The following is a 111480-nucleotide window of genomic DNA, read 5'->3' on the forward strand; positions in this document are numbered from 1 at the left end:
GATCGCTGGGATTCGCGCCGCTCAGCATGAGCACGTCGATGCCGTCGCCGCGGATACGGTGCACCGCCTGCCGGAACCGCTCGGCCACCCGCTCCTCGGGCATGCGCGGCCGGAGCATGTCGTTGCCGCCGCCGTTGAAGCTGATCGCCTCCGGTCGCAGCGCGACGGCAGCTTCGAGCTGCTCGTCGACGATCGGGCCGAGCTTGCGACCGCGGATCGCGAGGTTCGCGTAGCCGATCGGCTCGCGAGCCGCGAGGGCGAGGCCCATCGCCACGAAGTCGGCCCAACCCCGCGTCGAGCCGTCGGGGAGCTCGTCGCCGACTCCCTCGGTGAAGCTGTCGCCGATGGCGACGTACGAGTGGAACATGCTCCCACGCTAGCGTGACGATGCCGCCGGTCGAGGGGCGCGCCGACGGCACGCCTCTCGAGCCCCACCCGCGGCGGATCTCGATACGCGTCGCGCCGCGCGCGGCGCTACTCGATCGGCGAGGCGTGCGCCTGGTGCTCGTGCTCGAGCTCGCAGTCCGCCCCGGGGTAGAGGAGCGTCTCGTGGCCGTCGTCGAACCTCACGAGGAACGGCGGACTGCCATTCTCCCCGCGCACCTCGAGGATCTCACCGTGTCGATCGGCTTGGCCGACCTGCTTGCCATGGATGACGAGGCGTTCGCCGACGTTCGCGTGCATCGCGTCCTCCTCCCGCTCGTTCCAGCGTACGCCGGGCGCTCGGCGCGCGGAAGGTGGGGCACGACCTTCCGCCGTCGCGCCGGCGAGGCTAGGGTGATCGAGTGGGTCGCGTGACCCACTCGATCACCGACGGCGGGTCGGGGCATCCGCCAGCGACGACAGCGAGATACAGATGGCCGACGCGCTCTCCGACCTTCCCGCCTTCCCGCCGGGTTTCCGCTGGGGCGCCGCGACCGCCGCGTTCCAGACCGAGGGTTCGACGGATGCCGACGGCCGAGGTCCGTCCATCTGGGACACCTATTCGCACACCCCCGGTCGCATCCTCGACGGCGCGACCGCCGACGTCGCCGCCGACAGCTACCGTCGGTACCGCGACGACGTCGCGCTCCTGGCCGACCTCGGCGTCACCGAGTACCGCTTCTCCATCTCGTGGACGCGGGTGCAGCCGACGGGCGCCGGGCCGGCGAACGCGCCGGGCCTCGACCACTACGAGCGCGTCGTCGAGGCGCTGCTCGCCGCGGGCATCGCGCCGCTGCCGACCCTCTTCCACTGGGACCTGCCGCAGCCGCTCGAGGACGGCGGCGGCTGGCTCGCCCGCGACACCGCGGCGTGCTTCGCCGACTACGTGGCCCTCGTGCTCGAGCGTCTCGGCGACCGGGTGCCCCGCTGGATCACGTTGAACGAACCTGCCATGACGACCATCCAGGGATACGCCCTCGGCACGCAGGCACCCGGGCGGGCGCTCATGATGGGCGCGCTGCCCACCGCGCACCATCAGCTGCTCGCACACGGACTGGCGGTCGCCGCGATCCGGGCCGCGGGAGACGCCGACGTCGGCATCACGAACAACCACACCCTGGTGGTGCCGGCGACGGATGCCCCGGCCGACCGTTTCGCCGCATCGGCGTTCGACGTGGTCTACAACCGCATCTTCGCCGACCCCGTGCTCACGGGAGCGTATCCCGACCTCAGCGGGTTCGGGCTCGACGCCTTTCCCGGGTTGCAGTCCGGCGACCTCGAGACGATCTCGGCGCCCCTCGACTTCTACGGCGTGAACTTCTACAACCCGACGCGTGTGGCCGCGGCATCCGCCGGCTCGGAGTTCGCCGCGGCCGGCCTGCCCTTCGAGCCGGTCGACTTCGACGGCGTGCGGGTGACGGGGTTCGGCTGGCCGATCGTGCCGTCGGCGTTCGCCGACGTGCTCGTGGGCCTGCAGGACGACTACGGCGACCGCCTGCCGCCCATCATGGTCACCGAGAACGGCGCCTCGTTCCCCGACGAGGTCGTGTCGGGTGGGGTGCACGACGTCGAGCGGATCGCATACCTCGACGCGCACCTCCGGGCGCTTCGCCACGCGATCGAGTTCGGGGTGGACGTGCGTGGCTACTTCGTCTGGTCGCTCATCGACAACTTCGAGTGGGCGGAGGGGTACACGCAGCGCTTCGGACTCGTGCACGTCGACTTCGAGACGGGCGCGCGCACCCGCAAGGACTCGTTCGCGTGGTACCGGGAGCTCATCGCGCGCGATCGCGCCGCGCACTGACGTCGGGTTGCCACCTCGTCGGCGTCAGCGGGCGCTCGCGTCGGCCAAGCGGTTCATGGCGATGCGGTTCATGGCGATGAAGAGCCGCTGCTTCCGGGTGTTCTGGAAGGCGGCGCACCGCCACGTGTCGTCGTCGCGCACCATCACGAAGGTCTGCACCTTGTCGTGCGGAATGCTTGGACGACGGGCCTGCTCGCCGACCTCGAGTCGGGCGAGCTCGCGTGGCCCGCCGACTTCGGCGACCTGCCGATACCCGGAGCTTCCTGAACGAGCGCCCACCGGACGCCACGCCGACGACCCTCAGTCCACGGCGAGCAGCGCCGCCCACAGGTCGGCGCGCGCGTGGAACCCCGAGAGGTCGCGACCGAGGAGCCGCTCGGCGAGCGCGACCCGGCTCCGCACGGTGTGCCGGTGCACGCCGAGGGCCTGCGCGGTCGCGTCGAACTGGCCGCCGTGCTCGAGCCAGGCCCGCGTCGTCACGAGCAGGGCCGTGCCGTGCGACGCGTCGTGCTCGGTGAGGGGCGCGAGCGTGGCCAGCGCCACGGGACGTGCATTCGTGCGGGCGAGGAACGCGAGCACGCCCTGCCGGCTGATCTCGTCGAACGCGACCACGCCCGACCCCGTCTCTCGCGCGCGCTCGAGCGCCCGCATGGCCTGCTCGTGCGCCACCGCCACCGCGTCCGCGCCGACCGCATCGGAGACACCGACGGGCAGCTCGAACTCGGTGGCGACCTCGTCGGCGAGGGCGGCGTCCGCCTCCTCGAGCACGAGGACCACGGTGTCCTCGTCGCGGCCGAAGAAGAGCCGTCCGCCGCGCTCCTCGACGCGGAGCTCGAGCAGCTCGGTGAGCCGGTCGACGTGCAGGGCGGGGGCATCCGTCACCGCGACCCGCAGCGGCGCGGCCGGGAGCGGTCCCCACATCTCCGTGGCCACCCGCTCGGCCAGCGCGGTGTCGCCCGCGAGCAGGCCGCGCAGGAGCCCGGTGCGCAGGTGTCCGCGGGCACGGTCGAGGTCGCGGTTCTGCTCGAGGGCGAGGCCGGCGAGGGCGATCACCGAGGTGACCACCTCGCGCCCGGCCGCGTCGAGTTCGGCGGAGTCGCCGATGGCGAGCACGCCGCGCAGCGCCCCGCCGCTGCCGAGGGTCTGCAGGGTGACGCGGTGCGGCGTGCCGACCGACTCGCCCGCGACGAGCGTGCGGCTGGCGCGCTGCCCGCGGCGCAGCATCGAGCGCGCCTCGCCCACGACCTCGCCGAGGGCGGGCTGGCCGAGCCCGTCGGCGGGCGCTTCGCGGTCGAGCGAGCCCGACGCGTCGATGAGCCCGACCCACGCCCCGATGCGGTGTGAGAGCTCGGCGAGCGTCGCCGACAGTCCGTCGGGCCGGATCGCGGCGAGCGAGATCGCGCGCTGCGCGGCGAGCGCCCAGGCCTGGCGGGCATACACGTCCTCGGCGAGCAGGTCCGCCACGAGCCGCGCGATGGCGATGAACGGCACCCGGTACGGCACCTCGAAGAGGGGGAGCCCCTGCGAGGTGCACGCCGCGACGAGCGCCTCTGGCGTGCCGGCGCGGATCACCTCGGTGCCGAATCCGAGGGCGGCGACCCCGCGCTCGCGGAGCCGCCGCACGTAGTCGTCGGCGAACGCGGCGTCGGCGTCGCCCTCGCCGAACTGGGTGCCGGTCGTGAGCAGCACGTGACCGGCGTCGAGCCAGGGTGCCGGATCGGCGAGGTCGGAGCTGTGCGCCCAGACGACCGGGGCGGCGAGCGCGGCGGGCGGCAGTCCCGACGCGGGCGTGAGCAGCGTGAGGGCGAGCTCGTGGCGGTCGAGCAGGGTCTGCACGGTCGGCTGCACTGGTGCTCCTCGATCCGCGGCGGTGTACGCGATGTCCAACGGGATGCACCTGAGTGTACACGCGGGCGCTGGGGCATCCGTCGGGCCCGACCTAGCATTGGCGGCATCCGCCACCGTCGTCACCTCGCATCGGAGCAGCCCCATGACCCTCGTCGACACCCCGGCCGTCGTCGCCGGAGGACCGGCGCTCGCCCAGGAGCGCCGCCTCGTCACCGCCATCCCCGGCCCGCGCTCGCAGGAGCTCATGGCGCGCAAGGCCGAGGCCGTCGCCGCGGGCGTCGGCACCACCATTCCCGTCTCCGTGGTCGCAGCAGGCGGCGGGGTCGTCGTCGACGCCGACGGCAACTCGCTCATCGACCTCGGCTCGGGCATCGCCGTCACCGGGGTCGGCAACGCGAACCCCCGCGTGGTCGAGGCCGTCACCGCGCAGCTCAACGCCTTCACGCACACGTGCTTCACCGTGGCGCCGTACGACGGCTACGTCGACGTCGCCGAGAAGCTCAACGCGCTCACCCCGGGCGACCACGTCAAGCGCTCGGCGCTCTTCAACTCGGGAGCAGAGGCCGTCGAGAACGCCGTGAAGATCGCCCGCCACTACACGAAGAAGCAGGCCGTCGTCGCGTTCGACCACGCCTATCACGGCCGCACGAACCTCACCATGGGGCTCACCGCGAAGAACATCCCGTACAAGAGCGGCTTCGGCCCGTTCGCCTCCGAGGTGTACCGGGCCCCCCTCAGCTACCCCTACCGTGACGGGGGCCTCTCGGGCGCCGAGGCGGCGGCCAGCGCCATCACGCAGATCGAGAAGCAGGTCGGTGCCGAGAACCTCGCCGCCATCATCATCGAGCCCATCCAGGGCGAAGGCGGCTTCATCGTGCCCGCTCAGGGCTTCCTTCCGGCGCTCGTCGAATGGGCACGCGCGAACGACGTCGTGTTCATCGCCGACGAGGTGCAGACCGGCTTCGGCCGCACCGGCGCATGGTTCGCGAGCGACCACGAGGGCATCGTGCCCGACCTCGTCGTCACGGCGAAGGGCATCGCGGGCGGGCTGCCGATCTCGGCGGTCACCGGCCGCGCCGAGATCATGGACTCCGCCATGGCCGGCGGCCTCGGCGGCACCTACGGCGGCAACCCGCTCGCCTGCGCCGCAGCCCTCGCCGCGATCGAGTCGTACGAGGAGGACGGCCTCATCGAGCGCGCCCGCGAGATCGGCGCCGTGCTCCTCGGCCGCCTCAACGCGCTCCGCACCGCCGACGCCCGCATCGGCGACGTGCGCGGCCGCGGCGCGATGGTGGCGATCGAGCTCGTGGACCCGGCCACCGGGGCGCCCGACGCAGCCCTCACGTCGAAGGTCGCGGCGCACGCCCACGCCAACGGCGTGATCGTGCTCACCTGCGGCACGTACGGCAACGTCATCCGCTTCCTCCCCCCGCTCACCATCTCCGACGAACTGCTCATCGACGGCCTCTCGGTCGTCGCGGAAGGACTGAAGAACGCATGACCGACGTGCTCGCGGCGACGACGTTGCCGACCGCAACGGATGCTGCGCCAGGCTCGGCCCACACCGTCGACACCCACATCGCCACGCCGCTCACCGACGCCCGCGCCCAGCTGGCTGAGGCGATCGGACTCCTCGGCTACGAGACCGGCCTGCACCAGATGCTCGCGACCCCGCGCCGCGAGCTCACCGTCGCCGTGCCGCTGCGCCTCGACTCTGGTGAGAGCCGGCTCTACGTCGGCCACCGCGTGCAGCACAACTTCTCTCGCGGCCCGGCCAAGGGCGGCCTGCGCTACGCGCCGAACGTCAACCTCGACGAGGTGCGCGCGCTCGCGATGTGGATGACCTGGAAGTGCGCCCTGCTCGACGTGCCGTACGGCGGCGCGAAGGGCGGACTCGCGATCGATCCCCGCGAGCACTCCATGGCCGAGCTCGAGCGCGTGACCCGTCGCTACACGAGCGAGATCCTGCCGATCATCGGCCCGGAGCGCGACATCCCCGCGCCCGACATCGGCACCGACGAGCAGACGATGGCCTGGATCATGGACACCTACTCCGTGAACTCCGGGTACACGGTGCCCGGCATCGTGACCGGCAAGCCCATCTCGCTCGGCGGTTCGCAGGGGCGGGCGAGCGCGACCAGCCGTGGGGTGACCCACATCGCGCTCGCCGCGCTCCGGCACGCGGGACTCGACCCCGCCCGGTCGACGGCCGCAGTGCAGGGCTTCGGCAAGGTCGGCGCGGATGCCGCACGCTTCCTGTCCGAGGCGGGCGTCACGGTCACCGCAGTGAGCGACCAGTACGGCGCAGTGCTCAACGTCGCCGGACTCGACATCGAGGCGCTCACCGACCACGTGCGCGCCACCGGCACCGTCGTCGGCTTCGCGGGCGCTGAGGCGCTCGACGGCGCCGAGCTGCTCATCCAGGACGTCGACCTCCTCGTGCCCGCCGCCGTCGAGGGCGTGCTGCACGACGGCAACGCGCCCGACGTGCTCGCGAGCGTCATCGTCGAGGGCGCGAACGGCCCCACCACGCCTGCGGCCGACCGCATCCTGCGGGAGCGCGGCGTCCTCGTGGTGCCCGACATCCTCGCCAACGCAGGCGGCGTCATCGTCTCGTACTTCGAGTGGGTGCAGGCCAACCAGGCCTACTGGTGGCGCGCCGACGAGGTCGAGTCCAGACTGGAAGAGCGGATGTTGAGCGCCTGGCAGCACGTGCTCGGGTACGCCCAGGCCCGCGGCCTCTCGCTCCGCACCGCGGCCACCGCCCTGGCGGTCGAGCGCGTCGCCGAAGCCCACCGCCTGCGCGGTCTCTACCCCTGATCGGAACCACTCACACCGTCCGGCCTCACACGAAACGGAACACGTCACCATGACCGACACCCTGCAGAACACCACTGAGTCCGCACTCCTCGGCCGCGTCGCCGACGGACTCCTCATCGGCGGCGAGTGGGTCCCGGCCGAGGGCGGCAGGACCTTGGCCGTGTCCGACCCGTCGACCGGTCGCACGATCAAGGAGATCGCGGATGCCTCGCCCGCCGACGGCATCCGCGCACTCGACGCCGCCGTGGCCGCCCAGGAGGGGTGGGCCGCGACCGCACCGCGCGAGCGCGGGGAGCTGCTGCGCCGCGCGTTCGACCTGCTCCAGGCCCGCAAGGAGGACTTCGCCCTCCTGATGACGCTCGAGATGGGGAAGCCGCTCCAAGAGGCGCGCGGCGAGGTCGCCTACGGCGGCGAGTTCCTGCGCTGGTTCGGTGAGGAGGCCGTGCGCATCTCGGGACGCTACGGGCTGAACCCCGAGGGCACGGGCCGCATGATCGTGTCGCAGCGTCCCGTCGGCCCGTCGTTCCTCATCACGCCATGGAACTTCCCGCTCGCGATGGCGACGCGCAAGATCGCGCCGGCGCTCGCCGCGGGCTGCACGGTCGTGATCAAACCGCCGGCGCTCACGCCCCTCACCACGATCGCCTTCGCGCAGCTGCTCGAGGAGGCCGGCCTGCCGAAGGGTGTCGTGAACGTGATCCCCACGAGCACCTCGTCGAAGGTGTCGGCCCCGATCATCGCCGACCCGCGCCTGCGCAAGCTCTCGTTCACCGGGTCCACCGAGGTCGGCCGCGCCCTCATGCAGCAGGCCGCGCAGGGCATCCTCCGCACCAGCATGGAGCTCGGCGGCAACGCGCCGTTCGTCATCTTCGAGGATGCCGACCTCGACAGGGCGGTCGACGGCGCGATGATCGCGAAGTTCCGCAACATCGGGCAGGCGTGCACCGCCGCGAACCGGTTCCTCGTGCACGAGGCGGTCGCCGACGAGTTCGCCAAGCGCGTCGCGGAGCGCGTGCGGGCCATGAAGGTCGGGCGCGGCACCGAGGAGGGCGTGAACATCGGACCGCTCATCGACGCCAAGGCGGTCGCCTCGACCGACGACCTCGTGCAGGACGCGGTGGGCCGCGGCGCCACGGTGCTCACGGGCGGCACCCGCATCGACGGTGACGGCACGTTCTACGCGCCCACCGTGCTGGCGGGCGTCGCGGTCGGCAGCCGGATGCTCCGCGAGGAGATCTTCGGCCCGGTGCTCGGCATCACCACGTTCGCCGACGAAGACGAGGCCGTGCGCCTCGCGAACGCCACCGAGTACGGGCTCGTCTCGTACGTGTTCACCCAGGACCTCGCGCGCGGCCACCGCATGATCGAGCGCCTCGCGACGGGCATGATGGGCCTCAACACGGGTCTCGTCTCGAACGCGGCCGCGCCGTTCGGCGGCGTCAAGCAGTCGGGCATCGGCCGCGAGGGCGGACTCGAGGGCATCCACGAGTACCTCGACACCAAGTACACGCTCATCCCCGTGAGCTGACCGACACGAGCGGATGCCGCAGCCGACACGCCGCGGCATCCGCCCCTCTGCTGTTCAGAATTCAGGAAACGCCGCGGCATCCGCTCACTCGCGGCTTTTCGCAATTCAGGAGCGGTTGCCGGGGTCGGAGCCGGACGCCACGCGTTCTACCCTCTGACGGAACGGCACCGCCCCAAGACTCCTGAATTCTGCACGGGGCACTGCCACAGTGTTCCTGAATCCTGCAAGACGAACGAAAGACAAGAGACATGGAACGCATCGACTGCGACGTCGTGATCGTGGGTGCCGGGGCATCCGGCCTCACCGCCGCCACCCGACTGAAGGACGCCGGCCGCTCGGTCGTGGTGCTCGAGGCGCGCGACCGCGTCGGCGGACGGCTCTGGACCGACGACGTCGACGGCGCCATGCTCGAGATCGGCGGCCAGTGGGTCTCGCCCGACCAGGACGCGCTCATCGAGACGCTCGACGCGCTCGGCCTCGAGACCTACCCGCGGTATCGCGAGGGCGTGAACATCTACATCGGCCCCGACGGCGAGCTCAAGAAGTTCGAGGGCGAGATCTTCCCCGTTCCGCCGGCCACTGAGCACGAGATCGTCACCCTCATCGACAAGCTCGACGCACTCGTCGCCGAGATCGACCCCGACCGCCCCTGGGATCACCCGCAGGCGAAGGACCTCGACGAGATCTCGTTCTCACGCTGGCTCGAGACGCAGACCGACGACGAGGAGGCGCGCGAGAACATCGGCATGTTCATCGCGGGCGCCATGCTCACCAAGCCCGCGCACGCGTTCTCCGCCCTGCAGGCGCTGCTGATGGCGGCATCCGCAGGCTCGTTCTCGAACCTCGTCGACGCCGACTTCATCCTCGACCGCCGCGTCGTCGGCGGCCTGCAGCAGGTGCCGCTGCTCCTCGCCGAGCGGCTCGGCGGTGGGGTGCGCCCCGGCCAGGCGGTGCGCACGCTGCGCTGGCACCCGGATGCCTCGGAGCGGGGCGTCGTCGCGGTGACCGACGACGTCGAGGTGCACGCGAAGCACGTGGTGCTCGCGGTGCCGCCGATCCTCATCAGCCGCATCTCCTACGACCCACCGCTGCCGCGCCGGCAGCAGCAGCTGCACCAGCACCTCTCGATGGGCCTCGTCATCAAGGTGCACGCCGTCTACGAGACGCCGTTCTGGCGCGAAGCCGGCCTCTCGGGCACCGCGTTCAGCCCCTACGAGCTCGTGCACGAGGCCTACGACAACACCAACCACGAGGATCCGCGCGGCACGCTCGTGGGCTTCGTCGCCGACGAGGAGGCGGACGGCGTCTTCTCGCTGAGCGCCGAGGACCGCAAGGAGCGGATCCTCGAGTCGCTCTCGCACTACTACGGCGAGCAGGCGCTGCATCCGGTCGTCTACTACGAGAGCGACTGGGGCTCGGAGGAGTGGACCCGTGGCGCCTACGCGGCGAGCTTCGACATGGGCGGCCTCGCGCGCTACGGCGCAGACCTGCGCACGCCCGTGGGGCCCATCCACTTCTCGTGCAGCGACATGGCCGGCAAGGGCTACCAGCACGTGGACGGCGCCATCCGCGTCGGTCGCGAGGTCGCCGACGAGATCCTCGCCGCGTCGTGAACCCGTGACGGATGCCGCAGCCCGCCGCATGGCGTGACCCGGTTCTTCACGCCGGGTGACGCGACGGGCGGCTCTGAGGCCGACCCGATTCCCGAGTCGGTCGGTGACGGCGAAACGTCGCAGATGCGGGGTCGTACCCTGCATCCGCGACGTTTCGATGGACGAGGTCGTCAGGCGACGTCTCGATGGGACGAGGTCGTCAGGCGACAGCGCGCGCCGCGTCGACGTCCTCCTCAACCCGCTCGAGGTGTGGCCCGGGGTGCTTCGTAGGCCGTGACGCCCGCCACCACGGTGCGCACCACGCGTGCCTCGAGCAGGACCGCCTCGCCTGCGGCGAACGGGTCGCGGTCGAGCACCGCGAAGTCCGCGGCGAACCCTTCCGCGAGCCTGCCGCGCACGTGCTCCTCGCGGCAGGATGCCGCCGCGTCGTGGGTGGCGTGCACGATCGCGTCGGCGAGCGGCACCGCGTACTCGGGGTGGTTCGCTGGGAACGACCCGTCGAGCGCCGAGCGCCGGGTGCTGGCCACGTAGAGGTTGGGCAGGGCCTCGTGCGGGGCGGTCGGGGCATCCGTCGAGAACGCCAGCAGCGCACCCGCGTCGGTGAACTCGGTCCACGGGAACCCGCGGTCGGCCCGCTCGTCGCCGAGCATCGCGGCCCAGTTCGACCAGATCGCCGGGTCGGCGTGCACGGGCTGCATCGAGGCGGTGACCCCGAGCCGCGCGAGGCGAACGACGTCGTCGGCGGCGACGGACTCGAGGTGCTCGATGCGGTGCCGCCGGTCGCGGTCGCCGTTCACGGCATGCGCGTGCTCGAGCGCGTCGAGTGCGATCCCGCTCGCGCGGTCGCCGATCGCGTGCATCGCGACCTGGAGGCCCGCGGCATCCGCTGCCGCGACGACCGGCTTCAGCGCATCGAGCGGCCAGATCGGCTCGGCGTTCGATCCGTCGGCATACGGATGCCGCATCGCGGCCGTGCACGCGTCGATGACGCCGTCGAGCACGAGCTTGATGCCGGCGACGCGCAGCCACGGCGAGTCGACGTCGCGCGCGAGGTCGGCGGTACGCGCGACCTGCGCGAGGTTGGCGGCATCGTCGCCCGTGTTGGCGACGAACCAGTGCGCCACCACGCGGATCGGCAGCCTGCCGCCGCGGCGGTCGGCCGCACGCCGGAACGCCGCGAGCCCGAGCTCGTCGAACGCCATGTCGACGACGCCGGTCACTCCCGAGGCGAGGTAGGCCTCGATGGTGCGCTCGACCGCGACGTCGCGGTCGGCGTCGGTCGACTGCGCGGCGAGCTGCTCCCACACGAACTGCTGGGCTGCGGTCTCGTAGAGCATGCCATCGGGCTCACCGTCGGCGTCGCGTCCGATGCGCCCGCCGAGCGGGTCTGGCGTGTCGCGCGTGATGCCGAGCTCGGCGAGCGCCGCCGTGTTGACCCAGCACGAGTGGTAGTCGTTCGCGTCGAGGTACACGGGGATGTCGGCGACGACCGCGTCGATCATGCCGGCGGTCGGAGCGCCTGGCAGCGAGTCGAACAGCCAGCCACGGCCGAGCAGCCGCGGGGCGTCGGGGTCGTCGTCTCGCGCGGCGCGCAGCCGGGCCTGGATCTCCTCGAGCGTGCGGGCGTCGGTGAGTCCGACGCGGCCGAGCGCCTCGCCCATCATCACGAGGTGGGTGTGCGCATCCGTGAAGCCGGGGAGCACGACCCTTCCGTCGAGGTCGACGACCGCGGCATCCGGGCCTGCGGCCTCGCGCGCGCCGTCCGTGTCGCCGACGAAGGCGATCCTGTCGCCTTCTACGACGATCGACTCGGCCCAGGCGGGCTCGTGGGCGGTGAAGATGCGGCCGTCGCGGTAGAGCGTTCGCCTCACGCGGCGACCTCCTCGGCGACCGTGGCGGCCGGCGCCTCGGTGCGCTGCAGGCGGCTCGAGATGCGCGCGACGAGGAAGGCGGGCACGGCCAGCACGAAGCTCGCGACGCCGAGCACGACGGTGAAACCCTGGTAGCCGAACGCCCCCACGAGCGCCGCGCCGATCACCGGAGTGAGGCTCGAGCCCACGAGGTAGACCGCGAACAGCGGACCCGACCAGCGTCCGTCGGCGTCGAGGCCGGCTGAGGTGGCCACGAAGTACATGAACGCGATCGCGTAGACGGTGTTCCACGCGATGAACACGACGATGAACGCGGTCGGCTCGGTGACGAAGCCCTCGACGATCTTGAGGGCGCCGCCGACGACCAGGAGGATCGCGAGCGGCACGGCACGGCCGAGTCGGTCGCCGACGATCATGAGCAGGATGGCGCCCACGAGGCCGCCCGCGGTCGCGCCGCTGAGGGCGATGCCGAGGCCTTCCGGCGTGAGCGCGGCCTGGTCGGCGCCCATGACGCCGGCCATCGCCCACAGCGAGTCCTCGCTCGCGGCCCACAGGGCGAAGGTGACGAGGAGCACGAACCCTGCGATGGTCTCCGCCCGGCGCGGGCGGCTCGCGATGACGGATGCCCCGACCTCGGCGGCCGGGACCGCGACGTGATCGACGGCGGGTGCCGATGGCAGCCACACCGACGCGAACAGCACGGCGAGCGAGAAGAGCGCGAGGGTGCCGAACACGTTCAGCGGGGCGAGCCCGAGGAGCGGGATGATCGCGAGGATGACCGTGACGACCGCGCGGTTGGCGAGGCCGCCGAAGCCCGCGACGCGGTCGGGGTTGACGAACGCCGCGATGGCGGCGCCGGAGGACGACACGGCGCCACCGGCGCCGAGGCCGCCCACGAGGAGTCCGGCCACGACGACCCATGGCGTGGGCACGAGGGCTGCCGCGCCGAAGCCGACCGCGGCGGCCACGAGTCCGACGCGGGCGACGAGCAGGCGCCGCGGGCCGGCGCACAGCTTCGCGGTGGCGAGGCCGGTCAGGGCGGTGAGCAGCAGCGCCCCAGTGACGATCCAGCTCGCCGTCGCCACGTCGGCGCCGAGGGCGGACTGGACGGCGATGATCAGGTACGGCGAGAGGTTCACGCCGAGGTAGCCGGCGATGCCGATCCCGAACGTGGCGACGGCGGTCGGCAGCCGCAGCGGGATGCGGACGGATGGAAGTGATTGGGACACTGGGACCTCCGGGTTCGGCACGACGGTGTGCGCGAGTTAAACGAATGGTATTCGTTTATTATCCATACAGGAGGCCTCGGGGGGAAGAGGGAATTTCCGAACCCGTAGGCTGACGTGGACGAAGGAGGCGCCGATGCCCAGGCCGAGGACCCCGCTGCTGTCGACCGAGCGGATCGCGGACGCGGCGATGGAGCTCGTCGACGAGGGTGCGCCGTTCGGCGTCAACGCGATCGCGCGCCGGCTCGGCGTGACGCCGTCGTCGCTCTACAACCACGTCGCCGGGCGCGACGAGATCATCGAGCTCATGCGGGGCCGGCTCGCCGAGCGCTACATGCCCGTGTCGCCCACCGGAACCTGGGACGAGGTCGTCGAGGCCATGCTCCGCGCCGAACGGCGGATGTACGCCGCGCATCCGTTCCTCATCCCGCTCATCGTCGGCAAGACGATCACCGACCCTTCGGTCATCGCGAGCTACGACCGGCTCGCCACCGTGCTCGCCGAGGCGGGCTTCCCTGAGGAGGAAGTGCTCGAGGTCGTCGCGATCATCGACGCGTACTCGATCGGATTCGGCCTCGACCTCGCGTCGCCCGACGACGTCTGGCTGCCCGAGACGCCCACCGAGACACTCGGCCGGCTCGTCGAGGCGGGTCCCCGCGGCGCGAGGCGCAGCGACCAGGCGTTCGAGTCCGGGCTCGAGATGCTCCTCGACGGGCTGCGCCTGCGGCTCGCCCGCTACGAGCTCGACTGACTCGACCGAGCACCCTTCCGTCCGCGGCATCCGCCCCGTCGCACGCGGCGGATGCAGGAAGAATCGCCGATGCGCGCCCAGCAGGTTCCGCGACATGCCGATCATCAGGTGAGACTTCCTGCAGTTGCAGGACGACCGAGCAGCGGGGGAGCTCGCGGACACGCTGAGCGGGACGCGGGCTCCGCCCGCTCCTCGAACGCGGGTTCTAGACTGTCGGGGTGCCAGTGAACCCCAAGCTGCAGGGGTGGGTCTTCCCGCCCACCGAGCCCTACCTCGTCGGCCGCGAGAAGGTGCGCGAGTTCGCTCGCGCCGTCTTCGCGACGAACCCCATCAACTTCGATCCCGCGGCGGCGAAGGCCGCCGGCTACGACGACGTCGTCGCTCCGCCCACCTTCGCGATCGTCATGCAAGAGCACACGCTCGCACAGTTGCTCGCCGAGCCCGACGCGGGCATCGACTTCTCGCGGGTCGTGCACGGTGACCAGCGATTCACGTCGAGCCGCCCCATCGTCGCGGGCGACCTGCTCACCGCCACGCTGACCGTGCCGAGCGTGAAGACGCTCGGAGGGCACTCGATCGTCACGGCCGAGTCGTCGATCACGGATGCCACGGGCGCCCACGTCGTGACCGCGATCTCTGCGCTCGTCGTACGAGGGGAGGACTGATGCCCGGCACGCCGGCCTTCGACGGCCTCACCGTGGGCGACATCGTCGCCGAGCAGTCGTTCCCGCTCACGCGGGACTCCCTTGTGCGGTACGCGGGCGCGTCGGGCGACTTCAATCCGATCCACTACCGCGACGACGTCGCCCAGTCGGTGGGCCTCCCGGGCGTGCTCGCGCACGGCATGCTCACGATGGGATTCGCCGTGCAGCCCGTCGTCGACTGGGTCGGCGACCCAGGTCGCGTCGTCGACTACCAGGTGCGCTTCACGCGACCCGTCGTCGTCGATCCGCAAATCGGCGCGGTCGTCTCGGTCGTGGCCAAGGTCGGCCAGCTCGACGCCGAGGCCCGCGCGGCGCGTATCGACCTCACCGTCAAGGTCGGCGAGGAGACGGTGCTCGGCAAGGCGCAGGCGCGGGTCTCACTCGGCTGATGACGAGCGACATCCCGTTCTCCGAACTCACCACGCTCAAGGTCGGCGGGCCGGCCGGGGAGCTCGTGACCGCGACGACGCAGCGCGACCTCGTCGACCTCGCCGTCGAGGTGTGGACGAACGGCGATCCGTGGCTCGCGCTCGGCGGCGGCTCCAACCTGCTCGTCGGCGACGAGGGCTTCGACGGCACCGTGATCCGGGTCGCGACGAAGGGCATCGAGATCCTGCCGGTCGAGCCTCCTCACCCCGCGCATCGGGTGCGGCTCCGGGTGCAGGCCGGCGAGACGTGGGACGACCTCGTCGCGTGGGCCGTCGAGCGAGGGTACTCGGGCTTCGAGGCGCTCTCGGGCATCCCCGGATCGGTGGGCGCCGCGCCCGTGCAGAACATCGGGGCGTACGGCCAGGAACTCGAGGCGACGCTCATCGCGATCGAGTTCCTCGATGAGGGAGCGGATGCCCCCCGCCGCATGACCGCCGACGAGCTCGGCCTCGGCTACCGCACCTCGGTGCTGAAGCGGGGCCTGCGCGGCATCGTCGTCTCGGTCGAGTTCGACCTGTACGACACCGACCTCGAGCGCGCCGTGCTCGGCGAGGCGCTCGGCCTGCCGATCGCCTACGCGCAGCTCGCCGACGCCCTCCACGTGAACCTCGGCGACCGGGTGTCGATCTCGCTGGTGCGCGAGAGCGTGCTCGGCCTGCGCGCATCGAAGGGCATGGTGCTCGACGCCGCCGACCCCGACTCGGTGAGCGCCGGCTCGTTCTTCACGAACCCGATCGTCTCCGAGCGAGTCGCGCGCACGCTGCCGGGCGATGCGCCGCGCTGGTACCTCGGCGAGGAGACCGCAGACGAGGTCACCCTGCTCGCAGGCGGGGTCGACGACTCGCCGCTCGACCAGTTCCTCGCGCACCAGGCGTCGATCGCGGCGGTCGACACGAGCACGGATGCCCCGCCCGCCAGTCCGCTCGTGAAGCTCTCGGCCGCGTGGCTCATCGAGCGCGCGGGCATCCGGCGCGGGTTCGCCCTTCCCGGATCGCGCGCCGCCGTGTCGTCGAAGCACACGCTCGCACTGACGAACCGCGGCGGGGCGTCGGCCGAGGAGATCGCGCAGCTCGCCCGTTTCGTGCAGAGCCGCGTTCAGGCCGAGTTCGGCATCGTGCTGCACCCCGAGCCGGTGCTCGTGGGCATCGAGCTGTAGCCGGTTCCCGCGTGGTGTCGCCGTTGACACCATCGTGACGTCAAAGTGCTTGACATGACACCAGGATGGTGTCACCATGGTGTCATGGATCTCACGCAGTATGTCAACGACCTCCGTCGCCAGCTGGAAGTCGCCGCCGAGGCCGGCGGTGACGAGGCCCGGCAGCTCGCCGAGCGCCTCACCGCCCCTCTCGACTCGGCGAGCCGACTCGTGCTGCTCGAGGCGCTGTCCGATGCCGCCGGTGAGATCACCCGAGAGCTCGCACCGGGCTCTGTGGAACTGCGGCTCCGCGGGCGCGATCCCGAGTTCGTCGTCACGCAGGCCGCCGCCCCGGCCTTCGAAGAGGTCGCCGTGCATTCGGTGCCGGCCTCGCCCGTTCCGCCTGCCCCCATCGAGCTCGACGAGGGCAGCACCTCCCGGACCACGCTTCGCCTTCCCGACCATCTGAAGGTCCGGGTCGAGGAGGCCGCGGCGCGCGACGGCATCTCGGTCAACGCCTGGCTCGTGCGCGCCGTGGGCGACGCGCTCGAGCCGAAGGGCCGGCGTGCCGCAGCCCGTGACTCCCCGACAGGGCAGCACTTCACCGGCTGGGTGCGCTGACCGCGCACCGCCCACCACTCATTCGTCGCGGCCACCGGCCCGATGCCACGCACCACCGAAGGAGTCCACCATGCCTGTTTTCGCGACCCCTGAACCGATCTCGGTCACGCTTGACCTCGCAGCCGCCAACGTCCGGTTCATCGCGAGCGACCGCGCCGACACCGTCGTCGAAGTGCGTCCGAGCCGCCCCTCGAAGCCGGCCGACGTCAAGGCGGCCGAACAGGCCGAAGTGGAGTACACCGACGGCGGGCTTCGCGTGCACACGTCGAAGGGCCGGCTGTATTACGCGTGGTTCGCCGCGGGCGAGTCCGTCGACATCACGATCGAACTGCCGACCGGCTCGGCGGTGCGCGGCGAGATCAGCTACGGCAACGTCCGCACCGAAGGCCGCCTCGGCTGGTGCGCCGTGAAGACCGGCGCCGGCGAGATCACGATCGACGAGGCCGGCCCGATCGAACTGCGCACCGGAGCGGGAGATGTCTCCGTTGCGACGGCGACCGGCCACTCCGACATCGAGACGAGGGCGGGCGGTGTCCGCATCCGGCAGGTCGACGGCAGCGCCGCGATCAAGAACTCGTACGGCGATACGACGATCGGCGCGGTGACGGGCGAGCTTCGGGTGAAGGGCGCCTACGGCTCCATCTGGGTCGACCTGGCCCTCGGTCCGGTCGACGTGAAGACCGCCCACGGCAGCGTTCGACTCGACGAGGTCGTTCGCGGCGAGGTGCACCTCGAGAGCTCCTACGGGGCGCTCGAGGTCGGCATCCGCCGGGGCACCGCCGCCTGGCTCGACGTGGCCACGCAGCACGGGCGCGTGCTCAACTCCCTTGGCGCCCAAGAAGGCCCCGGAGCATCCGATGAAACCGCTGAGGTGCGCGCCCGGAGCTCCTGGGGCGACATCGTCATCCGCCGTTCGAACGAACAGAAGACCAAGAACAGGAGCAACTCATGAATCACGAGAGGAGAGAACACGACATGGATATCAAGGTGACGACCACCGAACGGGACCGCGAGCCTGCGATCCGCATGCAGAGCATCGAGAAGTCCTACAAGGATCTGCATGTCCTGCGCGGCGTGGACTTCGAAGTGGCGGCGGGCAGCATCTTCGCCCTTCTCGGCTCGAACGGGGCGGGGAAGACCACGATCGTGAGAATGCTGTCCACCCTGCTCAAGCAGGACGCCGGCACAGCCAGCGTCAACGGGTTCGACGTCGCAACGCAACCTACGAAGGTGCGAGAGTCCATCAGCCTGACCGGGCAGTTCGCTGCGGTCGATGAGATCCTCACCGGTCGGGAGAACCTGGTGCTGGTTGCCAAGTTGCGGCACCTGCACGATCCCGGCCGGATCGCGGAGGACCTTCTCGCCCGCTTCGACCTCGCCGATGCAGGTTCGCGGAAGGTGTCCACGTACTCCGGGGGCATGCGCCGTCGCCTGGACATCGCGATGAGCCTGATCGGGCAGCCGAAGGTGATCTTCCTCGATGAGCCGACCACGGGCCTGGACCCCGAGGGCCGCCTCGAGGTGTGGCAGGTCGTCAAGGAGCTCGCCACCCGGGGCACCACCGTGCTGCTCACCACCCAGCACCTCGAAGAGGCCGAGCAGCTCGCGGATCGGATCGCCATCCTGCACCAGGGGCACATCATCGCGAACGGCACCCTCGCCGAGCTGAAGCAACTCCTGCCCCCGGCGCAGGTCGAGTACGTCGAGAAGCAGCCGAGCCTGGAGGAAGTCTTCCTCCAACTTGTGGGCAACGACGACAAGAACGACGACAAGGCACAGACACGGAAGGACCAGTCATGAGCACCCACTTCTTCGCAGACACCGCCCTGTTGACGGGCCGGTCCATGCGGCACATCCTCCGCAGCCCGGACACGATCATCACGACCGCGATCACGCCGATCGCCATCATGCTGATGTTCGTCTACGTGTTGGGCGGCGCGATCCAGACCGGCACCGACAACTACGTCACCTACCTGCTGCCCGGGATCCTGCTGATCGCGATCGCGTCGGGCATCGCATACACCGCTTTCCGGTTGTTCCTCGACCTGCAGAGCGGCATCTTCGAGCGATTCCACTCCATGCCGATCGCACGATCGTCCGTGCTGTGGGCGCATGTCCTGACCTCGCTGGTCGCCAACGGGATCACGCTCGTGATCATCGTGGGGGTCGCGCTCCTGATGGGGTTCCGCACCTCGGCAGACCTCCTGGCGTGGCTCGCCGTCGCCGGGATCCTGGCGTTGTTCACCCTGGCACTGACCTGGCTCGCCGTCATCGCCGGCCTTTCAGCGAAGTCCGTTGACGGTGCCAGCGGATTCTCCTACGTGCTGATCTTCCTGCCGTTCATCAGTTCGGCGTTCGTCCCCACGGACACCATGCCGGGTCCGGTGCGCGTGTTCGCTGAGAACCAGCCGGTCACCTCGATCGTCAACACGATCCAGGACCTGTTCGCAGGACAACCGGTCGGCAGCGACATCTGGATCGCGCTCGCCTGGTGCGTCGGCATCCTCGTCATCGCCTACGTCATCGCCATGGCGGTCTACCGGCGCAAGATCGCCTGAGAACGCAGCGGACGAGCTCGTCGAACCGGCCGGGCAGCCCTCAGCGGCTGCCCGGCCGATCGTCTGCCGGGGCGCTGTGACGGCGCTCAGCGCGCCGCATGCTCCTCGATGAGCCCGTCGCGAACCTTCCGGCGCAGCACCTTGCCGATCAGCGATCGGGGCAGCTCGTCGACCTGCGAGATCCGCTTCGGCACCTTGTAGGCGGCGAGGCCTTCGCGACTGAAGTCGCGAAGGGCCTCCGCGTCGAATACCGCGCCATCGCGGAGTTCGACGACTGCCGCGACATCCTCGCCGCCCGTCGGCCGAGGGAGGCCGACGACGGCGGCGCCCCGCACATCGGGGTGGTTGAGCAGCACGCCCTCCACCTCGGAAGGGGAGACCTTGAAGCCACCGGTGATGATGAGCTCCTTCAGCCGGTCGACGACGGTGACGAAGCCGTCGGCGACGTGCACGATGTCGCCCGTGCGGAGCCACCCGCCCGCCAGCAGCGACTCGGCCGTCTCGGCGGGGCGGCGCCAGTAGCCCTGAAACACCTGCGGACCGCGGATGAGCAGCTCACCCCGCTCGCCCATGGGGCGGTCCTCCGTCGGATGCTCCGGATCGACGACGCGGATCTCGGTGCTCGGGAACGGCACTCCCACCGTGCCGGGACGGCGCGTCGGCCCCATGGGGTTGCCGAGGGCGAGCGGCGAGGATTCGGTCATCCCGTATCCCTCGACGAGGAGGCCGCCGGTCACTGTCTCCCACCGGTCCGCAATCGCCGTCGGCAGGCTCATCGCCCCGGAGATCGAGAAGCGGATGCCGCGGAGGGCTGCCGCGCCGCGCTGTTCCGCGGCTCGCGACAGCCGGTCGTAGATCGGCGGCACCGCCGGAAGGAACGTCGGCGGCGAATGCTTCGCTGCCTCGAACACGAGGTCGACGTCGAACGTCGGGAAGAGGACGAGCCGGGCGCCGAGGCCCATCGCGATGGTGAGGCAGAGGGTCATCCCGTAGGCGTGGAAGAGCGGGAGTACGGCGTAGAACACCTCCCGGCCCTCGCGGAGACCCGGCACCCACGCGCGGCCCTGCATGGCATTCGCCCGCAGGTTCCGGTGGCTGAGCATCGCGCCCTTCGGCACTCCGGTCGTGCCACTCGTGTACTGCAGGAGCGCCGTGTCTCCGAGCGCCGGCCTCGGGTGGCGCTTCGCGAGCGGGCGACCGCCCGCCATCCGATCAAAGTCGAGGATGCCGCGGGCGGTCGGCCGGCCCGTGAGTGCGGCGCGCGACGCGCGGGCGCTCGGAAGCGGCAGGCGCAGCGCCATCCGCTTCCCGAGGGGGAGGGCTCGCGTCGGGTCGACGGCAACGATGTGCGCGGGCCGGATGTCGCCAGGGAAGTCGGCGATCGTGTCGGCCACCGAGTCCCAGACGATCGCGATCCGTGCCCCGTGGTCCTCGAACTGGTGGCGGAGCTCGCGCGGAGTGTAGAGCGGGTTGTGCTCGACGACGATCGCCCCGAGCCGCAGCACCGCGTAGAACGCGACGACGTGCTGCGGAAAGTTCGGCAGCACGATCGCGACCCGGTCGCCCGCGCCGACGCCGAGCCGTCGCAGTCCCTCGGCGGCCCTCGCGATCTGCACGCCGAGTTCGCGGTAGCTCGTCTCGGCGCCGAAGAACTCGAGGGCGGTGCGTTTTCCGAAGCGGGCGACGGCGTCATCGATCATGTCGACGAGGGTCTGGGTGGGCTCGTCGATCTCGTGGGGCACGCCCTCGGCGTAGTGCACGAACCATGGTCGCGTCGCATACGGATTCACCGCATCACCCTTCATCGGGTGGCGTGCGCGACCGCGGGACGATACACGTCGAGCGCCCCCGGTTCGATCGTAATCGCCGTGCGATAGCCTCGGTTCCCGTGCGCCGCGGCGGCCGCCGCAGCCGTGGCCGTCGCCACCTCGCCGTCGTGCGCGAATCCGGGCGGCTGGTCCTCCCTCGGCTTCACGATGACCTCGAGCGAAGTCGTCGTGAACGACTCGATGCGTCGGGGGACCATGCCGAGGCCGCGCAGGATCCCGCTGGTACGGCGGCCGAAGGCGAGCGAGGCCACGGCCCTCGCGCGCGTATCGGCGTGCAGCACGCGCACGTCGAGCACGCCTCCGTCGAGGCGCCGCCGCCCCAGCGGTGCAGCGATATCGGGGTCGTTCGCGCCCACCCCGACGAAGAGCGTCCACACGTTGGCCCGCCGCCCCCCGATGACGATCGTCACCGGCTCGGAGTCGCGCAGCACGCGGGCCGCCATGAGGCCCGCGAGCCACTTGCCCCAGCGCCGTTCGTGTCGCTCTCGTTCGGTGACGAACTCCGGGTAGACGCCGACGGACGCCGTGTTGAGCACGGTGATCGGGTCGTCGTCGTCGAAGCTGAGCTCCGCGACGTCCACGCGCACGCCCTCGCCGCGCTGCAGCGCATCGACGGCGGCACTGGCGGGTGACGCGCCCGCCGCTTTCGCGAAGTGGTTGAACGTGCCGCTGGGAACGACGAGGAGCGGCAGCCCGGCCAGCCGCGCTTCATGTGCGACCGCGGCGACGGAGCCGTCGCCCCCGCAGACCCCGAGGATCGGGGGTGGATCGGCGCGGGCGAGCGCCACGCGCACGGCTTCGCCGGGATCCCCGCCTTCCAAGAGGTGGAGCTCCGCGCGCGGCAGGCGTTCGGCGAGCATGCGCGCCGGGTCCGGGCGCACCACGCTGGTGCCCGAGGAACGGTTCACGACGATGAAGGCGCCCTCGCCGTCGGGAGACGCAGGAAGCCGGCGGTCCGCGCCGCCGCGCGCCGCGGTCTCGTCGCGTGGACGCGGGGGGACGAGCCGGCCGCCGAGCAGGGCGACGCCCGTGCCGAGCGCGAGCCCGCCGATCACGTCGGAGAGCCAATGCGCGCCGGTGTGCAGCCGGGAGTAGGCCACCCCGAGCGCGAGCGGTGCGATGGCTGCGCCGGTCTTGGGCGATTCGATGCCCACGCCCGTGACGAACGCAGCGGCGCTCGCCGAGTGACCCGAGGGGAACGACGGCGTGTGCGGCTGCTTCGCCAGCCGGCGGCCGACCGGCACGTCGGCGAGGAGCGGGCGTTGGCCGCCGAACAGCTGCTTGCCGATGACGTTCGCGAGCAGGCTGGCCACGAGCAGGGAGGCGATCCCGCGCACCGCCGCACGCGGCTTTCCGGTCACGGCGACCACGCCGGCGATCGTCGACCAGAGCACGCCGTCATCGGCGAATCCCGAGAGCCACCTCCAGAACCGGTCGACGCCGGGGCCGGTTCGGCGCCGGTGGCCGGCACGGGCGGCCGCGGCATCCCCTCGCCGCACCCACCGGGGCATGATCGCCCGGCGGCGTGCTGCAACTCGAAGGCTGCTGAGAGCACCCACCCGGCCAGCGTACGGGCTCGCGCACTCCGGTGTCGAGATACGTGAAACGCGGCAGAACGGTCCGGTGGCGTCAGAGCAGACGGTACGCTGCTCACGCGTCGCGGCGGATCCACCGGAACGTGAGACGGCTCACGATGAGGCCGATCACGAGCCACGCCACGAGGAAGAACGCGACCCACCCGAGCTCCCATTCGCCGTTCTGCTCGAGCACCTTGAACGCGTCGGGCAGGAACACCGAGCGCATGCCCTGCGCCATCCACTTCAGCGGGAACACGCTCGCGAGGTTCTGCATCCACTCGGGAAGGATGTTGAAGCGCAGGTACACGCCCGAGATGAACTGGAGCACGAGCACGATCGGGATGACGACCGCGGTCGCGCTCCTGCCCGAGCGGGGGATCGCCGAGAGGGCGATGCCGAGGAGCGCCGACGTCGCGACCCCGAGCACGAAGATCCAGGCGAAGGTGAGCCACGCCTCCGCGGTCGACGGCATCGCGATGCCGAACAGCGTCGCCGAGACGAGCAGCAGGAGCGCGGCCTGCAGCGAGGCCGTCACGAAGACCTGGCCGATCTTGCCGAGGAAGTACGACACCGGCGAGAGCGGCGTGCCGCCGAGCCGCTTCAGGGTGCCGTCGCCCTTCTCGGTGGCGATGTCGACGGCGAGGTTCTGCACGCCCGACAGCAGCATGCCGGCGGCGAGCATGCCAGGCAGGTAGTAGGCGCCGACCGAGATCCCGTCGCGGCCGGGCGCGACCTGGATGTCGCCTGCGGCGCTGAACGCCGCCGTGAAGATGCCGAGCATGATGATCGGGAACAGGAAGGTGAAGAACACGGTGTCGGGAGACCGGAAGTACCCTTTCACCTCGTAGCCGATGCGGGTCGCGCCGATCGGGACCATGCCCGGACGGGTGGGTGTGCGCCCCGATGCGGGTGCGATGCCGGTGCTCATGCGAGCGCCTCCTCGTCGTCGCGCGCGTCGGCTCCCGCTTCGCGCACCAGTTGCAGGTAGATGTCCTCGAGGCTCGGCCGGATGACCTCGAGCCCGTCCGGCTCGCCGCCGAGGTCGGCGACGACGGAGGCCACGAGTTCGGCCGGTCGCTCTGTCCGCACCTCGTGCCGGGCGCCGTCGGGGCCCCGCCACCGCACGATCGGCACCCGCGCGTCGGCGCCGCCCAGGGTGCCCACGGGTCCCACGTCGACGAGCCGTCCGCTGAGGATGATGCCCGCGCGGTCGCCGAGCTGGGCGGCCTCGTCGAGGTAGTGGGTGGTGAGCAGGATCGTGGTCCCCTCGGCCTTGAGCGTCCGGACGAGTGACCAGAACTCGCGTCGCGCCTCGGGGTCGAAGCCCGTCGTCGGTTCGTCGAGGAAGAGCAGCTCGGGCCGGCCGACGATGCCGAGTGCCACGTCGAGGCGGCGGCGCTGGCCGCCCGAGAGCTTCGAGATGCGGGTGCGGGCCTTCGCCTCGAGGCCGACGGCGGCGATCACCTCGTCGATGTCCCGCGGCGACGGGTAGAACCGCGCGAAGTGCGCCAGCTGCTCGCGCACGGTGTAGACGCCCGACTCCGTCGCCGACTGCAGCACGATGCCGAGCCGCGCCTTCCAGTCCAGCCCCCCGTGCGCCGGATCGACGCCGAGCACGCTCACGTCGCCCGCCGTGCGGTGGCGGTACCCCTCGAGGATCTCCACCACCGTGGTCTTGCCCGCCCCGTTCGGGCCGAGCAGGGCGAAGGTCTCACCGCGGGCGATGTCGAGGTCGATGCCGTCGACGGCCGTGAGTCGCCCATACACCTTGCGGAGCCCGCGGATCCGCACCGCGGCATCCGTGCCAGTCGTGTCCATACCCTGAGCCTGCCGCTTCCGAGCCTCGTCCGGCAGCCCCCGACCGTTCGATTCGGGCATCCACCGGTCGGTGGATGCCACCTTCCGCGGGTTGAGGAGCCGCCGACGGAGGCGTCTCGAAACCCGCTGTCGGCGTCCGGGTCTCGAGACGGCGCTTCGCGCCTCCTCAGCCCGCGGGAAGCTCGGCCAGCCGGCGCTCGAGGAACCGCTGCTCCGGCCCGGTCGGCGCGAGCCGGATCGCGTCGCGATACCGCGCCGCCGACTCGAGCATCCGTCCGTTGCGCCGCAGCAGGTCGGCTTGGGCGGCCGCGAGCAGATGGTAGCCGTCGAGCCGGCCGGATGCCTCGAGCCGGTCGAGCTCCGCGAGCGCCAGGTCGGTGTCGCCCGCGAGCCCGTGGGCGACGGCGCGGTTGAGCTCGACGACCGGCGACGGCGACACTGCCTCCAGCGCGTCGTAGCACTCCACGATCGCGCGCCAGTCGGTCTCGTCGGCGGTGCGCGCGCGGCCGTGCGCCGCCTGGATCTCTGCCTGCAGTCGATACGGGCCGATCGGGCCCGGCGGGGGCTTATCGAGCAGCGCGAGCCCCTCGCCCACCTCGGCGGCGTTCCACCGGGAGCGGTCCTGCTCGTCGAGCGGCACGAGCTCGCCCTCGGCGTCGACGCGCGCGGCCGACCTCGCGTGCTGCAGGAGCAGCAGGGCGAGCAGGGCCCGCGCCTCATCGGCATCGGGCAGCAGCTCCACGACGAGCCGGGCGAGCCGGATCGCCTCCTCCTGCAGGTCGAGCCGCAGCAGCCGGTCGCCCGAGCTCGCCAGGTACCCCTCGTTGTGCACGAGCATGAGCACGGCGAGCACGCCGCCGAGCCGCTCGGGCAGCTCCGCGGCCGACGGAACGCGGTACGGGATCGCGGCGTGGCGGATCTTGCGCTTGGCCCGCACGAGCCGCTGCGCCATCGTGGCCTCGGGCACGAAGAACGCGTGGGCGATCTCGGCCGTGTCGAGGCCGCCGACCGTGCGCAGCGTGAGCGCCACGCGCGCCTCGACCGGCAGCGCGGGGTGCGCGCAGGTGAAGACGAGCCGCAGCCGGTCGTCCCACTCGGGCTCCGCCGCCACGATCTCGGCCGGATCTGTGGGTACCCCGCCCGTCAGTTCGTCCATCGCCATCCACTCCCTGACCTTGCCGACCTCAACACCGCGTCGTCGCAGCACGTCGAGCGCGCGGTGGCGCGCCACCGTCGTGAGCCATGCGCCGGGATTGCGCGGCACGCCCTCGATCACCCAACGGCGTGCCGCGCGCTCGAAGGCGTCGGCCGCGGCCTCCTCGGCCACGTCCCAGTCGCCCGTCGACCGGATGAGCGTCGCGACGATGCGCGTCCACTCCTCGCGATACACGCGGGCGACTGCCTTGCTCGCCTCGCTCGCGGCGCGGCCCCCGGTCATCGACCGCTCACCGGCTCGGCGCCCCGCTCACGCCCCCACCGCGGGCTCGCGTCGGCGGCCGCGATCGCCGGCCTCGCGTTCCTCTCGTGCCACCGGGTCCTCCTCGAGATCGAGCGGCCACATCGGCCGCAGCTCGATGCGCCCGAACCGGGCCATCGGATGGCGTGAAGCGATCTCGATCGCCTCGTCGAGGTCGCGGCAGTCGAGCACGTCGAATCCCGCGATCCACTCCTTGGACTCCGTGAACGGGCCGTCGGTCACGAGCAGCTCGCCGCCGCGCACGCGCACCAGCGTCGCGTCCTCCAACGGTCGCAGCCGTTCGCCGAGGACATGCACGCCACGCGCCTCGACGTCGGCGATCCATTCGGCGATGCCGTCCTCCTCGGGCACGAACGGCTCGGCCTCGGGGTCGGTCGCCACGAACATCATGTATCGCATCAGGTCTCCTCAGATCACGGGGTTGGGGAAGTCGAGCGGCACCGTCGGGTAGAGCGCAACGTGCCCGGTGCGCGCTCGCGGATGCGCCGAGGCGACCTCGACCGCCTCGTCGAGCGTGGCGGCCTCGAGGATGTCGTAACCGGCCACCCACTCCTTCGTCTCGCTGAGGGGCGCGTCCGACAGCAGCACGTCGCCGGCGCGCACGCGCACGACGGTCGCGTCGGTCGGCGGGCTCAGCCGGTTGCCTCGGATCCGCACGCCTCGGGCGTGGGCGTCGGCAACCCAGGCCTCGAAGTCGGCGGCCTCGGGCTCCCAGGCCTCGCCGTCGGCATCCTCGTCGGTGATGAGCATGAGGTATTCCATTGGGTATCCTCCCTGTGTCACACGGTATGCATGCACGACGAACAGGGGAAGCCCGTTTCGACACCTCATCGACGAATCGCTCGAACCTCCCCGACGGGTTTCCGACCGGATGCCGCGCCACGGCGTAACCCGACGAGGCGGAACGGCCGCCCGCGGCGGTCAGTGCGGCAGCACGAGCGAGACGCCGAGCGCGACCATCACGACCGCGATCACGCCGTCGAGCACGCGCCATGCGCGCGGGCTCGCGAGCGCGCCGCCGAGGAGCCTCGCGCCGTACGCGAGGCCGAAGAACCAGACGATGCTGGCCGCCCCGGCGCCGACCGCGAACGCCCAGCGGCCGTCGCCGTGCGTGCTCGCGACCGAGCCCAGCAGGAACACCGTGTCGAGGTACACGTGCGGGTTCAGCCAGGTGAGCGCGAGGCAGGTGAGCACGGCCGAGAGCAGGGCGGTGCGCGGCGCCGCGAGGGTGGCGGTCGCGGTTCCGGATGCCTCGGGGCCGCCGGATGCCGCGGGTGTCCCGGCCCCGGCATCCGACCGCCTCGCGGCATCCGTGCCGCCAGCCGCCACGAGCGCCGCGCCGCTCGGCCGGATCGCGCGCCGTGCCGCGATGAGCCCGTATCCGACGAGGAACGCGGCACCCGCCCATCGCACGACGTCGACGAGCCACGGCACCGCCTCGAGCACCGCGCCGACGCCAGAGACGCCGACGATGATGAGCGCGAGGTCGCTCGCCGCGCAGATCGCGGCCACCGCGAACACGTGCTCGCGTCGGATGCCCTGCCGCAACACGAAGAGGTTCTGCGCGCCGATGGCGACGATGAGCGAGAGGCCGAGGCCGAGGCCGGCGAGCAGGGAGGAGACGGGCACGGGATCGACGCTAGGCGACCACGATCCTGCAGTCCAACTCAAGATTCTTCAGCAGCATTAGCATGGCTTCAGATGGAGATTCCGCTCGACCTCGCCCGCACGCTCGCCGTCGTCATCGACGAAGGCACCTTCGACGCGGCCGCGCGGCGGCTCCGTCTCACGCCCTCCGCGGTCTCGCAGCGGGTCAAGGCGCTCGAACAGCAGCTCGGCCGCGTGCTGGTCGTGCGCTCCAAGCCGGCCCGAGCGACGGACGCCGGAGCCGTGGTCGTGCGCCTCGCGCGCCAGCTGGCCCTGCTCGAACACGACGCGCTCGCCGGCTTCGGGTTCGACGCGACTCCCGACCGCCCCATCTCGGTCGCGCTCGCCGTGAACGCGGACTCGCTCGGCACGTGGTTCCTGCCGGCGCTCGCACGCGTGGCGGAGCGGCATCCGGTGGTCTTCGACCTGCACCGCGACGACCAGGACTTCACCGCGGGCCTGCTCGAGTCGGGAACCGTGATGGGCGCCGTCACCTCTCAGGCGACGCCGGTCGCCGGATGCCTCGTGCGCCCCCTCGGGGTGATGCGCTATCGCGCGGTGGCGACCCCCGCGTTCGCGAAGCGGTGGTCGCTCGAGTCGGCACCCGAATCGCTCGCCGCCGCGCCCCTCGTCGACTTCGACCGCCGTGACGACCTCCAGCGCGACTTCCTGCGGGACCGGGGAATCGACCCTGAGCTCCCGCCGCGTCACTACGTTCCCGCCTCGAACGACTTCGCGACCGCGATCAAGCTCGGGCTCGGCTGGGGCATGCTCCCCGGGTTCCAGTCCGACGCCGAGCTCGAGCGCGGCGAGCTGGTGATGCTCGGCGGCACGCCGATCGACGTTCCGCTCCACTGGCAGCAGTGGAACCTCCGCTCGCCACTGCTCGATGCCATCGCCGACGAGCTCGGCGCCGAGGCACGACGGGGGCTCAGGCCCGAATAGCTCAGGCCCGAATAGCTCAGGCCTCTTCGATCCTGAAGCCGATCTTGATCGTGACCTGGTAGTGGGCGATGGCGCCGTCTTCGACCTCACCGCGCACGGAGACGACCTCGAACCAGTCCATGTGGCGGATGGTGGCCGCCGCGCGGGCGATGCCGTTGCTGATCGCGGTGTCGATGCCATCGGGCGAGGTGCCGACGATCTCGGTGACGCGATAGGTGTGGTTGCTCATCGTGTGCTCCCTCCGCGGGGACCCCGGTGTGCCCGCTGCTGCCGAGGGTACCCCTGGCGGAGCGCCCCGTGAGCCGCGTTCACGATCACGGGTGCGCGCGCCGCGGCATCGGGAGCCGACGTCAGGCGAACAGGCGCTGCAGGCGCTGGATGCCCTCGAGCAGCGGGGCGTCGCCGAGGGCGTAGCTGAAGCGCAGGTAGCCGCTCGGGCCGAACGCCTCGCCGGGCACCGCGGCGACCTCGGCCTGCTCGAGCATGAGGTCGGCGAGCTCCAATGACGTGGCGGGCGTGACGCCTCCCCACTCCCGGCCGAGCAGCCCCGAGACATCGGGGTACACGTAGAAGGCGCCCTCCGGCACCGGGACGGTGACGCCCTCGATCTTCGAGAGCTCCGCCACGATCGTCCGACGGCGGCGATCGAACGCTCGGCGCATCTCCTCGACGGCGTCCTGCGGTCCGTTGAGGGCGGCGATCGCCGCGCGCTGGGAGATGTTCGACACGTTCGACGTGAGGTGCGACTGCAGGTTCGCGGCGCCCTTGATCACGTCAGCGGGCCCGACCATCCAGCCGAGTCGCCAGCCCGTCATGGCATAGGTCTTGGCGACGCCGTTCACGAGGATCGTCTGGTTCGCGAGCTCGGGCACCGCCTCGACGACGGACACTGCGCGGGGCGGCACGCCCTCGGGGTCGTCGGCGTATGTGAGGTTCTGGTAGATCTCGTCGGTGATGACCCAGATGCCGTGCTCCAGTGCCCACTCGCCGATGGCCCGCACCTGCTCGGGCGCGTAGACGGCACCCGTCGGGTTCGACGGCGACACGAAGAGCAGCACCTTGGTGCGCTCGGAGCGCGCGGCCTCGAGCTGGTCGACCGTGACGAGGTAGCCCTGGTCGGCGCCCGCGAAGACATCGACCTGACGCCCGCCGGCGAGCTTGATGACCTCGGGGTACGTGGTCCAGTACGGGGTGGGCACGAGCACCTCGTCGGCCTCGTCGAGGAGCACCTGGAACGCCTGGTACACGGCGTGCTTGCCGCCGTTCGTGACGACGACCTGGCCGGCGCCGACCTCGAGCCCGGAGTCGCGCAGCGTCTTCGCCGCCACGGCCTCGCGCAGCTCGGGCAGGCCTGCGGCTGGCGTGTAGCGGTAGTTCCTCGGGTCGCGCGTCGCTGCGAGCGCGGCCTCGACGATGTGCTCGGGCGTCGCGAAGTCGGGCTCGCCCGCCGCGTATGAGATGACCGGGCGCCCCTCGGCCTGGAGCGCCTTCGCCTTCGCATCGACCTTGAGCGTCGCGGACTCGGCGATGGCGGCGATACGGGCGGAGAGGCGGGCGTGTTCGGTCACGTGCCCAGCCTACGGTGCGGGGTGCGACTGCTGCCCGAGATTTTCCCGGGACGACCGTCCCACTCGCGGTGCTCGCGGTGCCGGGCGCGACGCTGCTCCTCCGTCAGAGGTTGTGCCCGATGTCCCAGAGCCGGTCGGGTCGACCGTCGATCGCCTCGGAGACCGCCAGGGCCTGATCGTCGGAGAGCGACGCGACGTAGTCGACGACGCCACGGCCGACCCCGAGCCGCGTGACCTGGCCCACAGCCGGGATCGGCATCCCTTCGGGCCTCGCAGCACGGACCCGCGCGTAGCCGTCGGTGGCGATCTCGACGAGCTCCTTCAGCCGTTGGGGCACGCGGGCACGGTCCACGTCGTCGGTCACCCAGGCGGTGAGGCCCATCACCGCGCGCGTCAGCACGCGGCTCAACCCGCGCTGGTACATCACGACGTCGGCTCGGTCGAGGATGAAGTGGCGGTGGACGAACTTCAGCACCTCCACCTCGTGCCAGGCGAGCCGGTCGAGGGTGACCGGGCCGGTGCGTGCCTCGCCGGCCGGAGCCGGGACGACCGAGGTCTGCAGGTGGCTGATCCAGCGGTTCGTGAACGACGAGAGCGCTCGTTCCGAGGCGATCGAACCGTCGAACGGGATCGCGAGGAGGCCGTCGACGAGGTCGTCGGCGACGACGTCCACGGCTTCGGCGAACGCATCGTCGGCGGCGACCCAGGCATCGCTGCGGTGGAGCTTGCGCCGCAGGCCCTCCAGGGCTGAGCCGGGCGGGGCGGAGCGGAGCGCGAGCGCCTGGTCGTCGAGGCCGCGGAGCTCGCCGGATCCCTCGATCCAGCCCCGGAACTCCCGCGCCACCGCGCCATGACTGAGCAGGCCCGCACGGTAGAAGTCGTCGACATCGTGGATCGAGTACGCGATGTCGTCCGCGATGTCCATGACCGAGCACTCGAGCGACTGCACCAGCGGCGGGAGTCCGCGGCGGGCCTCGACGAGGTCGACGGCGTCGAGGTCGTACGCGGAGAACTTCACGATGTCCACGCCGCCGTCGGCGCGGCGCATCCCGCGGGGCAGCGGACCGCCGCCCAAGGCGCGGGCATCGACGAAGCGGGTCCACGGGTACTTCGCGATCGCGGCCCGAACGGCGGCCGTGAGGTTGAGCCCGTGCGGGGCGGCCTCCGTCACATCCAGCGTGGCGATGATCCGGTAGGTCTGCGCGTTGCCCTCGAAGCCGTCCGCGAGGCCGAGGGTCTCGCGGGCGAGCCGGTCGAGGACGCGCTCGCCGACATGACCGAACGGCGGGTGCCCGAGATCGTGTGCGCTCGCCGCCGCCTGCACGACCACCGCGTCGCACCCGTGCTCGACGGCGAGCGAGTACGCCGGTGATGCGGCATCCGTCAATCCGACCGCGATCGCGCGCGACACCGCCGTCACCTTGATGGAATGGGTGAGCCGGTTGTGGATCAGCGGGCCCGCGTCGGGCTGAGCGATCACCTGCGTGACCGCGGACAGGCGCGAGAAGTACGGCGAGAAGCGGATCCGCTCGAGGTCGAGCCGGAACTGCGAATGCTCGCCGGTGACCTCCACGCTGCTTCGCGGCTCGGCGACGCGTCGCGCCGCCCGCTCTGCCATCATCGGGGCCCTCCGCTCGTCCGGTCGCACGCGACGGATGCCGCGCCGGGGGCTGCTTCCCAATCTAGGCCGACGTCGTCGGCGCGCAACGACATCCGCACACGCATGAGCCGCGGCATCCGCTCGTCGGAGGGGATGCCGCGGCTCAGGTGCCGCGTCTCAGCGCGCGCTGGTCTTCAGCTCGCGGCCGTGCACCGTGAGCGCATAGATGATCAGGACGTCGAGCGTGAGCACGATCAGCGACCACCACGGCTGCGTCGGGATCGTGAACAGCTGCCCGATGCCGTTGATGGCGACGAGGATCACCGCCACGACGCGGGCCCACGTGGCGCCCGAGAAGAGCGCGCCGGCCACGAGGATCAACAGGATGCCCGTGATCAGGTGCCACCAGCCCCACCCGGTGACGTCGAAGACGATGAGCCCACCCTCGACCTGGGCGAAGTAGGCGCTCCCGGGTGCGAGCAGCGCGGTCAGGCCGTGCAATCCACTGAACACGCCCGCGATGAGCAGGACGATGCCGGCGAACCAGCCCCATCCGACCCAGCCGGTCACCTCGGTGTCACTCATGGAACCGCTCCCTTCCTCGGTGGATGCGCCGGGCACTCGCGGCGGCGCGGTGGTGCTGCGGAAACGTTAGGGCAGCGGCCGGCGCCGCGGCATCACGCGGATCAGGTGAAGTTGACGACCACGGATGCCGCGTGCCGGCGTGTCTCAGGCCCGAGCGGCCTTCAACTCCCGCCCGTGCACCGTGAGCGCGTAGATCACGAGCACGTCGAGCGCGAGCACGATCAGCGACCACCACGGCTGCACCGGGATCAGGGCGAGGTGGCCGATGCCGTTGATCGCCGCGAGGATGATCGCCAGCACGCGCGCCCACGTGGCGCCGGTGAAGAGCGCGAGGCCGGCGAGGATCAGCACGGCGCCGAACACGATGTGCCACCAGCCCCATGACGACACGTCGAACAGCACCAGCTGCCCCTCGGTGACGACGAAGTACGAGCTGTTCGGCATGAATACGGCGATGAAGCCGTAGAAGAGGTCGATCGCACCGGCGATGATCAGGACGATGCCGGCGAACCAGCCCCATCCGACCCAGCCGGTCACCTGCGTGTCACTCATTTGGCACCGCTCCCTTGCTCTCGGCGAAACGCCGCACGTGGATCGCGTCGGCGCGAGGTGCTGGCCGTCACGCTAGCGGGGCTGAGGCGGGCGCCATGGGTCCTTCGTCCCGACGCGCGTGCGCGGCATCCGCTCGGCTTTACTCTGCCTCCGGCGTCGCATACACTTGCTGAGGTTGTTGAAGTCAGCCAAGCTTGTCTGCGCCTATTTTCGGGCTTACCTCCCAGAAGAACGTGGTGGACTTGTGCTGTCCGAAACTCCCGTGGAATACGCCGGAGCCCCGGTCGTTCCATAGGGCGGTGGCTCAATTGGTAGAGCAGCGGTCTCCAAAACCGCAGGTTGCAGGTTCGAGTCCTGTCCGCCCTGCGAGCCGGCAGTGAATGCCGGCCCACGAAAGGTGTACGAGGTGGCACGGAAGATCATCGACGAACCCAGCGAGGATGTCGTCGCCAACGCGAAGCGCGATCGCGCGGCGCGGCGGAACCCCTTCGCAAGGATCGCCCTGTTCATCCGGCAGGTCATCGCCGAACTGAAGAAGGTCGTCACCCCCACCCGCAGGGAGCTCGTCAGCTTCACGGTCGTGGTGCTCGTCTTCGTCATCATCATGATGGCGCTCGTGTGGGGCCTCGACCAGATATTCGGCTGGGTCGTACTGTACGTCTTCGGAACGCCGGCTACCTGATCGGGCCGTTCGGCCCGAACATCCGGCCGCCCGAGGGCGGAACGAACAGAAGGAATTGAGAAGTGTCGAAGACTGAGCGCGACGACGTCGACTGGGCCACGGCTGCAGAGCAGGCCGCGGAGGACGACGAGGCCCAGGAGGGCAGCTCGCTCGAGCACGACGAGGCGTCGGTCGAGCCGGCCGAGCACCGTGCGGTGCACATCGTCGACGACGAGGGGAACGACATCGACCTCGACGCCGTGCTCGACGCGATGGCCGAGGCGGCCGACCCCGAGGCCGACGCCGTGATCGACGACGCGCTCGACATCGACTCGGAGGACGAGGCGCTCGCCGCAGCCGAGGCCACCCAGGAGGAGGCCGAGGACATCGTCGACCCGTACGAGGAGTTCCGCAGCGAACTGCGCTTCCTCCCCGGCAAGTGGTACGTCATCCACTCCTACGCCGGCTTCGAGCGTCGCGTGAAGGCGAACGTCGAGCAGCGCCGCGAGTCGATGGCCATGGCCGACTACATCTTCCAGGTCGAGGTGCCGATGGAAGACGTCGTCGAGATCAAGAACGGCCAGCGCAAGATGGTCACCCGCGTGCGCATCCCCGGCTACGTGCTCGTGCGCATGGACCTCAACGAGGAGAGCTGGTCGGTCATCCGCCACACTCCGGGGGTCACCGGCTTCGTCGGCAACGCGCACAACCCCACCCCGCTGCGCTTCGAGGAGGCCTTCGGCATGCTGAAGAGCCTCGTCGAGATCAAGGACGTCGCGCCCGCCAAGGGTGCGAAGGCCGGTGCGGCCGCCGGCGCGGCCCGCGCCATCCCCGCCGAGGTCGACTTCGAGGTCGGCGAGACCATCACCATCAAGGACGGCTCGTTCGCCGGCCTTCCCGGCACGATCAGCGAGATCAAGCCCGAGAGCGGCAAGCTCACGGTGCTCGTCTCGCTCTTCGAGCGCGAGACCCCGGTCGAGCTCAGCTTCGACCAGGTCACCAAGCTCTAGTACTCACAACCACGACGCGGCGGCCCTCCGGTATCATCGGAGGGTTGTGCTGCGTCAGACAGAGCTGATTCAACACACGGACCACCGCCTCCCGGAATGGCCGGGAACGCGGGAGAGTGCCCAGGTCCCTGGGCGTTCGATCAGAAAGAGAGAAATCATGGCACCGAAGAAGAAGGTCACTGGTCTGATCAAGCTTCAGATCAAGGCCGGCGCCGCGAACCCGGCCCCGCCCATCGGCCCGGCCCTGGGTCAGCACGGCGTGAACATCATGGAGTTCTGCAAGGCCTACAACGCGCAGACCGAGTCGCAGCGCGGCAACGTGATCCCCGTCGAGATCACCGTCTACGATGACCGCTCGTTCACCTTCATCCTGAAGACCCCGCCCGCCGCCGAGCTCATCAAGAAGGCCGCCGGCGTCGCCAAGGGCTCTGGCGTCCCGCACACCGACAAGGTCGGCAAGCTGACCCAGTCGCAGGTGCGCGAGATCGCCGAGGCGAAGATGGTCGACCTCAACGCGAACGACCTCGACGCCGCCTCGAAGATCATCGCGGGCACCGCCCGTTCGATGGGCATCACGGTCGAGTAAGGACCTTCCGCTGGTTGAGGAGGCCGTAGGCGTCTCGAGACCGGCGGAGTGGATGCCGCGGCATCCGCTCACCACAGAACTCTCATTCGTGGCAGCGCCCGCCAGGCGCAGATGACCACACTCTCTCAAGGAGAATCAACATGGCACAGAAGTCCAAGGCCTACCGGGCCGCGGTCGAGAAGATCGAGACCGGCAAGTTCTACACCCCGACCGACGCCGTCGCCCTCGCGAAGGAGACCGGCTCGGCGAAGTTCGACTCGACCGTCGAGGTCGCGCTGAAGCTCGGCGTCGACCCCCGCAAGGCCGACCAGATGGTGCGCGGCACCGTCATCCTCCCGCACGGCACCGGCAAGACCGCCCGCGTCATCGTGTTCGCGACCGGTCCCGCGGCCGAGGCCGCGATCGCGGCGGGCGCCGACGAGGTCGGCGGCGCCGAGCTCATCGAGAAGGTCGCCGGCGGCTACACGTCGTTCGACGCCGCCGTCGCCACGCCCGAGCTCATGGGCCAGGTCGGCCGTCTCGGCAAGGTGCTCGGCCCCCGCGGCCTCATGCCGAACCCCAAGACCGGCACCGTGACCCCGAACCCCGCCAAGGCGGTCGAGGAGATCAAGGGCGGCAAGATCGAGTTCCGCGTCGACAAGCACGCCAACGTGCACTTCGTCGTCGGCAAGGCGTCGTTCTCGCTGGAGCAGCTCGACGACAACCTGAAGACCGCTCTCGAAGAGGTCGTGCGTCTCAAGCCGTCGAGCGCCAAGGGCCGCTACATCCAGAAGGGCGCCGTGTCGACCACGTTCGGCCCCGGCATCCCGCTGGACGTCAACGCGATCTGATTCGCTGTCTTGCGAAGGGCCCGCCGGTTCGCCGGCGGGCCCTTCGTCGTCGCAGCGACCGGGTGTTCTGGAACTGACAGCGTCAGAGGCACGACGATGCAGCGCGTCTTCCCATGACACGCAAGCCAGGTCACGCAAGCGCCGAGGCGCCCAGCCCGGCGCAGATCAGCTCTGCGAGTGCCGGAAGGTCCGTCGCCGTGTCGTCGGTGGGGGAGTCCTTGTGGTCGGCCAGCGGCCGAATCGTCAGGATCGCCACCCAGGCCGCGGCTGCGGCGTGGAGCGTACGAGCGGCGATGGGCCTGAGCACGCTCCCGCTGAGCACGCGCTCGACGATGGCCTGCACCCGACCGCGATGCTCGTGCAGCTTGGCCCTCACCTCGGGGTGCGTGCGCTGCTCGCGCCAGATGATCACCCGAAGCACGGCTGAGTCCTCCTCGATCTCGGAGAGCTTCGTCGCCAGATTCAGGAGAGCGCGAGCGGGGTCGCCCGGCTCGATGAGCGCGTTCGGGTCGATGGGTCCGGTGTCGAGCCTCTCCGCCACGAGCGCGCAGAGAAGGTCGGACTTCGTGGGGAAGTAATAGAACAGCAGCCCTTTGGGCACCGCTGCCAGCTTCGCGATGCTCGAGGTCGGCGTGGCATCGAAGCCGCGCTGGGCGAACAGCAGCTCGGCCGCGTCGAGAATGCGCACGCGGGCTCCGGGAGTCTCCGTCAAGACGAACTCCGGACGGTTGGAGAGGACGGCAGGGGTGCCTGCCGTCCCCGAATCGGCACGGTCAGTGCGTGATCGCGTCGTGGTGCGCCTTCATGCTCGGCCTGACGGCGAGCGCGGCGACGACTACGGCGATCGCTCCGCAGATCCACGACATCCACGCGGCACCGAATGTCGTGGTGTCCACGTATCCGCCGACCCACGGCGAGATGATCAACAGCAGGCCCAGAGCGCCCTGGACGTACTCCATCGCGACCATGCCTGGGAACGCGAGGTTCACGACGCCCGAAATCACGAGCAGCACGCCGAGCGTGACCATGATCGCGACGGATGCTCCCATGGGTGCCAGGAACAGCGTCGACAGTGCCACGGCGAGACCGGCGGCGATCGCCACCCAGTCTTCCCATCGTGTCCATTGCTTCATAGAAACCAGCCTCCTCGGGGTCGGTGGCCCCGTATGGGGTTAATTCACACGGTAGAACTGATTGACCGCCCGGTCAAGATGTTTGTCGCGGCACTCCGTGGGCGAGGAAGGGCCCCACCGGTCCGCCGGCGAGGCCCGTCGCAGGTCGACGCTGCTGTGGTCAGTCCTTGCTGATCGCCCAGGTGCCGTCGGCGAGTTCCTTGCCGGGGTGCTGGATGTTGAGGTACACCGTGTTCGGGTCCTTGCCGAAGTAGACGCCGGACGTCTCTGCGGTCTGGTCCTTCAGCGACGCGAAGAGCTCGACCGTGTCGGCGCGCCCGTCGGAGTCCTTGTCGAGATCCGTGACCCAGACGTCGCTGAAGTCGTTGTCCTCGACGATCCAGAGACGTCCGTCTGGGCCCTTGGCGAGGTTGTCGGGGTTGTTGAACCCGGTCACCTCGGCGCCCTGGTCTTCGGCGGGGACGTTCACGCCCTTCTCGACGAAGCCCGAGACCGTCTGCTTCGCGAGATCGATCTCGATCACGCGGTCCTCGGACGTGTTCGCCACGTAGAGCTTCTGCCCGATGAGCTGCACGTCCTCGGGACGGCCGAACTCGGTCGCCACCACGGCGTTCGACGCGACATCCGCGTCGATCGCGACCTGCGCCTGGTCGAGGGCGACCCACTCGAACGCGCCGACCTTCTGCGAGAAGGTGGCCTGGTTCCACAGTTGCTCGGCGTCGGTGAGCTCGGTGAGCTTGAGCGCGTACAGCTGGCCGGCACCAAGTTCGCCGCGCACGGTCGGCACGAACCTGTAGATCGAGCCGCCGTTGAGCTCGTCGATGACGTAGACCGAGCCGTCGGCGTCCGCGCCGATGCCCTCGTGGCGGAGGATGCCGAGCTGGGTACGCTCCTCGACGTGGGTGACGACGGTCGGGTCCTTCGGGTCGAGGAACGCCTCGTACACGTGACCGCCGGCGGTCTCCTCGGCGAAGAGGAGGGTGCCCCACGGGGTCCAGGTGAGGCCGTCGAGACGGTTGTAGTACTCCTGCTGCTCCAACACCTTCGCCTCGCCGGTCTGGAGGTCGACGACGGAGACCGAGCCGTTGGCGCCCACCTCGTGCGTGCGGTACAGGTAGCGCCCGGCTTCGGGCCCGGTCTCGTTGGTGACGTTCATGTCGGTGAGGTCGTCCTCGCCGGCGTAGATGTCGAGGACGGTCTCGTCGGCGACGAGGGCCTGGGTGAACCCTTCGGGGGCGACGTACGGCTCCGACCACGTCGTGCTGGCCTCGTCGTAGGCCGATCCGGCGATCGGGTCGAAGCCCATGGGGCCGCTTGCGGCACTCGCCGCGGCGACCGGCGCGACGCCGATCAAGACGGTGGCGCACAGGGCGCCGGTGACCATTCGATTGCGCACGGAACTACTCCATTCGAAGTGGATGAGTGGGTGACGCTTCGTCACGTTATGCACCGCAGGTGTCACCCGATGGGCCGTGCGTTGGCGGGATCGTGAACATCGCATGCGGCATCCCGGGCCAGGCACGTCGACGCGGGCGGGCTTGCACGGTCGTGGCGGGGGCGGCGGAGGAGTAGCGTCCGGATCAGGCCGCGCATCCGCGTGGCCGGTCGAAGGAGATCGACGCGGTGACCGGGTCCGATGCCGCAACGCTTCCGTCCCTCGTCGTGGTCGAGGGGCGGCGCACCGGCGAGCGCATCGCGATCCCCGACGGCCGCTGGATCATCGGACGGGACGTCGGGTCCGACATCGTCCTGGACGACGCGGGTGTCAGCCGTCGCCACGCCGCGCTGACGCTCGAGGGCGGCGAGGCGATGATCGAGGACCTCGGATCCACCAATGGCACCCGTGTGAACGGCGTCAGGCTCGAGTCGGGTCGTCGGCTGGTCTCAGGCGACGAAGTGCGTCTGGGTGCGGCCGCAGTGCGGTTCGAGACGCCTGCCACGGTCGGCGCGGCCCCGACTCACACTGCGGGGGGCTCGCCGGCTGCCGCGCCGACGCCAGCAGCGGCGTCCGCACCTGCCGTGACCCGCGCACCCCGTCGTCGGGTCCGGCTCGGACGGGTCGTGCTCGTGGGCGGCCTCGCGAACCTCGTGCTGCTCGCCGCGGGCGTCGTGATCAACTTCGCCACCGACTGGACCGGGATCGGCCCGTGGCTGGCGGCGCCGCTCGTGGGCATGGTGGCGGCGCTCGTCGACGTGGGCAGGCAGTCGCTGACCCGCGAGCCCGAGCCGGCATCACCTCAAGCGGTGCCGACCTCCGCGGCATCCGCAACAGCCCCGGTCCCGCCGCCGCCGGTGGGGACCGGCTACGGGGCGAGGCCGAAGCGTCGCGTGCCGGTGCTCGTGGGTGTCCTCGTCGCGGTGCTCCTCATCGGCGGCGGTGGGGTCGCGATCGCCTGGGGCGTCGCGACCGCGACCGCGTTCATCACCGGAAACCAGACCGGCCCCGACCGCCTCGTCGGCGGCCCGGTGACCGTGGACGCGCAGGGCGTGACCACGACGGTGCAGAGCGTCGAGCACACGCAGGACTTCACGCGGGTCGAGATCACGGTGGTGAACGGCCTCGCCAACACGATCACGCTCCCCGTGTTCGGGAATGCGACTCTGTCAGCGGCTGACGGCACGACCCTCGGCGCCGACCCGTTCCGCAGCGGCTGGAACGAGACGATCCCGCCGGGGCAGACGCGGAGCGGAGTGCTCGTGTTCCCCGGGCATCTCGGCACCGGCGACATCACGGCGTCGCTCGCGTTCGCGACCGTGTTCGAGCAGGGCTTCGACGGGCCGACGTCGATCGTCGTCGACGGCCTGGTGCTCGCGCCGATCGATGGGTGACGCGGGCGCGGCATCCGCTCAGAACGTGACCCGGAAGCTCCGCTCGCCAGTGGGGTCGGCCTCGGAGACCTCGGTGCTGCGGACGAACGCGCCCGGCGGTCCCTCTGCGAGCCAGTCGAGCATGGCCTGCACGGATGCCTCGTCGCCCTCGACCTCGGCCTCGACCGTGCCGTCGCGGCGGTTCCGCACCCAGCCCGCGACTCCGAGGCCGTCGGCCACGATCCGTGCGGTGTACCGGAACCCCACGCCCTGCACCGCGCCGTGCACCACCACTCGCCTGCGGATCACCCCTCCAGCGTACGATGTGGTGCGCCGGCCGATCGTGAGCGGTTGCGCGACGTTGCCCGCGAACCGGCCTTGCGGAGCCCTTCGGTTCGGCGGTACCGTTCCCGCACGATGACGGGCGCCGGCACCGGCTCCGAGGGGGCGCGACCGGCGTGGGAGCGACATGACCTCGTCCAGCGCACTCGACGCGGGCCGCGCGGCCGCGGCGGAGCGGCGCTGGGCCGACGCGTACGAGCTCCTCGCCCGAGTCGACGCGACCGACGGGCTCGCGGCATCCGATCTCGACCTGCTCGCCACGGTCGCGCTCCTACGGGGAGAACCGCCGGCCTCGGTCGACGCGCTGTCGCGGGCGTACGAGGCGCATCTCGCAGGCGAGGACACCGCGGGTGCCGCGCGCTCCGCGGGTTGGCTGGCCCTCAACCTGATCGAACTCGGTGACTTCACGCGCTCCGTCGCGTGGGCGGCCCGCGCGATGCGGCTCGTGAGCGCGATGGCGGAGCCGGGCGCGCTGGCCGGGTTCGTGCGGTTGGCGCCGGCCGTCGCGCAGCTCGGCAGTGGGAATCCGGCCGAGGCGAGGCAGGAGTTCGAGGAGGTGCTCGCGATCGCGGAGCGCCACGACGACCGCGAACTCGCCGCGGTCACGCTGCTCGGCCTCGGCAAGTCGCTGATCGAGGTCGGCGCCGTCGCGGACGGATTCGGGTGCTTCGACCGTGCCATGGCCGCGGTCGCGGCCGGCGACGTCGCGCCGGTGCCGGCGGGCGTCATCTCCTGCGCCGTGATCTCCGACGCCGTCATGGCGTTCGACCTGGAGCGCGCCACGGAATGGACGGGCGTGCTCGATCGCTGGTGCCGCGATCAACCCGACCTGATCACCTTCAGCGGGCAGCGTCATGCGCTCGAGGCCATGTTGCTCCTGATCCGAGGCGCATGGGCGGAGGCGTCGACCGCTGCGGAGCTCGCCCTGTCGCGTTTCCGCGCCGGCGACTACCGGGCCGTCTACGGTGCGCCCTACCAACTCGCCGAGCTCGGGCGGTTGCGCGGCGCCTTCCACTCCGCCGAGGAGTACTATCGGCGAGCCGGTGAATCGGGCTGGGAGCCGCAACCGGGGCTCGCGTTGCTCCATCTCGCCGTCGGGAGGGCGCAGCGTGCTCAGGACGAGATCCGGCGCAGCGCAGCAGGCGCCGACCCGTTCACTCGCCGATTCCTGCTGCCGGCCATCGTCGAGATCGAGGTCGCCGCGGGTGACCTCGATGCGGCCCGGCGTGCCGTCGATGAGCTCCGCGGGCCGGGCGGGTCCACGCCCACTCCGATGCTCGTCGCGACCGTCGCCGCTGCCGAGGCGCGGGTGCTGGTCGCCGCCGGTGACCCCACGGCGGCGCTCGCCGCCGCGCGCGACGCGACGAGCGCATGGCAGGATCTCGGCGCACCCTACGAACGCGCTCGAAGCATGGTGACGGCGGGCCGCGCGCACCTGGGACTCGATGACCGAGACGCCGCGCTCGCCCAGTTCCGTGGCGCACGCGAGGTGTTCGCCGCGCTCGGAGCGGATCCGGCGCTCGCGGAGCTGGCGGACCTGATGGGAGATCGCCCCGCCGGGATGCTCACGGCGCGCGAGGTCGAGGTGCTCCGACTGGTGTCGACGGGGCTCACGAATCGCGCGATCGGCGCGAGGCTCTCGCTCAGCGAGAAGACCGTCGCTCGCCACCTCAGCAACATCTTCGGCAAGCTCGGACTCTCGACGCGGGCTGCGGCGACCTCCTACGCCTACGAGAACGGCCTCGTCTGATCGCGGTCGACAGACCCGCAGGAAACCACGCACTACACAGAATGACCCATGCGCACCGCCAAGAGAAGATGGGCGCTTCAGTCGACGCGGCCGAACGGATGCCGCGCCTAGCGTTGCGGCCATGGACATCCCGTTGATCGCCGGCACGGTCTCGACCGTCGTGTTCGCGGTCAGCAACCTGCCGATGCTGCGCAAGGCGCTGCAGACTCGGGATGTCTCGTCGTACAGCCTCTCGAGCATCGCGATGATCAACGCGGCCAACGCCGTGTACTCGCTCTACGTGTTCAGCCTGCCCTTCGGTCCCATCTGGGCGCTGCACACGTTCTACCTCGTCTCGTGCGCGATCATGCTCGTGCTCTGCCTCGGGCAGCGGCGAGCCGTCGCACGACGACGCCGAGGCGCACGTCCGGACCCGAGGCTCCGTCGTGACGTGCACCTGCCTGCCCAGGATCCCTCAGCGTACGATGTGACGTCATGGGGGAGATGAGCGACTACATCGCAGGACTCGAGGCGCCCGAGCGCGACCTCATGGAGTGGATCCGGGCGCGCGCCGTGTCGCTCGTTCCCGAGGCGGTCGAGGGCATGAGCTACGGGATGCCGGCGCTGCGCTACCGGGACTCTCCGCTGCTGAGCCTGATGTCCACGAAGGACCACATCGGCCTGTACCCGTTCAGTCCCGAGGTGGTCTCGACCGTCGAGGGCGAGCTCGGCAGCTTCTCGTGGTCGAAGGGGACGATCCGGTTCACGCCGGAGCATCCGCTGCCCGACTCGCTCGTCGACCGGATCATCCTGCTGCGTCGCGACCAGATCGACGCCGCCAAGAAGCGTTAGCGGCGCTCGCGGGCGCCGTTCCCCGCGAGAGCGGGTGGTTGTTCACCGGAGAGCCACCTGGGCTTCGCAGCGCCGTCGCCTGCCGTGCCTACCGTGGCGGTCACCCGGACCTACCCACCCCCACCCGTTATGGAGCCCCGATGTCGCTGTCCAGAACCGTGCCACTCCTGGGGGTCGCCGCCGCGCTGGCCCTCATCGTGTCGACTGCCGTGCCGGCCCAGGCCGCAACCGGATCGTCGGATGCCCCGCAGGACGAGTCGTTCAGCTTCGCCGTGATCGGGGACGTGCCCTACGGCTCCGATCAGTTCGCCCGATTCCCCGCGATGGTGTCCGAGCTGAACGAGCAGGAGGATCTCCGCTTCGTCTCGCACCTGGGTGACATCAAGGCGGGATCGGCCCTGTGCACGGACGAGTACTTCGCCGCGATCAAGGCCCAGTTCGACCGCTTCGAGGCCCCGCTGGTCTACACCCCCGGCGACAACGAGTGGGTGGACTGCCACCGGACCAACAACGGCTCCTATGATCCGCTGGAACGCCTCGACGCGCTGCGTTCCCTGTTCTTCTCGAACCCGGGCAAGACCCTCGGGGCGAACATGCCGGTCGCCGTACCTGATTCCGCCCTGCCGGAGAACGTCACGTTCGGCGTGCAGCGCGTGGCCTTCTCCGTGCTGAACGTCCAGGGTTCCAACAACTCGCTGATGCCCTGGACGGGCCTCGGCATGATCGAGCCCACCGCCGCCCAGCTGGAGGAGGTCGCATCCCGGAACGCGGCCGACGTGGAGCAGCTGGAGCGTACCTTCGCCGACGCCAAGGCGACCAATGCGCGGGCGGTCGTCGTCATGACGCAGGCGGACATGTTCGACCCGTTCCTGCTTCGGATGGGGGTCGCCGAGCATCCGGAGCTGGTGAGCGGCTTCCGCCCGATCGTCGAGGCGCTTGCGAATGGCTCCCGGGAGTTCGGTGGCGAGGTCTACCTGTTCAACGGGGACAGCCACATCTACAACGATGACTCGCCCTTGGCGGCCGGCTCGCCCTGGCTCGAGATCTACGGGCAGGACAGCGCGGACACCCTTCGCCGGGTGACCGTGGAAGGCGCGGCGACGTCCCACGAATGGCTGCGGGTCGCCGTGCAGCCGAACTCCGGACCCGGCGAGGACGTGCTCAGCTGGGAGCGCGTGCCCTTCACCGCGTCCTGAGGCGAGCGAGGGATGCCGCGGGCGGCGGCCATCTCGCGTTGCCGCTCCCGCCGCGGCAGGGCTAGCCTGATGCCACGCACGGTCGGCGTCGACGTCCTCCGCCGTCGCCCACGACCGGCGCCGTCAGCCCATGGAGGCGTCATGACCACGCCGACCGCCCTCGATCGAGGCCGCACCGCGTATCGCGAGCACCGCTTCGCCGACGCCGTCGCCGGTCTCGACGAGGCCGATCGCGAGCACGGTGTCGCGGCATCCGACCTCGAGCACCTCGCCATCGCGGCCATCCTCGTCGGACGCTTCGAGGAGGGCATCGACGCGTTGACACGAGCCCACGAGGCCTACCTCGCCGAAGTCGACATCGATGGTGCCACGCGGTGCGCCGGCTGGCTGGGGATGCAGCTGATGGACCTCGGCGACCGGGCGCGCGCAGGAGGCTGGTTCGCGCGCGCGCAACGACTCGTGGAGCAGGACCCCGACGGCCGACCGGACCACGGGTTGCTGTTCATCCCGGAGGGCCTCGCCGCGTACTACGCCGGGGACGGCGAACGGGCCGCAGCGGCGTTCGAACGCGCTGCGGAGTTCGCCCGCGCCTTCCACGACGCCGACCTCATCGCGCTCGCCGGGCTCGGGCTCGGCCAGGCGAGGATCATGCTCGGTGAACCGGATGCGGGACTGGCACTCCTCGACGAGGTGATGGTGTCCGTGACGGCTGGCGAGGTCTCTCCGATCCCGTCGGGCATCGTCTACTGCGCGATGCTGCAGTGCTGCCGTCTGGCCTTCGACGTCCGGCGCGCCCGGGAATGGACCCGCGCCCTCGACCACTGGTGCGAGGCACGTCCCGACATGGTGGGCTACACCGGGCAGTGCCAGGCGCAACGCGCGGCACTGTTCCTGCTGCATGGCGCATGGGACGATGCGCTCGCCGCGGCCGAGGAGGCGCAGGAGCGCGCGGAGCGTGGCGACCGCGACGGGCTCTACAGCGCGTGGTACCAGCACGGTGAGATCCTTCGACTCCGCGGCGACCTGGCGGCCGCCGAGTCGTCGTACGAGCGAGCCGCGCGCACCGGCTACGAGCCGCAGCCCGGTCTCGCCCTCCTCCGCCTGGCGGAGGGGGACGCGACGCTCGCACGCTCGCTCATCCTCGGCGCGGTCGAGCGCGTCGATCCGGCGGAGCGCCGTGGACTCCTCGCAGCCGTGGTGGAGATCCAGCTCGGCGTCGGCGACGCGGCGGCCGCGCGAGCAGCCGCCGAGGAGCTCGGCGCACTGAGCCGATCGAGCGCGATGCCGATGCTGCAGGCCATCGCCGAGCAGTCCGAGTCGGTGGTACTGCTCGCCGAGGGCGATGCCCGCGGTGCGCTCACGACGTCGTGGCGCGCCTGGGCCCGATGGCGGGAACTGGACGTCCCGTACGAGGCGGCGCGTTGCCGGGTCATCGCGGCGCGCGCCTGCCGGGCGCTCGGCGACGAGGCATCCGCGGCCGTGGAGCTTGCCGCGGCACGGGTGGTGTTCGTCGAACTCGGTGCCCGCCAGGCGCTCGCCGCGGCGGAGGCCGAGTCGGCCGCCGCACGGCCGGAGCAGGCCGGCGGACTGTCCGCTCGCGAGGTCGAGGTGCTGCGGTTCGTGGCGGCGGGCGACACGAACCGCGAGATCGCCAGGGAGCTCTACCTGAGCGAGAAGACGGTCGAACGCCACCTCAGCAACATCTTCGGCAAGCTCGGCCTCTCGTCCAGGTCGGCGGCGACCGCGTACGCGTTCCGGCACGGGCTGGCCGACTGATCGACGCCATGGGTGGAATCCCTTAGCGCCAGCGCCGCGCGAATGGGGGATCCTCTCGACGCGGACCACGTGGCGTCACCGTAGCGTCCCGTCCATGAACGAGACACCTCACGACATCCAGAGCGAGTCCGGTCGAGTGCTCGACACCGTCGTCATCGGAGGCGGGCAGGCCGGGCTGGCGATCGCCTACCACCTGGCGCAGCAGCACCGCGACCTCGTGATCCTCGACGCGCACGAGCGCGTCGGCGACGCGTGGCGCCTGCGCTGGGACTCCCTGCGCCTGTTCACGCCCGCGAAGTTCGACGGCCTCTCGGGCTTGCCGTTCCCGGGCGACCGGCTCGGGTTCCCGACGAAGGACGAACAGGCCGACTACCTCGAGGCGTACGCGGCGCACTTCGGGCTGCCCGTGCGAACGGGCGTCCACGTTGATCGGGTGCACCGAGTCGGCGACCGGTTCCTCGTCGAGGCCGGTGCACGTCACTGGGAGGCCGAGAACGTGGTGCTGGCGACGGGCGGGTACCAGGTGCCCCGGGTTCCCGACTTCGCCGGTCGGATCGCGGCATCCGTGTTGCAGCTCCATTCGAGCGACTACCGGAACCCGATGCAGCTGCGGCCGGGTGCCGTGCTCGTCGTGGGGATGGGCAACTCGGGCGCCGAGATCGCGCTCGACGTGAGCGGCTCGCATGCGACGACCATCGCCGGCACGCCGACCGGCGAGCTGCCGGTGCATCACGGCCGTGCGGCGGCGCGGTTCGTGCTGCCCGTCATGCGGTTCGCGGGACTGCACGTGCTCACCCTCGGAACCCCGATCGGACGGCGCGTGCTGCCGAAGCTCGCCGGCCGCGGCGCGCCCCTGATCCGCACGAAGCGCGCCGACCTCGACGCGGCCGGCGTCGCCCGGGCCGGGCGGGTGCTCGACGTCCGCGAGGGGAGGCCGGTCACCGCCGACGGCGGCGTGCTCGACGTGGCGAACGTCATCTGGTGCACGGGGTACCGGGACGACCAGGCGTGGGTCGACCTCCCCGCGTTCGACGACGACGGGACGATGCGCCAGCGCCGGGGCGTCGTGGACGCCGTTCCCGGCCTCTTCGTGATCGGGCGGGAATTCATGTACGCCATGGTCTCCGGGACCCTGCCCGGGGTGACCCGCGATGCGGCGTACCTCGCCAGGCAGATGATGCGGGCGCGACGCGCGACGCCGTCGCCGACGGATGCCGCGACCGCCGCCTCCGCGCGGGCTTCCTGACGCGATGAGCCCCCGACAGAGGGTTGAGTTCCAAGGGTCGGGGGCTCATCGGGCTCATCGAGCACGACGCGACGCGTCAGCCGATGCGGATCATCTTCTTGTTGACGAACTCGTCGGCGCCGAAGCGGCCCAGCTCACGGCCCGAGCCGGAGCGCTTGACGCCGCCGAAGGGCAGCTCCGCACCGTCGGCGAGCACGACGTTCACGAACACCATTCCCGCCTCGATGCCGTCGGCGACACGCAGGGCCTGCTCCTCATCGGTCGTGTACACGTACGATCCGAGTCCGAATGGGATGTCGTTCGCGAGACGAACGGCCTCGGCTTCGTCCTTCGCGCGGTACACCTGGGCGACCGGGCCGAAGAACTCCTCCTTCGACGCAGGGTTCTCGGGCGTGACATCCGTGAGCACCGTCGTCTGGAAGAACGCGCCCTCGCGGGTGCCGCCGTGCACGAGCGTGGCCCCGTGCTCGACCGCGCGCCTGACCTGCTCGTCGAGGCCCTCCGCCGCCTTCAGCGACGACAGCGGCCCGAGCGCGGTCTCTGCCGAGGTCGGGTCGCCCGTCTCGACCTCGGCGAGCTTCGCCGTGAACTTCTCGAGGAACGGGTCGTAGAGCTCGTCGGCGACGATGAACCGCTTGGCCGCATTGCAGGACTGGCCGTTGTTGTCGAGGCGAGCGTCGACCGCGGCCTGCACGGTCGCGTCGAGGTCGTCGGTCGAGAGCAGGATGAAGGGGTCGGAGCCGCCGAGTTCGAGGACGACCTTCTTCAGGTGGCGGCCGGCGACCTCGGCGACGGCGGCGCCCGCTCGCTCGGAGCCGGTGAGCGAGACGCCCTGCACACGCGGGTCGGCGATGACCGTCTCGATCTGCGCGTGCGAGGCGTAGATGTTCACGTAGCCGCCGACGGGGAAGCCGGCGTCGAGGAAGGTGCGCTCGATGGCGGCAGCCGACTCGGGGCACTGCTCCGCGTGCTTCAGCAGGATCGTGTTGCCGATGATGAGGTTCGGGCCGGCGAAGCGGGCGACCTGGTAGTAGGGGAAGTTCCACGGCATGACGCCGAGGAGCACGCCGAGCGAGCTGCGGCGGATCACGGCCGTGCCCTCGCCGGCGAGCAGCGTGATCGGCTCATCCTTCAGGAAGTCGGCCGAGTGGTCGGCGTAGTACTCGTAGATCGCTCCCGCGAAGTCGACCTCTCCGAGGGCCTGCTCGATCGGCTTGCCCATCTCGCTCACGATGATCTCGGCGAGCTCCTGGCGGCGCTCGACGTGCAGTTCGCCGACGCGGCGGACGAGGGCGGCGCGCTCCTCGACCGTGCTCGACTTCGACCACGTGCGGTGCGCCTCGTCGGCGGTCGCGATCGCCGTGTCGAGCTCGGCGTCGGTGATCGTCGGAAAGGTCTTGATCGTCTCTCCGGTTGCCGGATTGACCACGGCGTAGCTCATGGGACTCCTCTGTCGATGGTGCACGTGGACACGCCAACCGGACGGCGACGACGGTGCACACCTGCGACAAGCCTATGCCGCGGCACATGGACCGGGAATCGACGTGATGGCGGATCCGCGGCATCCGCTGGACGGTGTGTACAGCGAACCCCACGCATCGGCTGGGTATCGTGGTGTGGTCGAGCCGAGGAGGGCGGAATGGGTGACCGCGTGCTCAGTGGCATCCGCGTCGCCGACTTCTCACGTGTGCTCGCCGGCCCCTACGCGACGATGACGCTCGCCGACTTCGGCGCCGACGTGGTGAAGGTCGAGCCGCCCGCGGGCGACGAGACCCGGCACTGGCATCCGCCTGTCGATGCGACCGGGCAGTCGACGTACTTCGGCAGCGTGAACCGCAACAAGCGTTCGGTGGCGCTCGATCTCACGGATGCCGCGGACCTCGCCGAGGCACGCCGACTCGCCGTGACGGCCGATGTCGTCGTGGAGAACTTCCGGCCGGGCGTCATGGACCGGTTCGGCCTCGCGTACGAGGACGTGCAGGCGATCAACCCCGCCGTGGTCTACTGCTCGATCACCGGCTTCGGCACTGGGGAGGGCGCCGCGCTCGCCGGCTACGACCTGCTCGTGCAGGCGCTCGGCGGGCTGATGAGCATCACCGGTGAGCCCGACGGCGAACCCGCGAAGGCCGGCGTCGCGCTCGTCGACGTGCTCACCGGACAGAACGCCGTCGCCGGCATCCTGCTCGCGCTGCGCGAGCGCGACCGCACCGGGCTCGGCCAGCACGTCGAGGTGAACCTGCTGCAGAGCCTGCTCTCCGCGCTCGTGAACCAGGCCGGCTCGACGCTCGCCACCGGGGTGCCGCCGCGCCGCCTCGGGAACCGGCATCCGAGCATCGCCCCGTATGCGGTGTTCCCCGCGGCCGACCGGGACCTCGTGATCGCCGTCGGCAACGACAAGCAGTTCCGGGCGCTCGCGTGGCTCCTGGGCGTGCCGGGCCTCGCCGATGACGACCGGTACGCCACCAACGCCTCCCGGGTCGCGCACCGCGACCACCTGCACGCCGAGCTCGAGGCGGCGCTCGCCACGGCTCGTGCGGCCGAGTGGGTCGAGCGCTGCAGGGAGGCGGGCGTGCCCGCCGGGCTGGTGCACGACGTCGGTGAGGCGTTCCTCTTCGCCGAGGCGCTCGGCCTGGAGCCCGTGGCCGAGATCGCAGGAACGGATGCCGCGCATCGCTCGGTCGCCAGCCCCATCGGCCTCGCGGCACCTGCTGCGCAGTACCGGATGCCGCCGCCGCTGCTCGGCGAGCACGGCGGCGCCGACTGGCTCGACCGCGACCCCGCCCACCAGGGCCTCGCAGACCACGACCCCGCCGACCACGACCCTGCCGACCGATCGAAGGACCCCGCATGACCCACTCAGCTCCGCTCATGGACGCCGTGTTCGACCTCGACGCCCTGCTCACCGACGGGGAGCGCGAGTGGCGCGACCGCGCGCGCCGCTTCGCCGAGGAACGCATCCTCCCGGTGATCGAGGAGGACTTCGAGCACAAGCACTTCCGGCGCGAGCTCGTGCGCGAGCTCGGCGAGGCCGGGTTCCTCGGCATGCACCTGCAGGGCTACGGATGCGCCGGCGCGGGTGCGGTGGCCTACGGGCTCGTGTGCCTCGAGCTCGAGGCCGCCGACAGCGGCTGGCGTACCTTCGTGTCGGTGCAGGGCTCGCTCGCGATGGGCTCGATCCTCGCGTACGGTTCCGAAGAGCAGAAGCAGCGGTGGTTGCCGGGCATGGCCGCCGGAGAGCTGATCGGATGCTTCGCCCTCACCGAGCCGCAGAGCGGCAGCGACCCCGCGGCGATGACGACGACCGCGCGCCGCGACGGCGACGAGTGGGTGCTCGACGGTACCAAGCGCTGGATCGGGCTCGCCTCGATCGCCGACGTCGCGATCGTGTGGGCGCGGGTCGACGACCCGTCGGGCGCATACGGGCAGGGTGGCGGCGCCGTGCGCGGCTTCCTCGTGCCGACGTCGACGCCCGGCTACACGGCGACCGCGATCGACGGCAAGCTCGCGATGCGCGCCTCGGTGCAGTGCGACGTGACGCTCGACGGGGTGCGCCTCCCAGCGGACGCCATGCTGCCAGGGACGTCCGGGCTCTCCGGACCGCTCGGACGCCTCAGCGAGGCGCGCTACGGCATCGTGTGGGGCGCCATGGGCGCCGCGCGCTCATGCTTCGAGGCGGCGCTCGAGCGTTCGGTGACGCGCGAGGTGTTCGGCAAGCCGATCGGCGCATACCAGTTGACGCAGGCCAAGCTCGCCGACATGCTCATAGAGGTCGAGAAGGGCATGCTGCTCGCCCTGCACCTCGGCCGCCTCAAGGAGCGCGGCGCGCTCACGCCGGTGCAGATCTCCGTGGGCAAGCTCAACGCCGTACGCGAGGCCATCGAGATCGCCCACCAGGCGCGGACGATCCTCGCAGGCGACGGCATCACGAATGCGTTCCCCGTGATGCGGCACGCGGCCAACCTCGAGGCGGTGCGCACCTACGAGGGCACCGACGAGATCCACCAGCTCGTTATCGGTCGGGCCCTCACCGGGCTCAACGCGTTCTGATCCACCGGCACGTCGTGGACATGCCACGGCGTGGTTCCAACCAGAAGGAGAAGTGATGAAGGCAACGGAGCCTCGACTCACCCGCGCTGTCGTCGAATGGACCGGATGGGGCCGCACGGCCCGGCCTGCACGCGACGACGCCAGGGTCATCGCCCGATTCGGCCGCGAAGCCGGTCCGGCGCTCGCCAAGGCCGCCCGCCGACTCGAGGCCGACTACTCGGCCGGCTCGGCGGAGTTCCGAACGCGGCATCCCGAGCTCGGTGGTGACGCGGTCGACGCGCTCGCGTGGTGCGCGGAGAGCGACCGCGGCCGCGGATAGTCGCGAGCAGCCCGACGTTGCGAGGCGGCCGCCCATGGGGACGGCCGCCTCGCTGCGCGCGGACGATCAATTGATGCCGGGGATGATGAGCCACCGGTTCAGCAGGACCAGCCAGAGCGCGATGAGCGCGAGCGCGATGATCGGGAGGGTGAGCCCGGTGCGTCCGCGGGTGATGAGCGCCACCACCAGCACGACGAGCGTCGCGATGCCGAGCACGAGCGACCCGAACGGGATGCCGGGCAGGAACAGCGACAGGAGGAACAGGCCGGCGACGACGATCTCGATGATGCCGACGACGGTGGAGCCGCCGCGTGCGCGAAGGCGCATGATGCCGTCGACGAGGGCGAGCGCGCCGCCGACGAGGGCGATGAGGAGGAGCCAGGACAGCGTGATCATGGGATTCCTTCGGGTTGGCGTGGGGGCACCGCGCCGCGGGAGGGGACTCCCACGACGGGCCCAGCCTAGCGACGCGACCGCGGCCCGGGCGAGGGGTTGCGCACGACACGCCGCTGCATGTATGCCGCGTCGCGCATACGCCGCGCACGGGACATCCGTCCACATCTCGCCAGGCCCGGAATGCAACGTGGAGTCATCCGGTTTCACCCGGAGGTCGCCGCCGTGCTGGACTCGTCTGACCGGGGCGACCGACCGAAGCCTCCGGCATCCAGCCCAACGTCACGAACGGAGCACCACCGCAATGTCACGCGCCCGCACCCTGCTCGGCCTCGTCGCCGCATCCGCCGCCGCCCTCGCCCTGGCCGCCTGCTCGAGCGGCGCTCCCGCCGCGAGCGACGACGCGTCGGGCGGTGACGAGTACGGGCTCGTGAAGGCGGGCACGCTGACCGTCGCGACCGAGGGCACCTACCGTCCGTTCAGCTACCACGAGGACGGCAGCGGCGACCTGACCGGCTACGACGTGGAGGTCGCCGAGGCGGTGGCCGACAAGCTCGGCCTCGAGATCGAGTTCCAGGAGACCCAGTGGGACGCGATCTTCGCGGGCCTGGACGCCGGCCGGTTCGACGTGATCGCCAACCAGGTCTCGATCAATCCCGAGCGCGAGGAGCAGTACCTCTTCAGCGAGCCCTACACCGTCTCCCCGGGCGTCATCGTGGTGAAGGAGGGCGACTCGTCGATCTCGAGCTTCGACGACCTCGCCGGCAAGACCACCGCGCAGTCGCTCACGAGCAACTGGTACGAACTCGCCCAGGAGTCGGGCGCGAACGTCGAGGCAGTCGAGGGCTGGGCCCAGGCCGTCGCACTGCTCGAGCAGGGCCGCGTCGACGCGACCATCAACGACGAGCTGACCTACCTCGACTACGTGAAGACCAACGGCCAGTCGGGCCTCGAGGTCGCGGCCGAGACCGACGACCCGTCGCTCAGCGCGCTCGCGTTCACGAAGGACAAGGCCGCCCTCGTCGTCGCGATCGACGCCGCCCTTGCGGAGCTCCGCGAGGAGGGCGTGCTCGCCGAGCTCGGTGACAAGTACTTCGGGGCCGACGTCTCCGAGTAGGCTCGCGCCCGTCCTCACGAAGGGGGTGTCGCCGTGGCATCCGGCTGGCAACTGTTCCTTGAATCATTCTGGCCGATCGTCTGGGGCGGGCTGAGCGGCACCATCCCGCTCGCCCTGGCCTCGTTCGCGATCGGGCTCGTGATCGCGCTCGCCGTCGCGCTCGCGCGGATCTCGAAGAACCGCGTGCTCTCGGGCATCGGGCGGTTCTACGTGTCGGTGATCCGCGGCACCCCGCTGCTCGTGCAGCTGTTCGTGATCTTCTACGGACTGCCCGCGGTCGGCATCGTGATCGACCCGTGGCCGAGCGCGATCGCGGCGTTCTCGCTCAACGTCGGCGGGTACGCAGCCGAGATCATCCGCGCCGCGATCCTGTCGGTGCCAAAGGGGCAGTGGGAGGCCGGGTACACGATCGGCATGTCGCACACGACGACGCTGCGGCGCATCATCCTGCCGCAGGCCGCCCGGGTCTCGGTGCCGCCGCTGTCGAACACCTTCATCTCGCTCGTGAAGGACACGTCGCTCGCCTCGCTGATCCTCGTGACCGAGCTGTTCCGCGTCTCGCAGGAGATCGCGGCGTTCACGCAGGACTTCATGCTGCTCTACCTCGAGGCGGCGCTGATCTACTGGCTGTTCTGCCTTGTGCTGTCGAGCGGGCAGAACGCGCTCGAGAGGAGGCTCGATCGCTATGTCGCCCACTGATGACGGCGTGCAGCCGCAGGGGCCGGATGCCGCGGGCGGCGACCCGCTCGCCCCGCGGGCCGCGCCCGACGACTCCGTGCTGCTGACCGCACGGGGCATCCGCAAGTCGTTCGGCGACAACGAGGTACTTCGCTCGATCGACCTCGAGGTGCGGCGCGGCGAGGTCGTGGTGCTCATCGGACCGAGCGGCTCGGGCAAGACCACCGTGCTGCGCTCCCTCAACGGGCTGGAGACGCCCGACGGCGGCACGATCGCGTTCGCCGGCGGGCCCGAGCTCGACTTCTCGGGAGCGATCCCGAAGGCCGGGCGCTTCGCGCTGCGCGACCGGTCGGCGATGGTGTTCCAGCAGCACAACCTGTTCCCGCACATGACCGTGCTCGAGAACGTGATCGAGGGCCCAGTGCTCGTGCAGCGCGTGCCGAAGGCGCGGGCGGTCGCCGAGGCATCCGCCCTGCTCGAGCGGGTGGGCCTCGCCGAGAAGCGCGACGCCTACCCCTTCCAGCTCTCGGGCGGGCAGCAGCAGCGCGTCGGCATCGTGCGAGCGCTCGCCCTGAAGCCCGACCTTCTGCTCTTCGACGAGCCGACGAGCGCGCTCGACCCCGAGCTCGTCGGCGAGGTGCTGTCGGTGATCAAGGAGCTCGCCGACGAAGGGTGGACGATGGTCGTGGTCACCCACGAGGTGAGTTTCGCGCGCCAGGCGGCCGACGAGGTGCTGTTCATGGACGGCGGCGTCGTGGTGGAGCGCGGAGCGCCCAAGCAGATCTTCACGAACCCGACACAGGAGCGCACGCGGAGGTTCCTCGACCGGATCCTGCGGCCGCTCGACTGAGCGGCGCGCCGCGTCGATGCTTCGATGCGAGCGATCGCGTCGGGCGTGGACGTCGGGTGGTGCCTGGGCACATCATGGGTGCATGACGACGAACGTCATGATCCTCGGGGCCGGCTTCGGCGGCTTGGAACTGGCCAGCGCGCTGTCGGAGCGCCTCTCGGGCGAGGTCGAGGTCACCCTCGTCGACCAGCACGACGCGTTCGTCTTCGGATACTCGAAGCTCGAGATCCTCTTCGGACACCAGACTACGGATCAGGTGCGTATTCCGTACCGCGGGATCACCAGGCCGGGCGTGGAGTTCCGGCAGGAACGCGTGCTGACGATCGACCCGGCGACGCGACACGTCGTCACCGATGTCGCGGCGTACGACCCCGACGTGATCGTCGTGGCCCTCGGCGCCGACTACGACCTGGCTGCGACGCCGGGATTCGTCGAAGGAGGCTTCGAGTACTACTCGGTCGCCGGTGCCGAGCGGCTTCGTGACGAGTTGGATGTGTTCGGCGGGGGCAGGGTGCTGCTCGCCGTCCTCTCCATCCCCTTCAAGTGCCCGCCCGCGCCATACGAGGCGATGTTGCTGCTCCACGACCGGCTCGTCGCCCGCGGACTCCGCGACGCCAGCGAACTCCACGTGGTCACCCCGCAGCGGGCGCCGGTGCCCGTCTCCCCGGAGACCTCCGCCGCACTCGAGCGGGCGATGGCGGAACGCGGGATCGCGTACACGAAGCGACACCGCGTCTACGGGATCGACCCCGACGCACGGGTCGCGCATTTCAAGGACCACGACGAGCCGTTCGACCTGTTCATCGGCATTCCGGTGCACAAGGTCCCCGACGTGCTCGTCGAGGCAGGCCTGACCGAGGACGGCTGGGTCAAGGTGGACCCGCGCACCCTCGAGACGCCGTACCCAGGGGTGTACGCCCTCGGCGACTGCGCTGAGACCGGCATACCCAAGGCAGGGACGTTCGCGGAGAGCGACGCCCGCGTCGTCGCCGACGAGATCGCGAGCACGATCCTCGGCGGTGGCGTGCACGCATCGGGCGGAACCGGGCTCTGCTTCGTGGAGTTCGGCAACGGCGAGCTCGGCCGCGTCGACGTGGACTTCCACGCACGAGGCGGGCCGACCGCCCCGCTCCTCGGCCCGGCGCCTGCGTACGCGGCCGAGAAGGCCGAGTTCGGCGCCGTGCGGCGGGCGCGCTGGTTCGGCGTGTGAGGCGGGTCGCCCGCATCCGGCCGCGATCCGGGTGCCGGCGCCGGTCGCGATGCGCGCCCCGTCCGCCTCCGGGCAGGGCGTAGCGTGGTGCCATGCCCGCTCGCAGCCCCGGAGTCACGGTTCGGGGCCCGAGGGTGAGGCAGGCGCTCGGGATCTTCCGGCTGCTCGTCGCCGCGCTCGAGGTCGTGGCCATCATCGGGAACTTCCAGTACGTGCTCGGGTTCCGCTTCTTCGCCACGACGAACTTCTTCAGCTACTTCACCGTGCAGTCGGCGCTGGCGGCGGTCATCACGCTCGCGATCGCCGGGTGGTTCGCACTGCGGCGGCCCCGCGATCCCGCGTGGCTCGGCATCCTTCGCACGATGGTGACCGTCTACGTGCTCGTCTCCGGTCTCGTCTTCGGGCTCATCGTCGCGCAGGCCTCGACGCGCGACTATCGCGTCGACGTGCCGTGGTCGGACACCCTCCTCCATTTCGTGGTGCCGGCGCTCGCCGTCGTGGCGTGGACGACCGACGCGGTGCTCGCCGTGAATCCTCCCGTGCCGTGGTCGACGGTCGGCTGGGTACTCGTGTACCCGTCGCTGTGGCTCGCCTACACCCTCCTCCGGGGTTCCGACATCGGCTGGTACCCGTACTTCTTCCTCGACGAGGCGCAGGTCGGCGGGCTCCTCGGCGTCGCGCTCTACTGCGCGCTCGTGCTCGGGATCTTCGTCTGCCTGACCGCCGCGCTCGTCGCGGTCAACCGCGCGCTGTGGCGTATGGCCCGAGATCGGCGAGCACGGATTCGAGAAACGCCGGATCGTCGAGTTCCTCGAGTCGAGTCGCCTGTCTCGCAGCGATGACCCCGAGAAGCACGGGGTCGCCGGTCGGGGCGCCGACGTCGATCCACGCTCCGACCGACGTCGGTTCACCGACGACCGTGAGCACGTCGGGAGTTGCGGAGGGGGCGTACGGGGCATCCGCTCGCCAGAAGGCGGAGTCGAAACGCAGCCAGACGGTGTCGACGACGCCCATGCCCAGCACCGAGATCGCACGCTGGTGCAGGAGCGGCAGGGTGGGGGAGAAACGCAGCGTGTCGGTCTTCAGCACGCCGAGCGGTACCGTGACGATCGCGCGATCGACGGTCAGTGACTCGCCGGAGTCGAGCCGGAGGCTCACCCGCCGATCGTCGTAGGCGATGCGGGTGACGACACTCGAGACGGCGACGTCGACGGATGCCGCGAGCGCGTCGACGTAGTCGGCGAGGCGGCCGGTGACGAGTCGCTTCGGCTCGCCGAGCTGAGCGAGATCGATGCCGCTTGCCGAGAGCTGATTGGTCGTCGCGCCGGTGGCCGGCTCGACGGCGCTCCCGATCGTGTGGACGAGCCAGTCCGCGGGGCTGACCCCTTCGGCATCGGGGGTGTTCGACAGCGGGACCACGCCCGCACCCACGAGCGCGGCGGCGAGCGACACGTCACCACGCTGCGTCGCCGCCCACGCCTGGGCCGCGGCGATCGCGTCGGGTCCCGTCGACGGGATCGGCACCACGACTCCCGCCACCGTGCGCGCCTCGACGACGGCGGCGAACGGCCGGGTGAAGACGGACGCCTCGACGAGTCCGTCGAGCAGTGCGCCATCTTCCCCGACGAAGACGGCGCCGAGTTCGATCGGCTGGTCGAAGTCCGCATCGTCGACCGAGTCGATGCGACCGCCGAGGCGCTCGCGCGCCTCCAGGACGACCACCTCGAAGCCTGCGTCGACGAGTACTCGCGCGGCCGTGAGCCCGGCGAGACCGGCGCCCACGATGCCGACGCGCTCGCCGGGTTCGCCGATCTGCTGGATGGCGGCCGCCTGGCGCAGTCCGCTCGCGTGCGCGCCGACGAGCGTGCCCGGGGCATCCGGATCGCAGGCCTCGCCCGCGAAGAACAGCCGGTCGGCGACCGGATCGGCGAGCGTCTCCCGGAGTTCGGGAGTCGCGCCGACGGCGTCGAAGCTGAACGCGCCGCGGGCGAACGGGTCCGCCCCCCAGCGCGAGCGACGCATGGCCGCCGGGAGCGGCACGCCGTTCGCGGGCGGCGTCGGGGTGGGCGTCGGTGTCGGGCTCGTGGTCGGCGTGGGCGAGGGCGTCGGACTCGGCTGCGGCCAGACGCAACTCGACAGCGTGACGGCGGCGATCCCCGAGAGCGACGCGGCGAGGAAGGTTCGCCGGGCCATGCCGCCGGACGTCGCCCGAGAGTCCATGGAACTCAGGCTAGCCGACGGCTCGACGTCGTCAGCGAGCCGCCGGCACGCCGGCAGCACGGAACGCGGCCGCGAACCGCGGCAGGCTGGCTTCGATCGTCTCCATCGTGGCGGTCAGCGAGATGCGGAAGAAGCCGGGCGTCTCGAACATCCCTCCCGGAAGGACGAGCACCCCCTCGCGGTCGAGTGCCTGCGCGAAGGCGGCGTCGTCCGTGAGCGGCGACTCGGGGAACAGGTAGAACGTGCCTTCGGGAACCGTGACCCGGTATCCGATCTCACGCAGTGCCGCGACCATCACGTCGCGCTTGCGCTGGAAGAGCGGGATGTCGAACGCGAGCGTCTCGAGGCGCGGCAGCGCGTACTGCATCGACACGTTGGGGAAGAGCCATCCGCCTGCGATCTGCGCCGCCTCGATCGCATCCCGGAAGACCTCGCGGCCGGGCATCGTCGGCGGGAGAGCGAGGTACCCGATGCGCTCGCCCGGCGACAGCAGGGTCTTGCCGTAGCTGTAGGCGAGGAAGCTCCACGGGTAGAACTCGACGGGGCTGCGGAAGCGCGCACCGTCGAAGACGATGCGGTTGTAGGCCTCGTCCGAGATGAGGAAGATGCGGCGCCCGTTGCGCTCCGACGCCTCGTCGAGGATCGTCGCCAGGCGCTCCAGCGTCGCGGGCGGGTAGATCCGTCCGGTGGGGTTGTTGGGGCTGTTGACGATCACGATGCGCGTGCGCGGCGTGATGGCCGCCGCAATGGCCTCGAGGTCGAGGTCCAGCGTCTCGCGGTCGATCGACACCTTCACGGGCACGAGGCCCGCCTCAAGCACGAGCGGCTCGTAGAGGAACCACGGCGGCAGGCTGTAGACCACCTCGTCGCCCGGATCGCCGACGATCTTCAGCGCGGTCGAGATCGCCGTGAACCCGCCGGTCGTGAGGTGCACGTCGTCCGTCTCGAACGGGATGTCGAGGTGACGGCGCAGGGAGTCGGTCGCGGCCTCGATCGCCTTCGCGTCGCCGAGGTTGTACGCGAACCACAGTTCGTGCTGCGGGATCAGCGACTCGCGCAGGATCTCGACATAGGCCTCGGACGGCGGGTCGTGCGGATCGCCGAACGTGAAGTCGAGGACGCCCGGTTCGTGTCGTCGGCTCTGGTAGCCGGAGATCCGGAGGAAGTCGAAGAGCAGTTGGAACGGCGTCGCGCCGGCGACCGTCGCGATCCGATCGGAAGCGAGTCGGTCGTCCATGAGCATCCCTTCGGACATGCCGGATGCTCCGTGGACACGAAGATCCCGCGAGTGCCGCCCATCGTACTCCGCGGCACGAACGCCGGCCCGGGCTCAGGCGACGTGCGTGTCGGCGACCGAGAGCGCCTCGTCGATGATGTCGAGGCCGAGTACGAGCTCGTCCTCCGTGATCACGAGCGGCGGCGCGACGTGCAGGCGGTTGAAGTGCACGAACGGCCAGAGGCCTGCCTGCTTGCACGCGGCAGCCACGGCCGCCATCGGCGCGGCATCCGCTCCACCGGCGTTGAACGGCACGAGCGGCTCGCGGGTCTCGCGATCGCGCACGAGCTCGATCGCCCAGAACAGGCCGAGGCCCCGCACATCGCCGACCGATGGATGCCGCTCGGCCATCGCTCGCAGGCGCGGCGCCACGACTCGAGCGCCGAGGTCGCGCACGCGCTCGAAGATGCCGTCGCGCTCGAAGACCTCGAACGTGGCGACACCCAGGGCGCAGGCGAGCGGATGCCCGGAGTACGTGAGCCCGCCCTGGAACGCGACCGTGTCGAAGTGCGAGGCGATGCGCTGCGAGATCACGACGCCGCCGAGCGGCACGTAGCCGGAGTTCACGCCCTTCGCGAAGGTGATGAGGTCGGGGGTGACGCCGAAGTGGTTCACCGCGAACCACTCGCCGATGCGGCCGAAGCCCACCATGACCTCGTCGGCGATGTAGACGATGCCGTACTTGTCGGCGAGCGCCCGCACGCCCTGCAGGTAGCCGGGCGGCGGCACGAGCACGCCGTTCGTGCCGACGACGGTCTCGATGATGATCGCCGCGATCGTGGCGGCTCCCTCGAGCGTGATGACCTGCTCCAGGTGCGCGAGAGCGCGTTCGGTCTCCGCGACCTCCGACGAGGTGTGGAACGACGAGCGGTACGGGTACGGCCCGAGGAAGTGCGCGACCGACCCGTCCGAGGGCTCGTTCGCCCAGCGGCGCGGGTCGCCAGTGAGCGAGATCGCCGTCGCCGTGCCACCGTGGTAGCTGCGGTACATCGACAGCACCTTGCGGCGACCGGTGACCGCGCGGGCCATGCGCACCGCGTACTCGTTGGCGTCGGCGCCGCCGTTGGTGAAGAACACCTTGTCGAGGTCGCCGGGCGCCACCTCGGCGATACGACGTGCGAGCTCACCGCGCACGTCGTTCGCCATCGACGGCTGGATCGTCGCGAGACGCCCGGCCTGCTGCTGGATCGCGGCGACGAGGTCGGGGTGCTGGTGACCGAGGTTGAGGTTCACGAGCTGCGAGCTGAAGTCGAGGTACGCGTTGCCCGCGTAGTCCCAGAACGTCGAGCCCTCGCCCGCCGCGACGGGCAGCGGGTCGATGAGCGCCTGCGCGCTCCACGAGTGGAACACGTGCGCGCGGTCGTCGGCGCGCACTAGGGCGTCGGCGTCGAGGTCGGGCAGCGGATGCCGCGTGCCGCGCCGGTCGGCGTACGCGGCATCCGTCGCGGTGGTGAGTGTGTCGGTCATGTCGTGGTCCTCTCGCAAAGAGTGCGGGTTGAGGAGGGCGCTCCGCGCCCGTCTCGAAACCCAGTCGTTCGTCGGCCGGGTTTCGAGACGGCGCTGGCGCGCCTCCTCAACCCGCAGCAACGGGTCAGTGGTTGGACGGGAAGCCCAGGTTGATCTGCGACTCGGACGGGTTCGGCCAGCGCGTGGTCACGACCTTGGAGCGGGTGTAGAAGTGCACCGACTCGGGGCCGTAGATGTGCGAGTCGCCGAACAGCGAGTTCTTCCAGCCGCCGAATGAGTACGCGCCGATGGGCACGGGGATCGGCACGTTGACGCCGACCATTCCGACCTCGATGTCGAACTCGAACTGGCGAGCCGTGCCGCCGTCGCGGGTGAAGATCGCGGTGCCGTTCGCGAAGCTGTTGGCGTTGATGAGCGCGACCGCCTCCTCGTAGGACTCGACGCGCACGACCGAGAGCACAGGGCCGAAGATCTCGTCGTCGTACACCTTCATGCCGGGCTTCACGTGGTCGACGAGCGAGACGCCGACGAAGAACCCGTCGCCGTCGAACTGCTGCGTCGTGCCGTCGACGACGACGGTCGCACCCTCGGCCGCGGCGCCGGTCACGTAGGAGGCGACCTTGTCGCGGTGCTCGCGCGTGATGAGCGGACCCATCTCGCTCGCGGCATCCGTGCCGTCGCCGATCTTCAGCGCACGCATGCGCGAGCGCACCGCCTCGACGAGGTCGTCGGCGACGTCACCGACCGCGACGAGCACCGAGACGGCCATGCAGCGCTCGCCGGCCGAGCCGTACGCCGCCGAGACCGCGGCGTCCGCTGCGCCCTCGAGGTCGGCGTCGGGCATGACGACCATGTGGTTCTTCGCGCCGCCGAGGGCCTGCACGCGCTTGCCGTTCGCTGAGGCGCGCTCGTAGATCGACTTCGCGATGGGCGTCGAGCCGACGAACGAGACGGCGCGCACCTCGGGGGAGTCGAGGATCGTGTCGACCGCGACCTTGTCGCCGTGCACGACGTTCAGCACGCCGTCGGGAAGCCCGGCCTCCTGGAACAGCTTCGCGAGGAAGATCGCCGCGCTCGGGTCCTTCTCCGAGGGCTTCAGCACCACGGTGTTGCCGCACGCGATCGCCGAGGCGACCATCCACAGCGGAACCATCACGGGGAAGTTGAAGGGCGTGATCGCCCCGACCACGCCGACCGGCTGCTTCAGCGAGTGCACGTCGACGCCGCGCGCGACCTGCTCGGAGTGCTCGCCCTTCAGCAGGTGCACGAGCCCGGCGGCGAACTCCACGTTCTCGATGCCGCGCGAGATCTCGCCCGCGGCATCCGAGAGCACCTTGCCGTGCTCGCTGGTGAGGATCGCGGCGAGCTCGCCCTGGCGCTCGACGAGCAGGTGGCGCAGCTTGAAGAACACGTCGGCGCGCCTGATGAGGCCGGTGGCGCGCCAGCCCGGCAGTGCAGCGGATGCCGCGGCGATCGCCTGCTCCACCTCGCCGACCGACGCGAACGCCACCTCGTGCTGCTGCACGCCGGTGGCCGGGTTGAAGACCGGGCCGGTGCGCTCCGCGTCGGCGACCTCGCGGCCGTTGATGAAGTGTCGGATGAGGCTCATGTAGGGTCCTTCTCGGGCTCTCCGGACAGATTGCCCGGGTGTCGTCTAGGCTGGCATTCCCCAGTGTGACAGAGGCAGAGAGGCCCGACCGATGGCAGATCGTCGCGAAGACGAGCCGATCCGAACGGATCGTCCGGAGGGCGTCGTCGCCGACGACGGGCTCCCGACGGTGCGCGAGATCCTCACGCTCGACGCGGTCGCGCACGGCGTTCCCGAGGTGCTGTCGGGCGACGACGCGCTCGACGCGCGCGTGCGCTGGGTGCACGTCTCCGACAGCTCGGGAGTGGCCCGGCTGCTGAACGGCGGCGAGCTGCTGCTGACCACCGGGTCGGGCTGGCCGACCGAGCCGCGCGAGCTCGAGGCGTTCATCGCGGAGCTCGTCGACGCCGGCATCGCCGGACTCGTGCTCGAGCTCGGCGTGCACTACCGCTACGTCCCCGCCGTCGTCGAGACGGCTGCCCGTGAGCACGGCCTCGCCCTCGTCGCGCTGCACCGCGAGGTGAAGTTCGTGGCGCTCACCGAGGCGGTGCACAGCCGCATCATCTCCGAGCAGACCGCCGCCCTGCGCGCCCGCGACGAGGTGCGCGAGCGATTCACGGCGCTCAGCCTGCGGGGCTCGCCCGCCGACTTCATCGTGCACCAGCTCGCGCAGACGCTCGGCGCCGCGGTCGTACTCGAGAATCTCGCACACGAAGTGGTCGCCGCCGAGGTGCCGCCCGCCGTCGAGGAGGGACTCTTCGCGACGTGGGAGGCGAGCTCGCGCCGCGCGCACCGGCTCGACGAGCAGCGCCTCGCCCGGGGTGCTTCGGTGGGGCCCGACGAGTGGCTCATCGTGCCCGTCGAGGCCCGCGGCATCCGGTGGGGGCACCTCATCACACTGGCCGGACCGGTGCACCCCGCCGGCCGTGCGAGCGTGCTCGAGCAGGGCGCCATCGCGCTGGCCCTCGGCCGACTCGCCGACGGCGACGCCGACGAGTGGGTGCGCATCGGCCGCCAGCGCCTGGTCGACGGGCTGCTCGCCGGGCGGTTCGCCGGGCTCGGCGGTGCGGCGGCGCGGCTCGAGGCGGCCGGCCTCCCCGTCGACGGCGCCCACCTCTACGGCGTGGTCGCGTCGGGTGCGCCGATTCCGCCCGGGGCACCGGATGCCGCGGCTCGCGCCCTCGGCGGCCGTGCGATCGACGGCGCGGCGCCCGACTTCGCTGGGGCGGCCTCCGCGTCCGGCAGCGCCCGCATCGTGCTGCTCTCAGTACCGGCCGAGCTCTCGGATGTCGCCGCGCGCGCGTTCGCGTCGGCGCTCGTGGGCGGCGATGCGGCATCAGTCGACCGGCTCGTGATCTCGGTGGGCGGCGTCGCCGACGGACTCGACGGCCTGCTCGGCTCGGTGCAGGAGGCGATCGACCTCGCGCGAGGCGCCCGCCCCAAGGGGGCTCGCGGCACCGTGCTGCGCCGCGCCGACGACCGCCCGCTCATGCGGCTCGTCACCTCGCTGCGCGACGACCACCGGCTGCTGCGGCACAGCGAGCGGATGCTGGCGCCGCTCATCGAGTACGACCTCGCGCGCGGCGGCGACCTCCAGAGCGTGCTCGGCGCGATGCTCGCGCATCCCGGGAACCGTACCGCCGCCGCATCCGCGAGCCATCTCTCGCGGTCGGTGTTCTACCAGCGGCTCGCGCTGATCGGCGACCTGCTCGGCGTGGACCTCGACGACGGGGAGACGCTCACCGCTCTGCACCTGGCGCTGCTGGTGCGTCGCAGCGCCGCGCGATGAGCCGTTGGCGGATTCCCATTTACTTGCTATTGACAAGTGCACTTGCAAAGAGCAAGCTAAATCATGCAACCCGGAACACACACGACCGAACAGGATCCATTGGAGGACACCATGACCACCAGCATCTTCGTGAACCTTCCCTCGACCGACCTCGACCGCTCGAAGGCGTTCTACGAGGCGCTCGGCTTCAGCATCAACGCCGCCTTCACCGACGAGAACGCGGCGTGTGTCGTGCTCGGCGACAACATCTACTTCATGGTGCTCACCCGTGAGTACCTCGGCACCTTCACCGACAAGCAGATCATCGACCCGAAGACGCAGGCTCAGGTGTCCATCGCGCTGAGCCGCGACTCCCGCGAGGACGTCGACGACGTGCTCGCGAAGGGCCTCGCGGCCGGCGGCAGCGAGCCGCGTCCCGTGCAGGACTACGGATTCATGTACTCGCGCGACCTCGATGACCCCGACGGCAACAACCTCTCGTTCCTGTTCATGGAGCCCGCCGCAGCCGAGATGGGCCCCGAAGCGTACATGGCCGAGCAGGGCGCCGGCGCCTCGTCGCCGGCCTGATCGCCTCATGGCGACACGCGCCGCGCGCGGCTTCGGCCAGTACAGCGGCGTGGCACGAGCCATCGAGCGGGTCGGGGAGCGATGGGCACTGCTCATCATCCGCGACCTGCTTGTCGGCGCGCGCCGGTACAGCGACTTGAAGGCGGGTCTCCCGCGCATCCCGACGAACATCCTGAGCGACCGCCTGAAGGAGCTGCAGGAGGCGGGCGTCATCCGTCGCGTGCCCACCGTGCGCGGCGGCTACGAGCTGACGGAGCTCGGCCGCACGCTCGAGCCCGTGATCGTCGCCCTCGAGCGCTGGGGATGGTCGACGCTCGGCCAACCGGCCGAGGGTGAGATCGTGACCGCCGACGCCGTCGCCCTCTCGTTGCACGCCGCCTTCCACGCGGAGTCGGCGGCGACCGCACCGCCGACGGAGTACGTGCTCCACGTGGGCGGCATATCGCTCTCGGCGATGGTCGTCGGCGATGCGCTCGACGTCATGCCGATCGGGCCCGGTGCCCTGCTGCAGCCGATGCGGCGCACGGCACCCGAGGTCCCTCCGAGCGACGTGCTCGAGCTCGAAGTCGAGCCCGTGGGCCTCCGCGACCTCCTCGCCGGTGCGCCCGGGGCGGTCGCGGTGAAGGGGCCGCCGGCCGGTGTCAGCATCCTCGTCGGGGGGAGCGCCCTGCTCGCGCGGTTCCGGCGGACGTTCCGCATCGATCCCGTGGGGCCGTCGACGCGCACGGTGCAGGAGCCGGGGGCGGCGGCCTCCGTCGCCTGATCGCCGCCCGCCTACGGCGCCACGTACACCTTGCGCAGCGTCTGCCGCACCGTCCAGATCGTGCGCATGCCGGACTCGAGCCGCACGACGGATCCCGGGGCGAGCACGATCGGCGAGGCGTGAGGATGCTCGAACTCCACGGTCGCGGCGCCGGCGAGCACCACGAACACCTCGTCGGCCTCGACGTCGCGCATCGCGCCGACGCTCATCTCCCAGACCCCGACCGTGCGGTCGCCGTCGTCGTCGAGCACCAGGTGCCCGGTCGTCGGCGCGCCGGCGACGATCTGGTCGGGCTCGACCGGCACGTGCTCGAGCACGACGGATGCGGCATCCGCGATCACGCCCGGATGCAGGCGCGGCCCGCTGTTCATGAGTCGAACCCCAGGCCGAGGGCGTCCAGCGTCTTCAGGAGCATGTTGCGCTTCCCTCCCGTGTGATCGGCGCGGTCGAGCGACCAGCGCGTGGCGTTGATGCCGATGGCGGCGGCGGGCTCGGGCGGGAACGGCAGCGGGCGCTCGCGAACCATGCGGAGCCGCGTGCGCTCGTTGTCGCGCTGCTCGAGCTGGTCGAGCATGACCTCGGCGGCGAATCGGGTCGATGCCACGCCGAGGCCCGTGAACCCTGCGGCGTACGCGACCCGGCCGTCGCGGGCCGTGCCGAAGAACGCGCAGAACCGCGTGCTCGTGTCGATCGCGCCAGCCCACCGGTGGCTGAACCGCAGCCCCTCGAGCTGCGGGAACGTGGTGAAGAAGTGCGCGGCCAGGCGCTCGTACGACTCGGGCCGCTCCTCGTACTGCTCGCGCACGCGCCGGCCGTAGTGGTAGACCGCGTCGTAGCCGCCGAACAGGATCCGGTTGTCGCGCGAGAGGCGGTAGTAGTGGAACTGGTTGGCGAGGTCGCCGAGCCCCTGCCGGTTCGACCAGCCGATCGATGCAAGCTGCTCAGCCGACAGCGGCTCGGTCATGAGCGCGTAGTCGTAGACCGGCACCGTCATGAGCCGGTTGCGCTTCAGCAGGCTCGGGAACACGTTGGTCGCGAGCACCGCCCGCTCCGCGAGCACGCGGCCGCCGTCGGTCACGAGCGCCACGGCGCCGGTGGAACCCGGCGTGTCGAGACGGCGCACGGGGAAGCGCTCGTAGATCTCGACGCCGAGCTCCTCGGCCACGCGGGCGAGCTCCGCCGCGAGCTTCGCCGGGTGCAGGATGGCGCTGCCGCGCGTGTCCCAGACGCCGGCGAGGTACGTGGGCGAGTCGACCTCGGCGCGCACCGCCGACTCGTCGAGGAACCGCAGCGTGTCGTCGCCCCGGGCCTGCGCCTCGGCGACCTGCTCGTGCAGCCATTCGACCTGGTGAGGCTCGACGGCGATGCCGAGCGAGCCGTTCCGCTCGAACTCGAAGTCCATGCCGAGCTCGGACTCGGCGGCCTCGATGGCATCGAAGTTCTCGATGCCGAGCCGGTCGAGGGTCGGCATCTCCTCGGGCCAGCGCGACATGCCGTTCTCGCGCCCGTGCGTGAGGCTCGCCTCGCAGAATCCGCCGTTGCGACCGGATGCCGCCCAGCCGATGGCCTTCGCCTCGACGAGAACCACGTGCGCGTCGGGGTTGCGGCGCTTGGCGAGCACGGCGGTCCAGAGGCCCGTGTAGCCGCCGCCGACGATCGCGAGGTCCGCGACGCGCTCGCTCGTGAGCCGTGGGCGCGTGCGCTTCGCCCCGTCGCCGAGGTCGTCGAGCCAGAACACCCGCTGCTCGGTCTCGGCGAGCGAACGCTCGATCACGGATGCCGGCGGTCGGCGTCGTTCGAATACGGTCGTTCCCACGGCGATCACTCCAAGGCGGTCGGGGTGCCTCCATCCTCCCGCGCTGGACGCGGCGGGCGCCAGCGGCGCGGTGTCGCGACATCCGCTCGCCGCCGGACAGGGTGGCCGGATGCCGCGGGCTCACTCATGCGGATATACGATCCGGCGCGCCGTCTCGTGACCCGCGCGGCGGGGTGGCGGATCGTATATCCGCAGTCCGGTACTCAGGGAGCGTGCCTGGCGGGGCATCCACGCCTGGGTTCGGTCCCTGTTGACTCCGGCACTGATGCGGAAGTCGCATCAGTGCCGGAGTCGCGGGACGTGAGTGCGCCGCTGGACGATGGAGGGTGCCCACTGCGACGAGGCGGTGCGCGCTACCGGGACGGTCGGCGTTACCGCGACGCGCGCTGCAGTGCCTGCTCGATGAAGATGAGCGTGCGGAAGCTGCGGGTCATCTCGCGGGTCGACGCGAAGTTCAGCACGATATCGACCTCGTGCACCGGGTCCCGGAACAGGTGCGTCGCGAGCACGCCGATGTGGCCGACCGGGCTGGGCAGGCCCCGCAGCAGCGGCATGAGGCCCTCGAAGCGCACCTGCATCATGCCCGCGCCGTACCGGATGCCGGGGCGGAATCGGTTTCGCATCTCGGTGAGTCGAGCCAGGCTCGCGGGCGAGATCAGCCGCCCGCCGTGCAGCGCAGCGCTGAACGTCAGGAGGTCGGCCGGCACGCTGATCAGGCCGCCGCCGGCCCAGTCGCAGCTGATGCTCGTGAAGCGGCTGACCTCGCGGTTCCCGAGCCGGAACGGCGCGATGTCGGGAACGGTGGCGGTTGCCGTCGTGGGTGCGCCGGCGGCGAGGGCGGAGACGAAGTCGCGCTCGGGCAGGGAGTGGAACAGCAGGGCGCTGTCGAGCATGCCGAGCGGCTGGAGGATGCGCTCGTGCAGCACCTCGTGGAACTCGCGACCCGTGGTCGCCTCGATGATGCGGCCGAGCAGGACATAGCCCGTGTCGGAGTACGCGAACCTCGCGCCAGGTCGGCCCACCGGCCGCTGCCGTTCGCGACTGAAGTCGAGGAGCTCGGCCGGGGTCCAGAAGTGGTCGGGCTCTCCGACCACGAGGTCGAGGAAGCGATAACCGCTCGTGACGGGGCCATCGAAGTAGTCGGCGGCGCCCGAGGTGTGCGCGAGCAGCTGGTCGACCGTCGCCCGATCCGCGAGGTCTTCGCCGTCGACGACGAACAGGCCGCGCAGCTCCGCGGCCGGCAGCAGCTCGGTGACGGGCGTCTCGAGCGTGAACGCACCGGACTCCACGAGCCGCATGACGAGGGTCGCCGTGAACATCTTGCCGATGCTCGCGACGTGGAACCGCGTGGTCTCGTCGCCGAAGCGGTAGTCGAGCCCGTCGCGCGCCGAGCGCACCGCCACCTGCGGGGCGCCGAGCGAGCCACGCCGACGTGCGACCCCGGTCAGGTGCCGGTCGAGTTCCGCGGTGAACCGGTCGTGGTCGAGGTGCGCGGTCGGCGCCATCTGCGAGAATCCCCTCATCGAGTATCGAAGCGTGATGTAGCTACTAGTGACATCACGGGTCGTAGCATACGGGGATGCACGATGCACCACAAGACACAGTCGTCGACGGGGAGGCGAACGCATGGGAAACGTGATCCTGGGGCTGCTGCTGCTCGGCCCGCAGACCCTCTACTCGCTCAACAAGCAGTTCGAGCAGGGCATCTCACTCATCTATCGCGCGAGCTACGGCAGCCTGCAGAGCGCCCTCAAGTCGCTCCTCGCGAAAGGTCACGTGACCTTCGTCGAGGGCATCGAGGGCGGGCGGAACAAGAAGACGTACTCGATCACGGATGCCGGGACGGCCGCGTTCTTCGAATGGATGGGCGCCCCCGCGGCATCCGGCGACCTCGAGGTGCTCGCGTTGTCGAAGCTGTTCTTCCTCGGGCTCGTCGACGACCGCACTGAGCGAGCGCGGGTGCTCGACGACCTCGTGTCGGCGATCGACCGCGAGCGCGCCTCGCTCGAGGGCTTCGGCGAGGACCTCGACGCGGTCGACGTGCCCGACGAGTTCGCGCGGGTCTTCCACTACCAGCGCAGGACGCTCGACTACGGCGTCATGAGCCACCGCGCCGCACTCGACTGGTTCGCGCGGCTCGCCGTGGAGGAGCGGATGTCCGCGGGTTGAGGAGCCGCGAAGCGGCGTCTCGAAACCCGCTCCCCGGGGACGCGGTCTCGAGACGCGTCGCTTCGCGGCGCTCCTCAACCCGCGAGCCACGCCGGGCGGTCGGTCACGCGAAGCCGAACACCGGCGGGAAGACGAACACGATGATCGCCGCCCAGCCGAGGTAGACCGGCAGGTACCCGGTCTGCCAGCGCTCGATGCCGTCGAACGGCACGCGCCGGCGCACGAAGCCGACCTGCAGCCACGTGGCCCACGCGAGGTTCGCGAGGAGGATGACGTTCAGCCCGAGCGAGGCCGTCTTGTTCGCACTGAACCCGAACTCGCCCGTGCGGGCGATCATTGCGACGAGCACGATGACGTCGACGACGAGCGCGGCCGCGAGCATGAGCACCTGCAGTCGATCGAACCAGCCGGGGGGAAGCGCGGGGTCGCGCGCAGAGATCGAGTACACGAGGAGCGCGACGACCACGACGAGCACGAGGTCGAAGGCGATGAGCAGGTCGCGGCTTCCGTCGACGAGGTTCCATTGCATGACGGACGCCACGATGAGCGCGAGCATCATGAGCGTGAAGAGCGGGGTGAACACCTTCGTGAGCACCGGGGCGATGTTCTCGATGACGCGCTGCTTCGCGCCCACGAGCCAGGCCGAGACGAGCACCGCGCCCGCCGCCCCGCACGGCAGCACCCACTCGCCGATGAACGGCATGACGTCGACCTGGATCGACGCGAACACGGCGACGGTGAGCCCGCTCAGGGCACCGCCCACGATCGCGATGAGCACGTAATAGACGAGCCACTCGCCGCTGAAGCGCAGGAAGTCCATCCGGGTGCGGTCGCTCCGCCAGACGCCGCCGGCGTCGACGATGCCCGTGACGAGCCAGAGTGCGACGATCGAGCCGATGGTCGCGAGCACGGCGGTCGCGGAGTTCTGCCCCGCGATCTCGACGCTCGCGGACCCTCCGTCGAACGGGTAGAGGTTCAGTGCGAGCGCCACGGCGGCGAACGCCGCGGCAACGCCGAAGAGAGTACCGGCAGGCGGGCGCCGCCGCCAGGCGAACCACGCGGCCAGGAATGGCAGCACCAGTACGGCGATGTTCCTGACGACGAGTTCGGGCTCGCCGGTGAGGAACTCGGTCGCCTTCACGGCGATGCCGGCGCCGACGCCGAGCAGGAGGGCGACCGCGAGCCCGTTGGCACGGCGAGCGAACGGGATCGTGCCGGTCGAGGCATCCGCGCCCTCGGTGTCGGACGAGTCGTTGAGCACGAGCTGTTTCCAGAGCCGGCCCGAGTGCTCGGCGGCGTACTCGCGGGAGAGCTCGTCCATGCTGCCGAGGCGCTTGACGGCGATGAGGAACGCCTCGTCCTCGGCGAGGCCTGCGGCCACGAGGGCGTCGACACGATCGCGGAGGTGCGATTCGAGTTCGTCGACGTCGCGGATGCTCAGGGCGTCGCGGCGTTCCATCCAGTCGCGCCACGAAGCGATGAGCTCGTCGAGGGCGGGGGCCTTCTCGGTCGTCATCGCTCAGTCCAGTCCGAGTGCGAGCCGCGGCTGACGGTGGTCGGCACCGCCGGGCCAGACCTGGTCGAGCACCCCGCCGATGATCGACCACTGTCGGCGATGGTCGGCGAGCGTCGACGCGCCCTGCGCGCTCAGGCGGTAGTGCTTGCGCGGCCGGCCGCCTGGCGACTGCCGCCATTCGGAGTCCACGTGGCCGAGCCGCTCGAGTCGGTGCAGCAGGGGGTAGAGCATGCCGTCGCTCCACTCGAGCTCACCGCCCGAGAGCTCGGCGATCCGCTGCAGGATCGCGTAGCCGTACGACTCGCCCTCGGCGAGGATGCCGAGGACCACCGGGGTGGCCGCCGCAGCCACCAGGTCCTTGCCGATGCGCATGCGAACTCCGATCGTGCCGTCGCGGACACCTCGACGTTCTAGATACCTAGATCAACGAGGTACATAGATCTGCAAGGTATCACTGAGGCGTACTTCGCGCCACCCCGCTCGCAGGGTTTCGAGACGCCGCTCCGCGGCTCCTCAACCGGCAGGGGTTCAGCGAGGCGCGTGCGCCTCCAGGAACTGGTACACCTCGGTTTGGTCGACACCCGGGAACGTGCCCGTGGGCAGCGCCGCGAGCAGGCTCGTCGGGGTGCGCGCGGCGGGCCATGAGGCATCCGCCCATTTGTCGGCCAGGTCGCCCGGCGCACGACGGCAGCAGGACTCGTCGGGGCAGCGCGACACCGCACGATGGGGTGTCTCGCGGCCGCGGAACCACTTGACGTGCTCGAACGGCACGCCCACCGACACCGAGTACTCGCCCTCTTTCGCCTTCTCGATGCGCGAGGTGCACCAGAACGTGCCCGACGGCGTGTCGGTGTACTGGTACCAGGGGCTGAACCGGTCCTCGACGTCGAACACGGTGCGCGCCGTCCAGTTGCGGCAGACCGTGGTGCCCTCGACGGCGCCGAGCGCGTCGCTCGGGAAGCGCACCTTGTCGTTCTCGTAGGCCTTGATGATGGTGCCCGACTCGTGCACCTTCATGAAGTGCACCGGGATGTCGAGGCGCGCCGTCGCGAGGTTCGTGAACCGGTGCGCGGCGGTCTCGTACGAGACGGCGAAGTGGTCGCGGAGCTCCTCCATCGAGATGCGGCGAAGGTTCTTCGCCTCGCTGAGGTAGCGCACAGCGGCCTGCTCGGGCAGGAGGATCGCCGCCGTCAGGTAGTTCGTCTCGATGCGCTGGCGCAGGAAGTCGCCGTAGTTCCGTGGCTCCTCGTGCCCGAGCAGGTGGCTCGCGAGCGCCTGCAGGATGGGGGAGCGGGAGTCGCGCGATGGCGACTGCTGCGTCGGCAGGTAGATGCGCCCGTTGCGCTTGTCGGTCACCGAGCGGGTGGAGTGCGGCAGGTCGCCGACGTAGTGCAGCGAGAAACCGAGGTGCGAGGCCATGTCGGCGACGAGCTGGTGCGACACCGGGCCGCCGGTGTGGCCCACCGCCTCGAGCAGTTCGGCGGCCTTCGCCTCGAGCTCGGGGTAGAAGTTGTCGCGGGCGCGCATCTCGGCGCGCAGCTCGGCGTTGGCGCGGCGGGCCTCCTCGGGCGTCGCTGCACGCTCGCGGTGCAGCCGGTCGATCTCGTGGTGCAGCGCGAGGATCGTCTGCAGCGTCTGGTCGCTCATCGACTTCGCGACCCGGAACGGCCCGAGTCCGAGCGCCTCGAACACCGGCCCACGTTGCGCCCGCTCGACGGCGATCTCGAGGGCGGCGCGCTCCGACGGGGCATCCGGCTTCAGCAGCTCGTCGGCGCTCGTGCCGAGTGCGAGGGCGATCGTGCGAAGCATCGACAGGCGCGGTTCGCGCTTGCCGTTCTCGATCGCGGAGACCTGGCTCGGTGCACGGTCGATCGCGGTGGCCAACTCGCCGAGGGTCATGCCGAGCGCGGTGCGGCGGTCGCGGATGCGGCGGCCGAGGGTCAACGCATCGACCTCCTCGGGCTCGCCCACGGGCTCGGCGACGGCGGCTGCGAGAGCCGTTCGGGCGGTGCGATCCGCGATGACCATGCATCGATGGTCACACGAGCGAGCGGATGCCGCAAACGGAAGAATCTCAAATCTTCCGCGCTCTTCGCCTCAGAGCCGTCGAATCGGCACACACGGCTCGGATCAAGATGGGAAAGTCCTCGATCCTTCCATCAGTCGCCGCGGGTCGGCTGGTGGCGGGGGATCAACCGCGGCTCGAGCGGCGACGGCCGGGCGGCTCGGTGTTGACACCACCGAGCCGCCCGTGCCTCGATAGAGCATGGCGAGTGCGGCGATCGATGACGCCGACCTGGAGCAGGCACGGGCGGTCTTCCGCACCGGCGACATCCTCGGGGCCTGGGAGCTCTGCGAACGAGCGGCGTCGCGGGCGCGGGCACGAGGGGATGCCGCGACGATCGCCCGGGCGGCACTCGTGGTCCGCGGGCTCATGGAGGGATCCGTCTACGCGCGGGTGCACGCACTCAGTCGGGAGGCGCTCATGCTCCTGGACGAGGATGAGGACGCGGTGTTGCGGGCCAGGGTGCAGGCTCAACTCGCGGCGACCGCCGACCGCTGGATGACGACCGCCGCTGAACATCCCGCCACGCGGGCGCTCGCCAAAGCCGAGGAGTCCGGCGACGCCGAGGCCGTGCTCATCGCCTTGAAGGCGCAGCGAGACGCGCTGGCGAACCCGCTGCACGCCGCGGAGTGGATCAGCATCGGCGGGCGCGCGATCGAGCTGGGCACGCGCGTGGGCGACTTCGACCGGGTCGCCTGGGGCCGGCTCTGCCGGTTGGCCGGGTACTGGGTGCTCGGAGACCGGATCTCGCTCGAGCATGAGCTGAGACTCGTCGAGGCGGAGACCTCGTTCGAGGCCGAACCTGCGACCGCCTGGCGGTACGAGCTCACGCGAGCCTGCCTCGCGTTGCACGACGGGCGATTCGAGCTCGCGGCCCGCCTCGCCGACCGTGCGCTCGGGCGCGCGCGAGCCAGGGGGATCCCTGAGGCGGAGTACTTCGATGTCGTATTCCGGGACCATTTCACCGCCACCGTCGGGCCCGACGAGGCGATCGACGCGCGGATCGAGCGCACGATCCGCGAGGTGATCGACTCGGGGCTCTACCTCGCGCGCGCATGGCTCGCGACCTTCCTCACCGAGCGCGGACGAGACGACGAGGCCGCGGTCGAATGGCACCAAGTGCGGGGGCACCTCGACGAGATCCCCGACCACGTCCCCGAATATGTCACCGCACTCGTGGGCTTCATTCCCGTGTGCGTGCGGCAAGGCGATCTCGACGTGGCGCGACGGCTCTATCCCATGCTGCTGCCGTACGCCGGGCTCCAGGTGGTCGCCACACCGCACACCCCGTCCGTCGGGCCGGCGAGCCTGCCGCTGGGTGAGCTCTCCGAGGCGCTCGGCGACCTCGTCACCGCTGAGGAGCACGCACTCGACGGCCTCGCTTCGGCAGTGTCGATGGGCTCGCCGGTCTTCGAGGCTCGGGCACGACTCCTGCTCGCGCGCCTCGCTCGCGGCCGAGATCGCCGAGACGCCGCCGGCACCGAGGCCCGGCGGCATGCGGAGGCGGCGCGCGTGATCGCGCGACGGATCGCCTGGCCCGCGTTCGAGCAGCGCATCGACGCGGTCATCGCGGACGACCAACGCGGCGGCCTCTCGAAGCGGGAGTATGAGATCGCCGCGCTCATCGCCGAGGGGAAGAGCAATCGGCGGATCGCCGACGAGCTGTTCCTGTCGGAGCGCACCGTCGAGGCGCACGTTCGGCACATCTTCGCCAAGCTCGGCGTCGACTCCCGCGTCGCCGTCGCCATGTGGCAGGCCGCGCGCGGATGACCCGAGCACCGGCCGAACGTGCCAGGAATTGGCGGAATCACGGATGTCGCGACCGCCCCGACCGACCTACCGTGTCGGCATGACCGCCATCACCGCACCCAGAACCCTGTCCTTCAGCCGCGTCGCGGGCGGCCTCGTGATCGTCGCTGCCGCGACCGGGATCGCCGGGGCGATCGCGCTCCTCGTCGTCCCGCCTGCGGTCCCCCCCGACATCTTCAGTTATCCACTCGAAGGCAGCGCCTACGCGGTGGTGCAGGCGAGCTTCTTCGTCAATCACGTCCTGCTCGGCCTCGGACTCGTCGCGCTCCTGATGCTCCCCGTCTCGCGCGCGAGGCCCGGTCATGCCGGCCTCTGGATCGCCCTCGTCGGCATGGCAGTCCTCGCCGTCTGCGAGCTGTGGGCGATCGGCGTCGCCGATGCCGCCTACCCCTCGCCCGAGACCGCCCCGCTCGACATCGGCTACGGTGTCTCCTCGATCGCGCTCGGCGTGGGCCTGGTGCTCGCCGGCATCGGCGTGGCCCGGTCTCGCGAGTGGTCCGGCTGGCGCCGGTGGATCGTCCTCGTCGCCGGCGTGATGCTCTTCGTCGTCGTACTCCCCGGCCTCCTGGCGGGCTTCGTCGGCGGGCGGATCGGGCTCGCGCTCTGGATGGTCGCCTGGGGGCTCATCGGTGTCGCACTCGTCACCGAACGTCCTCCCGGTCGGCCCGCGTGATGCTCGAGCACGCGTAGGATCGCGCCGTGAGCATCGCTTCACCGCCATCCGATGCGGCAGCGAGGAAGGTGACTGCTGTCCTCATGATCGGCAGCGGCACGATCATCGTCGGCGCGGCCTTGATGTATACCGGGCGGACGTTCTGGGGCTGGCCGGCGAACTTCGGCTACATCGCATGGGAGCGTGGGTTCGTCATCGCGGCGGTGCTGGTGTCGGTGCTCGGGCTCGCCTTGCTCGAGCAGTTGCTCCGCGATGCTGGGGCGGTCATCCTTCCCCGGCTTGCCTTCGTGACGTACCTTGTGGGTGCCATCGTGTTGATCTCAGCCGAAGCCTTCGTCATCGCTGGCCGCGGCTACCTCGAGCCGCAGATCGTCCTCTTCGTCGTCTTGGCGTGCCTGGCGCAGGCGGCATACGGCGTGGCGCTGGTGCAATCCCGCCTCGTGGCGGCATGGGTCGGCTGGTTGACGATCGCCTGGAACGTGGGCGCGCTCGGGATCCTCGCACTTCTCTTCCCGAACGTGTACTACCCCGTGCTGCACTTCATCGCTCCGGTGATCATCGGCATAGCGCTGCTGCTCCCGCGCAGGCACCGAGCCGAGAGCGGCCCTGCCCCGTCCGGATGAAGACCACCGGCGCGCCCGGCAGCCGTCCGATGTTCAGTGGTCGTTGATCGAGTCGATGCTGCCGCTGTTCCGGCGTTCCAAGGCCGACCGTAGTCACGGCGAGCGGTTCACCTAAATGGAATGAGGCATTCCGCTTAGTGTAAGATCGTAGCGGAATGGCCAATTCCGATTAGTGCTCTGAAGGAGCCTCGTTGCCTGACCTGAACATGCACCCAGCGTCGTCGTCCGTAGACGCGGTCGACCGCGCCCCCGCGTCCTCACGGCACCTGAGACTGCTCGTGTACGGCGCCGGGGTGATCGGCACCATCTTCGCCGCCCGAATGCATGAGGCCGGACACGACGTCTCGCTCCTCGCCCGAGGTGAACGCCTGACCGCGCTGCGAGAGCACGGCGTATTGCTCGCCGAGGGCGACAGCCCGGACATCAGGCAGGTCCCGGTCCCCGTCATCGAGAGCCCCGCGGGCCGATACGACCTGATCGCCGTCTTCGTCCGCACCCACCAGGTCGACGCCGTCCTCGAGTCGATCGCAGGGCTCGACTGCGACGTCTTGTTCGCGCTGAACTGGGCGGCCGGTCCGGAGCCGCTTGCTGCGGCAATCGGCCGCGAGCGCGTGCTGCTCGGCTACCCCGCAGTGGCCGGGACCATGGACGGGGAGGTGGTCCGCTACAGGCCGAGCTCGCTGCTGACCCGTCTGGTCCGGATGCCGATCGGCGAACCCGATGGTCGTACCACTCCGCGACTGGAACGAATCGTGCAGTCGTTCCAGTCCGCAGGAATCAACGCCAAGGCCGAACCCCGGATGGACGCGTGGCTCAAGACGCATGCCGCGTTCGAGGTGCCGCTCGGGCGGGCGGTGCGCGCTGCGGGCGGCCCCGCGGCTCTGGCCGGCGATCCCGACGCGATCCGGAACATGATCCGACTCATGAGGCAGAACCTCGAGGGCATGCCGGCGCGGCCGGTCCCACGTGGCTTCGACGCGCTGCGCACCGTGCCCGAACGGGTGCTCGTGGCCGTGTTCCGCCGTTTCCTGCACAGCTCGGCGGCTGCACCCCTCGGCACCGCCTCGCCCGCCGTGTCCGCAGAACTCGACCGGATGGCCGAGCAGGTGCGCGCCCTTGCAAGCGCCCGTCAGCCGACGTTCGTGGTGACCCATCGGCGACGATAATGTGCTGATGCCAATCGACGAACACCTCGCGCGCACCAAGCGGAGAGACGCGGCCCTGAATAGCGAGCGCCTCATGCAGGCGGCGCGTGAGGTGTTCGCGCGGCAGGGCCTTTCTGCGACGCTGGAGGACATTGCTCAGCATGCGGGAGTCGGCGTCGGCACGGTCTATCGGAATTTCGCCAGCAAACGGGAGATCATCGAGACCTTGTACGACGCGGCGCTGGATTCTGTCCTGGCCGATGTGCAGACGGCGCTGGAGATCCAAGACCCGTGGGTAGCAATCGTGACGTTCTTCGAAGTCACGGCGTCGAATCAGGCGCAGGATCGCGGTCTGTGTGAGACATTCCTCGGGCACGACGGCTTCGGTCCCGACGAGCGTATCGCTGAGGAACTCGTCGCCGTTGTCTCTCCGTTGTTCGACCGGGCAAGTGAGGCCGGGGTTCTCCGCGAAGGAGTCACCGTCACGGACATCGGCCCGATCTTCGCAATGCTCGACGGTGTCTACCGAATGAGCGATGCACGTCCCGACCTGTGGCGACGGTACCTGGCTCTCATCCTCGACGGCCTCCGTGCCGGCGACCGGCCGGCTCTTCCTGTACCTGCATTGGATGTCGCCGCGTTCAAGACAGCACTCACGGCTGCCGATTGAAGCTCAAGGGGATTCCGCGGCCACGAATAACGGAGCCATACGATCTCGAGACCCGTCCAGCAGACATCTCGCGACTCCTCGACCTCGAAAGTGCCCTGCTTACGCTGCGTAATCGAGTAACCAACGATTAGGCGCGTCGCCGCTCGGCCACCAGCGCGGCGATCACGTGGCGCGCATTGGCGGCGAGCGGCGGATTCCGCTCGGAGTAGTAGGGCAGCCGCGCGAGCGCCTGCAGCAGCACCCACCCGCGCGCCCGCGCCCAGGTCGCGTCGTCGGCCCCGACCTCGACGCGGAATACGGCCCGCGCGTGCGCAGGCAGCAGGTTCCACGCGGCGCGCAGGTCGCTCGCGGGGTCGCCCAAGCCCATCGAGCCGAAGTCGAGCACGCCCGTGAGCCGCCCCTCCCGCAGCAGTAGGTTGCTCGGTGCGAGGTCGCCGTGGATCCACGTCGGCGGTCCGGCGTGGTGCGGTGCGGCGAGCGCGTCCTCCCACACGGCGACCACGACATCGCGAGCGACGCCGAGCTCGTGCTCGAGGAGGCCGAGGTTCGTGCGCACGAGCTCGTCCTCCTCGTGCAGCGGTCTCGGCCATGCCGTCGTGGGTGCGCCCGTCGGGTCGAGCGAACGCATCGCGCGCACGAATCGGGCGAGGTCGACCGCGAGGGCGAGGGCGTCGTCGCCATGCTCGAACGGCGGATGCCGCCCCTCCACCCAGCGGCACACGGTCCAGGGCCATCCGTAGCCCTCGCCCGGCGCGCCGAGGGCGAGCGGCAGCGGCACCTCGACGGGAAGCGCGGGCGCGATCCGCGGGAGCCAGGCCCACTCGCGCTCGATGGGGGCGACCGCCCAGTGGATCCGCGGCATCCGCACGCTGAGCTCGTCACCGAGGCGGTAGATCGCGTTGTCGGTGCCGAACGACACGACGGGGGAGATCGGCAGCGCCGCCCATTCCGGGAACTGCGCGGCGACGAGGCCCGCGACGAGCGCGGCATCCGTCTCGACCTCGTCGTCGTGCATGCGCGTCATCGCACTCACGCTACGCCCGGGGGTGAGAGCGCGGTTCTTCCGCGGCGCAGAAGAACGCCGGAAGTTCACCCCCCGGATCGTCGGGTCGGGGGTTCGAACCGGGCGCAGCATGGATGCACGGACCCCCGGACGGCGCCAGGGCAGGCGCCAGACGGAACACACCGAAACATCCGCTCAGCACCAACGGAGGACACCATGAGCACCACGAACCGCCCCGGCGACCAGACCCAGACCGCTGCCGAGCTGCAGCTCGAGTGGGACGCGAACCCCCGCTGGAGCGACGTAAGCCGCGACTACACCGCCGAGGACGTCGTCGCCCTCCGCGGCCCGGTCCGCGAGGAGCGCACGCTCGCCAAGCGCGGCGCGGAGAAGCTCTGGCAGGACATCCAGCGGAACACCGGCACCGCCTTCGCGCCCCAGGAGGACCCGCAGTGGTCGGCCGCACTCGGCGCCCTCACCGGCAACCAGGCCGTGCAGCAGGTGCGCGCTGGCCTGAAGGCGATCTACCTCAGCGGCTGGCAGGTCGCGGCCGACGCGAACCTCAGCGGCCAGACCTATCCCGACCAGTCGCTCTACCCTGCCAACTCGGTGCCCGCGGTCGTGCGCCGCATCAACAACGCGCTGCTGCGCGCCGGCCAGATCGAGCAGGGCACCGACGACCGCGACTGGATGGCGCCCATCGTCGCCGACGCCGAGGCCGGCTTCGGCGGCCCGCTCAACGCCTACGAGCTCATGGGCCAGATGATCGAGGCGGGCGCGGCCGGCGTGCACTGGGAGGACCAGCTCGCGAGCGAGAAGAAGTGCGGCCACATGGGCGGCAAGGTGCTGGTGCCGACGAGCCAGCACATCCGCACCATCAACGCGGCACGGCTCGCAGCGGATGTCGCCGGCGTGCCGTCGATCATCATCGCCCGCACCGACGCGCTCGCCGCAACGCTGCTCACGAGCGACCACGACGAGCGCGACCGGCCGTTCGTCACGGGAGAGCGCACCGCCGAGGGCTTCTACGAGGTGCAGAACGGCATCGAGCCGGTCATCGCCCGCGGCCTCGCCTACGCCGAGTACGCCGACCTGCTCTGGGTCGAGTCGGCCGAGCCCGACCTCGACCTCGCGCGCCGCTTCGCGGAGGCCGTGCACGAGAAGTTCCCGGGCAAGCGCCTGAGCTACAACTGCTCGCCGTCGTTCAACTGGAAGCGCCACCTCGACGACGACCAGATCGCGAAGTTCCAGCGCGAGCTGGCGTCGATGGGCTACGCATTCCAGTTCATCACCCTCGCGGGCTTCCACGCCCTCAACCACTCCATGTTCACGCTCGCCAAGGACTACAGCGAGCGGCACATGAGCGCCTACGTCGAACTCCAGGAGGCCGAATTCGCCTCGGAGGCATCCGGATACACCGCCACGCGCCACCAGCGCGAGGTCGGCACCGGCTACTTCGACCAGATCGCCACCGCGCTGAACCCCAACAGCGCAACCCTCGCCCTCGTCGGATCGACCGAGGAAGAACAGTTCAACCACTGACCCGCTCGCGGGTTCCGAACTCCGAGGAGAAGACCATGAACACCACACCCAGCATGACGCTCGAGCGAGAGCGAACGGATGCCGCGGCATCCGGCCCCCGCGCAGAGCCCAAGCCCGCCACCGGCAGCTTCCAGACGTACCAGCCTCGCATCGAGGTGACGTCCCCGCTCGGGGAGCGCACTGAGCTCCCCGGCCGGTATGGCGAGATCCTCACGCCAGAGGCGCTCGCGTTCCTCGCGGAGCTGCACGATCGCTTCGCGCACACCCGGCACGAGCTGCTCGCCGTGCGCCTGCAGACCCGGGTCGACGCGGCGAACGGCCGCGACCCGAAGTTCCTGCCTGAGACCGAGTGGATCCGCAACGACCCGTCGTGGCGGGTCGCGGGCGCCGCTCCCGGCCTCGACGACCGACGCGTCGAGATCACCGGCCCGACCGACCGGAAGATGGCCATCAACGCGCTGAACTCCGGCGCGAAGGTATGGCTGGCCGACCAGGAGGACGCCACGAGCCCCACCTGGCCGAACGTGATCGAGGGCCAGCTGACGCTCTTCGACTTCGTGCGCGGGAACCTCGAGTACACGAGCCCCGAGGGCAAGGAGTACCGCGTCACCGCGGGCGAGACGCCCACGATCGTGATGCGCCCGCGCGGCTGGCACCTCGTGGAGAAGCACCTGAGGTTCCACGACCGAGCGGGGCGCGCGATGCACGCGTCGGGATCGCTCGTCGACTTCGGGCTGTACTTCTTCCACAACGCGCAGCGCCTCATCGACGCTGGCCGCGGCCCGTACTTCTACCTGCCGAAGCTCGAATCGCACCGCGAGGCGAAGCTGTGGAACGACATCTTCGTCTTCGCACAGGAGGCGCTCGGCATCCCACGGGGCACCGTGCGGGCGACCGTGCTCATCGAGACCATCCAGGCCGCGTTCCAGATGGACGAGATCCTCTACGAGCTGCGCGAGCACTGCGCCGGCCTCAACGCCGGCCGCTGGGACTACATCTTCTCGATCGTGAAGACGTTCCGCTCCCGTGGCCGCCGATGGGTCATGCCCGACCGCAAGTCGATCACGATGACGGTGCCGTTCATGCGGGCCTACACCGAGCTGCTCGTCGCGACCTGCCACAAGCGGGGCGCGCATGCCATCGGCGGCATGAGCGCGTTCATCCCGAACCGTCGCGATGCAGAGGTCACCGAGCGGGCGCTCGCCGCGGTCGCCGCCGACAAGCGCCGCGAGGCGGGCGACGGCTTCGACGGCACGTGGGTGGCCCACCCCGACCTGATCCCCACCGCGCGAGCGGAGTTCGACACCGTGCTCGGCGACCGGCCCAACCAGGTCGACCGCCTGCGCGACGACGTGGAGGTGACGGCGGCGCAGCTGCTCGACATCCCGTCGATCGGCGGCGAGGTCACGGAGGCCGGCGTGCACGACAACATCTCGATCGCGATCCGCTACCTCGAGTCGTGGCTGCGGGGCACGGGCGCGGCCGCCATCGACAACCTGATGGAGGACGCCGCGACCGCCGAGATCTCGCGCTCGCAGGTGTGGCAGTGGCTGCACGACAACACCGTCACCGCCGAGGGTACGCGTATCGACCAGACGTCGATCGTGCGGATCATGGCGGCAGCCGTCGCCGAGCTGCCGCGCTTCGAGGGCGACCGCTTCGACGACGCCATCTCGGTGTTCCGCACCGTCGCGCTCGAGCCGGAGTTCCCCACCTTCCTGACTGTGGGGGCCTACGCCCGGTTCCTCTGATCGAAGGGCCGAGCACGGATGCCGCGGAGGAACGTTCCTCCGCGGCATCCGTGCTCAGCGCAGCGGCACGCCGACGTCGCTGCCGCCCTCGGGCGTGAGCCGGGCGTTCATCTTCACGAGCGAGGGCGTCGGCACGAAGCCGCCCGCGAACAGCGCCTCGCCCTGGCGGAACCACGGCGACCTCGCGAGCAGCGACGTGGGCGCGTAGCCGAAGTAGGTGCCGAGCTCCGCGAGGTCGACCGGCGAGGTCATCTTCATGAGGGCGAGGTTGTCGCACTGCGAGATGATCCCCGGATGCACCTTCGACGGCCGCTGCGTCGACAGCAGGAGCCAGAGGCCGAACTTGCGACCCTCGGCGGCGATCTGCACGATCCGCTCGCGCACGGCGACCGCGAGCGGGGAGTCGAGCCGGGGCGAGCACAGGTTGTGCGCTTCGTCGATCACGAGCAGCACAGGACGCCGCTCCTCGCGCCGCTCCCAGAGGTCGTCGAGCAGCGACAGCGCGACGACGAGCTGCTGCTCCGGCGTCGAGAAGCCGCCGAGGTCGAGCACCGTGGCATCCGGCCGCTCGGCCACCACGTCGGTGACGGCGGTGGCGCCGGCCGCCCACACCTCCCAGTCGAGCACGCCGAGGTTCTCGATGCGCTCGGCGAGCGGATGCGCCTCGTCGCCGGTCTGGGTCCGCTCCCGTAGCATCGGCATGATCTGGGCGAGCTCGCCGGCGCGCATCAACTCCTCGAGGTGCACGAGCCGGTTGTACTCATCGCGATCGACGACCGGGTCGAGCCGCAGCACGGCGGCCTTCGACGGCAGGCGCAGGTCGATGAACCGGGCCCGGAGGGCGGAGTCGCCCTCGCCGCGGGCACGCAGCACCCGGATGTCGCGCTGCGCGAGCGCCTCCGCGGTCGGACCGGTCGCATCGGGGTTCAGCTCGCCGAGCCTCACGAAGTCGGAGTTGGGATCGAAGATCACCACCGGGAGTGCAGTGTGGGCGATGAGCTGCTCGAGCACCACGCCGAGCGCATAGGTCTTGCCGGAGCCGCTCTGCCCGCACCAGAACGTGTGCCGATTGAAGCGGTGCGGGAGGAGCTTCGCCGGCCCGCCGGGCTGAGTGAGGTTCGAGCCGACCTCGAGGAGCGCTCCCGTGGTCTCGTGAAGCGTCTCGATGGTCGCGACGTCGACCTCCTCCAGGGTGCCCGTGTCGAACGGAAGGCTGCGGGCGGTGTCGAGCCCGGCGTCCGTGAGCACGCCGATGAGCCGGCCGCGCAGGCTCGCCGGCTGTTCGTCCGAGCGATCCTCGACGAGCGCGAGCTGCCGTTCACCGTCACCGGTGACGATGACGAGCGACCCCGCCACGAAGCTCGTCCCACCGGCGTCGCCGACGGTGAAGGAGCGGCCGTCGTTCGATCGGGCTTCACGTGCAGCATCCATGCGCCGATCATCCCACCGGAGCGCACGCCCGCTCTGGAAGAATCGGTGACCGTGTCAGACATCTCGATCCGCGTCGCGGGAGCAGCGGATGCCGCGGCGCTCGCCGAGCTCGCCGCGGAGACGTTCCCGCTCGCCTGTCCGCCGTCCACCACCGCCGAGGCGATCGCCGCGTTCATCGCCGCCAACTTCACGGTCGATCGCATGGCCGGGTACCTCGGCGACGCGCATCGCACGCTGCTCGTGGCGGAGGAACCGGGCGGCCGTTTCGTCGGCTACTCGATGCTCATCGCCGGTGAGCCGGGCGATGCGGATGCCGCGGCGGCGGTGTCGGCGCGACCGGCCGTCGAGCTCAGCAAGTTCTACACCCGCGCACTCACCCACGGCACGGGCGTCGTCGCCGGTCCGCTGATGGCGGCGACGCTCGAGGCGGCCGCGACGACGGGCGCGGCCTCTGCGTGGCTCGGCGTGAACAAGGAGAACGCGCGCGCCATCCGCTTCTACGAGAAGCACGGATTCGCGAAGGTGGGTCGGAAGCGCTTCCGCCTCGGCGACCGCGAGGAGGACGACTGGGTGCTCGAGCGACCGCTCGGCTGATCGACCGCGATAGCGGTACCGACGTGACGGGTGTCTTGCCCGGCACCGGCACTGATGCCGAAATAGCATCAGTGCCGGAGTCGGCAAAGGTCGGAGTTGCCGTGGCGGTTTCAGCCGACGCTGCGGAGGGCATCGGCGGGCCGGAGGCGGGAGGCACGCCTTCGCCGATCGCTCCGGCGAGAAGGCCGCCGCGGTCACATTGCATCGCCGCATTTCCCTGACTAAAGTCAGAGATATGTCGAACGAGCCCGAGCGCGAGGCTGTCGACACGGTGCGCGCCTTCAACCGCACGGTGACGAGCCGCATCGGTGCGCTCCAGGACCACTACCTCGGCAGCGACCGCTCGCTCGGCAGCTCCCGCGTGCTCTGGGAGGTCTCGGGCGACGGCGTCGACGTGCGCGCCATCCGCGAGCGGCTGGAGCTCGACTCGGGCTACCTCAGCCGGCTCCTGCGCTCGCTCGAACGCGAGGGGCTCGTGACCGTCGTCGGCTCGGCCGCCGACTCGCGGGTGCGGACCGTGCAGCCGACCGCGGCCGGGCGCGCGGAGCGCGCCGAGCTCGACCGCCGAAGCGACGAGCTCGCGGCATCCGTGCTCGCACCGCTCAGCGACGGGCAGCGGGCCCGCCTCGTCGACGCGATGGGCACGGTGATGCGCCTCCTCGAGGCCGGGCTCGTGCAGGTCGAGCCCGCGGATGCCGCGTCCGACGACGCGCGCCGGTGCCTTGCGGCGTACTACGCCGAGCTCGCCCGGCGATTCCCGGGCGGGTTCGACCCGGGGCGGAGCCTGCATCCCGACACGCACGAGTTCGCCGAGCCGTCGGGACTCTTCGTGCTCGCGCGCCTGCACGGGCGGGCGATCGGATGCGGCGCGGTGCTGTTCCACGACGACGCGCCGGCGTACATCAAGCGCATGTGGGTCGACGACGCCGTGCGCGGCATGGGCGTGGGGCGGCGCATCCTCGTCGCGCTCGAGCAGGCCGCACGCGACCACGGCGCGGCATCCGTCACGCTTGAGACGAACGCGAGCCTCACCGAGGCGATCGCGATGTACCGCGCGGCGGGCTACGTCGAGGTCGAGCCGTTCAACGACGAGGTCTACGCCGACCACTGGTTCGAGAAGCCGCTCGCGCCTGCCGTCGGCTAGCTCCGCGCCGCGAGCGAGGCCGCGATGGGCCGCCCGCGGCGCCGCGACGCCGAGCGTGCCGCAGCCCGCGCGATCGCCCAGGTGCCGAGTCCCGACGCGAGGAACACCGCCGCGAGGATCGCCCAGCCGCCGAACCCGAGGGTGAGCGCGGTCGAGGTGACGAACAGCGGTGCCACCATCGCGCCGAGCGAGTAGCCCATGGAGAAGACGCCCTGGTAGGTGCCCGCCCGCACCGGATCGGCGAGCTCGAAGCTCAACCCCCAACCGCCCGCCTGCGAGAGCACCTCGGCGAACGCGTGGGCGATGGCGGCCGCGACGATCACCGCGACGGCGAACCCCGCGGGCAGTCCCGCCGCCGCGGCATACACGAGGCAGGCCCCGGCCATCATCCAGGCGGCGATGGCCGACACGCGCCCGGCCCGCCGCAGGTCGTGCGTGCCCCGGGAGAGCGGCACCTGGAAGAGCACGACGATCACGGTGTTGAGGATGAGCACCGCCGCCACGAGCACCTCGGGCGCGGAGGTGTGGTTCGCGATCCAGAGCGGCACACCCACCTCGCCCACGCCGAACTGCATGCCGAACACCGCGGTCAGGGCGGTGAGGGCGAGGTAGCGCGGGTCGCGCCAGGGGGAGTGGGCGCGCAGCGCGCGCCGCTCAGCGCGAGCGGATGCCGCGACATCCGTCGACCCCGTCACGGTCGTCGCGGGCGCGACCGCCTCCCGCTCCCGTGCGTCCACGTTCGCCGGCAGTCGCACGAGCTGGGTCACGCCCGCGAGGGACATCACGCCGGCGGCGACGATGATCCAGCGGTAGGCGTCGGCCGTGCCGGCGAGCAGGGCGAGCGCGCCGATGCCGGAGCCGACGGCGATCGCGAGGTTCGTGACCGTGCGGAGCACCGCGCGGGCGTGCACCCGCCGGTCGCCGTCGAAGGCGCGGGCGATGATCGCCATGCGCGTCGAGTTCCCGGCCTGCTCGATCGCCCCGACGAGCACGGCGATGACGAGGGCGCTCGCGAAGTCGTGCGCGAACACATAGCAGATGAGCCCGACGCCGTCGATCACCGAGAGCACCACGAGCAGGCGCCGTGCGCTCACGCGGTCGGCGAGCCATCCGCCCGCGAGCGACGAGAGCACCCCGGCGGCGCTCGCGGCGCCGAGCACGATGGCGACCTCGTGCGCGGGGAGGCCGACGATGAGCGTGAAGTACAGCACCGTGACCGTCAGGAAGATGCCCCGGCCGACGCGGCTGATGAGCGTCGCGATGACGAGGATCCGCAGCACGGGGTCGGCGACCGAGTCGACCATGCGGCGGAGGAGTCCGGCGCGGGGCGGTGCGGCCGCGGCCTGCTCGACCGCCGCCGCGGCGGCGTCGAGCTGGGGTTCGATGATGGGGAGGGTGCCGGTGTCGGGGGTGGGGGTAGGGCTCACGGTTCTGTTCTTCCAGAGCGCGGTGGGCCGTCGAAATCGATGTAGCGTTGTGCTTCATGTTGAGGTACCTGCTCACCGAGGACGACGTCGGCAGCGTGCGCTTCGGCATCTCCCCGCTGTGCGAGCTCGGCCTCTCGCTGCGGGCGATCCGCGAACCAGCCCGGTTCCCGCTGCAGCTCGGCTGGCTGCGCCGCACCGAGGAGGCCCGCGCCCGCCTCGACCTGGCGACCCTCTCGGGCCTCATCGACGAGCGCATGTGGACGCCCGACTTCCTGAACCCGCGCCCGAGCTCGCCGCTCACGCGCCTCGACGAGGAGCTCGACGTGCTGCTCGCGACGCCCGCCGAGGTCTTCCGCGGCGACCTCGTCGCCGTGCACGGACGCGTGCCCGACGTGTTCGCGGGCTCCACGAGCGCCGCGCTCCGCCGCATCGTGCGTGCGCTCCGCCAGCTGTGGGACACCTGCTTCGAGCCGTACTGGCCGCGTATGCGTGCGGTGCTGGAGGCCGACGTCGTCTATCGCGGAAGGCAGATCGCCCAGTCGGGCGTGGCCACGATGCTGAACGGCCTCTCATCGCGCGTCGAGTACGACCACGGCGTCGTGATCGTGCGCCTCGCCGATCCGACCGACCGCGTGCAGGCGATCGACGGCAACGGCCTCACCCTCGTGCCGACGATGTTCACGCGGCGCGCGTCGGCGCCAGTCGGCGACGGCCCGCCCATGATCATGTACTCGGCCCGCGGCCAGGGCGCGCTCTGGGAGGCGGAGCAGGTCGCGAATCCCGCGGCGGTGGCCGCGGTGCTCGGCGAGACCCGGGCGAGCCTGCTCGCAGCGCTCGGCGACCCGGCGTCGTCGACCGAGCTCGGCGTTCGCCTGGGCGTCACCGCGTCGGCCGTCAACCAGCACCTGCGCGTGCTCCGCGACGCGGGCCTGCTCGTCAGCACGCGCTACGGTCGCAGCGTGCTGTACCTCCGCAGCGAGCTCGGCAGCGCGCTGCTCGAGTCGCGCGCGGGCTGAGGCCGGCGGATGCCGCGGCATCCGCTTCCTCGGCGGTCGTGCTACTCGGGGTCGGGCGCGACCCGCAGCACCACCTTGCCTCGCACGTGCCCCGTCTCGAGCAGCCGGTGCGCCTCGGCGCCTTCGGCAAGCGGCAGTTCGCGCTCGACGTGCACGCGCACGGAGCCGTCGTCGATGAGCCGTGTGATGACCGCGAGGGTGCGGGCATCGGGCGACACCGAGTAGCCGGTCGCACGGATGCCGCGGGCCGACGCCTCCTCGGCCATGGTGGGCCACGACCCGGTCGGCACGCTCACGATGAGCCCGCGCCGGCGCAGCACGTCGAGGGAGCGGGTGCCGGTGTCATCCGTCGCGTTGCCGACGAGATCGATCACGACGTCCTGCTCGCCGACGACCTGCTCGAAGCGCGCCGACCCGTAGTCGACGACGTGTCGCGCACCGAGGGAGCGCACGAACTCCACGTTCGGTGCCGAGCACGTCGCGGTGACCTCGGCACCGAAGTACGTCGCGAGCTGCACCGCGAAGTGGCCGACCCCGCCGCCCCCCGCGTGGATGAGCATGCGCTGCCCCTCGTGGGCGCGGGCGGTGTCGACCACGGCGCCCCACGCCGTGAGGGCGGCCAGCGGCACTGCCGCCGCGTCGACGAATCCGAGTGACGAGGGCATCGGTGCGAGGCTCATCGACGACACGGAGATGGCCTCGGCATAGCTGCCGCCGACCCGCGGCACGCGGCCCATGCCGTAGACGCGGTCCCCGGGGTGCAGTGGGTGCGACGCGTAGGGCACGGTCTCGACGATGCCGGCGAAGTCGTTGCCGAGCACGGCGGGGAACGAGCCGATCGCCGCCGCCACTCCGCGTCCTGCCCGGGTCTTGACGTCGATCGGGTTCACCCCTGCGACCACCACCCGCACGAGCACCTCGTCGCTCACCCGGATCGGACGCGGCACCTCGGCCAGGTGCAGCTCGTCGGCATCCCCGGTGCGATCGATCACGAGCGCCTGCATCGTCTCCGTCATCGGCACTTCCTCCCGTCGCAATCCCCACGCACCACTATGCTGCACGCAGAGCGTCTCGGAGCGGGCGGATGCGGCGGGAACGGGGATTTCCATGAGGCGGCTGTTCGGGGTCCTGCGGGTGCTGGCGGCGGCGGCGATCATCGTCGCGATCGTGGGGCAGTTCGCACAGAGCTGGTCGATGGTGCCCGATCGGGTGGCCTTCGTCGTCAACTTCTTCAGCTTCTTCACGATCCTCTCGAATGCCGTCGCGGCGATCGTGCTGCTCGTCGGCGCGTGGTATGCATTCACGCGGTCCGCGGATACGTACTCCTACAACCTCGTGCGTGCCTGCGCGGTCACCTACATGGCCACGACGCTGGTCGTCTACAACCTGTTGCTGCGCGAGATCTCCCTCGACCAGGCCACGACGGTGCCATGGTCGAACGAGATCCTGCACCTGTGGGCGCCGCTCTACCTCGTCGTCGACTGGGTGCTCGCGCCCGGCCGCAGGCACGTCGAGTGGCGCCGGCTCTGGACCATCGCGATCTTCCCGATCGCATGGGTGATCTACTCGATGATCCGCGGCGCGCTCATCGGGTGGTACCCGTACCCGTTCCTGAACCCCGCGCAGCCGGCGGGCTACGGTGCCGTCGCCGTGTACGTCATCGCCATCGCCTCGTTCATCCTGCTCGTCGGAGCCGGCATCATCGCGCTCAGCCGCACCCCATGGCCGCACGAGCCCGAGGAGCCGACGCCATCCGCCCACGTCTCCGTCTCCGGCGAGCGCGATGAGCGCGAGGGCGCCGTCAGGGCCTGAGTCTGGGCTCAGTCGCGCTGCAGCCAGCGACCGACGCGCTCCCGCAGCACCGCCGTCTGCGCCGCCTGGCCGTCGTCGCGTGGGGGCAGCAGCTCGAACATCGTCCGCAGGCCCCCGGCCCAGCGCTCCGCGATGGCGAAGGGGTGCACCGGGTCGCGCGGCGCGCCGACGACGAGCGAGCGGATGTCCCGGTCGGGGAGCTCCGCGAGCTCGGCGTCGTCCGCGAACGCACGGTTGCGCGGGATCTCGACGAGGCGCATGGCCCGGCGCGCGGCATCCGGCGCTTGGAACTGCGAGAGGAGCGCTCGCCCGCCGGCGGGCGAGGCCGCGGCGACCTCCTGGAAGATCGCCCGCTCCCGGAACTCCGACGCGCCGGCCGGCCCGGCCTCGGCGAGGATCTGGCCGATGACGGGGAAGGGCCGGAGGTTCTCCGGCAGCGATCGGTCGTCGAACGCGGGCCGCACGAAGACGGCGCGGCGCACCGGCAGCAGGCCGTCGAGCGCGATGCGCAGCGCGAGCGCCGCGCCCATCGAGATGCCGATGATCGTGATCGGGTCGGATGCCTCGGGGTGGCCGCGACCCGCCTCCGCGAGGGCCGCGGGCACCTGCTCGCACACCTCGGCGGCGAGGCGGTCGATCGCGAAGTCGGCCGGTTCGCCGACCGCCAGGAACCCGCCGTGCGCGCGCACGTCGGGTGCGACGATGAGCTCGTCGGCGCCCGCCACGGCCTGCACGACGGGCTCGAAGATACCGAGGGGCTGTCGGCGGTCGGCGCCGAGCCCGTGCAGCAGCACTGTCGTCACGCGAGCGCTCCGGGGCGGTAGACCGCCCTCGCCGGGTCGTCGGGGCGCAGTGCGAGCAGGACCTCCTCGGCGAGCCGGACGAGGATCGCGATCTGGTCGTCGTCGCGGTCGACCCACCGGCAGCGCGGCTCGTCGCCGATGGGCACGAAGTCCTCGTGCTGCTCCCACACCACGAGCGTGCGCTCGGCGCCGAGCACGTACTGCTGCCACCACACCTGCCGAAGGTAGCCGCGCGGGATGCCGCGCCAGGTGCGTGACGTGGTCTTGATCTCGCAGAGCTCTGGGGTTCCGTCGGCCGCGACCCGGAGCCCGTCGGGCGTCGCCAGGTGCCGCCGGTCGGATGCCGCGTGGAACAGCAGCGTCGACGGCTCGATGCCGTGTGTGCTCCGCACCCACTCTGCGATCACGGGCTCGCGCTGCCGGCCGTGATCGGTGAACCGGCTGCCGCCGAAGCCGCGGAGCGTGCCGTGCAGCTTCTCCCACGCCGCCGATCGCACCGCCGCCCGCGACGAGAGTTTCGCCGCATCCGTCGCGGTGATGCCCTGGGAGCGCGCACGCAACCACGCAACCCGGTCGTTCGAATCGGCCACGATCCGCAGCTCGTGCGGGAGCGGGGACGCCCGAAGCTCCGCTGCGACGCGCGGAGCGACCGACTCGAGGTCGAACAGCGCGAAGGGAGTGTCGGTCACTCCATCACGGTACCCCCGCTCGTCCCCTGCGGACCCGCTCGAAGTCGCGCGCCCGTCAGAACCGCCTGGCGAACGACCGGGAGCGCGAGAAACCCGCGTACGCGTCCGCTGTTTCAGCGGGCGGCGAGCGCATCGATGCCCTCGGGGGAGAGCGCGTGGTGGATGGCGAGCATCGCGGCGCCCAGCACGGCGGCGTTCTCGGCGGCGGCCGACTGCACGATGGCCAGGTGCTCGGTGGCGAGCGGCATCGAGCGCGTGTAGACGACCTCGCGCACGCCGGCGATGAGGTGTTCCCCGGCCCTGGCCATCGAGCCGCCGATCGCGATCACGGAGGGGTTGATGAGGCTCACGCACGCCGTGAGCACTTCGCCGATGTCGCGGCCCGCCTGGCGCACCGCCTGGATGGCATCGAGGTCGCCGCGCTTGACGAGGTCGACCACCTCCCCGCCCGTGCGCACATCGACGCCCTGCTCGCGGAGTGCCCGTGCGATGGCGGGACCCGACGCGAGTGCCTCGAGGCATCCGCGGTTGCCGCAGTGGCAGGGCACGTCGGCGCCCCGCGCGACCCGCACGTGCCCGATGTCGCCCGCGATGCCCTGGGCGCCGCGCTGCAGCAACCCTCCCGAGATGATGCCCGAGCCGATGCCCGTCGCCACCTTCACGAACACGAGGTGCTCGACATGCGGCCAGGCGAGCGCGCGCTCTCCGAGCGCCATGATGTTCACGTCGTTGTCGACGAGCACCGGGACCTCGAGGTGCTGTTGCACCCATCCCGGCACGTCGAAGCGATTCCACCCGGGCATGATGGGCGGATTCACGGGCCGCCCGGTGGAGTGCTCGACCGGTCCCGGCACGCCGATCCCGATCGCGACCAGGTCGCGGCGGTCTCGCCCGAGTTCGGCGATGAGCGCGAGGGCCGCGTCGACCATCCAGCCGAGCACGGCCTCGGGGCCCTGCGCGATGTCCATGCGCTCGCGGCGTTGCGCGAGCACCGACCCGGCGAGGTCGGTGACCGCGAGCGACGCGTGCGAGGCGCCGAGGTCCGCGGCCAGCACGATGCGCGCGGCGGGGTTCAACGCGAACTGCGACGGCGGACGGCCGCCCGTGGAGGCGGCATCCGACACCGGGGTGACCAGGCCGAGGCGCATGAGCTCGTCGACGCGGGCGGCGACCGTCGAACGCGCCAGCCCGGTCGCCAGCGCGAGCGATGCCCGTGTGCGCGGCACGCCGTCGCGGAGCAGCTGGAACAGCTCGCTCGCCCCCGAGATGCCGAGGGCCGATCCCCGACTGATGTCGACCATGCACTGAGTAAAGCACACCCTCTTCACGCATGCGTCGATAACGAAGCTGTCACGACAGCGACATCTTTTGTCGAGGGACTAGCATAAGTTGGCAGAGCTGTGTCAGCATGGCCAGCATGACAACGGACGTCATCGCCCCGGCCCGCACGCTCCGCGCCGGCTTCGTCGGCGGGGGCTTCATGGCCGCCGTGCACTCCCGAGCCGCTCGCGCCGCACGGGCCGAGCTCGCGGGAGGTGCGTCGTCGTCGGCACGAAGCGCACGCGATGCCGTCGGCCGGCTGGGCCTCGACGCCGCGTTCGACTCGGTGGAGGCGCTCGTCGCCGATCCCGACATCGACGTCATCCACGTCTGCACCCCGAACGCCACGCACGCGCCGATCGCGCGTGCCGCGCTCGAGGCCGGGAAGCACGTCATCTGCGAGAAGCCCCTGGCCACCTCCGTCGCGGATGCCGCGGCGCTCGCCGACCTCGCCGCGGAGCGCGGCCTCGTCGCCGCCGTGCCCTTCGTCTACCGGTTCCACCCGATGGCGCGCGAGGCGCGGGCGCGGATCGCACACGGCGACATCGGGCGACTCGTCAGCGTGCACGGCGCCTACCTGCAGGACTGGCTCGCCACCCCGCACGACGACGACTGGCGCGTCGACGCGTCGCTCGGCGGGCCGTCACGCGCATTCGCCGACATCGGGTCGCACCTCGTCGACCTCGTGGAGTTCGTCTCGGGCGACCGGATCGTGCGGCTGAACGCCTCCACTCGCACGGTCTACGAGCGCCGCGCCACCAACGTCGACATCGCCACCGAGGACCTCGTCGCGGTCGTGGTGCAGCTCGGCTCCGGTGCGGTCGGCACCCTGCTCGTGTCGCAGGTGGCGCCGGGGCACAAGAACGCCCTCTCGATCGAGCTGTCGGGCACCGACGCGACCGTGCGGTTCGAGCAGGAGCGTCCCGAGCAGCTGTGGGTCGGGCGGGCTGACGGGGCGAGCGTCATCGACCGCGACGCCGGCCGCCTCGCGCCCGACGCCGCACGGCTCGCGCTCGTGCCTGCGGGGCATCCGATGGGCTATCAGGACGCCTTCAACGCGTTCGTCGCCGATGCCTATGCCGCGATCGGCGGGGTGAGCCCCGAGGGGCTTCCGCGGTTCGACGACGGGCTGCGTGCAGTGCGCGTCACCGAGGCCGTGCTCGCCTCCGCGGCATCCGGCGCCTGGGTGGAGGTGGCCGAATGAGCGCCGGCTACGACTCGGTGGCCGAGGCCGCAGCCGGCCGCGGAGGCGTGACCGAGGCCGAGCCGGTGCTCGTGGCCGAGGGGCTCGAGAAGTCGTTCTTCGGCGTCACGGTGCTGCGGGGAGTGGGCCTCACGCTGCGACCGGGCGAGGTGCACGGCCTCGTCGGCGAGAACGGCGCGGGCAAGTCCACGTTCATGAAGATCCTCGCGGGGGTCTACGACCGCGACGCGGGAACGGTCACGCTCGGCGGCAACGAGGTCGCCTTCACGCACCCGGTCGAGGCCGCGCGGGCCGGCCTCGCGACCGTGTTCCAGGAGTTCAACCTGCTCCCCGAGCGCACGGTCGCGCAGAACGTCTTCCTCGGGCGCGAGCCCAAGCGCGGCGGGTTCGTGGACCGCAAGGCGATGGTCCGGGAGACGCGGGCCCTGCTCGACGAGCTCGGCATCGAGGGCGTCGACCCGGATGCCCCGGTGCGCACCCTCACCGTCGCCGAGCAGCAGATCGTCGAGATCGTGAAGGCGCTCTCGGTCGACGCGCGCGTGATCCAGATGGACGAACCCACGGCGGCGCTCGCCGACCACGAGGTCGAGCTGCTCTATGCGATCGTGCGTCGCCTCCAGGCGCGCGGCGTGGCGATCCTCTACGTCTCGCACCGCCTGAAGGAGATCTTCGATCTCTGCGACACGATCACGGTATTGAAGGACGGGGCGCTCGTCTCGAGCGGGCCCGCCTCGGAGCTCGACACCGACGAACTCGTGCGGCGGATGGTGGGCCGCCCGATCTCCGCATACTTCCCAGGGGCCGAGGAGGGCACCGAGCTCGGCGAGCCGCGGCTCGTGCTCCACGGCGCCGGCAACGCGTACGTCGACGGCATCGACCTCGAACTCCGCGCCGGCGAGATCGTCGGCGTCGCGGGGCTGCAGGGATCGGGGCGCACCGAGCTCGTCGAGGCGCTGTTCGGCATCGTGCCGTTCACGCGCGGCGAGCTGCTGCTGAAGGGCCGGCCCGTGCACATGACCAGCCCGCGGCAGGCGGTGAAGGCCGGAATCGCGCTCATCACCGAGGACCGCAAGGCCCAGGGGCTCGCGCTCAACCAGTCGGTCGCCGACAACGCGCTGCTCGTCATCCGCTCGGTGTTCGCCCGCCGCACGGGCGAGGTGCGCCGGGAGCTGCCCGGGGTGCTCTCCTCGCTCGAGGTCGCCTCGCGCGGGCTCGACCAGGAGGTGCAGTACCTCTCCGGCGGCAACCAGCAGAAGGTGGTGCTCGCCAAGTGGCTCGCCACCAAGCCGCGAGTCGTGCTCCTCGACGAGCCGACCCGCGGCATCGACGTCGGTGCGAAGGTCGCCGTGTACACGCTCATGCGCCGCCTCGCGAAGGACGGCGTCGCCATCCTCATGATCTCGTCGGAGCTGCCCGAGGTGATCGGCATGTCCGATCGCATCGTCGTGATGCACGACGGCCGCGCGTCGGCCGAGCTCCCCGCCATGAGCGACGAGGCCACGATCCTCTCGGCCGCCACGGGCATGCTCCGCGTCGGCGAGGCCGGGCACGAGGCATCCGGCAGCGTCGCCGCGGTCGGCGAGGCGGTCACAGATGCCGCGACGGATGCCGACACCGACGAGGAGGACGACCGATGACCGCGACCACCGCGGCGCCGGCCCGCCGCTCCCGTCGCCGGCGGCTCGACGCGACCCTCATCGTGGGCATCGCGCTCGTGGCGGTGATCGTGATCGGCGCGGTGCTGGTGGCGAGCGTCGGACGCAACTTCTTCAGCCCCGGCAACATCCGCGACATCCTCACCGGGATGAGCGTGCTCGGGTTCGTCGCGATCGGCCAGACCCTCGTCATCCTGTGCGCGTCGCTCGACCTGTCGGTGCCCTACGTCGTGAGCCTGTCGAGCCTCATCGCCGCCGACCTGATGGCCGGCAACCCGGCGAACATCCCGATCGCGGTGCTCGCGGTGCTCGCCACCGCCGCGGTCATCGGGCTGGCCAACGGGCTGATTGTCACGAAGCTGAAGGTCAACGGCTTCATCGCGACCCTCGGCACCGGCCTCATCATCAAGGGCTACCTTGACACCAACTACAAGGGCACGAGCGGCGAGGTGCCATGGGCGTTCCAGGTCATCGGCGCGACCGGCATCGGCCCGGTGCCGGTGTCGACGATGATCATGCTGCTCGTGGCGCTCGCCGCGGCGCTCTTCCTCGCCCGCACCCGCGTCGGCAACCACATGTTCGCGGTCGGCGGCAACGAACAGGTGGCGCGCCTCTCGGGCATCCGCACCGCACGCCCCCTGATCCTCGCGCACGTGCTGTGCTCGATCACCGCGGCGCTGGCAGGCCTGCTGCTCGCGAGCCGTCTCGGCGTGGGCAGCCCGACCGTCGGCATCCAGGGCGGCTACGACCTGCTCTCGATCGCGGCGGTGGTGCTGGGCGGCACCCTGCTCATGGGCGGGCGCGGCTCGATCTGGGGCACCATCGGCGGCGTCGCGATCTTCGCCGTCGTCGACAACGTGATGAGCGTCATGCAGGTGAACCCGTTCCTGAAGGACGTCGTGCGCGGCATCGTCATCGTCGCGGCCGTGGCGATCTACACGAGCCGGTCGCTCGACCGGCGCAGGCCCAGGTTCACGACGGGGGCGACCGGCACGACGACGCCGGATGCCGCACACGAGAAGGAGGCCTCGGCATGAGCGCCGTGTCATCCGACCGGCCGAGCCTCGGCCGCCGGCTCGCCGACCTCGGCCGCATGCTCGTGAGCCCGCGAGGGGCCGTCTTCCTGCTGCTGATCGTGCTGCTCGTGGCGATCGCGCTGCTGAACCCGTCGTTCGCCGAGCCCGGCCAGCTCATCCGCTTCGTGCAGCGCGTGTCGCCCGTGGCGATCGTCGCGATCGGCCAGTACTTCGTGATCGTCGGCGGCGAGTTCGACCTCTCGATGGGCTCGGTGGTCACCGCGCAGGTCGTGATCGCGGGCAACCTCATCGGCCAGGACGACGCGAAGTCGCTGCCCGTGCTGGCGCTCATGCTCGCCTTCGGCGCGTTCATCGGCCTCGTGAACGGCCTCATCGTGACCCTGCTCAAGGTGCCGAGCTTCATCGCCACCCTCGGCATGATGCTCGCGCTGCTCGGCGCCACCCTGTACTGGACGGGCGGGGCGGCCACCGGCAACCCGGCCGACTCGTTCCGCGAGATCGGCAGGGGCGGCATCCGCGACCTGCCGGTGATCGAGATCCTGCCGTGGTCGGTGCTGGTCCTCGTGATCGTGCTCGCCGTGGCGATCTGGTTCGCCCGGCGGCCGTTCGGGCGCACGATCATCGCCCTCGGCGACAACGCGATGACCGCCCGCTACTCGGGCACCCGCAGCTGGTGGGTGAAGACCTCGACGTTCATCATCTCCGCCCTCTCGGCGACGCTCGCCGGCGTGCTGCTCGTCGGCTACGCGGGCGTGCACCCGAGCGTCGGCCGGGGGTACGAGTTCACCGCCATCACCGCGGTCGTGCTCGGCGGCGTGGTGCTCGGCGGCGGGCGCGGCTGGGTCGTGGCGGCGGCCGCTGGCGCGTTCGCCCTCGAGGCCCTCTTCACGCTGCTGAACTTCGCGGGCGTGCCCTCGACGTACCGCGACGCGGTGCAGGGCGTGATCATCATCCTCGCCGTCGCCTACGCGGCGACCACCATCCGCGCGCGCCGACGCGGCCGCGCACTCGAGACCTCGCCGGGGCCAGCTCCGACGAACGACACTTCGCCGGCACCGGTGGCGAAGGAGCCCGATCCGTCACCGGATCCCGCTCGCCCTGCACACATTCCCTCGACGCAGAGGGCTGACAACGAAACCAAGGGAGGTTCGTGATGCGACGCAGGTTCACTGTTGCATCCGCCATGGTCGGCGCTCTCGCGCTGATCACGCTCGCAGGCTGTACCACCGACCCCAACGTGACCGCGCCGACGGAGGACGCCGCCACCGAGGAAGCGGTCGAGTGGTTCGACCAGGAGCTCTACGACAAGCAGGACGCCGAGCGCGACGTCGTGCCGGAAGGCCCGGAGGACCAGCCGTGGCTGCAGTACATCAACGCCGAGTTCGTCGACACCTCGCAGTATGCGAGCACGGGAGCGAAGAAGGCGTGCTTCGCCAACGCCTCCATCTCCAACCCGTGGCGCCAGACCGGCTGGATCACGATGAACCAGCAGCTCCAGGTGCTGCAGGAGGCCGGCGCCATCTCCGAGATGGAGACCCGCGACGCGCAGGACTCGGATGACACGCAGATCGCCGACATCGACTACTTCATCGAGGAGGGCAACTGCGACGTCTTCATCATCTCGCCGAACTCCACGGCGGCGATGACCCCGGCCGTCGAGCGTGCATGCGAGACCGGCAAGCCGGTCATCGTGTTCGACCGTGGCGTGGAGACCGACTGCCCGACCACGTTCATCCACCCGATCGGGGGATTCGCGTGGGGCATCGACACGGCGGAGTTCCTCATCGAGGAGCTCGAGGAGGGCGACAAGGTCGTGGCGCTTCGCATCCTGCCGGGTGTGGACGTGCTCGAGCAGCGCTGGGCGGCCGCCGAGAAGCTGTTCGACGAGGCCGGCATCGACGCGGTCGACTACTTCACGGGAGCCGACCCCGCCGAGATCAAGAAGATCATCTCCGACGAGCTCGCCAAGGGCGATGTGCAGGGCGTGTGGATGGATGCCGGTGACGGCGCCGTCGCGGCCATCGAGGCGTTCGAGGACGCCGGCGTCGACTACCCGGTGATGACCGGCGAGGACGAGATGAGCTTCCTCCGCAAGTGGAAGGAGACCGGGCTCACGGGCCTCGCGCCGGTGTACTCGAACTTCCAGTGGCGCACCCCGCTGCTCGCCGCGCAGATGATCTTCGCGGGCCAGCAGGTGCCCAAGGAGTGGGTGCTCCCGCAGGAGCCGATCCCCGCGGAGGAGGTCGACGAGTACCTCGCGCTCAACGAGAACATGCCCGACGGCCACTATGCGAAGTTCGGCGGCGAGGACCTGCCCGGTTACCCGCAGGTCTGGGAGGACCGGCAGATGCCGTAGGCCGACCCCTCGCTGGTCGAGGAGGCGCGCAGCGCCGTCTCGAGACCCGGTGCAGACTGGGTCTCGAGACGGCCGCGATGCGGCATCCTCGGCCCGCACCATCGGCTTCGGCTCGCAAGGAGGCAGCATGCGCCGCACGATCGGCGTGAACACGTGGGTCTGGACGTCGCCGCTCCACGACGACGCGCTCATCGCCCTCGCCGCGAAGGCGGCCGGCATGGGCTTCGGCGCCATGGAGCTGCCGGTCGAGCAGCCGGGGGACTGGTCGCCGGATGCCGCGGCCGACGTGCTCGCCGAGCACGGGCTCGCTGCCGTCGTGATCGGCGCCATGGGCCCCGGCCGCAACCTCGTCGCCGCGCCCGGCTCCGAGGTGGTCGCAACGCAGAACTACCTCGTACACTGCCTCGGCGTCGCCGAGCGGGTCGGGTCCCGCGTCGTCGCGGGCCCCTTCACCGCGGCGACCGGGCGCGCCTGGCGGATGGACGCCGACGAGCGGGCGGCGCGCTACCGCGAACTGCGGGCGAGCCTCGCGCCCGTCGTGCGCGCGGCGGAGCGCAGCGGCATCCGCCTGGCCATCGAACCGCTGAACCGCTACGAGACGAGCCTCGTGAACACCGTCGAGCAGGCGCTCGAGGCGCTCGGCCCGCTGCTCGGCCCGGGGCTCGGCCTCGCCCTCGACAGCTACCACCTGAACATCGAGGAGAAGCGCGTCGGCGACGCGATCCGCGCGGCGGGCGAGCACCTCGTGCACGTGCAGGTCTGCGGCAACGACCGGGGGGCCGTCGGCGACGACCATATGGACTGGCGGGCCTTCCTCGACGCGCTCGACGATGCCGGCTACGAGGGACCGCTCGGGCTCGAGAGCTTCACCGGCGAGAACGCGACGATCGCCGTCGCGGCATCCGTGTGGCGACCGCTCGCCGCATCCCAGGACGAACTCGCGGAGCGCAGCATCCGCTACCTGACCGCGCTGCAGGACGAAAGGGAACTGTCATGAGCCTTCGAGAGCCTCAGGCCGGCGCGGATGCCGCAGCCGACCGCGCCACCGCCACCCACCCCGTGACGCTCTTCACCGGCCAGTGGGCCGACCTCCCATTCGAGGAGGTCGCGCGCCTGGCGGCGGAGTGGGGGTACGACGGCCTCGAGATCGCGTGCTCGGGCGACCACCTCGACCTGAAGCTCGCCGACGAGGAGCCCGGGTATCTCGACGAGCGACGCGAGATCCTGAAGCGCCACGGGCTCGAGGTCTACGCCATCTCGAACCACCTCACCGGGCAGGCCGTGTGCGACGCACCCATCGACTTCCGCCACGAGGCGATCGTGCGCTCCTACACGTGGGGCGACGGCGACGCCGAGGGCGTGCGACAGCGCGCGGCGGAGGACATGAAGCGTTCGGCGCGGGTCGCGCGCAAGCTCGGCGTCGACACCGTGGTCGGGTTCACGGGCTCGTCGATCTGGCCGTACGTGGCGATGTTCCCGCCCGTGCCCCCGTCGGTGATCGAGGGCGGCTTCGAGGATTTCGCGAGCCGGTGGAACCCGATCCTCGACGTGTTCGACGCCGAGGGGGTGCGGTTCGCGCACGAGGTGCATCCGGGCGAGATCGCGTACGACTACTGGAGCACGGTCCGCACACTGGAGGCGATCGATCGGCGGCAGGCGTTCGGGATCAACTGGGACCCCTCGCACATGATGTGGCAGGGCATCGATCCGGTCGGCTTCATCCTCGACTTCCAGGACCGCATCTACCACGTCGACTGCAAGGACACGCGGTTGCGCCCGCAAAACGGCCGCGCCGGCATCCTCGGATCGCACCTCCCGTGGGGCGACCCGCACCGGGGCTGGGACTTCGTGTCGACCGGACACGGCGACGTGCCGTGGGAGGACTCGTTCCGTGCCCTCGACGCGATCGGCTATTCCGGCCCGATCTCGGTCGAGTGGGAGGACGCGGGCATGGACCGGCTGCACGGCGCGAAGGAGGCCGTGGGATTCATCCGCTCGCTCATCTGGCCGCAACCGACGGCGTCGTTCGACGCCGCGTTCTCGAACCAGTAGCGGGCGGATGCCGCGGGGTGGCCCGTTCGGGCCATCGCAGGATGGCCCGAAGCCGCGATGCCGCCCGGAGCGTGGGCGAGTGGAATCGGAGCATGTCCATCGCCCGGCCGCCGGGCGCCGCGATCCAAGAGGAAGTGCCGACCATGTCCATGTTCACCAGTGAGACCCGCAGCAGCACCCGCACCGTCGGTGAAGAGCCGACGACGGCGGACGCGCGCTCCGGCGCCGTCGTCGGCGAGGGGGTCCGGCGCGGTTGGTACCGCCTGCTCTTCGACCTCGGACCGGTCACCGTCGTCGAGTTCGCCATCGCGGCCGGCATCGAGCGCGACACCGCCGCCGGCTGGATCGATGAGCAGCTCGAGGCCGGCGTGCTGCGCGTCGTCGGCATCGACGAGCACGACGACGAGATGGTGCTGCTGCCGGGGGAGCACGTCACCGCGCTCCTCGGCGACCACGGCGGTCCCGAGCTCTCCGGAGCGCGCGTGATGGCCGAGCGGCACGTCGACCGCATGGCGCCGGTGGTTCGAGCGCTCGCCGACATCGGCCCGCGCGGCATCGGGGCGTTCCCGCGGGTGGCGGCGGGCTGAGCGACGCCGCGGGCCCGCTCTTCCCCGGGTTCCGTGGCGCTCCTACACTGGGGGCCGTGGAGCCCGGGGATCAGCTGATCCGCTACGCCGAGGTCGACGGGCGCTCCGTCGCCTGGTCGGCGGTGGGGTCCGGCCCGCCCTTGGTGCTGGGCGGCTGGTGGTGCAGCAATCTCGGTCTCGACTGGCAGAACCCCCGATTCCGTCGCTTCGTCTCGACCCTCGCCGAGCATCGCACGGTGATCAGGTACGACCGCCCGGGCACCGGGGCATCCCATCACGACGATCCGCCGCCGGCGAACCTCGAAGCGGAACTCGGGCTGCTCGAGGCGATCGTCGACGCGGCCGTCGGCGATGCGTCGATCGCCCTGTTCGGCGTGTCCTCGGGCGGAGCGGTCTCGTCGCTGTTCGCGGCGCGGCATCCGGAGAGGGTGTCGGCGCTCATCCTGTACGGCGCGTTCGCGAACGGCGCCGACCTGGCTTCGCCCTCGGTGCGAGCGGAGCTGGTCGACGTGATCCGGGCGCACTGGGGGTTCGGTTCCCGCGTGCTCGCCGACCTGTTCCTTCCCGAGGGCACCGCAGACGAGCGCGACGAGTTCGTCGCCTTCCAGCGGCGCACGGCGTCCCGCGAGACCGCCGCCGCGTCGATGGCCGAGCTGCACGGCTTCGACTCCACGACGCATCTCGGGCTGGTCATGGCACCCACGCTCGTACTGCACCGGCGTGAGGACCACGCGATCCGCTTCGCGCTCGGCCGCGACCTCGCGGCGCGGATCCCAGGTGCGCGCCTGGTGGAGCTGCACGGCCCGGATCACTTCCCGTGGCGTGGCGACGCGGCAGCCGTGACGGATGAGACGCTGCGCTTCCTGGGTGTCGAGGTCGCCCGCGAGGCACCCGCCGCCGAGCCGATGCGCGCGGCGCTCACGGCGCGGGAGAAGGAGGTCCTGCGGCTTGTCGCGCGCGGCGAGACCGACCAGGCGATCGCGGCGGAGCTCGTGCTGAGTCCGCACACCGTGCACCGGCATCTCGCGAACATCCGCACGAAGCTCGGCGTTCCGTCCCGGGCGGCTGCCGCGGCCTGGGCGCTGCGCCACGGCCTCATCTGACCGGCGGCTCATCTGGCCCATGGCACGAAACGGATGCCGCGGGGCCGGATCCGGTCACTGGAGGCTCAGCACCTCTTCGATGGGCACGCTGTCGACGAGGATCACGGCCGCCGAGGCGCCGGCCGCCGCCATGGCCGTGCGCTCGAGCTGGCTCTCGATGCGGGGGTTGTCGCACACACCCGCGGGAGCCGGTCGCCCGGTGAGCTCGACGGTGACCGTTCCGGTGCCGTCCACCCCGCCCGAGAGGTATTCGAGCGTGCCACCGGGGATCGCCGAGTAGAGTCCGGATGCGCCGAGCTCGCGTTCCGGGTCCGCGAGCAGCCGCTCCATACCGGCGCGCAACGGGTCGTCGGTCGACACGGGCTCGGTCTCGAACGCGACCAGGCTGTCGCCGCATCCGAGGGGCTCACCGGATGCCCCGCCATCGCCGAGCACGACGTAGTAGAGCGTGAGGGGCGCTGCCCGCGGTGTCGGCGAGGGGCTCGTCGTCGGCGAGGCCGGCGACGTCTGAACCGGAGGGCTGCTCGTCTCGCCGTCACCGCCGGGCACGCAACCCGTTATGGCCATGACGACCATCGTCACCGCGACCGCAGCCCATGCTGACCGGACCCGCATGCCACCACCGTGCCCTCCGGGCGCCAGCCTAGTCCGGACAGCTGCTACTCGGGGATGCTCCAGTAGTACGCCACCCCGCCGGGGTGCAGCTCGGTGATCGCCATGTCGACCGAGCGGTCCCACGTGGCATCCGTGTGGCCGGCGTACTCGACCGTGATCGAGCCGTCGGACTCGGTGATCACCGCGGTCACGACGGCAGTATGGTCGCGGTCGCCCGAGTCGTCCCAGTCGAACTGCACGAGGTCGCCGACCTTCACCTGGTCGCGCTGGTCGTCGGTGAGTGCGGTGGCGCGCTCGGGGTGCTCCTCCAGGTAGTCCATGAGCGCGGTGGAGCTCCGCCATGCCTCGGAGCTCGAGTACGGGTCGCCCGACTCGTCGTACCACCACTCGTCATCGGTCTCCCAGCCGCGCGCGAGGAGGGTCTGGCTCGCGAAGTTCACACAGTCGTTCTCGTCGAGGTAGCCGAACTCGTCGCTCTGGGTGTCGTTCCAGTAGGCGTAGGCGTACTCGAGCTGGGCGGCCACGGCGGGGCTCAGCGACGAGGTGTCGAGCTCGCCCTCGGTCGTGTCGCCGCCGTCGACGCCGGAGGCAGGGTCGGCCGCGGCCGCTACGGGGGTCTGCGCGGCTTGCTGCCCGAGCGTCAACGCGATCGTGGTGCCGCCGGCGACGAGGAGGGCGGCTGCCGCGATGGCCACCACGCGACGACGCCGCACCAGGACGGTGCGACGGGTCGGATCATCCGTGGGGGGAGTCATCCCCTCGACGGTACGACGCGGGCCTGAGCGTCGCCTCAACCGACGATGGCGAGGACCGCCGGGACCGCGGGAGGAAGCCGTCTCCCCGGCCCCGGCGATCGGCCTCATCGCTCGGTCACCGTGCCGTGCTTGATGTGCAGCCGGCGTTCGGCGCGTTTCGCCACGGCCGTGTCGTGGGTCACGATCACGAGCGTCAGCCCGCGGTCGCGCCAGAGGCCCTCGAGGAGGTCCATGATCTCGTCGCGCGTCTCCTCGTCGAGGTTGCCGGTCGGCTCGTCGGCGAGGAGCACGTCGGGTTCCTTCACGAGCGCCCTGGCGATGGCGACCCGCTGCTGCTGGCCGCCCGACAGCTCGCCCGGCACGTGACCGGCGCGGTCGGCGAGCCCGACCGACGCGAGCGCATCGACGGCCCGCCGCCGCCGCTCCTCCGCAGAGATGCCGAGCGGCGCGAGCGCCGTCTCCACGTTCTCCTGCGCCGTGAGCGTGGGGATGAGGTTGAAGCCCTGGAAGACGAAGCCGATCTCCTTCGCCCGGATGCCGCCGAGCTTGCGGTCGGGCAGGTGCGACAGCTCCGACTCGCCGAGGCTGATGCGCCCCGACGTCGGCCGGTCGAGGGCGCCGAGCATCTGCAGCAGCGTCGACTTGCCGCCGCCGGTCGGTCCCTGGATCGCGACGAGCTGCCCCGACGGGATCGTGAGGGTCACATCGGCGAGCGCCGTGACCTTCCGCTTCGACTGGGTGTAGGTCTTCGAGACGTTCTCGAGGGTGTACATGGTGCTCCCATTTCGGTGGGTATCGGTGATGGATGTCTCGACGGCGGGCGCCGAGGTTGTAGGTGTCTTGGGCGACTCCGGCACTGATGCTGATATCGCATCAGCGCCGGAGTCCGCGGCGGTTGCTGCTGACGTGGTGATCGACGCGGTGGCGCGTTGCGCTCAGGCGACGCTGCGGAGGGCCTCGGCGGGCCGGAGGCGGGAGGCGCGCCATCCGCCGATCGCGCCGGCGAGGAGGCCGCCGAGCACGGCGAGGCCGATCGCGATCGCGACGACCGAGATCGTCACGGGCGCGTTGAGCACCACCTCGGTGGTTGCGCCGGCCGCGTCCGAGACGCCGCCGAATGGTCCGGCCGCGGTCGCACCGTCCGTGGCGCCCGGTCCGGCCATCGTCGGTCCACCGCCGGCCGTCGTGGTGCCGGCGCTGCCGCCGAGCGTCGGCGCGATGAGGTTCACGACCCAGATGCCGGCGAGGCCGACGACGAGCCCCGCCGCGCCGCCGATGAGGCCCTGCACGAGCGACTCGCCCGCCACCTGCCCCACGACGCGGCGGTTCGACCAGCCGATCGCCTTGAGCGTGCCGAACTCGCGCGTGCGGCGCGTCACGCCCTGGATCGTGAAGAGGATCGCGATGAGGAACGCCGCCACCAGTACGGCGACCGAGAGCCAGAGGCCGAGGTTCGAGATCAGGCTCGACGCGGTCGCGAGTGATCCCGACACGGATGCGGCGAGGTCGGCCTGCGTCGACACGGTCGCGTCGGGCAGGGCCTCCTCGATGTCCGCTTGCACCGTGGCGATCTGATCCGACGACGTGGCCTGCACGTAGATATCGCTCACCTGGCCGTCGAGGCCGGCGATCTGCTGCGCGAGGTCGAGCGGGATGTAGACGTTCGACGCCGTCGCGGCATCCGCCGACGTCGAGGTCACCGTGCCGACGACCTCCAACTCCGTGCCCCCCACGTCGATCGTGTCGCCCACCGCGAGCTCGGCGCTCGTCGCGTAGCTCGCGTCGAGCACGGCGACGGCCTGGCCGGCGTCGGATGCCTCGAGCCCGCGCCCGTCGGCGAGCTCCACGGCCGAGAGCGGCCCGACCGCTTCGGCGCCGGGATCGATGCCGAGCACCGAGAAGCTGTTCACGTCGAAGGCGCTGCCACCCGCGCCGTCGAATCCGCCGGTCGGCGGCTCCTGCGCGGTGTCGCCGTCCGTGGGCGCCGTGCCGTCGGTGGGCGCCTCCTGCATGCGCTGCGGCATCTCGCCCGAGAACGTCATGTTGGTGAGCGACAGCGCAGCGGATGCCGCGGCCACGCCGTCGAGGTCGGTCACCGTGTCGAGCGCCGAGGCGTCGAACGTCGTGCTGCCGAACCCGGCGGTGAGCCGGGACTGGCTGATCTCGGTCGAGTCGCCCGACGTCGTGCCGTCGTCGGCGCCGAATTCGAACCGTCCCCCGCCCTCCTCGCCCTCCTCGGGCGGAGTGGGGTCCTGCGAGACGGTGAGGTCGGTGCCGACGCCGTAGACGGATTCGAGCACCGAGGCCTGGGCGTCTTTGACGCCGGTGGAGACGGCGTTCACAATCATGACGAGGGCGATCGCGAGCGCCATGCCGATCGCGACGATCGCGGTCTGCCTGCGGCGTCCGGCGAGTTCTCGTCGGAGGTAGGTGAAGAACATGATTTCCTCGTGGTCGGGGGAGACGCACCAGCCGGGGCGCCGATCGCGACGCTAGGGAGCCGCGCTATGGCCGGTCGATGCGCAGGCTATGAGAACCTCATGCATCCGGTCCTCGTGCAGAATTCGAGGGTCGTGGCATCCGCTCACCGAACCCATAGGAAACGCATAGGGGGACCCGGATACTTGAAGCATGAGCACCACGTCGACCACCCAGCACCGCGCCCCCCAGATCACCAAGGGCGACGGCTCCATGGTGCGAGTGCTCGTCGTGGACGACGAGCACTCGCTCACCGAGCTGTTGAAGATGGCCCTCAAGTACGAGGGCTGGGACGTGCGCACCGCCGCCGACGGCTTCAACGCCGTGAAGGTGGCCCGGGAGTTCCGGCCCGACGCGATCGTGCTCGACATCATGCTCCCCGACATCGACGGACTCGAGGTGCTGCAGCGCGTGCGCGCCGACGGCACCGAGACGCCCGTGCTGTTCCTCACCGCGAAGGACTCCCTCGACGACCGCATCGCCGGGCTCACCGCGGGCGGCGACGACTACGTCACCAAGCCCTTCAGCCTCGAGGAGGTCGTGGCGCGGCTGCGCGGACTCATCCGCCGTTCCACCCTCACTCTCGCGCAGGCGAAGGACCCGGTGCTGGTGGTCGGCGACCTCACTCTTGACGAAGACTCCTACGAGGTCGCCCGCGGCGGCACGCCGATCGAGCTCACCGCCACCGAGTTCGAGCTCCTCCGCTTCCTCATGCGCAACCCCCGCCGCGTGCTCTCGAAGGCGCAGATCCTCGACCGGGTCTGGTCGTACGACTTCGGCGGCAAGGAGTCGGTCGTCGAGCTGTACATCTCCTACCTGCGCAAGAAGATCGACGCGGGGCGTGAGCCGATGATCCACACGGTGCGTGGCGCCGGCTACATGCTGAAGGCCGCCGGATGACCCGACCCGGCGATCCCGGCTACGCCGCGGCATCGCGCGAGGAGGCGCGGACGCACGAGACGGGATCGTCGACGGACACGGAGGCCGCGGGCCGCCGTCGCCCGTGGACGCTCCGCAGGCGGCTGCTCGTCATCGTCGCCGCGCTCCTCGTCGCGGTGAGCGCCGTGATCGGCATCGCGAGCGTCGCGGTCTTCCACTCACTGTCGGTCGAACGCCTCGACGCGAGCCTGCGGGACGCATCTTCGCGGGCGACTGAGGCGACCGGCCCCGGCTTCCCATCCGACCCCAGCCAGAGCGTGCTCGGGTTCCTCCGCGTGCCGGGGCAACCCGTGGGGACGCTCGGCGTGCTCGTGGCCGGCGACACGGTCATCGGAGCGTACATCTCCGAGAGCGGTGAGCTCATCGAAGCGGATGCCAGCGCCACGGCGGCGCTGACCCGCGTGCCGCTCGACGGCGAGCCGCACACTGTCGCCGCCGGCCCGCTCGGCGATTACCGCGCGCTCGCCGTGGAGACCCAGCCTCAGGTGCGCGCCGTGCTCGCGCTGCCCCTCGCCGATGTGAACGTGCAGACTGCGCAACTCGCGTGGACGGTCGCGATCGTCGCGGCCGCGGGCCTCATCCTAGCGCTGGGCGTCGGGTGGCTCGTCGTCAGCCGCTCGCTTGCACCGCTCGCCCGCGTGACCGCGACCGCCCAAGCGGTCTCGAAGCTGCCCCTCGACCGGGGCGACGTCGACCTCACCGAGCGCGTGCCGGAAGCGGACGGCGTCACCGAGGTCGGCCGGCTCGGCACGGCGTTCAACCGCATGCTGGGGCACGTGGCATCCGCGCTCTCGGCGCGCGAGCAGAGCGAGCAGAAGGTGCGCCGCTTCGTCGCCGACGCGAGCCACGAGCTGCGTACGCCGCTCGCCTCGATCCGGGGCTACGCCGAGCTCACCCGCCTGCACGGCGGCGAGCTGCCGCCCGATGTGACGCACGCGATCGGCCGCATCGAGTCGGAGTCGATGCGCATGACCGAGCTCGTCGAGGACCTGCTGCTGCTCGCCCGCCTCGACGAGGGGCGCGAGCTCGCGGCCCAGCCCGTCGACCTCGGCCGTGTCGTCGTCGAGGCCGTCGGCGATGCGCAAGCCGCCGGGCCGGGCCATGAGTGGGAGGTGCGGCTGTCGGATGACGCGACCGTCGTGACCGGCGACGAGCCGCGCCTGCGCCAGGTCGTCACGAACCTGCTCGCGAACGCCCGCGTGCACACTCCCGAGGGCACGAGCGTCGTGGCCGCGCTCGAGCGCGGCGGCGACGATGTCGTGCTCACCGTCGAGGACGACGGGCCGGGCATCCCACCGGAGCTCCTCGGCTCGCTGTTCGAGCGGTTCGCGCGCGGCGACTCCTCGCGCTCCCGGCGGGCGGGAAGCACGGGTCTCGGGCTCGCGATCGTGAGCGCGGTCGTCGAGGCGCACCACGGCACCGTCGATGTGTCGAGCGAACCCGGGGCGACCCGGTTCACGGTGCGCCTGCCGGTGACGAACGTCTCCGACTCCGCAGCAGACGACGAAGCGCCCGGCTCGCGCCGATCGGAGGTCGACCTGGAGGAGCCGGGCGCGGAGACCGCGGGGGAGCGGTCAGTCGTCGGACGCTGACGTCGCGCTCGGCGCGACGACGTCGGCGCTGAGCCGGCCGAGGAGCTTCGCGAGCGTGTCGACGTCCTCGCCCGACCACGTGCGCAACTGCGAGTACAGCTGTCGCTGCATCCGGGAGCCCTTGTGGCCCACGGTCTCGATCGCGGCGGGCGTGGCCTCGATGAAGCGGGCCCGGCCATCGTTCGGATCCGCGACGCTCTGTGCGAGGCCGAGCGACTCGAGGTGCTTCACCTGGCGACTCACCACGCTCTTGTCGATCTCGAGCGCGTCGGCGATGGCGCCCGCGTGCATGCGACCGCGGTGCACGATCGCCGAGAGGATCTTGTATCCGACGGGCTGGAGGTCGGGGTGCACCGCTGCCGCGGCCTCCTTCCAGACGGCCCGCACCCGGACGAAGAGCAGCCGGAGCTGCTCCTCGACCGAGGCGATCTCCTCGTCGGTGGCCGTGCGGGCGGCGGCCGGGGCGGTGGGGGTCATGGCGCGATCCTATTCCGCGCGCGATCCGGCGTCTCGGTTCGAACCGGATGCCTCGCGCACGGCCCCGATCGACCCGGTCGCCGGGTCGTGGGCGAGGCCGACGGGGGTCAGCGCCACCGAGGCGGCGGCTGCGTCGATCGCCGCGTCCTCCGCGTCCTCGAGCTCGCGGGCGAGCTCATCCTCGATGGTGTGCACGGATGCCGCGCCGGCCGAGCCGGTCGTGCTGGCGCCGCCCGCGCCCTGCTCGGCCTTCGCCCGCTGGATCGCGTTCTGGGTGCCGAGGTCCGTGTTGGGGATGAAGATCACCGCGATGAGCGTGACGATCGCGAGCGGAACAGCCGCCAGGAAGACGCTGCCCACGCCGGTGCCGTAGGCGGACTCGACGACGACCCGGAGGAAGTCGGGCAGCTCGCTGACCTGCGGGATCGTGCCCCCGCCCAGGGTCTTCGCGGCCTCGAGCTGCTGCTCGGGGGCGAGCCCGCCGATGCCGCTCTTGATGTTCTCGGCGACGACGGTGCCGAGGATCGAGCCCATCACCGCGACCCCGATCGTGCCGCCGAGGCTGCGGAAGAAAGTCACCGCACTCGTGGCGACGCCCATGTTGCGCACCTCGGTCGTGTTCTGCACGACGAGCACGAGGTTCTGCATGAGCATGCCGACCCCCGCGCCGAGCACGAACATCGAGATGCCGACGTACCAGAACTCGGTGTCGTAGTGCAGCTGCGAGAGCAGCAGGCTGCCGATCACCAGCAGCACGCCGCCCGTGATCATGAAGCCCTTCCACTTGCCGCGGCGGCTCACGAGGGCGCCGATGACGGTGGAGGAGATGAGCACGCCCGCCATCATCGGGATGGTGAGCAGGCCCGACTCGGTGGGCGTGGCGCCGCGCGCGAGCTGCATGTACTGGCTGAGGAACACGGCCGTGCCGAACATCGCCACTCCGACCGAGATCGACGCGATCACCGAGAGGGTGAAAGTGCGGTTCTTGAAGAGGCCGAGCGGGATGACCGGCTCCTTCACGCGGAGCTCGACGATCACGGCGATGACGAGGAGCAGGGCGGCACCGCCCACCATGAGGAGGCTCGGGACCGACATCCACTCGAATTCGTTGCCGGCGAACGTGACCCAGAGCAGCAGCAGCGAGACGCCCGCCGAGATGAGCACGATGCCGAGGTAGTCGATCGAGACCTTCGTCTTCGGACGCTTCGGCAGGTGCAGCGTGCGCTGGAGGAGGATGAGCGCGACCACCGCGATGGGCAGGCCGACGAAGAAGTTCCATCGCCAGCCGAGGGTGTCGGTGATGACGCCGCCGAGCAGCGGGCCGCCGACCGTGGCCACGGCCATGACCGCGCCGAAGAGGCCGGCGTACCTGCCGCGTTCGCGCGGGCTGATGATGTCGGCCATGACGATCTGGCTGAGGGCTGCGAGGCCGCCGGCGCCGATGCCCTGGAAGACACGCATCGTGATGAGCGTGCCCGTGTCCTGCGAGAACCCGGCGACGGCCGAGGCGACCACGAAGATCACGAGCGCGAGCTGCAGCAGGAGCTTGCGGTTGAAGAGGTCGGCGAGCTTGCCCCAGATCGGGGTCGAGACCGTCGTGGCGAGGAGGGTCGCGGTGACGACCCAGGTGAAGGCGGACTGGTCGCCCTCGAGGTCGGAGATGATGAGCGGCAGCGAGGTGCCGACCACGGTCGAGGCGAGCATCGACACGAACATGCCGAGGAGCAGGCCCGAGAGGGCGGTGAGCACCTCGCGGTGGGTCATGCCGTTGTCGGAGCGTGCGGCGGGTGCGGCGGCATCCGTCTTCTTGGGGGCGCGAGTGCGCGCAGCGGTGGCCATGGGACTCCAGAGAATTGATTGACGGAGGTCAACTATATCAAGATAGTGGACATTCGTCAACTAAAGTCGGGGCTGGCCTTCGCCGGTCCGCGCCGAGCGGATGCTGCGGATCAGTCGAGCACGGCCACGGCCTCGATCTCGACCAGCGCATCGGGCCGCGCGAGCCCGGCGACCTTGAACCCGGTGATCGCGGTCGGACGCATGCCCCACACGGACGCGGAGGCGGCGAAGCCCTCCTCGAACGACTGTCCGTCGACGAGGTACACCGCGAACCGTACGACGTTCGACTGGTCGGCGCCCGCCTCCGCGAGCACCGCGAGCACGTTGCGGAGGGCCTGCTCCGTCTGGGGGCGGAGGCCGCCCTCGACGATGGCGCCGGAGGTATCCGTGC

At 70.9% G+C, this 111480-nt stretch carries 108 protein-coding genes and 1 tRNA gene (2 of these 109 running past the window's edge); 60 read left to right on the top strand and 49 right to left on the bottom strand.

The window, feature by feature from the left end:
* Positions 1-367: the start of an SGNH/GDSL hydrolase family protein gene (locus ASG80_RS17375; protein ID WP_056733035.1), read on the bottom strand. Its footprint begins 404 nt before the window's first position; only the first 367 of its 771 coding nucleotides appear in the window; the start codon lies at positions 365-367; its stop codon lies off the left edge, out of view.
* 107 nt (positions 368-474) lie between these two features.
* Entirely contained in the window at positions 475-684 is a 210-nt protein-coding gene (locus ASG80_RS17380) for a DUF1918 domain-containing protein (RefSeq protein WP_056733037.1), read from the bottom strand.
* A gap of 172 nt (positions 685-856) precedes the next feature.
* Between ASG80_RS17380 and ASG80_RS17385 the strand changes: the two genes are divergently transcribed.
* The gene (locus ASG80_RS17385; protein WP_056733039.1) at positions 857-2227 is read left to right on the top strand and encodes a GH1 family beta-glucosidase; all 1371 of its coding nucleotides are present in this window, start codon (positions 857-859) and stop codon (positions 2225-2227) included.
* 24 nt (positions 2228-2251) lie between these two features.
* Here the strand turns inward: ASG80_RS17385 and ASG80_RS17390 are convergent, their stop codons facing one another.
* Together ASG80_RS17390 and ASG80_RS17395 are read right to left on the bottom strand one after the other, a co-directional pair.
* Complete coding sequence (locus ASG80_RS17390; RefSeq protein ID WP_056733041.1) at positions 2252-2506, bottom strand: hypothetical protein; 255 nt, start codon at positions 2504-2506, stop codon at positions 2252-2254.
* Between the two features lie 21 nt (positions 2507-2527).
* The gene (locus tag ASG80_RS17395) at positions 2528-4075 is read right to left on the bottom strand and encodes a PucR family transcriptional regulator (protein WP_056733043.1); all 1548 of its coding nucleotides are present in this window, start codon (positions 4073-4075) and stop codon (positions 2528-2530) included.
* A gap of 142 nt (positions 4076-4217) precedes the next feature.
* Between ASG80_RS17395 and gabT the strand changes: the two genes are divergently transcribed.
* The 4 genes from gabT (at position 4218) to ASG80_RS17415 (ending at position 10036) form a co-directional block, all read left to right on the top strand.
* On the top strand, positions 4218-5576 hold the full coding sequence (gabT, locus tag ASG80_RS17400; RefSeq protein WP_056733045.1) for a 4-aminobutyrate--2-oxoglutarate transaminase: 1359 nt from the start codon (positions 4218-4220) through the stop codon (positions 5574-5576).
* Entirely contained in the window at positions 5573-6895 is a 1323-nt protein-coding gene (locus ASG80_RS17405; protein WP_082590576.1) for a Glu/Leu/Phe/Val dehydrogenase, read from the top strand. The genes gabT and ASG80_RS17405 overlap by 4 nt, the downstream gene beginning before the upstream one ends.
* A 49-nt stretch (positions 6896-6944) precedes the next feature.
* Entirely contained in the window at positions 6945-8423 is a 1479-nt protein-coding gene (locus ASG80_RS17410) for an NAD-dependent succinate-semialdehyde dehydrogenase (RefSeq protein ID WP_056733049.1), read from the top strand.
* A gap of 248 nt (positions 8424-8671) precedes the next feature.
* Positions 8672-10036, top strand: a complete 1365-nt coding sequence (locus ASG80_RS17415) for an NAD(P)/FAD-dependent oxidoreductase (protein ID WP_056733051.1) — start codon at positions 8672-8674, stop codon at positions 10034-10036.
* 233 nt (positions 10037-10269) lie between these two features.
* Here ASG80_RS17415 and ASG80_RS24200 read toward each other — a convergent pair whose 3' ends face one another.
* Together ASG80_RS24200 and ASG80_RS24205 are read right to left on the bottom strand one after the other, a co-directional pair.
* Positions 10270-11907: an amidohydrolase gene (locus tag ASG80_RS24200; RefSeq protein ID WP_056733053.1), complete on the bottom strand. Its 1638-nt coding sequence runs from the start codon at positions 11905-11907 to the stop codon at positions 10270-10272.
* Positions 11904-13136 (bottom strand): MFS transporter, encoded by a 1233-nt coding sequence (locus tag ASG80_RS24205; RefSeq protein WP_056733403.1) that lies wholly within the window; start codon positions 13134-13136, stop codon positions 11904-11906. The genes ASG80_RS24200 and ASG80_RS24205 overlap by 4 nt, the downstream gene beginning before the upstream one ends.
* Positions 13137-13269: 133 nt before the next feature.
* Here ASG80_RS24205 and ASG80_RS17430 point away from each other — a divergent pair, with 133 nt between their 5' ends.
* From ASG80_RS17430 to ASG80_RS17465, 8 genes are all read left to right on the top strand, one after another.
* Positions 13270-13884, top strand: a complete 615-nt coding sequence (locus tag ASG80_RS17430; protein ID WP_056733055.1) for a TetR/AcrR family transcriptional regulator — start codon at positions 13270-13272, stop codon at positions 13882-13884.
* A 218-nt stretch (positions 13885-14102) separates the two neighbouring features.
* On the top strand, positions 14103-14549 hold the full coding sequence (locus ASG80_RS17435) for a MaoC family dehydratase N-terminal domain-containing protein (RefSeq protein WP_082590578.1): 447 nt from the start codon (positions 14103-14105) through the stop codon (positions 14547-14549).
* Positions 14549-14977, top strand: a complete 429-nt coding sequence (locus tag ASG80_RS17440; protein WP_056733059.1) for a MaoC family dehydratase — start codon at positions 14549-14551, stop codon at positions 14975-14977. The genes ASG80_RS17435 and ASG80_RS17440 overlap by 1 nt, the downstream gene beginning before the upstream one ends.
* Entirely contained in the window at positions 14977-16173 is a 1197-nt protein-coding gene (locus tag ASG80_RS17445) for a UDP-N-acetylmuramate dehydrogenase (protein WP_056733062.1), read from the top strand. Before ASG80_RS17440 ends, ASG80_RS17445 begins: the two co-directional genes overlap by 1 nt.
* An 84-nt stretch (positions 16174-16257) precedes the next feature.
* Entirely contained in the window at positions 16258-16773 is a 516-nt protein-coding gene (locus ASG80_RS17450; RefSeq protein WP_056733063.1) for a hypothetical protein, read from the top strand.
* Positions 16774-16843: 70 nt separating this feature from the next.
* Complete coding sequence (locus ASG80_RS17455) at positions 16844-17725, top strand: DUF4097 family beta strand repeat-containing protein (RefSeq protein ID WP_056733065.1); 882 nt, start codon at positions 16844-16846, stop codon at positions 17723-17725.
* Positions 17726-17748: 23 nt separating this feature from the next.
* Positions 17749-18573 carry an ABC transporter ATP-binding protein gene (locus tag ASG80_RS17460; protein ID WP_056733067.1) on the top strand — a complete coding sequence of 275 codons (825 nt, stop codon included), beginning with the start codon at positions 17749-17751 and terminating at the stop codon, positions 18571-18573.
* Entirely contained in the window at positions 18570-19331 is a 762-nt protein-coding gene (locus tag ASG80_RS17465; protein ID WP_056733070.1) for an ABC transporter permease, read from the top strand. Before ASG80_RS17460 ends, ASG80_RS17465 begins: the two co-directional genes overlap by 4 nt.
* Positions 19332-19417: 86 nt before the next feature.
* On the opposite strand, the gene ASG80_RS17470 is transcribed toward ASG80_RS17465, so the two are convergent.
* The 8 genes from ASG80_RS17470 to ASG80_RS17505 all read right to left on the bottom strand — a co-directional run bounded on the left by ASG80_RS17470 (position 19418) and on the right by ASG80_RS17505 (position 27661).
* A complete protein-coding gene (locus tag ASG80_RS17470; protein WP_056733072.1) occupies positions 19418-21136 on the bottom strand; it encodes a long-chain-fatty-acid--CoA ligase in 1719 nt (572 codons plus the stop codon).
* Positions 21133-22719 (bottom strand): bifunctional phosphatase PAP2/diacylglycerol kinase family protein, encoded by a 1587-nt coding sequence (locus ASG80_RS17475; RefSeq protein ID WP_156401924.1) that lies wholly within the window; start codon positions 22717-22719, stop codon positions 21133-21135. Before ASG80_RS17475 ends, ASG80_RS17470 begins: the two co-directional genes overlap by 4 nt.
* A 91-nt stretch (positions 22720-22810) precedes the next feature.
* Positions 22811-23665, bottom strand: coding sequence for an ABC transporter permease (locus ASG80_RS17480; RefSeq protein WP_056733076.1), 855 nt, complete (start codon positions 23663-23665; stop codon positions 22811-22813).
* Complete coding sequence (locus tag ASG80_RS17485) at positions 23662-24555, bottom strand: ABC transporter ATP-binding protein (protein WP_056733078.1); 894 nt, start codon at positions 24553-24555, stop codon at positions 23662-23664. The genes ASG80_RS17480 and ASG80_RS17485 overlap by 4 nt, the downstream gene beginning before the upstream one ends.
* 166 nt (positions 24556-24721) lie before the next feature.
* Positions 24722-25993, bottom strand: a complete 1272-nt coding sequence (locus ASG80_RS17490; protein WP_056733080.1) for an RNA polymerase sigma factor — start codon at positions 25991-25993, stop codon at positions 24722-24724.
* A gap of 27 nt (positions 25994-26020) precedes the next feature.
* Complete coding sequence (locus ASG80_RS17495; RefSeq protein ID WP_082590580.1) at positions 26021-26431, bottom strand: YciI family protein; 411 nt, start codon at positions 26429-26431, stop codon at positions 26021-26023.
* A 9-nt stretch (positions 26432-26440) separates the two neighbouring features.
* Positions 26441-26794 carry a YciI family protein gene (locus tag ASG80_RS17500; protein WP_056733082.1) on the bottom strand — a complete coding sequence of 118 codons (354 nt, stop codon included), beginning with the start codon at positions 26792-26794 and terminating at the stop codon, positions 26441-26443.
* A gap of 159 nt (positions 26795-26953) precedes the next feature.
* On the bottom strand, positions 26954-27661 hold the full coding sequence (locus tag ASG80_RS17505) for a LysE/ArgO family amino acid transporter (protein WP_082590582.1): 708 nt from the start codon (positions 27659-27661) through the stop codon (positions 26954-26956).
* 72 nt (positions 27662-27733) lie between these two features.
* On the opposite strand from ASG80_RS17505, the gene ASG80_RS17510 reads away from it, so the two are divergent.
* Positions 27734-28624 carry a LysR family transcriptional regulator ArgP gene (locus ASG80_RS17510; RefSeq protein ID WP_056733086.1) on the top strand — a complete coding sequence of 297 codons (891 nt, stop codon included), beginning with the start codon at positions 27734-27736 and terminating at the stop codon, positions 28622-28624.
* A 16-nt stretch (positions 28625-28640) separates the two neighbouring features.
* Here the strand turns inward: ASG80_RS17510 and ASG80_RS17515 are convergent, their stop codons facing one another.
* From ASG80_RS17515 to ASG80_RS17535, 5 genes are all read right to left on the bottom strand, one after another.
* Positions 28641-28853 carry a dodecin gene (locus ASG80_RS17515; RefSeq protein ID WP_056733088.1) on the bottom strand — a complete coding sequence of 71 codons (213 nt, stop codon included), beginning with the start codon at positions 28851-28853 and terminating at the stop codon, positions 28641-28643.
* A gap of 121 nt (positions 28854-28974) precedes the next feature.
* Positions 28975-30192: a pyridoxal phosphate-dependent aminotransferase gene (locus ASG80_RS17520; RefSeq protein WP_056733090.1), complete on the bottom strand. Its 1218-nt coding sequence runs from the start codon at positions 30190-30192 to the stop codon at positions 28975-28977.
* A 103-nt stretch (positions 30193-30295) separates the two neighbouring features.
* The gene (locus ASG80_RS17525) at positions 30296-31813 is read right to left on the bottom strand and encodes a deoxyguanosinetriphosphate triphosphohydrolase family protein (protein WP_056733093.1); all 1518 of its coding nucleotides are present in this window, start codon (positions 31811-31813) and stop codon (positions 30296-30298) included.
* 156 nt (positions 31814-31969) lie between these two features.
* Complete coding sequence (locus tag ASG80_RS17530) at positions 31970-32377, bottom strand: hypothetical protein (protein ID WP_056733095.1); 408 nt, start codon at positions 32375-32377, stop codon at positions 31970-31972.
* A 144-nt stretch (positions 32378-32521) separates the two neighbouring features.
* A complete protein-coding gene (locus ASG80_RS17535; protein ID WP_056733097.1) occupies positions 32522-32929 on the bottom strand; it encodes a hypothetical protein in 408 nt (135 codons plus the stop codon).
* Positions 32930-33222: 293 nt separating this feature from the next.
* Between ASG80_RS17535 and ASG80_RS17540 the strand changes: the two genes are divergently transcribed.
* The 5 genes from ASG80_RS17540 to rplA all read left to right on the top strand — a co-directional run bounded on the left by ASG80_RS17540 (position 33223) and on the right by rplA (position 36016).
* Positions 33223-33295, top strand: a tRNA-Trp gene (locus ASG80_RS17540).
* A 40-nt stretch (positions 33296-33335) separates the two neighbouring features.
* Complete coding sequence (gene secE / locus ASG80_RS17545; RefSeq protein WP_056733405.1) at positions 33336-33611, top strand: preprotein translocase subunit SecE; 276 nt, start codon at positions 33336-33338, stop codon at positions 33609-33611.
* 62 nt (positions 33612-33673) lie between these two features.
* Positions 33674-34600 (top strand): transcription termination/antitermination protein NusG, encoded by a 927-nt coding sequence (gene nusG / locus ASG80_RS17550; RefSeq protein WP_056733100.1) that lies wholly within the window; start codon positions 33674-33676, stop codon positions 34598-34600.
* A gap of 157 nt (positions 34601-34757) precedes the next feature.
* Positions 34758-35186 (top strand): 50S ribosomal protein L11, encoded by a 429-nt coding sequence (rplK, locus tag ASG80_RS17555; RefSeq protein ID WP_056733102.1) that lies wholly within the window; start codon positions 34758-34760, stop codon positions 35184-35186.
* Positions 35187-35326: 140 nt separating this feature from the next.
* On the top strand, positions 35327-36016 hold the full coding sequence (rplA, locus tag ASG80_RS17560) for a 50S ribosomal protein L1 (protein ID WP_056733103.1): 690 nt from the start codon (positions 35327-35329) through the stop codon (positions 36014-36016).
* 130 nt (positions 36017-36146) lie between these two features.
* Here rplA and ASG80_RS17565 read toward each other — a convergent pair whose 3' ends face one another.
* The 3 genes from ASG80_RS17565 to ASG80_RS17575 form a co-directional block, all read right to left on the bottom strand.
* Positions 36147-36728 (bottom strand): TetR/AcrR family transcriptional regulator, encoded by a 582-nt coding sequence (locus tag ASG80_RS17565; RefSeq protein WP_056733105.1) that lies wholly within the window; start codon positions 36726-36728, stop codon positions 36147-36149.
* A gap of 61 nt (positions 36729-36789) precedes the next feature.
* Positions 36790-37149 carry an SPW repeat protein gene (locus tag ASG80_RS17570; RefSeq protein ID WP_056733108.1) on the bottom strand — a complete coding sequence of 120 codons (360 nt, stop codon included), beginning with the start codon at positions 37147-37149 and terminating at the stop codon, positions 36790-36792.
* Between the two features lie 160 nt (positions 37150-37309).
* The gene (locus tag ASG80_RS17575) at positions 37310-38545 is read right to left on the bottom strand and encodes an alkaline phosphatase PhoX (protein ID WP_235508377.1); all 1236 of its coding nucleotides are present in this window, start codon (positions 38543-38545) and stop codon (positions 37310-37312) included.
* Positions 38546-38772: 227 nt separating this feature from the next.
* Between ASG80_RS17575 and ASG80_RS17580 the strand changes: the two genes are divergently transcribed.
* A complete protein-coding gene (locus ASG80_RS17580; protein WP_056733112.1) occupies positions 38773-39978 on the top strand; it encodes an FHA domain-containing protein in 1206 nt (401 codons plus the stop codon).
* Positions 39979-39996: 18 nt separating this feature from the next.
* Here the strand turns inward: ASG80_RS17580 and ASG80_RS24580 are convergent, their stop codons facing one another.
* Positions 39997-40266, bottom strand: a complete 270-nt coding sequence (locus ASG80_RS24580) for an acylphosphatase (RefSeq protein WP_056733114.1) — start codon at positions 40264-40266, stop codon at positions 39997-39999.
* Between the two features lie 160 nt (positions 40267-40426).
* Between ASG80_RS24580 and ASG80_RS17590 the strand changes: the two genes are divergently transcribed.
* From ASG80_RS17590 to ASG80_RS17615, 6 genes are all read left to right on the top strand, one after another.
* Positions 40427-42049, top strand: a complete 1623-nt coding sequence (locus ASG80_RS17590; RefSeq protein WP_056733116.1) for a LuxR C-terminal-related transcriptional regulator — start codon at positions 40427-40429, stop codon at positions 42047-42049.
* Between the two features lie 121 nt (positions 42050-42170).
* Positions 42171-42536: a hypothetical protein gene (locus ASG80_RS17595; protein WP_235508378.1), complete on the top strand. Its 366-nt coding sequence runs from the start codon at positions 42171-42173 to the stop codon at positions 42534-42536.
* Positions 42524-42880 (top strand): iron chaperone, encoded by a 357-nt coding sequence (locus ASG80_RS17600; RefSeq protein ID WP_056733118.1) that lies wholly within the window; start codon positions 42524-42526, stop codon positions 42878-42880. The genes ASG80_RS17595 and ASG80_RS17600 overlap by 13 nt, the downstream gene beginning before the upstream one ends.
* Positions 42881-43020: 140 nt before the next feature.
* Positions 43021-44076, top strand: coding sequence for a metallophosphoesterase family protein (locus ASG80_RS17605; protein ID WP_056733120.1), 1056 nt, complete (start codon positions 43021-43023; stop codon positions 44074-44076).
* Positions 44077-44217: 141 nt separating this feature from the next.
* Positions 44218-45852: a response regulator transcription factor gene (locus ASG80_RS17610; RefSeq protein ID WP_056733122.1), complete on the top strand. Its 1635-nt coding sequence runs from the start codon at positions 44218-44220 to the stop codon at positions 45850-45852.
* A 94-nt stretch (positions 45853-45946) separates the two neighbouring features.
* Positions 45947-47098: an NAD(P)/FAD-dependent oxidoreductase gene (locus ASG80_RS17615; protein ID WP_056733124.1), complete on the top strand. Its 1152-nt coding sequence runs from the start codon at positions 45947-45949 to the stop codon at positions 47096-47098.
* Positions 47099-47174: 76 nt separating this feature from the next.
* Here the strand turns inward: ASG80_RS17615 and ASG80_RS17620 are convergent, their stop codons facing one another.
* Positions 47175-48539 carry an NAD-dependent succinate-semialdehyde dehydrogenase gene (locus ASG80_RS17620; RefSeq protein WP_056733127.1) on the bottom strand — a complete coding sequence of 455 codons (1365 nt, stop codon included), beginning with the start codon at positions 48537-48539 and terminating at the stop codon, positions 47175-47177.
* A 198-nt stretch (positions 48540-48737) separates the two neighbouring features.
* Between ASG80_RS17620 and ASG80_RS17625 the strand changes: the two genes are divergently transcribed.
* From ASG80_RS17625 to ASG80_RS17635, 3 genes are read left to right on the top strand one after another with little or no spacing between them, the layout of a single operon-like run.
* Complete coding sequence (locus ASG80_RS17625; protein WP_082590588.1) at positions 48738-49949, top strand: CaiB/BaiF CoA-transferase family protein; 1212 nt, start codon at positions 48738-48740, stop codon at positions 49947-49949.
* Positions 49946-51145: an acyl-CoA dehydrogenase family protein gene (locus tag ASG80_RS17630; RefSeq protein ID WP_082590590.1), complete on the top strand. Its 1200-nt coding sequence runs from the start codon at positions 49946-49948 to the stop codon at positions 51143-51145. Before ASG80_RS17625 ends, ASG80_RS17630 begins: the two co-directional genes overlap by 4 nt.
* Before the next feature lie 55 nt (positions 51146-51200).
* Complete coding sequence (locus ASG80_RS17635) at positions 51201-51464, top strand: hypothetical protein (RefSeq protein WP_056733130.1); 264 nt, start codon at positions 51201-51203, stop codon at positions 51462-51464.
* A 66-nt stretch (positions 51465-51530) separates the two neighbouring features.
* On the opposite strand, the gene ASG80_RS17640 is transcribed toward ASG80_RS17635, so the two are convergent.
* A complete protein-coding gene (locus tag ASG80_RS17640) occupies positions 51531-51860 on the bottom strand; it encodes a hypothetical protein (RefSeq protein ID WP_056733132.1) in 330 nt (109 codons plus the stop codon).
* Positions 51861-52161: 301 nt separating this feature from the next.
* Between ASG80_RS17640 and ASG80_RS17645 the strand changes: the two genes are divergently transcribed.
* The 5 genes from ASG80_RS17645 (at position 52162) to ASG80_RS17665 (ending at position 56554) form a co-directional block, all read left to right on the top strand.
* On the top strand, positions 52162-52974 hold the full coding sequence (locus ASG80_RS17645) for an amino acid ABC transporter substrate-binding protein (RefSeq protein WP_056733135.1): 813 nt from the start codon (positions 52162-52164) through the stop codon (positions 52972-52974).
* 33 nt (positions 52975-53007) lie between these two features.
* Positions 53008-53673, top strand: coding sequence for an amino acid ABC transporter permease (locus tag ASG80_RS17650; RefSeq protein WP_156401926.1), 666 nt, complete (start codon positions 53008-53010; stop codon positions 53671-53673).
* On the top strand, positions 53660-54502 hold the full coding sequence (locus ASG80_RS17655) for an amino acid ABC transporter ATP-binding protein (RefSeq protein ID WP_082590592.1): 843 nt from the start codon (positions 53660-53662) through the stop codon (positions 54500-54502). Before ASG80_RS17650 ends, ASG80_RS17655 begins: the two co-directional genes overlap by 14 nt.
* Positions 54503-54584: 82 nt before the next feature.
* Entirely contained in the window at positions 54585-55712 is a 1128-nt protein-coding gene (locus tag ASG80_RS17660) for an NAD(P)/FAD-dependent oxidoreductase (protein WP_056733137.1), read from the top strand.
* A 92-nt stretch (positions 55713-55804) separates the two neighbouring features.
* Positions 55805-56554, top strand: a complete 750-nt coding sequence (locus tag ASG80_RS17665; protein ID WP_156401927.1) for a Pr6Pr family membrane protein — start codon at positions 55805-55807, stop codon at positions 56552-56554.
* Here ASG80_RS17665 and ASG80_RS24760 read toward each other — a convergent pair.
* The 4 genes from ASG80_RS24760 to ASG80_RS17685 form a co-directional block, all read right to left on the bottom strand.
* Entirely contained in the window at positions 56451-57932 is a 1482-nt protein-coding gene (locus tag ASG80_RS24760; RefSeq protein ID WP_156401928.1) for an FAD-dependent oxidoreductase, read from the bottom strand. The two genes, ASG80_RS17665 and ASG80_RS24760, sit on opposite strands and share 104 nt — an antisense overlap.
* Before the next feature lie 31 nt (positions 57933-57963).
* Positions 57964-59187, bottom strand: a complete 1224-nt coding sequence (locus tag ASG80_RS17675) for an aminotransferase class I/II-fold pyridoxal phosphate-dependent enzyme (RefSeq protein WP_235508379.1) — start codon at positions 59185-59187, stop codon at positions 57964-57966.
* A gap of 75 nt (positions 59188-59262) precedes the next feature.
* Positions 59263-60675, bottom strand: coding sequence for an aspartate aminotransferase family protein (locus ASG80_RS17680; protein ID WP_162256650.1), 1413 nt, complete (start codon positions 60673-60675; stop codon positions 59263-59265).
* Positions 60676-60799: 124 nt separating this feature from the next.
* The gene (locus ASG80_RS17685; protein WP_056733145.1) at positions 60800-62284 is read right to left on the bottom strand and encodes a CoA-acylating methylmalonate-semialdehyde dehydrogenase; all 1485 of its coding nucleotides are present in this window, start codon (positions 62282-62284) and stop codon (positions 60800-60802) included.
* A 91-nt stretch (positions 62285-62375) separates the two neighbouring features.
* Here ASG80_RS17685 and ASG80_RS17690 point away from each other — a divergent pair, with 91 nt between their 5' ends.
* From ASG80_RS17690 to ASG80_RS17700, 3 genes are all read left to right on the top strand, one after another.
* Positions 62376-64052: a PucR family transcriptional regulator gene (locus ASG80_RS17690; RefSeq protein WP_235508380.1), complete on the top strand. Its 1677-nt coding sequence runs from the start codon at positions 62376-62378 to the stop codon at positions 64050-64052.
* 111 nt (positions 64053-64163) lie between these two features.
* The gene (locus ASG80_RS17695) at positions 64164-64619 is read left to right on the top strand and encodes a VOC family protein (RefSeq protein WP_056733147.1); all 456 of its coding nucleotides are present in this window, start codon (positions 64164-64166) and stop codon (positions 64617-64619) included.
* A gap of 7 nt (positions 64620-64626) precedes the next feature.
* Positions 64627-65382: a helix-turn-helix domain-containing protein gene (locus ASG80_RS17700; RefSeq protein WP_056733149.1), complete on the top strand. Its 756-nt coding sequence runs from the start codon at positions 64627-64629 to the stop codon at positions 65380-65382.
* Positions 65383-65393: 11 nt separating this feature from the next.
* Here ASG80_RS17700 and ASG80_RS17705 read toward each other — a convergent pair whose 3' ends face one another.
* The 3 genes from ASG80_RS17705 to ASG80_RS17715 all read right to left on the bottom strand — a co-directional run bounded on the left by ASG80_RS17705 (position 65394) and on the right by ASG80_RS17715 (position 68721).
* Complete coding sequence (locus tag ASG80_RS17705; RefSeq protein WP_056733151.1) at positions 65394-65753, bottom strand: cupin domain-containing protein; 360 nt, start codon at positions 65751-65753, stop codon at positions 65394-65396.
* On the bottom strand, positions 65750-67198 hold the full coding sequence (locus ASG80_RS17710) for an FAD-binding oxidoreductase (protein WP_056733414.1): 1449 nt from the start codon (positions 67196-67198) through the stop codon (positions 65750-65752). Before ASG80_RS17710 ends, ASG80_RS17705 begins: the two co-directional genes overlap by 4 nt.
* Before the next feature lie 371 nt (positions 67199-67569).
* Entirely contained in the window at positions 67570-68721 is a 1152-nt protein-coding gene (locus ASG80_RS17715) for a serine hydrolase (RefSeq protein WP_056733153.1), read from the bottom strand.
* A gap of 103 nt (positions 68722-68824) precedes the next feature.
* Here ASG80_RS17715 and ASG80_RS17720 point away from each other — a divergent pair, with 103 nt between their 5' ends.
* Positions 68825-69367, top strand: coding sequence for a PadR family transcriptional regulator (locus ASG80_RS17720; RefSeq protein ID WP_056733155.1), 543 nt, complete (start codon positions 68825-68827; stop codon positions 69365-69367).
* Positions 69368-69470: 103 nt separating this feature from the next.
* Here ASG80_RS17720 and ASG80_RS17725 read toward each other — a convergent pair whose 3' ends face one another.
* The 3 genes from ASG80_RS17725 to ASG80_RS17735 form a co-directional block, all read right to left on the bottom strand.
* Entirely contained in the window at positions 69471-70883 is a 1413-nt protein-coding gene (locus ASG80_RS17725; RefSeq protein ID WP_056733157.1) for a permease prefix domain 1-containing protein, read from the bottom strand.
* A gap of 3 nt (positions 70884-70886) precedes the next feature.
* The gene (locus ASG80_RS17730) at positions 70887-71255 is read right to left on the bottom strand and encodes a PadR family transcriptional regulator (protein ID WP_056733159.1); all 369 of its coding nucleotides are present in this window, start codon (positions 71253-71255) and stop codon (positions 70887-70889) included.
* 156 nt (positions 71256-71411) lie between these two features.
* Complete coding sequence (locus ASG80_RS17735) at positions 71412-72911, bottom strand: helix-turn-helix transcriptional regulator (RefSeq protein ID WP_082590596.1); 1500 nt, start codon at positions 72909-72911, stop codon at positions 71412-71414.
* 238 nt (positions 72912-73149) lie between these two features.
* Here ASG80_RS17735 and ASG80_RS17740 point away from each other — a divergent pair, with 238 nt between their 5' ends.
* From ASG80_RS17740 to ASG80_RS17760, 5 genes are all read left to right on the top strand, one after another.
* Entirely contained in the window at positions 73150-74718 is a 1569-nt protein-coding gene (locus tag ASG80_RS17740) for a response regulator transcription factor (protein ID WP_056733162.1), read from the top strand.
* Positions 74719-74797: 79 nt separating this feature from the next.
* Entirely contained in the window at positions 74798-75430 is a 633-nt protein-coding gene (locus tag ASG80_RS17745; protein ID WP_156401929.1) for a hypothetical protein, read from the top strand.
* A 26-nt stretch (positions 75431-75456) separates the two neighbouring features.
* On the top strand, positions 75457-76053 hold the full coding sequence (locus ASG80_RS17750) for a hypothetical protein (protein ID WP_156401930.1): 597 nt from the start codon (positions 75457-75459) through the stop codon (positions 76051-76053).
* Between the two features lie 191 nt (positions 76054-76244).
* Positions 76245-77219, top strand: a complete 975-nt coding sequence (locus tag ASG80_RS17755) for a ketopantoate reductase family protein (RefSeq protein WP_200952608.1) — start codon at positions 76245-76247, stop codon at positions 77217-77219.
* Between the two features lie 7 nt (positions 77220-77226).
* On the top strand, positions 77227-77868 hold the full coding sequence (locus ASG80_RS17760; RefSeq protein WP_156401931.1) for a TetR/AcrR family transcriptional regulator: 642 nt from the start codon (positions 77227-77229) through the stop codon (positions 77866-77868).
* Between the two features lie 127 nt (positions 77869-77995).
* Here the strand turns inward: ASG80_RS17760 and ASG80_RS17765 are convergent, their stop codons facing one another.
* Positions 77996-78892 (bottom strand): aminoglycoside phosphotransferase family protein, encoded by an 897-nt coding sequence (locus ASG80_RS17765; RefSeq protein ID WP_200952609.1) that lies wholly within the window; start codon positions 78890-78892, stop codon positions 77996-77998.
* Positions 78893-79087: 195 nt separating this feature from the next.
* On the opposite strand from ASG80_RS17765, the gene aceA reads away from it, so the two are divergent.
* Positions 79088-80413 (top strand): isocitrate lyase, encoded by a 1326-nt coding sequence (aceA, locus tag ASG80_RS17770; protein WP_056733169.1) that lies wholly within the window; start codon positions 79088-79090, stop codon positions 80411-80413.
* A 35-nt stretch (positions 80414-80448) separates the two neighbouring features.
* The gene (gene aceB, locus ASG80_RS17775) at positions 80449-82164 is read left to right on the top strand and encodes a malate synthase A (protein ID WP_235508381.1); all 1716 of its coding nucleotides are present in this window, start codon (positions 80449-80451) and stop codon (positions 82162-82164) included.
* A gap of 54 nt (positions 82165-82218) precedes the next feature.
* Here aceB and ASG80_RS17780 read toward each other — a convergent pair whose 3' ends face one another.
* Positions 82219-83595 carry an ATP-binding protein gene (locus ASG80_RS17780; RefSeq protein ID WP_082590598.1) on the bottom strand — a complete coding sequence of 459 codons (1377 nt, stop codon included), beginning with the start codon at positions 83593-83595 and terminating at the stop codon, positions 82219-82221.
* Between the two features lie 51 nt (positions 83596-83646).
* On the opposite strand from ASG80_RS17780, the gene ASG80_RS17785 reads away from it, so the two are divergent.
* Together ASG80_RS17785 and ASG80_RS17790 are read left to right on the top strand one after the other, a co-directional pair.
* Positions 83647-84189, top strand: a complete 543-nt coding sequence (locus tag ASG80_RS17785; protein ID WP_056733423.1) for a GNAT family N-acetyltransferase — start codon at positions 83647-83649, stop codon at positions 84187-84189.
* Positions 84190-84424: 235 nt separating this feature from the next.
* A complete protein-coding gene (locus ASG80_RS17790; RefSeq protein ID WP_056733170.1) occupies positions 84425-85333 on the top strand; it encodes a helix-turn-helix domain-containing GNAT family N-acetyltransferase in 909 nt (302 codons plus the stop codon).
* Here the strand turns inward: ASG80_RS17790 and ASG80_RS17795 are convergent.
* Entirely contained in the window at positions 85330-86760 is a 1431-nt protein-coding gene (locus ASG80_RS17795; protein ID WP_235508382.1) for an MFS transporter, read from the bottom strand. The genes ASG80_RS17790 and ASG80_RS17795 overlap by 4 nt on opposite strands.
* Before the next feature lie 56 nt (positions 86761-86816).
* On the opposite strand from ASG80_RS17795, the gene ASG80_RS17800 reads away from it, so the two are divergent.
* The gene (locus ASG80_RS17800) at positions 86817-87776 is read left to right on the top strand and encodes a DUF5937 family protein (protein ID WP_056733172.1); all 960 of its coding nucleotides are present in this window, start codon (positions 86817-86819) and stop codon (positions 87774-87776) included.
* A 41-nt stretch (positions 87777-87817) separates the two neighbouring features.
* Here the strand turns inward: ASG80_RS17800 and ASG80_RS17805 are convergent, their stop codons facing one another.
* Positions 87818-88792, bottom strand: a complete 975-nt coding sequence (locus ASG80_RS17805; RefSeq protein WP_056733174.1) for an NADP-dependent oxidoreductase — start codon at positions 88790-88792, stop codon at positions 87818-87820.
* 91 nt (positions 88793-88883) lie between these two features.
* On the opposite strand from ASG80_RS17805, the gene ASG80_RS17810 reads away from it, so the two are divergent.
* Positions 88884-89588, top strand: a complete 705-nt coding sequence (locus ASG80_RS17810) for a Pr6Pr family membrane protein (protein ID WP_056733176.1) — start codon at positions 88884-88886, stop codon at positions 89586-89588.
* 8 nt (positions 89589-89596) lie between these two features.
* On the opposite strand, the gene ASG80_RS17815 is transcribed toward ASG80_RS17810, so the two are convergent.
* From ASG80_RS17815 to ASG80_RS17825, 3 genes are all read right to left on the bottom strand, one after another.
* Positions 89597-90391: an alpha/beta fold hydrolase gene (locus tag ASG80_RS17815; protein ID WP_056733179.1), complete on the bottom strand. Its 795-nt coding sequence runs from the start codon at positions 90389-90391 to the stop codon at positions 89597-89599.
* Positions 90388-91080, bottom strand: a complete 693-nt coding sequence (locus ASG80_RS17820) for a YqaJ viral recombinase family protein (protein ID WP_082590600.1) — start codon at positions 91078-91080, stop codon at positions 90388-90390. The genes ASG80_RS17815 and ASG80_RS17820 overlap by 4 nt, the downstream gene beginning before the upstream one ends.
* Before the next feature lie 113 nt (positions 91081-91193).
* Positions 91194-92381 (bottom strand): ROK family transcriptional regulator, encoded by a 1188-nt coding sequence (locus ASG80_RS17825; protein ID WP_156401932.1) that lies wholly within the window; start codon positions 92379-92381, stop codon positions 91194-91196.
* A gap of 116 nt (positions 92382-92497) precedes the next feature.
* Here ASG80_RS17825 and ASG80_RS17830 point away from each other — a divergent pair, with 116 nt between their 5' ends.
* The 9 genes from ASG80_RS17830 (at position 92498) to ASG80_RS24600 (ending at position 102394) form a co-directional block, all read left to right on the top strand.
* Complete coding sequence (locus ASG80_RS17830) at positions 92498-93604, top strand: Gfo/Idh/MocA family protein (protein WP_056733433.1); 1107 nt, start codon at positions 92498-92500, stop codon at positions 93602-93604.
* Positions 93601-95241, top strand: a complete 1641-nt coding sequence (locus ASG80_RS17835) for a sugar ABC transporter ATP-binding protein (RefSeq protein WP_082590602.1) — start codon at positions 93601-93603, stop codon at positions 95239-95241. The genes ASG80_RS17830 and ASG80_RS17835 overlap by 4 nt, the downstream gene beginning before the upstream one ends.
* On the top strand, positions 95238-96296 hold the full coding sequence (locus ASG80_RS17840) for an ABC transporter permease (RefSeq protein WP_056733181.1): 1059 nt from the start codon (positions 95238-95240) through the stop codon (positions 96294-96296). Before ASG80_RS17835 ends, ASG80_RS17840 begins: the two co-directional genes overlap by 4 nt.
* Positions 96293-97450 (top strand): ABC transporter permease, encoded by a 1158-nt coding sequence (locus tag ASG80_RS17845; protein ID WP_082590604.1) that lies wholly within the window; start codon positions 96293-96295, stop codon positions 97448-97450. Before ASG80_RS17840 ends, ASG80_RS17845 begins: the two co-directional genes overlap by 4 nt.
* Positions 97450-98652, top strand: coding sequence for a substrate-binding domain-containing protein (locus ASG80_RS17850; RefSeq protein ID WP_056733183.1), 1203 nt, complete (start codon positions 97450-97452; stop codon positions 98650-98652). Before ASG80_RS17845 ends, ASG80_RS17850 begins: the two co-directional genes overlap by 1 nt.
* 127 nt (positions 98653-98779) lie before the next feature.
* Positions 98780-99649: a sugar phosphate isomerase/epimerase gene (locus ASG80_RS17855; protein ID WP_056733185.1), complete on the top strand. Its 870-nt coding sequence runs from the start codon at positions 98780-98782 to the stop codon at positions 99647-99649.
* Positions 99646-100704, top strand: a complete 1059-nt coding sequence (locus ASG80_RS17860) for a sugar phosphate isomerase/epimerase (protein ID WP_056733186.1) — start codon at positions 99646-99648, stop codon at positions 100702-100704. Before ASG80_RS17855 ends, ASG80_RS17860 begins: the two co-directional genes overlap by 4 nt.
* Before the next feature lie 143 nt (positions 100705-100847).
* Complete coding sequence (locus ASG80_RS17865) at positions 100848-101291, top strand: hypothetical protein (protein WP_156401934.1); 444 nt, start codon at positions 100848-100850, stop codon at positions 101289-101291.
* A 56-nt stretch (positions 101292-101347) separates the two neighbouring features.
* Complete coding sequence (locus ASG80_RS24600; protein WP_056733190.1) at positions 101348-102394, top strand: alpha/beta fold hydrolase; 1047 nt, start codon at positions 101348-101350, stop codon at positions 102392-102394.
* 54 nt (positions 102395-102448) lie between these two features.
* Here ASG80_RS24600 and ASG80_RS17875 read toward each other — a convergent pair whose 3' ends face one another.
* The 4 genes from ASG80_RS17875 to ASG80_RS17890 all read right to left on the bottom strand — a co-directional run bounded on the left by ASG80_RS17875 (position 102449) and on the right by ASG80_RS17890 (position 106205).
* Positions 102449-102961, bottom strand: coding sequence for a GerMN domain-containing protein (locus ASG80_RS17875; protein ID WP_082590606.1), 513 nt, complete (start codon positions 102959-102961; stop codon positions 102449-102451).
* Between the two features lie 92 nt (positions 102962-103053).
* Positions 103054-103764 carry an amidase domain-containing protein gene (locus ASG80_RS17880; RefSeq protein ID WP_056733191.1) on the bottom strand — a complete coding sequence of 237 codons (711 nt, stop codon included), beginning with the start codon at positions 103762-103764 and terminating at the stop codon, positions 103054-103056.
* A gap of 104 nt (positions 103765-103868) precedes the next feature.
* Positions 103869-104537: an ABC transporter ATP-binding protein gene (locus tag ASG80_RS17885; protein ID WP_056733193.1), complete on the bottom strand. Its 669-nt coding sequence runs from the start codon at positions 104535-104537 to the stop codon at positions 103869-103871.
* A 162-nt stretch (positions 104538-104699) separates the two neighbouring features.
* A complete protein-coding gene (locus ASG80_RS17890; protein ID WP_056733195.1) occupies positions 104700-106205 on the bottom strand; it encodes an ABC transporter permease in 1506 nt (501 codons plus the stop codon).
* Between the two features lie 190 nt (positions 106206-106395).
* On the opposite strand from ASG80_RS17890, the gene ASG80_RS17895 reads away from it, so the two are divergent.
* Together ASG80_RS17895 and ASG80_RS17900 are read left to right on the top strand one after the other, a co-directional pair.
* On the top strand, positions 106396-107142 hold the full coding sequence (locus ASG80_RS17895) for a response regulator transcription factor (protein WP_056733198.1): 747 nt from the start codon (positions 106396-106398) through the stop codon (positions 107140-107142).
* The gene (locus ASG80_RS17900) at positions 107139-108773 is read left to right on the top strand and encodes a cell wall metabolism sensor histidine kinase WalK (protein WP_082590608.1); all 1635 of its coding nucleotides are present in this window, start codon (positions 107139-107141) and stop codon (positions 108771-108773) included. The genes ASG80_RS17895 and ASG80_RS17900 overlap by 4 nt, the downstream gene beginning before the upstream one ends.
* Here ASG80_RS17900 and ASG80_RS17905 read toward each other — a convergent pair.
* From ASG80_RS17905 to ASG80_RS17915, 3 genes are all read right to left on the bottom strand, one after another.
* Positions 108756-109250: a MarR family winged helix-turn-helix transcriptional regulator gene (locus ASG80_RS17905; RefSeq protein WP_056733200.1), complete on the bottom strand. Its 495-nt coding sequence runs from the start codon at positions 109248-109250 to the stop codon at positions 108756-108758. The two genes, ASG80_RS17900 and ASG80_RS17905, sit on opposite strands and share 18 nt — an antisense overlap.
* A 9-nt stretch (positions 109251-109259) precedes the next feature.
* Positions 109260-111014: an MDR family MFS transporter gene (locus ASG80_RS17910; RefSeq protein WP_056733435.1), complete on the bottom strand. Its 1755-nt coding sequence runs from the start codon at positions 111012-111014 to the stop codon at positions 109260-109262.
* Between the two features lie 185 nt (positions 111015-111199).
* A protein-coding gene (locus ASG80_RS17915; protein WP_056733203.1) for a RidA family protein crosses the window boundary here: on the bottom strand, positions 111200-111480 show its 3' portion. The gene runs 109 nt beyond the window's last position; the window shows 281 of its 390 coding nt (coding positions 110-390); the start codon falls outside the window, past its right edge — the gene reads right to left on this strand; its stop codon occupies positions 111200-111202.

The organism is Agromyces sp. Soil535 (assembly GCF_001428255.1).
Classification (GTDB): Bacteria; Actinomycetota; Actinomycetes; order Actinomycetales; family Microbacteriaceae; genus Agromyces.

What these genes read in the sequence shown, in the direction of transcription:
- ASG80_RS17660 (WP_056733137.1), top strand. Translation starts at nt 54,585, where the DNA reads ATGACGACGAACGTCATGATCCTCGGGGCCGGCTTCGGCGGCTTGGAA.
- ASG80_RS17835 (WP_082590602.1), top strand. Translation starts at nt 93,601, where the DNA reads ATGAGCGCCGGCTACGACTCGGTGGCCGAGGCCGCAGCCGGCCGCGGA.
- ASG80_RS17610 (WP_056733122.1), top strand. Translation starts at nt 44,218, where the DNA reads ATGACCACGCCGACCGCCCTCGATCGAGGCCGCACCGCGTATCGCGAG.
- ASG80_RS17380 (WP_056733037.1), bottom strand. Translation starts at nt 684, where the DNA reads ATGCACGCGAACGTCGGCGAACGCCTCGTCATCCATGGCAAGCAGGTC.
- gabT (WP_056733045.1), top strand. Translation starts at nt 4,218, where the DNA reads ATGACCCTCGTCGACACCCCGGCCGTCGTCGCCGGAGGACCGGCGCTC.
- ASG80_RS17855 (WP_056733185.1), top strand. Translation starts at nt 98,780, where the DNA reads ATGCGCCGCACGATCGGCGTGAACACGTGGGTCTGGACGTCGCCGCTC.
- ASG80_RS17850 (WP_056733183.1), top strand. Translation starts at nt 97,450, where the DNA reads ATGCGACGCAGGTTCACTGTTGCATCCGCCATGGTCGGCGCTCTCGCG.
- ASG80_RS17715 (WP_056733153.1), bottom strand. Translation starts at nt 68,721, where the DNA reads ATGAGGGGATTCTCGCAGATGGCGCCGACCGCGCACCTCGACCACGAC.
- ASG80_RS17455 (WP_056733065.1), top strand. Translation starts at nt 16,844, where the DNA reads ATGCCTGTTTTCGCGACCCCTGAACCGATCTCGGTCACGCTTGACCTC.
- ASG80_RS17490 (WP_056733080.1), bottom strand. Translation starts at nt 25,993, where the DNA reads ATGACCGGGGGCCGCGCCGCGAGCGAGGCGAGCAAGGCAGTCGCCCGC.
- ASG80_RS17635 (WP_056733130.1), top strand. Translation starts at nt 51,201, where the DNA reads ATGAAGGCAACGGAGCCTCGACTCACCCGCGCTGTCGTCGAATGGACC.
- ASG80_RS17905 (WP_056733200.1), bottom strand. Translation starts at nt 109,250, where the DNA reads ATGACCCCCACCGCCCCGGCCGCCGCCCGCACGGCCACCGACGAGGAG.
- ASG80_RS17630 (WP_082590590.1), top strand. Translation starts at nt 49,946, where the DNA reads ATGACCCACTCAGCTCCGCTCATGGACGCCGTGTTCGACCTCGACGCC.
- ASG80_RS17510 (WP_056733086.1), top strand. Translation starts at nt 27,734, where the DNA reads ATGGAGATTCCGCTCGACCTCGCCCGCACGCTCGCCGTCGTCATCGAC.
- aceB (WP_235508381.1), top strand. Translation starts at nt 80,449, where the DNA reads ATGAACACCACACCCAGCATGACGCTCGAGCGAGAGCGAACGGATGCC.
- ASG80_RS17640 (WP_056733132.1), bottom strand. Translation starts at nt 51,860, where the DNA reads ATGATCACGCTGTCCTGGCTCCTCCTCATCGCCCTCGTCGGCGGCGCG.
- ASG80_RS17700 (WP_056733149.1), top strand. Translation starts at nt 64,627, where the DNA reads ATGGCGACACGCGCCGCGCGCGGCTTCGGCCAGTACAGCGGCGTGGCA.
- ASG80_RS17405 (WP_082590576.1), top strand. Translation starts at nt 5,573, where the DNA reads ATGACCGACGTGCTCGCGGCGACGACGTTGCCGACCGCAACGGATGCT.
- ASG80_RS17460 (WP_056733067.1), top strand. Translation starts at nt 17,749, where the DNA reads ATGGATATCAAGGTGACGACCACCGAACGGGACCGCGAGCCTGCGATC.
- ASG80_RS17680 (WP_162256650.1), bottom strand. Translation starts at nt 60,675, where the DNA reads ATGACCGACACACTCACCACCGCGACGGATGCCGCGTACGCCGACCGG.
- ASG80_RS17625 (WP_082590588.1), top strand. Translation starts at nt 48,738, where the DNA reads ATGGGTGACCGCGTGCTCAGTGGCATCCGCGTCGCCGACTTCTCACGT.
- ASG80_RS17790 (WP_056733170.1), top strand. Translation starts at nt 84,425, where the DNA reads ATGTCGAACGAGCCCGAGCGCGAGGCTGTCGACACGGTGCGCGCCTTC.
- ASG80_RS17690 (WP_235508380.1), top strand. Translation starts at nt 62,376, where the DNA reads ATGGCAGATCGTCGCGAAGACGAGCCGATCCGAACGGATCGTCCGGAG.
- ASG80_RS17605 (WP_056733120.1), top strand. Translation starts at nt 43,021, where the DNA reads ATGTCGCTGTCCAGAACCGTGCCACTCCTGGGGGTCGCCGCCGCGCTG.
- ASG80_RS17470 (WP_056733072.1), bottom strand. Translation starts at nt 21,136, where the DNA reads ATGAAGGGTGATGCGGTGAATCCGTATGCGACGCGACCATGGTTCGTG.
- ASG80_RS17615 (WP_056733124.1), top strand. Translation starts at nt 45,947, where the DNA reads ATGAACGAGACACCTCACGACATCCAGAGCGAGTCCGGTCGAGTGCTC.
- ASG80_RS17530 (WP_056733095.1), bottom strand. Translation starts at nt 32,377, where the DNA reads ATGAGTGACACCGAGGTGACCGGCTGGGTCGGATGGGGCTGGTTCGCC.
- ASG80_RS17495 (WP_082590580.1), bottom strand. Translation starts at nt 26,431, where the DNA reads ATGCGATACATGATGTTCGTGGCGACCGACCCCGAGGCCGAGCCGTTC.
- ASG80_RS17525 (WP_056733093.1), bottom strand. Translation starts at nt 31,813, where the DNA reads ATGATGGCAGAGCGGGCGGCGCGACGCGTCGCCGAGCCGCGAAGCAGC.
- ASG80_RS17845 (WP_082590604.1), top strand. Translation starts at nt 96,293, where the DNA reads ATGAGCGCCGTGTCATCCGACCGGCCGAGCCTCGGCCGCCGGCTCGCC.
- ASG80_RS17900 (WP_082590608.1), top strand. Translation starts at nt 107,139, where the DNA reads ATGACCCGACCCGGCGATCCCGGCTACGCCGCGGCATCGCGCGAGGAG.
- ASG80_RS17885 (WP_056733193.1), bottom strand. Translation starts at nt 104,537, where the DNA reads ATGTACACCCTCGAGAACGTCTCGAAGACCTACACCCAGTCGAAGCGG.
- ASG80_RS17730 (WP_056733159.1), bottom strand. Translation starts at nt 71,255, where the DNA reads ATGCGCATCGGCAAGGACCTGGTGGCTGCGGCGGCCACCCCGGTGGTC.
- ASG80_RS17890 (WP_056733195.1), bottom strand. Translation starts at nt 106,205, where the DNA reads ATGTTCTTCACCTACCTCCGACGAGAACTCGCCGGACGCCGCAGGCAG.
- ASG80_RS24760 (WP_156401928.1), bottom strand. Translation starts at nt 57,932, where the DNA reads ATGGACTCTCGGGCGACGTCCGGCGGCATGGCCCGGCGAACCTTCCTC.
- aceA (WP_056733169.1), top strand. Translation starts at nt 79,088, where the DNA reads ATGAGCACCACGAACCGCCCCGGCGACCAGACCCAGACCGCTGCCGAG.
- ASG80_RS17765 (WP_200952609.1), bottom strand. Translation starts at nt 78,892, where the DNA reads ATGACGCGCATGCACGACGACGAGGTCGAGACGGATGCCGCGCTCGTC.
- ASG80_RS17695 (WP_056733147.1), top strand. Translation starts at nt 64,164, where the DNA reads ATGACCACCAGCATCTTCGTGAACCTTCCCTCGACCGACCTCGACCGC.
- ASG80_RS17860 (WP_056733186.1), top strand. Translation starts at nt 99,646, where the DNA reads ATGAGCCTTCGAGAGCCTCAGGCCGGCGCGGATGCCGCAGCCGACCGC.
- ASG80_RS17500 (WP_056733082.1), bottom strand. Translation starts at nt 26,794, where the DNA reads ATGGAATACCTCATGCTCATCACCGACGAGGATGCCGACGGCGAGGCC.
- ASG80_RS17465 (WP_056733070.1), top strand. Translation starts at nt 18,570, where the DNA reads ATGAGCACCCACTTCTTCGCAGACACCGCCCTGTTGACGGGCCGGTCC.
- ASG80_RS17725 (WP_056733157.1), bottom strand. Translation starts at nt 70,883, where the DNA reads ATGACGACCGAGAAGGCCCCCGCCCTCGACGAGCTCATCGCTTCGTGG.
- ASG80_RS17780 (WP_082590598.1), bottom strand. Translation starts at nt 83,595, where the DNA reads ATGGATGCTGCACGTGAAGCCCGATCGAACGACGGCCGCTCCTTCACC.
- ASG80_RS17880 (WP_056733191.1), bottom strand. Translation starts at nt 103,764, where the DNA reads ATGACTCCCCCCACGGATGATCCGACCCGTCGCACCGTCCTGGTGCGG.
- ASG80_RS17705 (WP_056733151.1), bottom strand. Translation starts at nt 65,753, where the DNA reads ATGAACAGCGGGCCGCGCCTGCATCCGGGCGTGATCGCGGATGCCGCA.
- ASG80_RS17570 (WP_056733108.1), bottom strand. Translation starts at nt 37,149, where the DNA reads ATGAAGCAATGGACACGATGGGAAGACTGGGTGGCGATCGCCGCCGGT.
- ASG80_RS17415 (WP_056733051.1), top strand. Translation starts at nt 8,672, where the DNA reads ATGGAACGCATCGACTGCGACGTCGTGATCGTGGGTGCCGGGGCATCC.
- ASG80_RS17830 (WP_056733433.1), top strand. Translation starts at nt 92,498, where the DNA reads ATGACAACGGACGTCATCGCCCCGGCCCGCACGCTCCGCGCCGGCTTC.
- ASG80_RS17685 (WP_056733145.1), bottom strand. Translation starts at nt 62,284, where the DNA reads ATGAGCCTCATCCGACACTTCATCAACGGCCGCGAGGTCGCCGACGCG.
- ASG80_RS17825 (WP_156401932.1), bottom strand. Translation starts at nt 92,381, where the DNA reads ATGGTCGACATCAGTCGGGGATCGGCCCTCGGCATCTCGGGGGCGAGC.
- ASG80_RS17410 (WP_056733049.1), top strand. Translation starts at nt 6,945, where the DNA reads ATGACCGACACCCTGCAGAACACCACTGAGTCCGCACTCCTCGGCCGC.
- ASG80_RS17895 (WP_056733198.1), top strand. Translation starts at nt 106,396, where the DNA reads ATGAGCACCACGTCGACCACCCAGCACCGCGCCCCCCAGATCACCAAG.
- ASG80_RS17440 (WP_056733059.1), top strand. Translation starts at nt 14,549, where the DNA reads ATGCCCGGCACGCCGGCCTTCGACGGCCTCACCGTGGGCGACATCGTC.
- ASG80_RS17875 (WP_082590606.1), bottom strand. Translation starts at nt 102,961, where the DNA reads ATGGCCATAACGGGTTGCGTGCCCGGCGGTGACGGCGAGACGAGCAGC.
- ASG80_RS17485 (WP_056733078.1), bottom strand. Translation starts at nt 24,555, where the DNA reads ATGGACACGACTGGCACGGATGCCGCGGTGCGGATCCGCGGGCTCCGC.
- ASG80_RS17810 (WP_056733176.1), top strand. Translation starts at nt 88,884, where the DNA reads ATGAGGCGGCTGTTCGGGGTCCTGCGGGTGCTGGCGGCGGCGGCGATC.
- ASG80_RS17385 (WP_056733039.1), top strand. Translation starts at nt 857, where the DNA reads ATGGCCGACGCGCTCTCCGACCTTCCCGCCTTCCCGCCGGGTTTCCGC.
- rplA (WP_056733103.1), top strand. Translation starts at nt 35,327, where the DNA reads ATGGCACAGAAGTCCAAGGCCTACCGGGCCGCGGTCGAGAAGATCGAG.
- ASG80_RS17445 (WP_056733062.1), top strand. Translation starts at nt 14,977, where the DNA reads ATGACGAGCGACATCCCGTTCTCCGAACTCACCACGCTCAAGGTCGGC.
- ASG80_RS17645 (WP_056733135.1), top strand. Translation starts at nt 52,162, where the DNA reads ATGTCACGCGCCCGCACCCTGCTCGGCCTCGTCGCCGCATCCGCCGCC.
- ASG80_RS17450 (WP_056733063.1), top strand. Translation starts at nt 16,258, where the DNA reads ATGGATCTCACGCAGTATGTCAACGACCTCCGTCGCCAGCTGGAAGTC.
- ASG80_RS17805 (WP_056733174.1), bottom strand. Translation starts at nt 88,792, where the DNA reads ATGACGGAGACGATGCAGGCGCTCGTGATCGATCGCACCGGGGATGCC.
- ASG80_RS17665 (WP_156401927.1), top strand. Translation starts at nt 55,805, where the DNA reads ATGCCCGCTCGCAGCCCCGGAGTCACGGTTCGGGGCCCGAGGGTGAGG.
- rplK (WP_056733102.1), top strand. Translation starts at nt 34,758, where the DNA reads ATGGCACCGAAGAAGAAGGTCACTGGTCTGATCAAGCTTCAGATCAAG.
- ASG80_RS17595 (WP_235508378.1), top strand. Translation starts at nt 42,171, where the DNA reads ATGGACATCCCGTTGATCGCCGGCACGGTCTCGACCGTCGTGTTCGCG.
- ASG80_RS17620 (WP_056733127.1), bottom strand. Translation starts at nt 48,539, where the DNA reads ATGAGCTACGCCGTGGTCAATCCGGCAACCGGAGAGACGATCAAGACC.
- ASG80_RS17430 (WP_056733055.1), top strand. Translation starts at nt 13,270, where the DNA reads ATGCCCAGGCCGAGGACCCCGCTGCTGTCGACCGAGCGGATCGCGGAC.
- ASG80_RS17535 (WP_056733097.1), bottom strand. Translation starts at nt 32,929, where the DNA reads ATGAGTGACACGCAGGTGACCGGCTGGGTCGGATGGGGCTGGTTCGCC.
- ASG80_RS17760 (WP_156401931.1), top strand. Translation starts at nt 77,227, where the DNA reads ATGCCAATCGACGAACACCTCGCGCGCACCAAGCGGAGAGACGCGGCC.
- ASG80_RS17800 (WP_056733172.1), top strand. Translation starts at nt 86,817, where the DNA reads ATGTTGAGGTACCTGCTCACCGAGGACGACGTCGGCAGCGTGCGCTTC.
- ASG80_RS17655 (WP_082590592.1), top strand. Translation starts at nt 53,660, where the DNA reads ATGTCGCCCACTGATGACGGCGTGCAGCCGCAGGGGCCGGATGCCGCG.
- ASG80_RS17720 (WP_056733155.1), top strand. Translation starts at nt 68,825, where the DNA reads ATGGGAAACGTGATCCTGGGGCTGCTGCTGCTCGGCCCGCAGACCCTC.
- ASG80_RS17735 (WP_082590596.1), bottom strand. Translation starts at nt 72,911, where the DNA reads ATGGTCATCGCGGATCGCACCGCCCGAACGGCTCTCGCAGCCGCCGTC.
- ASG80_RS17675 (WP_235508379.1), bottom strand. Translation starts at nt 59,187, where the DNA reads ATGTCCGAAGGGATGCTCATGGACGACCGACTCGCTTCCGATCGGATC.
- ASG80_RS17740 (WP_056733162.1), top strand. Translation starts at nt 73,150, where the DNA reads ATGGCGAGTGCGGCGATCGATGACGCCGACCTGGAGCAGGCACGGGCG.
- ASG80_RS17745 (WP_156401929.1), top strand. Translation starts at nt 74,798, where the DNA reads ATGACCGCCATCACCGCACCCAGAACCCTGTCCTTCAGCCGCGTCGCG.
- ASG80_RS17590 (WP_056733116.1), top strand. Translation starts at nt 40,427, where the DNA reads ATGACCTCGTCCAGCGCACTCGACGCGGGCCGCGCGGCCGCGGCGGAG.
- ASG80_RS17515 (WP_056733088.1), bottom strand. Translation starts at nt 28,853, where the DNA reads ATGAGCAACCACACCTATCGCGTCACCGAGATCGTCGGCACCTCGCCC.
- ASG80_RS17910 (WP_056733435.1), bottom strand. Translation starts at nt 111,014, where the DNA reads ATGACCCACCGCGAGGTGCTCACCGCCCTCTCGGGCCTGCTCCTCGGC.
- ASG80_RS17840 (WP_056733181.1), top strand. Translation starts at nt 95,238, where the DNA reads ATGACCGCGACCACCGCGGCGCCGGCCCGCCGCTCCCGTCGCCGGCGG.
- ASG80_RS17480 (WP_056733076.1), bottom strand. Translation starts at nt 23,665, where the DNA reads ATGAGCACCGGCATCGCACCCGCATCGGGGCGCACACCCACCCGTCCG.
- ASG80_RS17600 (WP_056733118.1), top strand. Translation starts at nt 42,524, where the DNA reads ATGGGGGAGATGAGCGACTACATCGCAGGACTCGAGGCGCCCGAGCGC.
- ASG80_RS17865 (WP_156401934.1), top strand. Translation starts at nt 100,848, where the DNA reads ATGTCCATGTTCACCAGTGAGACCCGCAGCAGCACCCGCACCGTCGGT.